Below are 110,026 nucleotides of genomic sequence, written 5' to 3'. Positions count from 1 at the left end.
CAGCCTCTTTTCATCTTTGAATGTCTGGGCTCTAAGTTTTCATATTGTGAGAAAACATTCTTGCCATTCGAGATTATGTAGAAGGGGGCGCGTGGTCAAGGCGACTGCGGGGCACTAACGCGCGGAGCGGTAGCAGCGGCCCTCCGGACGGATTGTGACAGCCCGCCGCAACGCAACTTCCTTGACCGTGAGGTGATCCAGGTCATAGAGTTATTTCACTCCTCAAAACCTTATTTCCACTTTGTGGAAGAACGCTTCGGAAGTGCGAACTTCCGCCCTTACCCGTCCCCTAGAACTGGAGATCCAGATGCAGACGACCCCATCAGTCGGCGTCGAAACGGCTCCCGGCCCGACAGCGTTGTCGAGCCAGCCGGTCCACCCCGCAACGGGCATCGACGCCCTGTGCGAAACAGCGAGCGCCGCATCCGGGCGCACCATCAGCCCCAGGCTCTACAACATCGACCTTGCCCCGACGAAGCGGGAAGGCCGCCGCTGGACGAGCTACAGCATCTTCACCCTGTGGGCCAACGACGTCCACAGCCTCGGAAACTACGCCTTCGCCATCGGGCTCTTCGCCCTGGGCCTCGGCGGCTGGCAGATCCTCCTGGCCCTCGGCGTGGGCGCCATCCTGCTGTTCGCCTTGCTGAGCTTCTCGGGTTTCATGGGCGTCAAGACCGGTGTGCCGTTCCCCGTCATGAGCCGGATCAGCTTCGGCATCAGGGGAGCCCAGATTGCCAGCCTCCTGCGCGGCGCCGTTGCGGTGGCCTGGTTCGGCATCCAGACCTACCTGGCGTCGGTGGTGCTCCGCGTCATGCTCGTGGCCATGGTCCCTTCACTGCGCGAGCTGGACACCAATTCCGTCCTTGGCCTCTCCACGCTGGGCTGGGCTTCCTTTGTGTTCCTCTGGATCGTCCAGCTGGTCATCGTCAGCTTCGGCATGGAAATGATCCGCAAGTATGAAGCGTTTGCGGGCCCCGTCATCCTGGTGACGATGGCGGCCATTGCCATCTGGATCTTCGTGGAAGCCGGCGGCTCCATTGCCTGGGCTTCGGACAACGCCCTTGAAGGCGCGGAGATGTGGCGCACGATTTTCGCCGGCGGTGCGCTCTGGGTGGCCATCTACGGAACCTTCGTCCTGAACTTTTGCGACTTCACCCGGTCCGCCGTCTCCAAGAAGGCAGTGGTGCGCGGCAACTTCTGGGGCATTCCCATCAACATGCTCCTCTTCGGCGCCATCGTCGTGGTCATGGCCGGCGGACAGTTCAAGATCAACGGCACGGTCATCCAGAGCCCCTCCGACATCGTCCAGACTATTCCGAATACGCTGTTCCTCGTCCTGGCCTGCCTCGCGCTGCTCATCCTGACCATCGCCGTGAACCTGATGGCCAACTTTGTGGCCCCCGTCTACGCCCTGACCAACCTGTTCCCGAAGCACCTGAACTTCCGGAAGGCGGCCTGGGTCAGCGGCACCATCGGACTGATCATCCTGCCGTGGAACATGTACAACAATCCGCTGGTGATCGTGTACTTCCTGGGCGGCCTCGGGGCCCTGCTTGGCCCGCTGTTCGGCGTCGTGATGGCCGACTACTGGCTGCTGCGCCGCGGCCGGGTCAACGTGCTTGAGCTGTACACGGAAGATCCTGCCGGAGCGTACTTCTACAAGAAGGGCTTCAACCCCCGGGCGATCATCGCCATGGTCCCGGCAGCCGCCGTCGCGCTCCTGATAGCGTTCGTTCCGGCGCTGGAGGCTGCCGCCCCGTTCGCGTGGTTCTTCGCGGCCGGCATCGCCGCGGTGGTGTACTACTTCATCGCGGACCGCTCGCAGCGGCTGGAAGACGTCGACGGCGAGGCCATCGCCGTGGCGAGCACACACTGACCAGTACAGCTGACCATCCCGCGCCGACCGCCCCCGTCCAGCACTAACCGGAAGACCCCGCCATGCGCATCCTTGTCGCCAACGTGAACACCACCCAGTCCATGACCGATTCCATCGCCGCCCAGGCGCGGTCCGCTGCCGCGCCCGGGACCGAGATCATCGGGATCACGCCGCGCTTCGGCGCGGACTCCTGCGAGGGGAACTTTGAAAGCTATCTCGCGGCGATCGCCGTCATGGACGCCGTGGTGAACTACCCGGAACAGTTCGACGCCGTCATCCAGGCCGGGTACGGCGAGCACGGACGCGAGGGACTGCAGGAGCTCCTGGACGTTCCCGTCGTCGACATCACCGAGGCGGCAGCCTCCACCGCGATGTTCCTTGGCCACAAATATTCGGTGGTCACCACCCTGGACCGTGCGGTTCCGCTGATCGAGGACCGGCTGAAGCTGGCCGGTCTCGATGTGCGGTGCGCGTCGGTGCGGGCCAGTGGCATGGCCGTCCTGGAGCTGGAGGAGGAACCGGAACGGGCCGTCGAAGCGATCATCGAACAGTCGCTGATCGCCGTCCGTGACGACAAAGCCGAGGTCATTGTCCTGGGCTGCGGCGGGATGGCGGGCTTGGACGAGGAAATCCGCCGGCGTGCGGGTGTCCCGGTGGTGGATGGGGTGGCGGCGGCCGTGACCATCGCTGAATCCCTGGTGCGGCTGGGGCTGTCCACATCCAAAGTCCGGACGTATGCCAGCCCGCGGCCCAAGTCCGTCGTAGGCTGGCCCATAACCGCAGCGGACGTGCCTGCGGCGCCGTAGCCGGGGCCCTGACAGCCGGCCACCAACAAGGAGCAACGAATGACTGCAACCCACCGGCCTGTACCACCCCACCGGCCGGGGCCGGTCGCCGTCGTGACCGGCGCGGGTTCCGGGATCGGCCGGGCAGTGGCGCGGCTCATGCTTGCCGAAGGCTACCGCGTGGTGCTGGCCGGCCGCCGTGAGGAGCCGCTGCTGGAGTCCGCGGCGGGCCACCGCCAGGCGCTGACGGTGCCTTGCGATGTCTCGGTGCCCGACGACGTCGAGCGGCTTTTCGGTGCAGCCCTCCAGAGATGGGGGAGAGTGGATGTCCTGTTCAACAACGCCGGTGTGTTCGGCCCGGCGGCGTCGGTGGATGAGATCAGTGTGGCCGACTGGGACGCGGTGGTGGCGGTGAACCTCACCGGTTCCATGCTGTGCGCAGCGGCTGCCGTGCGAGCGATGAAATCCCAGGAGCCGCAGGGCGGACGCATCATCAACAACGGGTCCATCTCCGCGCATTCGCCGCGGCCGCGGACAGTCGCGTACACGGTGACCAAGCACGCCATGACGGGGCTGACCAAGAGCATCGAACTGGACGGCCGGGAGTTCGGCATCACATGCGGCCAAATCGACATCGGCAACACAGCCACGGACATCATGGGCACCATCGGCGTCGACTCCGGCGCCCTGCAGGCTGACGGCAGCCGCCGGGTGGAGCCGACGTTCCCGGTGCAGGACGCCGCCCGCGCGGTGCTTCTGATGGCAGGCATGCCGCCCACGGCCAGCGTCGGCTCCGTGGTGATCACGGCTGCCGGCATGCCGTTCATCGGCCGGGGCTAAGGTTTTTCTTGGAGCGGCTGAGGCCGGCTTAGCTACAGCGGCAGGAGCTCCGACAAGTCCGCCCGGAGCCCTGACGCTGCGACCTTCCCGGATGTGACGGCGTCGGACCAGCTCAGCTGTCCGGTGACCATCGCCAGCCAGGTCGCGGCGTCGCACTCAATCACGTTCGGGGGAGTGCCCCGCGTGTGGCGTGGCCCCTCAACGCACTGCGTGACGCCGAACGGCGGGACGCGCACCTCCACGGAGTTGCCCGGCGCCCTCGCCGTGACCTCCTCCAGCGTGTAGCGCACCGCCGTGGCGGTCACCGCACGCGGAACGCCGTGCGCCGGAACACCCGACGCCTGGCCGGCGGATTCCTGCCACGCCGCGAGTGCCGCGCGGCCTTCCTCAATGCCGATACGACGGCGCGCTATAGCCATGCGGCAGGCCTCTCCTTCTGGACGAAAATCTCAGTAATTACGTGCAGGCCACCCGGGTGCTCCGGGCGGAAACACGGGTAGTCACGAAGTGAATTAGGGTACCGCGATTGCTGGCGCAGCCGGAACCGGGACAGGCATGCTCGTTAAAAGGCTCATCGCAGAGTCGGCAGCAGTGAACAGCCCAAACCCCCGCTGCAGGGGTGTTACGCAAGGGCGTCCGCTACCGATTCCTGGTGGCGGATCGGAGAGGCGCAGACCACGAACAGCGCCGGTTGCTCCTTCACTGACATCCACTACAGCGAAGGACCCTCATGCCACTTCTTCTTTTAGTCCACGACGGCGCGTTTCGCAGCCTGAGCCTGACGGGTAGCAACTTCAGCGAATTCTATGCCGAGATTTCGCCCTATTTTCCCCTCGCCGTCGCCGGCGTTATCGTCTGGGGCCTGTGGCTTTACCGTTTCATCCTCTCCCATCGGGCCGGTCCGATCGTGACAGGCTTTCAGGCCTCGACCTCCGTAGTGGTTCCCTCTTTCCATGAGGACCCCGACATCCTGATGAGCGCTTTGGAATCCTGGCGGCAGCAGAAACCGGACGAGATCATTATTGTCCTGGACATCGAGGACCTGAATGCCTACCAGCGGATCACGGCGCTGGGGGACCCTTCCATCCGTCCTGTCCTCTTCCATCATGTGGGCAAACGATCGGCACTGGGCGTGGGCATGCGGATGGCAAGGTTCGACGTCCTGGTGCTGACTGACTCGGACACGTGGTGGGAGCCTGGCCTGCTGGCCAACGTGCAGATGCCCTTTGAGGACCCTGCCGTGGGTGCAGTTGGGACACACCAGACCGTCTATCAGCGGGACAGCAGCATCTGGCGGCGCATCGCCGACTGGCTAGTCAACGTTCGATACCTGGACTACGTCCCCGCCATGGGCCGGGCCGGTGCCGTGCCCTGCATTTCGGGGCGCACAGCCGTCTACCGGCGAAGCGCAGTGATGGGCGTGATCGAACACTTGGAGAACGAATTCTTCATGGGTAGGCGCTGCATCTCCGGTGATGACGGCCGGCTTACCTGGCTGGTGCTGGCATCGGGGTACAAGACCGTCCATCAGTCATCAGCCCGGGCGTTGTCCATGTTCCCTGCCAGTTTCCGTGCGTTCATGAAGCAGCGGATCCGCTGGAGCCGCAATTCCTACCGGTGCTACCTCACCGCGATCGCCAAGGGGTGGCTGTGGCGGGTTCCATTCGTGACGAAGGTTACCGTCCTCCAGATCGTCCTGACGCCGGTCACCATGGGATTGACTATGTCCTACCTGATCTTCCACCGGCTCGACCCGACGCCCTTCGGCGTGGCCGCCGCTGTGTGTTGGCTCCTTCTGGGCCGTGGCATCCGTGGCATCTCCCATCTGCGCCGGCACCCGAAGGACATCCTGATACTCCCGATCCTGGCGGTCACTGTCATTCTGGTGGCGCTTCCCATCAAGCTTTACGCTTTCGCCACGATGAACAAGCAGGGCTGGCTCACCCGCCATGCTGACCAGATAGGCGGCGACGGGCAGGATGCGCGCAGCCTCAACACCGGGGAAGTGGCTGCATGAGGGCGGGCCGGGCGATTGCCGTGGCCGGGCTGACTGCCGCACTGGCCACGGCAGGGTTCATCTATGCGGGGAACATCGGCAACCGTGAAACCGCGGACGCACTGGGCCGCAACGAGATAGCGGGCAACGGCAACGTCCAGGGCGTGCTGTATCCGGGAAACCCTGCCAGTGAAGCGCGCCTGGTGCAGCAGGAAGACGAACGGCTGGTCTATGTCCGGACCGTGGCTTCCGCGGCCCGCTGGCGTGTTGAAGGACTGGAGGGTCCGTACCGCCTCAGGACAGGTGCCGGCTACACGCTGGTTCTGCCGGCCCGGAGCGCGGAATACACGGTGGCGGACCTGCTGGCTCTTGCTCCCAGCGCTTTCCGCAGCCAGGACGACGGGTCCTACCTCCTGTCCGAAAGCGTTGCCGTTCTGGCCGGGGCTTCGCTGTCACTGGCCTCCCCCGATCCTGCCAAAGAACTGGACCTTCGGCTGGAAAGCGGAGCGCAGGGCTTTGTCTCAGTAGTTACGCTGGGCGGATCCCTCACGTTGGGCGGATCCGAAGCCTCAAAGGTCTCCGTCACCAGCTGGGACAGCGCCACGGGGGGACCGGACACGACCACCGTGGACGGCCGGGCTTATATCCGCGTCATCGGCGGCCACGCTTCGTTTGCCCACTCGGACGTCTCCAATCTGGGTTTCTGGAGTGGAAACACGGGAGGACTCTCCCTAACGGGGACGGATGCCGTGGGGACCTTCAACGATGGAGTTCCGGCCCCGTCACAGACGCCGGCGGCCGACGGCGGTGCCCGGCTCCTGCCGGAACCCGAGCTGGCTACGCTCACCGGGGCGTCGGCCCAGGACTACAGCATTGTGACGGCGGGGATCAACAACCTCCGCGTGACGGACAATGCCTACGGCCTGTTCATCACCAATGCAAGGGATGTGGTCATCAGGGACACCGTCATTGCCGAAAGCCTGGTGGATGGCCTGGTGTTGCACCGGTTTGTCTCGGATACCGCCATCACCGGGACCACGTCCTCCGGAAACGCCGTGGACGGGTTCAGCGTGGGGCGGTCCACCGTACGCATCAGCTTTGAGGGCATCCAAGCCCGGGAGAACGGCCGTAACGGCCTGTCCGTTGACGGCAGACCACTGGCCGACGGGCCCAACGCCGTCGGAACGGCGGTTGACGCTTACGGCGGCAGCCAGGTCAGCGGGGGATCGTTTGAGAAGAACGCCCGCTACGGGATCGAGGTCACAGGGGGATCAGGCCTGACTATCCGCAACAACAGGGTGGCCCGGAACGAAATGGGAATCGTGGCAGCGGACGGCGCCAAGGGAGTCGTCATTGCCAACAACACCCTGCTGGACCAGGCAAGGCAATCCATTGCCGTACGGGGAGCGGGATCCGCGGCCAAGGTCAACGGCAACGCGATCATCGGCGGCGACACCGGCATCTACGTCAGGGACGCTGCGGCCGACGTCCAAGAAAACACCCTGAACAACATCTCCAACCACGGCATTACCCTGTTGGGAGATGTCAGCAAGACGAGCGTCGCCGGCAACCTCCTGGCAGGAAACGGCCCAACGGCAATCTGGAGCGAGTCATCGTCGGGCGCCCGGCTGGGAGAAAACGAGACTCTTGCGTGGGTTCCGGCCTTCACGGTGGAAAGGGTGGTCAAGTCGGTGTTCCAGCCGCTCACGTTCATCTGGTTCCTTCTGGGGGCCCTGTTGCTGGTAACCGCCGTGGCACGCGGAAAGAACGCCGAGCGCGTCCTGCGGAGCCCCTATGCCGATTACGTCCCGCTGACTTCATTGAGCAGGGGAGTGGTGACGTATGACGACGTGAGGCAACCGCAATGACGGGCCGCCAGCTGAAGCCCGCAGTCTGGATCACCTTTGTCACGGTGCTGGTTGCCGCCCTCGTGGGGGTCTATGCGGTGATCAGTTTCCAGGACGCCGCGCCGAAAATCGAGGCTTCACCGTCCGCCTCGCAGCCCGGCGGTGCCTCGCAGCCCGGCGACGGGGCCTCCGCCGGCGACGGGGCCTCGGCCGGCGACGGGGCCTCGGCCGGCAGCGGCGGGTCGGTGGGAACTCCTCCGCGTTGTCCTGACGCCACAGTCACCGTCACGACGGCGGCGGAACTGACCGCGGCCCTGGCAGCTCCGCGCCCGGGCACTGTGATCTCCCTTGCCGACGGCGTGTACGTCGGCAACTTCGCAGTTACCGGCACTGCCACCCAGCAGCAGCCCATCACGTTGTGCGGGGGGAAAGGCGCCGTGCTCGACGGCGGGGGCACGAATGACGGCTATGTACTCCACCTGGACCGGGCCTCGTACTGGGTCGTGCAGGGTTTCACCGTCCGGAACGGGCAGAAAGGGGTGATGTTGGATGAGACCACACGCTCGGTCATCCAGGACCTGACGGTTGAGGACGTGGGCGACGAAGCAATCCATTTGCGCAGGTTCAGCTCGGACAACCGCGTCCTGGCCAACACTATCCGGGGCGCCGGGCTGAGGAAACCCAAGTTCGGCGAGGGGATCTACATCGGATCGGCGCAGAGCAACTGGTGCGATATCAGCGCCTGCGAGCCGGACAAAAGCGACCGCAACGAAATCAGCGGAAACAGCATTTCAGACACCACAGCGGAGAACATCGACATCAAGGAGGGCACGTCGTCGGGTTTCCTGCTCGATAACTCCTTCGACGGCTCCGGCATCAGCGAAGCCGACTCCTGGGTGGACGTAAAAGGCAAGGGCTGGCGGATAGAAAGGAACACCGGAAAGAACTCACCCCTGGATGGGTTCCAGACCCACGAAATCGTGGACGGCTGGGGCACCGGGAACGTGTTCCGGGCCAACACCGCGGAAGTCAACGGGCCGGGCCTCGGGTACTCCCTGAAGCCGGCGCGGGAGAACGTCGTCGAGTGCAGCAACAGTGCCTCAAAGGCAGGGCAGGGACTTTCGAACGTCCCGTGCACTCCAGAGGCGAAATAGGGCCGGCGGAAAGCCGGCTATTCCTGCTCCATTTTCCCTTCGAGACGGAACGAGAAGCCAATGAACACCCCTGATCCTTCCTCTAACGCGCCCAAAATCACGGTGATCGGCACCGGCTACCTCGGCGCAACGCACGCAATATGCATGGCAATCATGGGCTTTGACGTCATGGGCTTCGACGTCGACCACCGCAAGATAGGCCAGCTCCGGGCGGGCCAGGTGCCGTTCTATGAACCTGGCCTGCCGGAGAAGCTCCGGGAGGCACTCGCTTCCGGCCGCCTCACGTTCACCACCAGCCTTGACGAGGTGGCCGAATTCGGCGACGTCCACTTCATCTGCGTAGGCACACCCCAGGCCGCCAACTCCTTCGCCGCCAATGTCAGCTATGTCGAGTCGGCCTTCATGGGTTTGGCAGCGCGCATTAGCCGCAAGGCACTTCTGGTGGGGAAATCCACTGTGCCGATCGGGACCGCTCAGCGGCTCACCTCCATGGTTTCTGAGACGTCGTCTTTGGGCGCGGAACTCGAAGTAGCGTGGAACCCTGAATTCCTCCGGGAGGGTTTTGCGGTCCAGGACACCCTGCACCCGGACCGCCTGGTGTTCGGGGTGACTTCCGCCTGGGCTGAGCACACACTTCGGCGTGCGTTCAGGCCACTGCTCGACGCCGGGACGCCCCTGATCGTCGCAGACCTCGCCACGGCCGAACTGGTGAAGGTGGCAGCCAATTCCTTCCTGGCCACCAAGATCTCTTTCATCAACGCCATGGCGGAGGTATGCGAGGCCACCTCCGCAGATGTCAGCCTCCTGGCATCCGCCCTCAGCCTGGACGACCGGATCGGGGGCAGGTTCCTCAAGCCCGGTCTTGGCTTCGGGGGCGGTTGCCTGCCCAAGGACATCCGCGCATTCAAACATCGCGCTGAAGAGCTCGGGGTGGGGCAGGCGGTCAGCTTCCTGGGCGAAGTGGATTCCATTAACAACAGGCGGCGGATCCGAACCGTGGATCTTGTGCGGGAGCTCGCCGGCGGAAACCTCGCCGGCGTGAGGGTGGCAGCCCTTGGGGCGGCCTTTAAGCCCGATTCCGACGACGTCCGGGACGCCCCCGCCCTGGACGTGGCGCGGATGCTCTACCTCGAAGGCGCCATAGTCACGGTGTACGACCCTGAAGCGAATGCCAATGCCCACCGCCTGTACCCGGACCTGAACTATGTAGACAGCCTGGCGGCGGCAGTGGAGCAGGCAGACGTGGTGGCACTTCTGACCGAATGGAAGGAGTTCCGCATTGCCGACCCCGATTACCTGGGCGGGCTGGTGCGGCACCGACGCGTAGTGGACGGCAGGCATGCCCTTGACGCGCATCTGTACACATCGAAGGGCTGGGAATACCGGGCCCTCGGCCGGCCCTGCCAGCCGGGCAGGCCCGCAGGCGGTGCCCCGAGCCGGACGGAATCGCCCAGCGAGGCACCAGGACTGCCCCGCTAGGAAAGCCCCTGGGGTGGCGACCCTGAGGGAGAGGGAGAGGGAGAGGGAGCCGGCCCGGGCGTCGGTCTCATGGCATGTTGGTCAAGCCCAGGCCGGCTTTGCTCTCGTGGCGGGCAATGACAGTCCGGAGGCCGCCGGACTGGACCCATACCTCAAAGCCCGGTACGCCGGCCAGGACTGTGTTGTTGGAAAAGGCGTTGTCCATGCCCCAACCGTCGAGCACACTGTGGACTTGAAAGGCGTCCCTCCTGGCAACGGACCCGGCGTTGCCTTCCACGGAATACCGGTTTCCTTTGATATCCACCCAGGAATCGGCGGAGTTGCTCCCGGAGTATCCGGCGTCGTAAAAGACGTTGCCCCGGACCAGGCCGTCGGACGTGCCCTCTTTGGCGTCCACGCCCTCGGCGGCCGTCCGGAAGATCGTGTTGTTCAGGATGTGCACGCGGTCCGAGCGGTCCGGCTCCTCGGCTGATCCCATGACGGTTTTCCAGCTGCTTTTAGCGCTTCCGATGTAGACGCCCTCGCCGCAGCCCGGGCGGTCGAGCCCTGTGTCGTGGAGCTGCGAGTTCCGGAGGATGCAGTCGCTGCTGTTCCTTCGGAAGTGCACCGCTTCGCTTCCTATGCCGCCTACGTCCACATTGCTGATGACAGTGTGGGTGCTTCCGTCCAGGACGATTCCTTTTGCCGCTCCGGACACGGACAGCCCGGAGATCTTCCAGTAGCTTCCCGTGACGTGAAGCCCGTAGCCGCTGCGGAGGGATCCCGGGCTGAGGACAGCAGCCCGCGAGCCGGCCAGGGTGATGGGGGCGGAAGCGTTTCCGGATGCGGCCGCCACGAACCTGCCCACGTACAACCCGTCGCGCAAGTGGATGGTCAACCCAGGGGTGGCAGCCCGCAGCGCAGCCGTCAGCTCAGCAGGGCTTGCGATGAACTGTACGGCCACGGGCCCGGGGGGTTCAGTCCAGCAGCGCCGAGACGGCGTGGCCCAGCCGGATCTTACCCACAGGGCGGCCGCCGCCGAGGACCGGTTCCACCACTTTTTCCAGGACGCTGGATACTCCCGGGATGTCCACGGCGCCGGAGGCGGCAAGCAGGGTGAGGCCCACCAGGGTGGTGGCGCGCAGGTTTCCGTCCAGCACCTTGATGGCCACGGAAACCCCGGTGGTGGTGGCCATGGCCAGGACGCCCTCGGCACCGATCTTGGCGATGATCTCCAGTTCGTCCATCACGATGGTGTTGGGTTCGCCCTTGCCCTGGACGGCCCACGGGTAGTCGAGCATGGACGTGGCGATGGTGGCAGCGCGGGCATTGGAGTTCTTGTCCCCGGGGGCCTTCGCCAGCCGCGAGTACGCCCGTGCCAGTCCGGTCAGGGAGATGGCCGCCACCGGGGCGCCGCAGCCGTCGATGCCCAGGTGCGCGATCGGCTCGCCGGAGTACTCCTCGATTGCCGACCGGACGCGTTGCTGCAGCGGGTGGTTGGGTTCAAGGTAGCTGTGGGTGTCCCAGCCGTTCTCCGTGCAGGCCCAGAGGAATGCTGCGTGCTTGCCCGAGCAGTTGAACGCGAGTTTGGACCTGCCCTGTTCGGACCGGATGAGCCAGTGGCGGGCGTTCTCGTCCTGCGGCCAGGCCGTGGGGCACTGCAGCTGCTCTTCCTTGACTCCCGCGGCCTTCAGCATCCCCTCCACCACGTCCATATGATCCAGGGACCCGGTGTGGCTGGCGCAGGCGAGGGCCACCTGTGCGCCGCGCAGGGGGACGCCGGCCTGCATGGCCGCCAATGCCTGGAGAGGCTTCAGCGCCGAGCGGGCGTAGATGGGGGTGGTGATGTCGCCGAGCTGCGTGACCACCGTTCCGTCGGCGGCAAGAACCACGGCCGAGCCGATGTGCCGGGATTCAACGAAACCGCTTCGTTCCACGACTGCCAGTTCGACGGCGGACTCCACTGTGAATGTGGCATGCGGATTTTCTGGCATGGCTAAAGTCTATGGTGCCGTTGCCGGAAACCCGGGAAATCCGGGGACATCGGCCGGGCTATCCCACGGTCACCATGACCGACTGCCAGCCGGAAGCGCCGTCAGGTACGGGATCGGCCCGCTTGTCCGTCTGGACCTCGCCGGTACCGTCCGTGGCACGGGCCTTAATGTAGTGCGGACCCGGCGTGGCGTCCCATTCGAAGGACCACTGGCGCCACGTCACCACGGAGGCCTCTGCGGACAGGACGGCCTCGGTCCAGGGGCCGTCGTCGATCTGCACTTCCACTTTGGTGATGCCGCGTGTCTGCGCCCAGGCCGTGCCGCCGATTGCCACCTTCCCGGCGGGGACCTGCGCGAAGGACTTGGGCACCTCCACCCGCGCCATCGTCTTGATGGGACCGCGCTCGGACCAGCCCCGGTCGGTCCAGTACGCCTTGCTGTCCGCGAAACGGGTGACTTCGAGGTCGACCACCCACTTGGTCGCGGAGACGAAGCCGTACAGGCCCGGGACCACCATGCGCACGGGGTACCCGTGTTCCAGCGGCAGCGGCTCGCCGTTCATGCCGATCGCCAGCATGGCATCCCGGTCGTCCTGCAGCACTTCGAGCGGAGTCGAGGCGCTGAAGCCGTCCTCGGACGTGGACAGCACCATGTCGGCGCCGTCCTTGGGGCGCGCCATCTTGAGGACCTCGCGCAGGGGAAAGCCCAGCCATTTGGCGTTGCCGGCGAGGTTTCCGCCGACGGGGTTCGACACGCAGGTGAGGGTCACGTGGGACTCGATCAGTTCGGCGTCGAGCAGGTCCTGGAACGTGAGGGTGACTTCCTGTTCCACCAGGCCGTGGACGCGGAGTTCCCATTCCTCGGCGTTGATCTCCGGCACGCTCAGGGCGGTGTCGATCCGGTAGAACTCGTTGTTGGGGGTGAGCCACGGCGTGACTCCCGGGGCGGCGGACTGCACGCCCGCCGGGACAGCGGGGGCTGCCTTGGCCGGCGAAGGCAGCTGGAGCGATTCGCGGGCCTGGGCAATGTTGCTCCGGGCAGTGCTGAGCAGGCGTCCGCCGGTGGCCGCAATGGCAGCAGCTACCGCAGTGATCCCGCTGGCGGCGAAGAAGCCGCGTCGCGTGGTGGCGGGGCGCCCGCTGTCCTCGGCCGCCACGTCCGCGGCAACACCGGGCCAGGGGCGCATCCGCCACAGCCGCTTCGTCAGCAGGCGCAGCACCACCAGACCGGCTGCAGTGCCGATGAGCGAGGGGATGGCGTCCAGCGGCTCCACACCGGCGCGCGTGACCACACTGGCAACGATGACGGCGCCCATCAGGAGCACCCCGGCAACGCCCAGCGCCCACTTCCGGTACGCCACCACTCCCAGCACACACGCAAGCAGGAAAATGGTCAGCCCCATGCCTGCAAACAATGCCGCCTTGTCATTGGTGCCGAAGGTGGCGATGGCAAAGTCCTTCAGCCACGGCGGCGTGAAGTCGATGAACGTGGAGCCGAGGGCGATGAGCGGCGTTGCCCGCGCGGTGAAGAACGCGCCGGTCAGTTCCGCAACGGAAAGTACGATGGCGGCCGCGGCCACGCCTGCCAGCGCCGCCAGCGCGGCGGGACCCTTGAGCCAGTTCGTGAGCTTCTTCATGCCGGTGCTTCGTAACTGCCGGCGTTAAGGATTGACGGAGGCAGGACACGGCTTAGGACCGGGCCCGGTGCACAAAGTACCCTTGGAGACTGTGAAGGTACTCGTCATTGGCCCTGGTGGCCGCGAACACGCCATTGTCCGCTCCCTGCTTGCAGACCCCAACGTTTCCGAAGTCCACGCGGCTCCGGGCAACGCGGGCATCGGCAAACTGGTCCCCACCCACAACATTGACGGCAATGATCCGGACGCCGTAGCGGCCCTTGCCACCAAGCTGACGGTGGACCTGGTAGTGGTTGGCCCCGAAGCGCCCCTGGCCGCAGGGGTTTCCGACGCCGTCCGCGCAGCCGGGATCCCCGTCTTCGGACCCAGCAAGGCGGCCGCCCAGCTCGAGGCGTCGAAGGCCTTCGCGAAGCAGGTCATGGCGGAGGCCGGCGTGCCCACCGCCATGGCGCGGGTCGCGAGCACCGCCGAGGAAGCCGCGGACGCGCTGGATACCTTCGGCGCCCCTTACGTGGTCAAGGACGACGGCCTCGCTGCCGGGAAGGGCGTGGTGGTCACCAACAACCGGGACGAAGCCCTGGCCCACGCGCAGACCTGCTTCGACGCCGGCGGCTCCGTGGTGATCGAGGAGTTCCTGGACGGTCCTGAGGTTTCCGTGTTTGTGCTGTGCGACGGCCGCAACACCGTGGCGCTCTCGCCGGCGCAGGACTTCAAGCGCATCTTCGACAACGACGAAGGCCCCAACACCGGCGGAATGGGCGCGTACACCCCGCTGGAGTGGGCCCCGGAAGGCCTGGTTCAGGAGGTCATCGACCGTGTGGCCCAGCCCACTGTCAATGAGATGGCACATCGCGGCACCCCGTTCGTCGGCGTGCTGTTCGTGGGCCTTGCCCTGACCTCGCGCGGCACCCGCGTCATCGAGTTCAATGTCCGCTTCGGCGATCCTGAAACCCAGGCCGTGCTGGCCCGGCTCAAGACCCCGCTCGGCTCGCTGCTGCTGGCGGCCGCCAAGGGCGAACTGGACAAGGCGGAAGAGCTGCGCTGGTCCAAGGACACCGCGGTCGCCGTCGTCGTCGCCTCCGAAAACTACCCCGACACCCCGCGCACCGGCGACCGCATCCGCGGGCTCAAGAAGGTGGACGAGCTGGAGGGCGTGCACGTCATCCACGCAGGCACCAAGCTGGACGAGGAAGGCAAAGTGGTCTCCGCCGGCGGCCGCGTCCTCGCCGTGGTGGCGCTGGGAACCGACCTCGTGGAGGCCCGCGAACGGGCGTACGACGGCGTGGAGCTGGTGCAGCTTGAAGGCGGACAGTTCCGTACGGACATCGGGCGCAAGGCGGCCCGCGGCGAAATCAAGGTGGCCAACACCACGGGGTCAGCCACCGGATCGCTGCCTGTGACGAAGACGAAGGCATAGCATGACTGAGAATTCCCCCCTTGAGGCGGCCCCCAAGGCAGGCCTGGACACCGCGACGCTGAATCTACCCGGCTGGCGTCATGTGTACTCCGGGAAGGTCCGGGACCTCTACGTTCCCGCGGACCAGTCCCTCGTGGCGCAGTTCGGCCAGGAGTGCGTCCTGGTGGTCGCCAGTGACCGCATCAGCGCCTACGACCACGTGCTTTCCAGCGAGATCCCGGACAAGGGCCGCATCCTCACCCAGCTGAGCCTGTGGTGGTTCGATCAGCTGGACGTCGAACACCACGTGCTGGCATCCACCGTGGAGGACGGGGTGCCGGCAGCAGTCGAGGGCCGCGCCATGATCTGCAAGAAGCTGGACATGTTCCCGGTGGAATGCATCGCCCGCGGCTACCTCACCGGCTCCGGGCTCCTGGAATACCAGCAGTCCGGGACCGTGTGCAGCATCCCGCTGCCGGAGGGCCTGGTGGACGGTTCGCGCCTGGACGAAGCCATCTTCACCCCGTCCGCCAAGGCTGAGGTGGGGGAGCACGACGAAAACATCACCTACGACGCCGTCGTGGCTCTGGTAGGCGAGGACGTTGCCGCCCGGTTGCGCGAGCTGACGCTCAAGATCTACACCACCGCCGAGGAAATCGCCCGCGGACGCGGCATCATCCTGGCGGACACCAAAGTGGAGTTCGGCTTTGACGTGGCCACCGGCGTCATCACCCTGGGTGATGAAGTGCTCACCCCGGACTCGTCACGATTCTGGGACGCCGCCACGTATGAGCCGGGCAGGTCCCAGCCGTCCTATGACAAACAGTACGTACGCGACTGGCTGACGTCCGCAGAGTCCGGTTGGGACCGGGCTTCGGACACACCGCCGCCGGCACTGCCGGAGGACGTGGTGCGCCGCACGCGCGGCCGCTACGTTGAAGCCTACGAAAAGCTCACCGGCTTGAAGTTCGCTTAGCTGGCCTCCGCCGCGGCCTTGGCCGCGGCGGCGCGCCGCTGGGCTAGCTTGATCTCCAGCACGGCGTCCATGGCCTGCTGGACGCGGTCGGAAGCACCGGCGGCGCTGAATTCCTGCTGCGCTTCTTCGAGGAGCACCAGGGCTTCGTCGGATTCCCCGGCGGCCTTGAGCGATTTCCCCAGCAGGAGTGAGACTTCGCCTGCCGTGTGGCGGGCGAGGGCCTTCCGCTCCGCGTGGATCTCGCGGAGCTTGTCCACCGCGGCAGGGATGTCGCCGGTGAGGTAGAGCCAGCGCGCGCGGATAAACGCCACTTCCAGCTGGTCCGTCTTGTTTCCGCCCACGATGGACAGGGCCAGCTCGGCGCGTTCGATGGCGGAGAGGGTTTCCGGTTCCACGATGCCGGAGGAGAGCCTGACTGCCGCGGAGGCCTTGTTGAAGCGGGCCCACAGCTCGATGTCGTTGGCCGGGGAGAGCAGTTTGGCGGCCCGCTCGTGGTACTTGATGCCCTCGGGGTAGTCATGCCGCATGAAGGCAACGTTGCCGATCACCCAGGCTACTTCGCCTGCCAGCTGCGAGATGGATTGGTCGTCCATCTGGTCGTTCATGGCCTGGCAGTACGTCCAGGCTTCGTCCAGCCGGCCGCTTTCGGCCAGGGCGCCGATCAGCGCGCGCAGCGCGCCGATGATCAGCGTGGATCCCTTGGGCAGCTGCGAGCACAGTTCCACGGCTTTCTGGGCATGCTCGACGGCGGTGGCCAGCTGGCCCTGCCCGTGGCACACTGCGGCGAGCATCTGCCGGGCGCGCACTCCCAGGCCGGCGGACTCGGTGGCCATGGGGTGTTCCAGGAGGTGCAGCATGATGTTCTGGCATTCCTGCAGCTGGCCTTGCTTCATGAGGCATTCCGCCTGCATGTAGGTCATGTTCCACCAGGCGCTGGTGTTCTTGCCCTCGAGGGCTATCTGGGCGGCAGTGGCGGCGTGGGCCGCTGCGAGCGGGTAGTCCCGGAGGTCCCAGGCCTGGCGGGCGTAGAGCCCGGCCAGGACATACTCGGCATCGCTGACCGAGATGGGCTGGCTCCAGGCTTCCAACGCTTTGGGGGCCAGCTCGAGCCGGCGGGCTAACTCTTCTATAACGTCGGCGGTTGGCTCACGCCGGCCTGTTTCCAAGAGGGAGATGTAGCTGGGAGAATAGAGGTCCTTTCCCAGTTCTGCTTGCGTCAACCCACGTTCGAGTCGTTCGGCGCGGAGCTTCTCCCCGAATCCGTTCCCCACGGGTTTCCTCCTTATTCCGGACAGTCGTTGTACCAAATGCTTGACAGTCTCTGTGGAAAACATTTTACAATGTATGTCAACAAGGGCAGTGCTGACTTTGTAACGAATCCGACTCGTATTGAGGAAACCTAATGTTGAAGAAGATTGCAGCCGCCGCCGCACTGGCTGGCGCACTGGCATTTTCAGCCGCAGCCCCCGCAGTGTTGTCTGCAGGTCCTATCGGCAATTGGGCGGATCAGCTGGGAAGCACCATCGCTATCGGTAACTGGCCCGATCCCATGCAGGTTGCCCAGGCCATCGGTAACTGGCCGGACCCCATGGCTTTTCCGTCACACATCGGTAACTGGCCGGACCCGATGTAAAGCGGTTGATGTACTTCCCGCAAGGGAACACAGGCTCCGGGACATGCGCGAACCATGTCCCGGAGCTATTTTTTTGGCCAAACGACGCAAGGGGAGTGTCATGAACCGCAGCGAACCGAATGACTTGAAGCGTGCCTATGCCGCGTGGACCATTGCAGGGACCTCCCTGATCGTGGCCGCCGTAGCGGGGTCGGCAATAATCGCCGTGTTGGACGGAACGGCCGATGGCGGAACGCTGGCATGGGGGATCGTAGGCATTGCGTCGCTGCTGGAGGCGCTGGTGCTCTTTGCCTACGGACTCCGGCTTCGGCACCGGTACGTGAACCAGGTCCGGACCTATGAGAGCCGCGGAGACTACCGGGAGGACGACGGCTCCGGGCGGCCACGGGTTCCACTATTGGGCGACGGCCAGGCCAGCCAGCGATCCACGTTCGAGGGCCTCTGACTCACGGGGCGGCCCCTGTCAGGGTAGGAACCGCCGCTACAAAAGTAAGAGGGCCTTCCGAATGGAAGACCCTCTTACTTTTTGGTCGGGATGACAGGATTTGAACCTGCGACCTCGTCGTCCCGAACGACGCGCGCTACCAAGCTGCGCCACATCCCGATCCGTTGCTTCAAAAGCAACTTCACAAGAGTATCCGATTCCGGCCCCCATGTGAAATCGGCATCCTGAAGCCACCTGAAAGCTACACGAGTGAGTCCTTCCACGCCCCGTGCAGCTCGGCAAACCTTCCGCCGCCGCCGATTAGTTCCTCCGGTGTGCCGTCCTCCACGACGCGTCCGTCGTGGACCACGAGGACGCGGTCGGCGGTCTCCACCGTGGACAGCCGGTGGGCGATGATCAGGGCCGTGCGGCCGGCGTCGTGCCCGGCCACGCCCTCCAGCAGGCCGGCGAGCCCGCTTTGCACCAGTCGCTCCGAGGGGATGTCCAGCGAGGACGTGGCCTCGTCGAGGATGAGCACTGCCGGGCGGGCCAGGAATGCCCGGGCAAAGCTGATGAGCTGGCGCTGGCCGGCCGAGACGCGTCCGCCGCGCTTGTTCACGTCCGTGTCGAAGCCTTCGGGCAGTTCCATGATGAAGTCGTAGGCGCCAACGGCGCGGGCAGCTTCCTCGATCTCCTCGCGGGAGGCTTCCGGGCGGCCGAGGGCGATGTTGTCCGCCACGGATCCGCTGAAGAGGAAGGCCTCCTGGGTAACCATCACAACGTTCCGCCGCAGGTCCGGCGTGGCGAGGCTGCGCAGGTCCACGCCGTCCAGTGTCACCGAGCCTTCGGTTACGTCATAGAAGCGGGCGATCAGCTTGGCCAGGGTGGACTTGCCGGCACCGGTCTGACCCACCAGGGCCACGATCTGCCCGGCGGGAATGTGCAGGTCCAGCTTCGGGATGATGACCGGCCCGTCGCCGTACCCGAACTCCACGCCGTTGAAGTCGATGGTGCCGCGGGCATCCCGGAGCGCCACGGGGTTCTTCGGGGGCCGCACGGTGGGAACCTCCTCGAGCAGGCCGGAGACCTTCTCGAGGGCAGCTTGGGCGCTCTGGAACGAGTTGTAGAACATGGCCATCTGGTCCACCGGCTGGAAGAAGCGTTTGGTGGACAGGATCAGGGCCAGCAGCACACCCACGGCGAGGTCCCCGCCCAGCACCCGGAAACCGCCGAACAGCAGCACGACGGCAACGCAGACGTTGCCGATCAGCACCAGCCCGGGCTGGAAGACGCCGTTGAGGTTGATCGAACGGACGGTCACCCTGCGGTAGTCCTCGGAGAGTTCGCCGTAGCGTTCAGCGTTTTCGCGTTCCTTGCGGAAGGCCTTCACCGCCCGGATGCCGGTCATGGTCTCCACGAAGTGAACGATCAGGCGTGCGGATACCACCCGGGATTCACGGAAGGCGATCTGGGAGTGCTTCTGGTACCAGCGGGCCAGGAAGTACATGGGAACCCCTGCGGCCAGCACAATCAGCCCGCTGCGCCAATCCAGGGCGAACACCGTGACGGCGGTGAACACCATGAAGAGCACCCCTGAGGCCAGCGAGCTGACGCCGGAGTCCAGGAGTTCGCGGAGTGCTTCAAGGTCCGATGTCTGCCGGGCGATGATGCGGCCGGAGGTGTACTTCTCGTGGAACTCCAGGCTGAGCCGCTGCGTGTGCCGGAAGACGCGGACACGCAGGTCCAGCAGCATGGCCTGGCTCAGCCTGGCCGTGGAGGTCACGTACAGCGCGGTCAGGCCGGCAGTGGCGATTGCCGCGGCAAGGTACGCGACGCCGGTGAGGACCAGGGGCATATTGTCCCCGGCCCGGAGTGCCGGCAGTGCATGGTCGATGCCGAAGGCGATCAGCGCCGGGCCGGCCACCCGGGCGGCCTGCGAGAGGACCACCGTGGTGATGGTGAGCCAGAACCTCAGCCGGACGGGACGGATCAGGGACCCCAGCAAGGCGAGCGACCGCCGTCGTACGGTTTTGCTTTCGCTTTTGCTCAGGTGGGCGTTGTCTTCGTTGGCGGTGCCGAAGGTAGCGGTGCTCATCGGGAAATCTCCTCGGACTCGTCCGTTAATTCTGAGAGGTCCGACAGCTCGGAATCCAGGTCCCGCGGTTCCGTTTCCAGGCTGGCGATCACGTAGCGGTAGTGCTCGTTGTGTGCCAGCAGCTCGGTATGCGTCCCGACGGCGGCGATGCGCCCTCCCTCGAGCAGCGCCACGCGGTCCGCCAGTGCCACGGTGGACGGCCGGTGGGCGACGATCAGTGTGGTGGTGTCGGCAAGGACCTCGCGCAGCCGGGCTTCCACCAGCTCCTCGGTGTTGACATCCAGTGCGGACAGGGGGTCGTCAAGCACCAGCACTCTGGGCTTCGCGGCGATGGCACGGGCCAGGGCGATGCGCTGCCGCTGGCCGCCGGACAGGCTGAGGCCTTCCTCGCCGATCAGCGTTTCCAGGCCTTCAGGGAGCGAGTAGACGAAGTGCGCCTGGGCCACATCAAGGGCTTCCTCCAACGTTTCCTGGCTCCGTTCCCTGGCCCCGAGCAGCACGTTGTCGCGGACGGAATTGGAGAACAGGGTGGTGTCTTCGAAGGCCACGCCCACCACAGTGCGCAGTTCCTCCACGGAGAACTCGCGCAGGTCCACGCCGTCGATGGTGATGGAGCCCGCGGTCACGTCGTAGAGGCGGGGGACCAGCTGGAGCAGCGCGCTTTTGCCGCTGCCGGTGATGCCCACGAGGGCCATGGTCTCGCCGGGGCGGATCTCCAGGCTGACTTCCTTGAGGATCGGCTTGTCCGGGGCGTCCTCGAACGCGAACGTCGCCGCGTTGAAGCTGAGGGCGCCTTTGAGCTGCGCGGGTTTCCGGGGCTGGCCGGGGCTGGTGATGGTGTTGGCCGCATCCATGACCTCGAAATGCCGGTCGATGGCCGATTTGGCGGTCAGCGCCATGGCCAGCAGCATGCCGCAGAACTCCACCGGTGCGGCAATGACGGCCGCCGTTGCGAAGAATGCCACCAGGGCGCCGATGCTGAGCTGTCCGTCCGCGGCCAGCATGATGCCCACCACCAGGCCCGCACCGAGCGCCAGTTCGGGCAGGAGGGTGACCACCATGCTGAACGTGGCAAGGTGTTTGGCCTTGGCGATCTCGGTCTGCCGAAGTTCCTCGGCCTGTTCGTTGAAGTTTTCCAGGGCCTCGCGGCTGCGGCCGAACGCCTTGAGCACGCGGATGCCGTGGACCGATTCCTCCACTGTGGTGGCGAGGTCGCCGGCCTGGTCCTGGCTGCGGCGGGCCACTTTGCTGAAGCGGGTCCGGAACCGGAATCCGTAGACCATGATGGGCACGGCCGCGGCCAGGAAGATCAGCGCCAGCTGCCAGCTCATGGAGAACATCACGACGACGCCGATCACCACCGTCAGCGTGGTCACCACCAGCATGATGGCGCCGAACGCCATCCAGCGCCGCAGGAAGTTCAGGTCCGTCATGGCCCTGGAGAGCAGCTGCCCGGATCCCCAGCGGTCATGGAATGAGACAGTCAGGTCCTGCAGGTGCCCGTAGAGGGACACCCGCATCCGGGTTTCCACGGTGGTTGCAGGGTTGATGACGAACTGGCGGCGGAGGGCAACCAGCCCGGCTTCGGCGATGCCCAGGCCCAGGATGATCAGGGAAGCGGTCCACACCGCGTCGGTGGCGCCGCCCGGCCGCAGCGAGTCATTGACGAGCACCCGCAGGACCTGGGGGATGGCCAACGCCACGATGCTTGCAAGAAGGGCGCACAGGAGTCCCATGATAAGCCGGGGGATGATCGGCTTGACATGGGGATAGAGTCGGCTGATTGACGTGAAGAATGGAGTCTGCTGCTTGGCCATGCCCGCTTCTTAAAGCTCAACTGCGAATGTAGTTTCCTTTAGCAACTACCCTATGCCATGGAGTGACGCCGTTCACAGGATTCCGCACGCCGCCGGAATCTTGCCCAGTCATTGCGGTTCGTAATGGACCGGCGGCTCAGCGCTCCGTCAAAGTCAGCAGCACGGCCTCCGGCCGGCACGCGATGCGCACCGGGGCGAAGCGCGAGGTGCCGATCCCGCCGGACACGTTGACCGGCGTCGTGCGTCCGTTGCTTTGCCAGTCGTTGAGGCCCTTGGCGCGCCACGTGGGGATGTCGCAGTTGGCCACCAGGGCGCCGTAGCCGGGCAGGCAGATCTGCCCGCCGTGGGTGTGGCCGGCGAACAGGATGTCCGCGCCGTCCTCGGTGAAGTGGTCCAGCACGCGCTGGTAAGGAGCATGGATGACCGCCACCCGGAGGTGGGGCGTGCTGTCCTGGCCTTTGGTCCCGCGGGGCCAGCCCGCGTACCGTTCAAGTTTCAGGTGGGGATCGTCAACGCCGGAGAAGTCGAAGCGCAGGCCTTTGAGCACCACGGACTGGTTGCGGTTGGTCAGGTCCACCCAGCCGGACATCCCGAAGTAGGAGCGCAGCCGGGGCCAGTCGAGTTCCACAGGCTTCTCTTGTGCCTTCGAGGGACCCGAGAAGTAAGACGCCGGATTCCTGAGCTTGGGCGCGAAGTAGTCGTTGGAGCCCGGCACGAAAACGCCCGGATATTCCATCAGCGGCGTCAGCGCTTTCAGCAGCGGATCGATCGCCTTGACGTGGCTGAGGTTGTCTCCGGTGTTCACTACCAGGTCCGGTTCCAGATCAGCCAGTGAGGACAGCCACTGTGCCTTCCGGTCCTGTCCCGGGACGAAGTGGATATCGCTCAGGTGGAGGACCCGGAACGGACCGAACCCCGGGGGGAGGATGGGCAGCGTTTCCTCGCGCAGGACGAACTGGTTCTTTTCCCACAGACCGTATCCGGCCGCTGCCAGGCCGGCGGCGGCGCCGGCGGCTGCAGTGACGGCAAAGCCGCGTCCGATGCTCCGGGCGCGGCTTGCCAGCGACGTTGCGTCCACCATCGGGGCCCCTACCCGTTGCCCTTGCCGTTGTCCTTGGAGGGCTCCGGGGCAGGGGTGCTCGGTGCCGGCGCGGGGGCGGGCGCCGTACTACGCGTCGTCGGGGTGGTCTGCCGCGTGGGCGTCCCGCTGATCATATTGGACGGCGGTGCAGTGAACGGGTTGGTGCCGTACGCCGGTGCCACCTGCGTCATGAAGTTGGAGAACATCGGACCGGCGATCATGTAGCCGTCGATGCCCTTGTAGAACTTGCCGTTGACGGTGACGTTCTGGCCCGCGCGCTGCTGCGACCCGAGGGCGTCACCGAACCACGCCGCGGTGGCCAGGCCGGTAGTGTGTCCGACGACCCAGGTGGACCCGTTGTTGTTGGAGGTACCGGTCTTGGCAGCGATGGGGAAGCTGGTCCTGGTGGAGATCCGGGGCTGGATGAGCGAGCCGGATCCGCGATTGAGGACCTCCTGCAGGGCATAGTTCACGCCGCGGGCGACTTCGGGCTTGAGCGCGTCGCGGCAGCTCGTGGACTGGGCCGGCAGCTGGGCGCCGGTCTGGTCGGTCACCGACGTGATGGCGATCGGGGCGCAGTATTTGCCGTCATTCGAGAAGGTGGCGAAGGCGCTTGCCATGGACAGCGGCGACGTCTGCCTGGAGCCGAGGAGGTTACCCAGCGTCGTCATGGTGATGGGCGGCTGGGGGTTGACCATCTTTCCCGCGTCGTCCCTCTGGGGCAGGCCTTCATGGAGGCCCACTGCGTCCACAACCTTCTGGATTCCACACAGATCCACCTTGGCCGCGGTGGCAAACGTCATGGTGTTGATGGAGTTGGCAAGGCCGTCGAGGACCGTCATCGAACGGTAGTAGCCTTCCTCAGCATTCTGCAGATCCTTGGATTCGCCGTTGGTGCTGTCGTACCAGCCGACAGTCGGGGTCTCACACGTGTTCTTCCAAGGGAAGTTCTGCGGATAGCGACGCACGGCGCCGTTCAAGACCGCGTTCATCGAATTGCCCTCGTTGAGCCACTGGGCGAACGTAAAGGGCTTCATGGTTGAACCGGGCTGCGCGCCGCCGAGGCCGTTGAGGTCGTTGCCGTTGGCATCGTACTGGTCGACGTTGAAGTTGAGCTGGCTGTCGAACTTGCCGTCACCGGCGAACCACACGGTGTTCTGGGCCATGTTGATGATCTTGCCGGTGTTCGGCTGGACCGACACCAACGCTGCGCCCCACTTGTCCGGGTTGGCGCCCGCCGATGCGTCCACCTGGGCCTGTGCCGTGTTCTGGGCGTTGGGGTCAAGGGTGGTGGTGATGGTCAGGCCGCCACGGAAAACCTTGCGCTCACGCTCGGTGGCGTCTGCGCCGTAGGCGGGATCGTTCAGCAGGAGGTGCAGGACGTAGTCGCAGAAGTACGGGGCCGTGGAAGCGTAGGCGCAACCCTGGCGCGCAGGGGTGACCTTGGTTTCCACCGGGGTGGCCACGGCGGCCTCGTAGTCCGCCTGCTGGATCTTGCCCTGGGTGTACATGGCATTCAGCACTTGGTCGCGGCGGTTCTTCGCGTTGTCAGGGTTGTTGATGGGGTCGTAGAACGACGGGCTGTTCACCAGTCCGGCCAGCAGGGCGGCCTGGGGGAGCGTCAGGTCCTTGGCGGAGCTGCTGAAGAAGAACTTGGACGCGGCTTCGATGCCGTAGGCGTCCCGGTTGAAGAACACGATATTGAGGTAGCCCTCGAGGATCTGCTCTTTGGTGAACTTCTTCTCCAGGGCGATGGCCAGCTTCATCTCGCGGAGCTTGTCGCCCACGCCCTTGTTGACGCCGTTGAGCTTGATGTCCTCGGTGTTGCCTTCAGCTTCGAGCGAGGCGTTGATGACGTTGTTCACGTACTGCTGCGTGATGGTGGAGGCACCCTGCTTATTGCCGCGGGCTGTGCTGACCAGCGCGCGCATGATGCCGGTGGTGTCCACGCCGCCGTGCTCATAGAAGCGGCTGTCCTCGATGGCGATCACTGCGTCCCTGATGAATGGCGACATCTGGTCCAGTGAAACGCGGGTGCGGTTTTCGGCATAGAGGTTGGCGATCAGGCTGCCGTCAGCTGCGAGGATCTTGGTGGACTGGCTGGGCGGGTCCACCTGCAGCTCCGCCGGGAGGGTGTCGAAGAATTCGATGGATCCGCTGGCCGTGCTGCCGGAAACGGCGGCCGCCGGGACCAGCAGGCCCGCCACCAGGACACCACAAATAGCGCTCACGCCAAGGAAAGCAAGGATCTTTCCGAGGGTGGTGGCCGTGTCGAATAAAGGGTTCTTACCAGTCGCCATGTTTTCCACTTTACCGGCAAGGACTAGTCTTTAGCTCATGACCAAATGGGAGTACGCCACGATTCCGCTCATTATTCACGCCACGAAGCAGATTCTGGACCAGTGGGGAGAGGACGGCTGGGAGCTCGTCCAGGTAGTCCCCGGTCCCGACGGCAACGGCCTCGTTGCCTACCTTAAGAGGGAGAAGCAGTAGTTATGACAACCCCTGCAGGCACGGCGCCGGAAACCCCGGTGCACGCCGAAAACCCGGTCTCCGCCGCGGAAAACGGAGCGCCGGTTTCCGCCGTCGAACAGCGGCTGGCGGAGCTGGGACTGGCCCTTCCGGACGTTGCTGCCCCGGTGGCCGCCTACGTCCCGGCGGTCATCTCCGGCAACCATGTTTACACCTCCGGCCAGCTGCCCTTTATTAACGGCAAACTCGAAGCTACGGGCAAGGTGTCCACGGGCACGGAAGGCTTCGCCGACGAACCGACCGTATCTCCCGAAGACGCCAAGCGTTTCGCCGCGGTCTGCGCAGTTAACGCTCTGGCAGCGGTCAAAAGCGTGATCGGCGACCTCGACCGCATCACCAGGATCGTCAAGGTGGTGGGCTTCGTCTCCTCCGATCCGTCCTTCACCGGCCAGCCGGGAGTCATCAACGGCGCATCGGAACTCCTGGGCAGGGTCCTCGGCGACGCCGGCCAGCACGCCCGGTCCGCCGTCGGCGTGTCGGTCCTGCCGCTGGACTCGCCGGTGGAAGTCGAACTGATCGCCGAATTCAGCTAAAGGCCGGTCACTTCCCTTGCCCCAGTTAGCCCGTCGCCTGTTTGTGCTGCCTCCCGAGCTCGAGGGGGCAGCACAAAGCTGGCTCGAACACGGCGAGCGGACCCCGCGCGCCGCCCAGCCCGCTTCCTCCGTGGTCCTTCTCCGTGACGCTCCCACCGGGCTTGAAACCTGGCTGGGCTACCGTCCGGGTTCCTCCCCGCTCGGGGTCCTCGCCTTTCCGGGTGGTTCCCTGGAGTCGTCCGACGACGACGTCGTCGGCTGGCTCGGCCCCACACCGCAGCATTGGGCGGACCAGATGGGAACGTCCGACGTCGGGCTGGCGCGCCGCCATGTGGTGGGTGCCATCCGCGAACTCTTTGAAGAAACCGGCGTGCTCCTTGCCGGCCCCGATCTGTCCACCACGGTGGAGGCCACCTCCACACCGGAATGGATGCGCGCCAGGGTCGCCGTTGCCGAACAGGAAAAATCCTTCACGGATGTCCTTGCCAAGCGCGGATTGTCCATCCGCACGGACCTGCTGAAACCGCTGGTCAACTGGCTGAGCCCGGACTTTGCCCACCGCCGTTTCAACACCCGGTACTTCGCCGCCACCGTGCCTGTGAACCAGCAGCCCACATTGCTGCAAAGCAAAGGCGTGTGGGGCCGCTGGGTCTGCGCCAGCAAGGTCATCGCCGAACGTGACACCACCGCGCTGGGCGACGAAGTGGGCCAGGAAAACACCGTGGGACTGACGCTCGGCCAGCTGCTGGTGCCCGGTTCCGAAATCATGCTCGAGAAGATGGCTGCCGCCAACGGGTGCATCGCCTACCTGAGCTACAAGCGCAAGGCCCACGTCTACCAGCCGAAGTTGGTCGAAGAAGAAGGCAAGCTGATGCTCGAGGTCGAAGCCGCCAAGACGGTCGCCGGAGAGCCCCAGCGGGAGCGCTAATTCGCTGCCGCTTTTTCTGCGACGCTCTCTCAGTTGTTGTCGCTTCTCCTGCGACGCTCTCTCAGTTGTTGTCGCTTTTCCTGCGACGCTCTCTCATTCCTGACGCTGAATGTGCGTTAAACATGAAGGCCGCCCAGGTCGATACCGGGGCGGCCTTTTGCTAGTTGGACTAGCGGGAGCGCTGGCGGAGGCGCTGCATGTCCAGGATGACAACGGCGCGGGCTTCGAGGCGGAGCCAGCCGCGCTGCACGAACTCGGCCAGGGCCTTGTTCACGGTTTCGCGGGATGCGCCCACCAGCTGGGCCAGCTCTTCCTGCGTGAGCTCGTGGGCCACGAGGACGCCGTCGGTGGCCGGGCGGCCGAAGCGGTCGGCCAGATCCAGCAGTGCCTTGGCCACGCGGCCCGGAACGTCCGAGAACACCAGGTCGGACAGGGAGTCGTTGGTGCGGCGCAGGCGGCGGGCCAGAGCTTGCAGGAGCTGGGCCGAGACCTCCGGGCGGGTGCGCAGCAGCGCGTTGAGGCTTTCGTTCTTCAGGCCGGCGAGGCGGGTCTCTGAAACGGCTGTTGCGGTTGCCGTGCGAGGGCTCGGATCGAAGAGGGCCATTTCGCCGAAGAGTTCACCCGGGCCCAGGATGGCCAGCAGGGACTCGCGGCCATCGGGGGACGTGCGGCCCAGCTTCACCTTGCCGGAGACGATGAAGTACAGCTGATCACCCTGGTCGCCTTCGCGGAAGACCGAGGCTCCGCGTGACAGGTCCACCTCCGTGAGCTCGTCCGTGAGCAGACGGAATGCTTCGTCGTCGAGCGTGGCGAATAGGGGTGCGCGGCGCAATACCTCGATGTCCATGAAATCTCCTGAGTAAATGTGTCGGCTGGGGCGCTTCAGCCATTGTTTCAGAATTTTCAAGGTTCTGTGACGTACTTGGCACGCGAAACGCCTGAAACGGGGCCTTTGAGGCCCCTGCCGGGCCCCTTGGGGAAAGATTGCGACGGAGTTGCCGCGGTTTGAGCAGCGTTTTGCCGGTGATGCGGGGCCCCCTGCGTCACGGCAAACTGTCAGGGTTCGCAATTAGAATTGGGACTTACCTGTTTCTGTGAGGAGCCCCTGTGTTCGGCTTGACCATCCTGGACCTGGCCTTGATCCTGACGCTGCTGTCCTATTTGATCTATGGCCTGCGCAACGGCTTCCTGGTGACACTTGGCGGCATCGCCGGGTTCATTGTCGGCGCCGTGGCCGCTTTCGTTTCAGTGCCCATTGTCAGCGACCTCGTGGAAGACAGCGGCTGGCGGCTGACCGCTATCGTGGGCGCCGCCGTCGTGCTCATTGTCCTGGGGCATGCGCTGGGAACCATGATCGGCCGCAAAATCCGCAGTGCAGTGCGGATCCAGCCGCTGCGGGCCATGGACCGCGTGGTGGGCGGCGCAGCTAACGTGGTGGTGGCAGCACTGGTCATGTCCATGCTGTCGTTCAGCATCAGCGCGCTGGGCGTCCCGTTCGTTTCCCAGCAGCTGGCGGAGTCCAAAGTTATCCGCTTCATCGACGGCCTCACGCCTGTGCCGGTGAAAACTGCTGTGGCGCAGTTGCGCTCCACTGTGATCGGGGACGGCATACCCACGCTCATCGAGGGGCTCGGGCAGGGCCAGGAAGTGGCCATTCCCAACGCAAGCACGGACACGCCGGCCCTGAACCGGGCGGCGGAGTCGGTCCTGAAAATTGCGGGCACTGCGTACCAGTGCGGGCAGAATCAGACCGGAAGCGGTTTTGTGGTGTCGCCCGGACGCGTTGTGACGAACGCCCATGTGGTGGCGGGCGTGTCGCAGCCGGTGGTTGAGATTCCCGGCGGTGGAGCCATGCCCGGCCGGGTGGTCTACTTCGACGGCCAGCATGACCTTGCCGTCCTGGCCGTGGACGGCCTGCCGTCGTCACCGCTCCAGCTGAGTGCAGACCTGCCGGCCGGGAGCGCGGCCGCTTTCGCAGGCTACCCGCACGGCGGTCCGTTCCAGTCCAAACCGGCAACAGTGCAGGACATCGCCTCCGTCCTGGTTCCGGATATTTACGGCGGAAATCCGGCGCCTGAAGACGTTTACCGGCTCGCCGGCGACGTCCAGCCGGGCAACTCGGGCGGGCCGCTGCTGACCACCGAAGGTCAGGTTGCCGGTGTGATCTTCGCCAAAGCCACCTCGGATGCCGATATGGGCTTCGCAATCACCATGGATGACCTCGGTCCGGTCGCCGCTCAGGCGCCGGGGCTCAGCAGCCCCGTTTCCTCCGGGCAGTGCATCCAGAAGTAGCCACGGCGCAGGTGACCGGGACCTAGAGCCATTCCAGGCTCTGGCCGTGCGGTCCGGCGATGGCCATGGGGACGCCGTCCTGGAGGAGGAGGAAACGGCCCTGCAGCCGCGCGTCATCCATTTCCGGCACCACCACGGAGCCGTCCGCCTGGGCGAGCACCGTGTGGCCTTCGTTGGACAGCCAGTGGCAGCCGCGCTTTGCCGCAAGGGTTCCGATCGTGGCCCGGAAGGCTTCCCGCTGCCGGGCGTTCAAGTACGCCATCACCGCGCTGTGGAACACCACGAGGGTTGCGTCAGGCGGCGCCTGGTCCGCCAGCGAAACCAGCTGCTCGTTGAGGTCTCCGGCCACCAGCAGCGGCGGGTCCTGCCGCGCTATGGCGATGGCCCGGCGCAGCCGCTCGCGGCGGAAGTCCTGCTCAGGCCAGATGAGCGCCTCCAGCCATGCAACGTCGTCCGGGTTGTTAATGTCCAGCGGGTTCAGGTCTATCCCCGCCCGCCACACGACCTGGGGGAGCTCGGCGGGAAGGGGGACGGCCCCTTCCACCGTGCACCGGAGAACGGGCGGTCCGTCCGCCGGGAACCGGGCCACGCCCGGTTGGGGAACCAGCCGCGTGACCGATGCGCCGTCCTCGTACTCATAAGCGTACTTGTCCGGAAACAGGGCCAGGCCGGCGGAGGCGCCCACCTCGATCAGGGCCAGGGGACGACCGGTCGAAGCCGCGATGGCGGCCAGGGACGGCAGCAACGTGGCGCACCGGCCTGTCTCGTTTGTCTGTGTGGCGCGGGAGAGCACAATCCGGGAGACATCGTCCCAGCTGGCCAGAAGGAACTCCCGGAACTCGCGGTACGGGGTGACGCCCGCCCCGAGGTAGCGCGCGGCGGCCAGGATCAGCAGGGGCTGGCGTTTGTTGTGCGGCCACTGCTCAATGCGGTGGAGAAGTTCAGGATCGTCGGCGATTCCCAGGGACCATTCCGCGTAGCACGGCGAGGAAGCCGGCGCATCGACCGTGCCAAAGTTCCGGTACCAGTCCGCAGTGCCCGCCGGTCCCATGCCGGCCGTGCCCATGATTAGGCCCTGCCGGCGTTCAGCTCTGCGAGGTATTCGACCGCGAACCGGTAGCCCATCACCCCGGCGCCGGCGATCACGGCCTTGCTGATGTCCGAAAGGTAGGAGTGGTGCCGGAATTCCTCGCGGGCATGGACGTTGGTGATGTGAACCTCCACCGCCGGGAGCTGGACCGCGGAGATGGCATCGCGGATGGCCACGGACGTATGGGTGTACGCGCCGGCATTGAGCACAATCCCGATCGCCTTGCCCCGCGCGGCGTGGATGGCGTCAACCAGCGCACCCTCGTGGTTCGACTGGAAGCATTCGACGTCCAGGCCGTACGCAGCAGCGGCGTCCTTGGCGAGCTGTTCGACGTCGGCCAGCGTGGCCGTGCCGTACTTCTCCGGTTCCCGCGTTCCCAGCAGGTTCAGGTTGGGACCGTTCAGGACAAGGATGGTGCCGCGGCCGGCTTCGGTGGCGGGGGAGGCTTCAGTCATGGGAGCCAATCTATCGCTTAGCGGGCAGCGTGCGCGGTTTTTTACGGCGGGCTGACGGGAGAAACTGTGATCCTGGCGATGCGGCGCAGGGCCGCTGCGCAGACGGGGAGGTAAGCGGGCGCCCACCACGGGACGGTGAACGTGACCCGGCAGCCGTCGCCCTCCGGAACCACAAGGTGCCCGGTGGCGCGGAGGCCGGCCACTGACCAGGACCAGGAACGGCCGTCCCGGAATTTCGTCACCCTGAACGGCAAGCTGAGGCCGGCTACCGTTCGAACCCGTCCGGTGCTGCCCGCGGTGAAGCCGGCGGAGTCCAGTTCGGCGCCCCTCACGGAGGGTCCCCATTCCGGCCAGCGCCCGACGTCGGTGAGCAGCTCCCATACGGCCCCGGCGGGCGCCGCCATACGCCGTGACACGGAAAACCGCATGCGGGCTACCTGAAGTCCGGGCGCAGGACGGCCTGTGCAGCCTGGTGGCCGCTTTCGAGCGCACCCTGTATGGACGCGGTGGAGCGGTGATCGCCGCAGACGAAGACACCCGGTGTGACTTCCGCCGGCCGCGCAGGTCGGAGCGGTGGCGGCTGTGCGGGCAGGGCATCCGGAACTTCGTGCCTGGCCACCAGCTCCCAGCCGGTTGCATCCGTCCCGTAGATGTCGGCCGCGTGCCGGCGGACCTCATCATCGCCGGGGACCGGCCTTCCCGGCCTGAGCAGCGCCGACGTCTGCACGAGGTGACGCCCGGCAGGGGCATAACCCGGGGCTGCATTGGAAACGACGGCGGTATTGACCAGGGGGCCGGCGGGACGCTCCCGGGCGTCGACGCAGAGCAGATTGAGCCGGGACGGCGGCTCAGCGGCCGCGAACCAGTGGGTCAGCACGCCCTTCATGGCCGGGCCGCCGGCGCTGTGGTTTCCACGTGCCAGGGGCTCGGCGCTGGCCGGATCCGTGGCCACCACCACCTGTTCGGCCCGGAGCTCGGCACCGGAGGCGCGGACCAGCATGGAGCCGCCCTCTGACCGGACGGACTCCACCCTGGTCCCGGTGCGGACGGGCGTGGCGAGGGAGGCCGCCAGCTGCCGCGGCAGCGCCTGCATGCCCAGGCGCGGCATCCCCGGCACTCCCAGTGCAAAGGTGCGCAGCAGGAGCCGCGCGAAGTCGTTGGAGGTGCTGCCGTCGTCTTCCAAAAGCACCCCGGCGAAGAACTGCCCAACCACCCGGCGGAGTTCGCCCGTCAAACGCGCGTCGTCCAGTGCCTGCCGCAGCGTGACGTCACGATCCCCGGCGTCAAAGGAGTGCCCCCATGACCGGATGAAGGCGGGGGCCGCCCAGCGGAGGAGGGCCGCGGCATCCCCCGGTTTGGCAATGCCGCTGCCCAGGGTCCTGGCGATCAGCTGCGGTTCGCGCAGGGGATGGGCGAGGACGGCCAGCCCGTCATCGCGCCGTACACCGAGCCCCGCGCCGAACGGCTGCAGCTCCAGTGCTCCAACATCCACCCAGCGGCGGACGGCCGGATAGGCCGGATTCAGCACCTGGAACCCGCGGTCCACCAGGAAGCCGTCCATCTGCTCCGTGCGGATGCGGCCTCCGATGTCGTCGGCTGCTTCCCACACCTGCACGTCACGTCCGGCGGCCTGCAGCTCGCGGGCACACTGAAGCCCCGCCAGCCCGGCACCGACCACAAGGACTTCACACGAATCGGTCATGGTTCATCTTGGCACGGCGGCCAGGAGTGCGGCCGGCAGGCGGTCGAAGGCGGCGGCTGGGCCCGCTGGTCCCGCGCCTCTGGCTACCCTTCGCGGCGGTGCCTAGACTTGAAGAACCATCGTGCGGAGCTCCCCGTACCGGTCAGCTCGCGCGGAAAGCCCGATCTGGAGAGAGCGTCATCATGCGCTGCAAAAATGTGGATTCAGGAAATGCAATTCGCCGTGCCGCCGTGGGACTTGTTGCCCTCGCAGCACTCATCGTGCCGGCGCCTATGGCCTCCGCCGGACCGCCGTCGACCAAGGGCGATGACAAGGTCATCGAGCTGCCGGGGGCGTCGTCCGCCGAGGGAATTGCCGCGGGAAAGGGCACTACTTTCTTCGCCGGAGACCTGTTAAGGGGCGACATTTTCCGCGGAGATGTCCGCCGTGGGACCGCCCGGCTGTTCATCGACCTGCCGGACGGCCGGATGGCGGTCGGCATGAAAGTGGACGTGGAGAACGACCTTCTCTTCGTCGCCGGAGGCGCCACCGGCCAGGCCTACGTTTACGACACTGACACACGAAAGACAGTGGCCACCTACCAACTGACCAAGGAGCCTGCCTTCATCAACGACGTCGCGGTTACGGACGACGGCGCCTGGTTCACCAACTCCCGCAAGGGCGAGCTGTACTTCGTCCCGGTGGACCGCCATGGCAAGCCGGGTGAGGACGTCAGGACGCTCACGCTGACCGGCCCGGCTGCAGAGACTCCCGCCGACTTCAACCTGAACGGCATCGCGGCCGTCCGGGGCGGCCGGACTTTGATCCTGGCGCATTCAGCGAACCAGGCCCTGTACACGGTGGAGCCGGGCTCAGAGCCCACTGCCGACAGCGCTGAGATCACCGGCACCAGCCTCCCGAACGTGGACGGCATTGTGGTGAGGGGGAACACCCTCTGGGCCGTGCAGAACATGCTCAACCAGGTGAGCCGCGTCCGGCTGGACTCCCGGCTGGAGTCCTTCGAAGTCAGGGACGTGATCACCAGCCCTGACTTCCAGGTCCCGACGACGGCGGCCCTGTTCGGCGATACGCTCGCCGTGGTGAACGCGAAGTTCGGCATTGCCGGGGCCAGCACCTACGAGGTGGTCCTCGCCGACGCCCGCTAATCGGTTCCACGGTTAAGGAGGCCTGCCGGCCGGGGTTGGCACCCGGCCGGCAGGCCTCCTTGTGAATCCGCGACCCTTCAGGGCAGTGAAGCTCGCAGCGGCGAAGCTACGAAGCCGTGAGGCGGAGCAGCAGCGCATGCTCCGGGTTGAGGATGGGCATCGGCAGGCCCACCTCGGCCAGGAAACGGCCGCTGGCTTCTGCGCCGGCGGCCAGCCAGGCCGGCGGCTGAGCCTGCGTGAAATTGTGCGCGTAATCAGCGTCCCCGGGCGTCGGGAAGATGGCCTCAACGCGGTAGTTCCGTTCCGGTTCGAGCCCCGGAATGGCAATGCGTCCCGGCTGCTCGGCGAAGGCGGTCCTGGTGCTGACCAAAGCGAACAGAGCCGCCGTGCCGCCGGCCGCGGCAGCACCCTGGGCCACCACGCCGTGAAGCATCAGCGAATCGTCGGCAACATCCGCGCGGACCATCCGCCCCGAGTGGATCAGGCCGCGATGTTCCTTGTAGAGGCCGATGAACCGCTTGAGCTCTTCCCGTTCGGCGCCGTGGACCTGACGGACGTCCCATTCCAGGCCGAAGTGGCCGAACAGTGGCGTGATGGCACGGAACGACAAGTCGTGGGTCCGGGCCGTGGTGTGGGACGTGGTGGGGCCGATGTGCCCGCCGACCAGTTCCGGCGGTACCACCAGCCCGGTCCAGCGCTGGATGGTCTGCCGTTCCAGGGCGTCGTTGCAGTCCGAAGCCCAGATCCGGTCCGTCCGTTCGAGGATGCCCAGGTCCACACGTGCGCCGCCGGACGAGCAGCTCTCAATTTCAAGGCCCGGGTGGGCCTTCTTCAGCTCGTCGAAGAGGCGGTAGGCGGCCAGTGTCTGCTCGTGCACGGAGGAGCGCCCGGCGTGGCCGTGCTCGGCCAGGTCCCGGTTCTGGTCCCACTTCAGGTAGCTGATGTTGTTCTCGCGGAGCAGTGCGTCGATGCGGTTGAAGACGTACTGCCAGGCCTCGGGATTGACCAGGTCGATGACGTGCTGGTGGCGCCAGGTCAGCGGCAGGCGGCCGCCGTCCTTGTGGGAGCGTGCGGCGGGGCCGACGATCCATTCCGGGTGGGCGCGTGCCACGTCGGAATCCAGGTTGATCATTTCCGGCTCAACCCAGAGGCCGAACTCCATGCCGCGGGAGGTGACGGCGTCGATCAGCGGGGTGAGTCCGTCCGGCCACAGGCCTTCGTCGACGTACCAGTCGCCCAGGCCGGCCTGGTCGTGACGGCGGCCGCGGAACCAGCCGTCGTCGAGCACAAAGCGCTCCACGCCCAGGTCGGCCGCTGAATCGGCTAGTTCGATCAGGGTGCCGAGATCGTGGTTGAAGTAAACAGCCTCCCAGACGTTCAGCACCACCGGGCGTGCCTTGCCGGTACCCGACTTGGCTGCTCCTGGCGTCGCTGACGCGGCAGGCAGCACATGGTGCGGGCGGTTCCTGAACCAGCTGTAGAAGGATTCGCTGATGCCGTCCAGGCCGCGGTCCGAGTACGCCGCGAAGAGCGCGGGCGTGGTGTAGCTGCCGTTCGGCTGGAGGACCACTTCGGCAGGGCCCAGCAGTTCGGAGCCGCCGATCACGGTGCGCCCGTCCGCGATGGTGTCCGCGAACTGTTCGTGGTTGCCGCTCCAGGCAAGGTGGGTGGCCCAGACCTTGCCGTGGCGGTTGCCGAAGCCCGCCGTGCCGGCGGCCAGGAGCAGCGAGGAATCGTGGCCGGTGCGGCCGTGACGCCCGGTCCGCACCCAGGTGCCCTGCTGGATGGCCCGGCGCTGCGGGTGGCGTTCGCGGCACCAGCGTCCGGTCAGGTCAAGAAGTTCGACGGCGGCAGGAGCCACCGGCAGGACGGTGGCCAGTTCGTCGAGCTGAAAGGGCGATGTGCCGGTGTTGGTGACGGTGTGGCGCATTTCCAGCAGGCCGCCGTCGTGCAGTTCCAGGCTGGATTCGACGGTGATCCCGGCATCGGGATCGGACTGGAGAATGACGGCGGCGGTTCCGTCAACCTTGACGTCTGCGACGCGGAGACGGACGGAAAAATCGTAGCCGGGGACGCCGTCGGTTATCCGGTGGCCGCGAAGGGCCGGCCGTCCGCGCCAGCTGGACGAGGCCTGGGGCAGCAGCCCGGCGGGGACGTTGGCGTCGATGGCGGAGGGAGGGATCGGTTCGCCGAGGATGGCCAGATCGGGGAGGGAAGCGCCCAGATCGGCACCCCAGTGAATGACCTCGGCCTCACCGCTGTCGAAGCTGATCACCAGGCTGGTGCCGGCGGTACGGAGGTGGAGGGGATCCATAGGGGTTCTCTTTCGTTGCGTCGGTGAGCGTCCCGTGACGCCGACCGTGGGGTACATGTGTATTTGGGGTAGTGCCCCGGGTGCCGCCGCTTCGCGAGGATGAAGCGGCGGCACGCGGGGCTGTGACTGCGACCACTCACGCAGTCACGACAGGTGCGATCTACTTGAAGAGATCGTTCACCTGGTTGTTGGCTTCGGTCAAGGAGCTGGCAGGCTTCTTGCCGGAGAGTACGGCGTCCATGGCGGGCTTCATGATGCCATCAACTTTTGCCGCTTTATCCGCGATGGGGAAGAGGAAAGTGGTGCCTTCCTCGACGTGGGTGGTGAAGGCGGAGACGTCCGTGCCCTTGGCCTTGAAGGCTTCGGCCGCCTTTTCGGATGAGCTGGTGATGGCGGGGAAGACTACGGCCTTGGAGGCCACGACGTCCTGGCATGCGGTGGAACCGAGGTACTCAACCCACTTGACGGATGCCGCCGGGTTCTTGGTGCCTGCCCAGACGGAGTCGGCCAGGCCGTTGAACATGCTGGCACGCTTGCCGTCAGGGCCCTTGGGGGTGGGGGCGAACGCCGTCTCCACGCCCTTGTAGGACTTGTACTGGCCAATCAGCCAGTCGCCGGTGGTGTTGATGGCGGCCTTGCCGGCACCGAAGTTGTCAGCCAGGCTGGCGCCCACGGTGGTCTCAAGCTTGGGCATGTAGCCCTTCTCGATGAGCCCGGCCCACCAGGCGATGGTTTCCTGGAACTTGGGGTCGTCGTAGTTGAACTTGGTGCCCCAGGGGTTCTTGTCCGTGTGGCTCCAGCCCGTGGTGGCGCTCAGGAAGCTCCACTCCGTTTGGCCCTGCCCCGAGCCGCTGCCTGCCAGGCCCAGCCCGTAGACTGCCACGTTGTTCTTGTCGAAGCCTGCCTCGTCGCCGCGCTTGCCGCTCTTGTCCACGGTCAGGTGCGCGATGGCCTTCTCGTAGCTGCCGCCGTCGGACGGGTTCCAATCCAGGTTCGCCATCTGCTCGGCGGTAAGGCCGGCGGAGTCCGTCATGGCCTTGTTGTAGAACAGGCCCACGGTGTCCCAGTCCTTCGGGAGGCCGTAGCGCTTGCCGTCCTGCCCCACCCAGAGCTCGGGCAGGCCCTTGGTGTAGCTTTCCAGCTTGATGCCGTCCTTGGCGACGGCGTCATCGAGGGAGAGCAACTGCTTCTTCGCAGCGTACTCGGGGTACTTGGAGAGGTGGTTGGTGAAGACGTCCGGGGCCGTGCCGGCGACGAAACCGTTGGTCAGGGTGGTCCAGTAGTCATCCCAGCCGCGCTGGGTGATCTTGACCTTGATGTCAGGATTGGCCTTGGTGAAATCGTCAGCGCACTGCTGGTAAGCGGGAAGCTGGTTGGCGTCCCACAGCCAGTAGTTGATTTCACCCTTGGCCTCGGTGGAGGCGGTGCTGCCTCCGCCGCAGGCGGACAGGGAGAGGGCGATTGCCGCGGCGGCAGCTGCGACGCCGATGGTCTTCTTCATGATGGACCTTTCGAGGGTGTTTTTGGGGGAAGGGGGAGTGCGGGGGGTTACTTGATGCCGGAGAAGCCGATGGAGTTGACGACCTTCTTGCCGAAGGCAATGAACAGCAGGAGCACGGGGATGGCGGCAACCAGGGTGGCGGCCATGAGCCCGGTCCAGTCAGGGGCGCCCTGCGGGGACTGGGACTTGAAGACGCCCAGGCCCACCGTCAGCACACGGACGCTTTCGTCCTGTCCCACCAGCAGCGGCCAGAAGTATTCGTTCCACTGGCCGATGAAGGTCAGCAGGGCAAGGGTGGCCAGGGGTGCCGCGGCGTTGGGGAGGACGATCTGGAAGAAGATGCGCAGGTGCTTGGCACCGTCGAGCATGGCGGCTTCTTCCACTTCCCGGGACATGCTGAGGAAGAACTGGCGAAGGAAGAAGATGGCGAACGGTGTCATGAACAGGAAGGGCAGCGTCATGCCGGCGAACGTGTTGAGCAGGCCCAGGTTCTTGATCATGAGGAAGTTGGGCAGCGCGGTGAAGATCGGCGGGACCATCATCGTGGCCAGGAAGAGGCTGAACACCACGTTCCGTCCGGGCCAGCGGAGCCGGGAGAAAGCGTAGGCGGCCATCGCGCTGAAGAAGACCTGCCCCGCGGTGGTGACGGTGGCAAAGATGACTGAGTTCCGCAGGTAGAGCCAGAAGTTGATTGCTGCTCCCGAGCCTCCCTCTGCGATGGCCTCTTCCGGGCTCTGCATTCCGAGGACCCGCTTGAAGGCGCCGAGGCTGAAGTCCGCGGGCAGCAGGTTGCTGGCATTGGATGCCAGCGAGGCATTTGTGGACAGTGCGGTGCGGAGCATCCAGAGGAAGGGCGCCACCGTGACGGCGAGGGCGACGGCCACCAGGATCCAGGCCCCGACGCGGCGCCAGTTGACCGGCTTCCTCTGGACGGGAATGTTGTTGACGGACTTCTTGCGGGTGAGTGTGGAGGTGCTCATGGCTGGGGTTCCTTAGTCCAGATCCGATTCGTTGCCCTTGAGGAACTTCATTTGAACGAAGGCCACCAGGGCAAGAATGAGGAAGAGAATGACGGACAGTGCCGAGGCGTAGCCGAAGTCCGATTCGCCGAAGGCCTTTTGGTAGATGTACATCTGGATGACCCGTGAGGCATTGATGGGGCCGCCCGCGGTGGTCACTGCCACGGTGTCGAACACCTGGAAGGACCCGATCACCGTGACCACCAGCACCAGCACCATGACGGGGCGCAGGAGCGGCATGGTGATGCTCCAGAAGGTGCGGGTGGGGGACGCGCCGTCCAGCGATGCAACCTCGTAGACGTGGTTGGGGATCGACTGCAGGCCGGCGAAGATCAGCAGGGCGGTGTACCCCATGTGCCGCCAGACATTCACCCCGGCGATGGTGGGAATGGCCCATTGCTCGCTGCCGAAGAAGGCGATGCGCGGCAGGCCCATCCAGCTGATGATTTCGTTGACGATGCCGATCTGGTAGTCGAGCATCCAGAACCACAGCAGGGCCACGATGACGTTGGCCACCAGGAAGGGCAGCAGTAACGCGCCGCGGATGAACGTGGACTTGGCCACGCGGTGCATCAGCAGTGCCAGTCCGAGGGCGATCACGGTCTGGAAGCCGATGTTCAGCCCGACGTACTGGAGGGTGACGCCCATGGCGTTCCAGAACAGTTCATCGCCCAGCATGGCGGTGTAGTTCTTGATGCCGATCCAGGTGGGCTCACCCAGGATGCTGTATTCGGTGAAGCTGAGGTAGAAGCCCCGGATGGTGGGGACCAGATAAAAGAGAACGAAGCCGATCATCGCCGGGAAGACGAAGAACAGAGCCACTTTTAAGTCTCCTAGGCGGCGGAGGCGGCTCTTCGGGGCGGGCTGCACTGCCTTGGGGCGGCGGGCACGGTCTGCCGGGCCCTGTTGCTGCTTGGTAAGGGTGGTCATCATCGACCCTTTCCTGACTGTGATGTGGATTACAACTGGAAATGAATCTACACGAGTAGATCAGAGGTGGCAAGTATTTCTTCCTGTAAATACTGAAGATTGCCGCTGTCTCGGCAAATCCGTTGACTCGAGTAGATTGCAATGAAAGACTGTGACCCAGGCCCGCACGGGTCCTTCATACCCGAAAGCTTCGGGCCAGTCAGGGAAAGGTAAACAATGACGTTTTCAATCGGAGTCGTCGGCGTCGGACAATTCGGCGGCCATTTCGCCCACCTCTTCAAGCTCCACCCCGGGGTCAGCGAGGTTTACGTCGTGGACGAACGGCCGGAACGCGCCGCCGCGGCGCAGGAGCGCTGGGGGCTTGACGGCACCAAGGCGGGTTTCGAGGAGCTGCTGGCGTCCGACGTCGACGCCGTCGCCATCTTCACGCAGCGCTGGACGCACGGGCCGCTGGTGGAGCAGGCGCTGCGCGCCGGGAAGCATGTTTACTCCGCAGTTCCCATGGCGGTTTCGGAAGAAGAGATCGAGCGCATCATCGAGGCCGTGAAGGAAACCGGGCTGGTCTACGCCATGGGTGAGACCAGCTACTACAACCCCGCCACCGTCTACGCCCGCAACCAGCACGCGGCCGGCAAATTCGGCCGGATCTTCTACAGCGAGGGCGACTATGTGCACGACATGGATTTGGGCTTCTATGACGCCTACCAGTACAGCGGCGGGGACGCCTGGAAGTCGACGGCGAGCTACCCGCCCATGCTGTACCCCACCCACGCCATCGGCGGTGTCCTGGGCGCGCTGCCTTCGCACGCTGTCAGCGTGAGCTGCATCGGAGTCCGGGACGACCGGAACGACGGCGTCTTTGACAAGGACGTGAGCATGTTCGGCAATGACTTTTCCAACGCCACCGCGCTCTTTGAACTGAATGACGGCGGCGCCATGCGCACCAATGAGATGCGCCGCGTGGGCTACCCGTCGCACATCCGCGAATCCCGCTTCCGCTTTTTCGGCACCGAAGCCAGCTTCGAGCAGCTCGCCAAGGTGACGGTGTGGCAGGACAAGGAGAACGTCCACGACATCTCAGAGCAGGTGGAAACCCGGCCCAGCATCCCGCTGGACGACCCCTCGCTGGCCGACGTTGCCCCCGAACTGCGTGACGCGTTCATCTCCGGGCTCGCCCCCGTGCATGACCGCAGCCGCCTGCCGGAGGAGTTCCTCGGCGCCCCCAACGGTCACGAGGGCAGCCACCAGTTCCTGGTGGACGACTTCGTGACGGCGGTGAACGAGGGCACCCTGCCGCCCGTCAATGCCTGGGTGGCGGCACGGTTCACCCTGCCCGGGGTCGTGGCGCACGCTTCGGCCCAGCAGAACGGCGAACGCCTGCCCATCCGCGATTTTGGCGACGCTCCGCAGAGTGCATAGCTAGCATGTACTCCATGACCACTTCCGCAACGCACACACCCCGAGGCCCGGTAACCCGCAAGGATGTTGCCCGCTATGCAGGCGTGAGCACGGCCGTGGTCAGCTACGTGGTCAACGGCGGGCCCAAGCGGGTCGCGCCGGCCACTGAGGCGAAGGTCCAGGACGCCATCCGCGTCCTGGGCTACCGCCCCAACGCCGCCGCGCGCGCGCTGAAACTGGGATCCAGCGAGACCATCGGCCTGATCATTCCGGACAACAGCAACCCGTTCTTCTCGTTGCTGGCGCATGCGGTGGAAGACGCGGCCGGCGAACTCGGCTACGCGTTGTTCCTGACCAACTCCGACGGCGACCTCGCGAAGGAACGCCGGCACATCCGCAACCTGGCCGCCCGGCAGGTGGACGGTGTGGTGCTGGCGAGCGTCCTTTCCGAACCGGACCTTGCGGACCTGGAAGCCGCGGAGATTTCATCGGTTCTTCTGAGCCACAGCGAGAGGCCCGCCGGCGTTACGAGCGTCGGCGTGGACCTGGCGGCGGGCGCCCGAACCGCGGTGGAACACCTCATCGGGCACGGCCACACCAACATCGGCCTCGCCATGGGCACCACCACGGCCAACGAGGCGGACGACCGTGAACAGGGCTGGCTGCAGGCGCTCAAGGCCGCCGGCCTGCCCGAGGGCCCCATCGCACGCAGCGCCTTTACGCGGGATGGAGGCTACGCGGCCGGAAAGCGCCTATTGGCGTCGGGGCACCGGCCCACCGCTATTTTCGCGAGTTCGGACATGCAGGCCGTGGGCATCCTCCGCGCCCTGCATGAAGCGGGACTCTCCGTTCCGGGGGACATTGCCCTGGCCGCCTTCGACGGTTCGGTGGAGGCGGAATATTCGTGGCCCCCGCTGACCACTGTGGAGCAGCCGGTGCGCGACATGGCGGACGCCGCGGTGCGCGCGCTGGTCGGGGCCGGCAGGGGCGAGCCGCCCCGACACCACGTCTTCCCCACACGGCTGCTGGTCAGGCAGTCCTGCGGCTGCCCGTAACGGTAGTACGTCGGGTGCCCGGCGGGCGGGCGGCCGCCGGCCGGCCTAGCCCGCGTTGACGATCCGCAGCCGGCTGACGCTTTCCTGCAGGATCCGCCGCGCGTCGGTGCTGAGGCCGGCGTCGCTGATGACTTCGTCGGCGTCCTCGAACCCCGCGATGGTGCTCATGCCCTGGGTTCCCCATTTGGTGTGGTCGGCCACCACCACCACCTTGCGCGACGCCGCCACGAACGCCCTGTCCGTCTCGGCCTCCAGGAGGTTCGGTGTGGTGAAGCCGGCGTCGGGATCCATGCCGTGCACACCCAGGAACAGCAGGTCCAGGTGCAGCGTCTTCAGCGCCGCCGTCGCAATGGGGCCCACCAGCGCGTCGGACGGCGTGCGCTCGCCGCCGATCAGGATCACCGTGGAACCATAGCGTCCTGCCCCGGAAGACGAGCCGTGGTGGAAGAGATCGGCAATGCGGATGGAATTGGTCACCACGGTGATGCGCGGTCCGTTGACGAGTTCCTTGGCGAGCGCCCAGGTGGTGGTTCCGGCGCCCAGTCCCACGGCCATCCCTTCATGGACCAGCGAGGCCGCTTCGAGGGCAATGGCCCTCTTCTCCGCCGTGAGCTGGGTGGACTTCTGCTCGAAGCCGGGTTCGTGGGTGCTGGCATCGCCGGGGAGTTTGGCGCCGCCATGGATCCGCTCCACCCGTCCGCCTTCCTCGAGCAGCTCGATGTCCCGCCGGACGGTCATGAGCGACACCCCGAGCTGCTGGGCGAGGTCCGAGACACGGACCACCCTCTCGCGCTGGACGGCGTCCACGATTGCCTGGTGGCGTGCTGCGGGGAGCATGGAGTTCCTTTCGGGCCGGGGCAGGGGGAATGCTGTCCCCGTCAGCTTCCATCATGGTCTACCCCTTGCTGGAACCGAGAGTCAGCCCCGCAACAAACTGCCGCTGCAGGAGTAGGTAGATCACCAGGGTGGGGATGACGGTGATGACGGCGCCGGCGGCCAGGAGGTTGTAGTTGTTCAGGAACTGGCCCTGGAGGTTGTTGATGGCGGTGGTGATCGGGAGGCGGTTCCCACTCTGGATGAACAGGAGCGGCCAGAAGTAGTCGTTGTAGATGAAGATGACCTGCAGGGTGCCGAGCGCTGCGAACGCCGGCCGGCACAGGGGCAGGATGATCTCCCGGTACTGCCGCCAGATGCCGGCACCGTCCACCAGTGCGGCTTCCGTCAGGTCAGCGGAGAGCGCCTTCATGTAGTTGGACAGCACGAACGTGCAGAACCCCATCTGGAAGGCCGTGTTGACGGCGATGACGATGATGTAGGTGTTCAGCATGTTGCCGGAATCGCTGAAGGAGTAAGGCACCTCGAAGTGCTTGGCCATCTCGAACAGCGGCGCAGCGAGGACTTGCGGCGGCAGGAGGTTGCCGGCGGTGAACATGATGAGCAGGGTGATGTTGAACTTCCAGTTCACCCGGCTGACGGCGAATGCCATCAGGGAAGCCAGGAACAGGGTCACGAGCACCGCCGGAACCGTGATGATCACCGAGTTCCAGAAATAGGTGGCGAAGCCGCCCTGGGACCAGGCCTGGATGAAGTTGTCGAAGTTGAATGCGCCGGCCAGGCTGAAGTAGCCGTGCTCGTTGGTGGATGCCACCGGACGGAGGGCGGTGAAAACGGACCAGCCCAGGGGGACCAGCCACATGACGGCCATGACCGTCAGGAAGATGTGTGTCCCGTAGTGGCGCTTGGGCCGGCTGCCGGAGCGGGCGGCGGTATCGGTGGCGGGTCTGCCGGCGCGGGCTGCGGTGGTGCTCATGCTTTGTTCTCCTTGCCGAACGTGCGGCTGAGGTAGAAGACGATGGGGACGAGGGAGATGACCAGCAGCACCACCGCCAGGGCCGAGCCGACGCCGATCACCTGGCCTTCGCCCACCAGGTTCTGGATCACCAGGGCGCTGAGCATTTCCAGGCCGTTGGTGCCGCGGTTGATGACGTACACCACGTCAAAGGCCCGCAGCGACTCGATGATGGTGATGACGACGATGACGATGTTGATGGGACGCATGGCCGGAAAGACCACCCGGAAGAACGTCTGGTAGCCGTTGGCCCCGTCGATCGCGGCAGCCTCCTTGAGGCTGGGGTCCACGCCCTTGAGCCCGGCCAGATAGAGGAGCATGACGTAGCCGGCGTGCCGCCATGTAGCCGCAATCATGGCGGCCCAGATGTTGACGGACGAATCCCCGAACCAGTCCACGGCCTGTGGCGTTCCGGCGGTGCCCAGCAGGAAGTTCAGCAGCCCGTTGTCCCGCTGGTAGAAGAGCTGCCAGATGATGCCAATCAGGGCCAGCGACAACATCACGGGGGCGAAGAAAATGCTCTGGTAGATCTTGCTGCCGCGGATGTTCTGGTCCAGCAGCACGGCCAGCAGCAGGCCCAGCGGAGTGGCGACAAGTGCCAGGAACAGGAGCCACAGCATGTTGTGCTGCACCGCCGGCCAGAACGGCGGGTAGTCCTGGGAGATGTATTGGTAGTTGTCCAGGCCGGCGGGGCGGATGTCGCCCAGGTCCAGGCCGTTCCACCGGGTGAAGCTCAGGCCCACGGACATCAGCATGGGCAGCCACACCAGGGTCAGTTCGATCAGGGTGGGGATGCCCACCATCAGAGACAGAACTACCTTGTCCCGTCCCGACAGGCGGCGGACCCGCACGCCCCTGGCCTTCCTGGTTCTGCCCCGCTTCACGGAAGCGCCTTCAGGCTCCCTTGATTCCGGGGGAATCAGTTCTCTTGCAGTGCTGCTCATGGAAGTCTTCCCTCGCTACTGGGCCGCGTACAGCGTCTTGGCCTGTGCTTCGAGGTTTTTGACGTCCATCTTGCCGTCCTTGATGAAGCTCTGCAGGGCAGGGATCATCACGTTGTTGGCCATGGCGGGAAGGGCGTCCCGGTCGAAGAACTGGCTGATGTACTTTGCGTTCGCGATGGTGTCCGCGCATGTTTTGTTGAGCGGCGTGAACTTGGACGTGTCCGTGCCCTTCGCTGTGGCGATGTTCGAGGAATCCACCGCGGCGTACGCGTCCTGGGCTTCTGCCGTCCCCAGGAACGCCATGAAGTCCCGGGCAGCCTTGTTTTCGCCGCCCTTTTTGGACAGCAGGAGGCCGTCGATGGGGGCTTCGACGGCGTCGCGGCCTTCCATCGCGATCTCCGGGAAGGCGAAAAATTCGATGTCCGCCAAGACGGCGGGATCGGTGAACTGCTGGGTCACGAAGGAACCCAGCAGGTACATGCCGGTCTTCTTGGCCTCCAGTGCCTTTGCTGCGTCCTGCCAAGTCTGGCCGAGGGCTGCCGGATCCTGGAAGGGAAGGAGTTCCGACCACGTGGCAAAGACTGCGCTGACCTTCTGCTGGTCCCAGGATTCCTTGTGCGCGCAGAGGTCCACATGGAACTGGTAGCCGTTGAGCCGCATGTTGATGTAGTCGAAGGTGCCCATGGCCGGCCAGCCGTCCTTGTCGGCAAAGCCGATCGGGATGATGCCGTCGGCCTTCATCTTGGTGGCCAGGGCTTTGAGGGCGTCGAAGGTCTCCGGGACCTCGTAGCCCCTCTCTGTCCACAGGCTCTTCCGGTAGAAGAAACCCCACGGGTAGTTGTAGTTGGGGACGAAGTACAGCTTGCCGTCCGGGCCGGTGGAGGCTTTCTTGAGCGCGTCGGAGTAGTTGGCGCCGATGCTTTCCCAGACGTCGTCGATGGGGGCGAGGAGTCCTTTGCCCGCGTAGTACTGCATGCGGTAGCCGGCGAACCACGTGAAGGTATCGTCCGGCGAGCCCTGCAGGTAGGAGTTGATCTTGTTCTGGAAATCGTTGTGCGGCACCACATTGGTGGTGACTGTCTTGCCGGTCTTGGCAGTGAAGGCGTCTGTGAGGGCCTGGTACGCGCGCTTGGGCACATCGTCCGAGGACCCGGAACCGAACGTCAGGCCGGGCGAGTCGGAACCTGTGGCTGACGGGCCGCTCCCGCCGGTACAGGCTGCGAGGAACGGAATCCCGGCCAGGCCTGCTGCGCCGACGCCGACGGTTTTGAGGATGGTCCGCCGGGTGGGGTAAGCGGCTGCCGACGCATCAAACTGTGCTGCCATGTTCTCTCCCTTGAAAAATAGCTGCCTGTGAGGCACCTCACATGCTCACGACTATAACGTCTCAAAAGAGAACAGGAAAGAACGGGAAACAACATTTTGGCTGCAGTCAGTGTTTGAATCGTCACAAAGCACTGCGGCCCCGTTTTCCCCGCCGAAGCGAGGGAAAACGGGGCCGGCCAGTACCGCGGGGGCGGGGCTTACGGGGCGTTACTTTCTGAGCGACGCTGCGATCTGTGACATGACCGTGTTGTCTGCGAGTGTGGTGGCGTCGCCAACTTCGCGGCCTTCCGCGACGTCCTTGAGGAGGCGGCGCATGATCTTGCCGGAACGGGTCTTGGGCAGTTCCGGCACCACAAGGATGGTCTTGGGTTTGGCGATCGGGCCGATCTCCTTGCCCACGTGGTTGCGGAGTTCCTGGACGATCGCGTCGCCGGAGTCCACTGCGTCCTCGCGGAGGATCACGAACGCGACGACGGCCTGTCCGGTGGTTTCGTCGGCGGCGCCCACCACGGCGGCTTCCGCGACGGCCGGGTGGCTGACCAGGGCGGATTCGATTTCCGCGGTGGAGAGCCGGTGGCCGGAGATGTTCATGACGTCGTCCACGCGCCCCAGGAGCCAGACGTCGCCGTCGTCGTCCTTCTTGGCGCCGTCACCGGCGAAGTACATGGTCTCAAAACGGGACCAGTAGGTCTCCTTGAACCGCTCCGGATCGCCCCAGATGCCGCGGAGCATGGCCGGCCACGGTTCGCGGATCACCAGGAAGCCGCCGTGGCCGTTCGGCACGGACTCGCCGAGCTCATCCACGACGTCCACGGCGATGCCGGGCAGCGGAACCTGGGCGGAGCCGGGCTTGGTGGCGGTGACGCCGGGCAGCGGGGCGATCATCTGGGCGCCGGTTTCGGTCTGCCACCAGGTGTCCACGATCGGTGCCGGGTTCTCCTTCTTCTCACCGTTTTTGCCCGCGTTGGCGCCGATGACGTTGCGGTACCACATCCAGGCCTCGGGGTTGATGGGTTCGCCCACGGAGCCCAGGACGCGGATGGAGGAGAGGTCGAACTTGGCCGGGATCTCCTTGCCCCACTTCATGAACGTGCGGATCGCGGTGGGGGCGGTGTAGAGGATGGACACCTTGTACTTCTCCACGATCTCCCACCAGCGGCCCTGATGCGGGGAATCCGGGGTGCCTTCGTACATGACCTGGGTGGCACCGTTGATCAGCGGGGCGTAGGCGACGTAAGAGTGGCCGGTGATCCAGCCGACGTCGGCCGTGCACCAGTAGACGTCCGTTTCCGGGTGGAGGTCGAACACCGCCTTGTGGGTGTAGGCGCCCTGGGCCAGGTACCCGCCCGTGGTGTGCAGGATGCCCTTGGGCTTGCCCGTGGTGCCGGACGTGTAGAGGATGAACAGCGGGTGCTCGGAGTCATGGCCCACGGCGGTGTGCTCGGCGGAGGCCGCCCCGACAGTGTCGGCCCACCAGTGGTCCCGGCCCTCATGCCAGTCCACGTCCTGGCCGTTGCGCTTGACCACGACGACGTTCTCGACGGTATGGCCGCTGCCGTCTCCTTCGTGGGACAACGCGTCGTCCACTGCGTGCTTCAGGGAGCTGGGCTTGCCCCGGCGGTAGGTGCCGTCGGCGGTGACGACGAGTTTGGCCCCGGCGTCGTCGATCCGGGAGCGCAGGGCCTCGGCGGAGAATCCGCCGAACACTACAGAGTGGACGGCGCCGATCCGGGCGCAGGCCAGCAGGGTGATGACGGCCTCTGGGATCATGGGCAGGTATACGGCCACGCGGTCGCCCTTGGCCACCCCGAGGGACTCAAACGCGTTAGCGGCCTTCTTCACCTCTTCGGTGAGCTCGGCGTAGGTGTAGGCACGGCTGTCACCTGGTTCGCCTTCGAAGTAGATGGCCACACGGTCCCCGAGCCCGTTTTCGACGTGCCGGTCCAGGGCGTTGTAGGCGGCGTTGATCTCGCCGCCGACGAACCACTTCGCGAAGGGTGGATTGGACCAGTCCAGGGTCTCGGTGAAGTCCTTGCTCCAAGTGAGCAGCTCGCGGGCCTGCTTCGCCCAGAAAGCGGGACGGTCGGCGTCGGCCTCTGCGTAATCCGCAGCGGTGACCACCGCGTTGGCGGCGAACTCCGGTGACGGAGCGAACTTCCGGTCCTCCTGGGAGAGGTTCTCGAACGCGTCGCCGTTCCCGGCGTGGGCGCTGTTTGCTGAGGCCCCGTTGGCTGAGGGGCTTACGGCTGCTGCTCCGGAGACTGCGTCGGCTCCGGCGGGGGACAGGTTGGCCGGCACGTCAGCGTGTGCAGCGGTGGCCGTGGAGCTGGGTGTGTCCTGGGACATGGTGAACCTCATCATTCATCGATCTTTGTTGCGCGGGACGGGCCGCCACCGGGCCGCAGCCGTGCCGCTTGCGCGGCATCGGGCAGCGGCTGGTCGCGGCTGTACCGCAAAGAGCTGTTCCGAAATAAACACTAATGCCTGCGCCGCGCCCTACGTGTGCCTCGTCACATAATGCGCCGTGAGCGGCGCCTATTAAGCGCCGAATGGTTCCGGGGCGGCACGAACCGCGGCCTCCGGAGCGGACACCGGAGCGAGGTCCGGCCCGTCTTCGCGTGCCACGTCCACCCAGCCAACAGGAGGGTGTGCTAGGCGGATTCCACGCGAATTCCGCCGCGCCCGCCCCCGGCCCGTCAGCTAGTGATCAGTCAGCCTCTTGGCTAGGCTGAGATGGAGTTGTGACATCCGATGGAGGCGACAGGACCGCTAGCGGTCCCGTTTTTGCCTGCCGTTAGGAGGCGCCGTCCAGGGCGCCGCCGTGCTAAGGAGAACAGAATGAACCAGCAAAGCCATGGGCAGCACCAAGCCGTCCATCACCCCGGCCAGGCATCCGGACCGGCGGAATCCAATAAGCCGGCCGTTGCGGAAGGGCCAAAGCCCGCGGGAAGCAGGCTAACGGCCACGAAGAACGAAACTGTTCTCGGACCGTTCACCGTGCGCGACCTCACCGTCGTCGCCTCAACGCTGATTCTGTTCGTCGCCTCGCTGATCCCGATGTTCGGGTCCCGTTACAACCTCTGGAACCTGGGCAGCCTGTTCTTCCTGGGACTGGGGGTTATCCTGCCGCTGATCGTGACCGCCCTTTTTGCGGCCCGCCGGCTGAGCCCTGAGTCCAAGGTGCGGATCGGGTCGCTCTCCATTGACCAGTTCGCCTCCGTGGTGGCGTCGTTCGCCCTCGGCTTCTTCTTCCTCTCGGCTGCCGAGGACTTCCTGCCGGTCATGCTGGTTGGACTGGTTGGATCCGTGGGACTCTTTGCCGCCACTGTGCTGGCACGCTTCATTCCTTTCTTTGCCGGTGACTTCCTGGACCGCGCCGAGGTTCCCGCGCATGTTGTGGCCCGTGAGTCCGCCGCGCCGTTCCGTAAGCCCAGCGCCCCGAAGGAGCCCAAGGCTGCCAAGGAGCCGGGTTCCAGTTCGCTGGCTGGCTGGTCGAAGCGATTGACGGCGGGTGGCGCCGGAAAAGCCGGCCGGGGTGCCGCTGGCGGGCCAGCCGCCGGAGGTGCTGCGACCGGTGCGCCGAACGCCGACCGCCACTACGCCGGAGCTTCGGCCAGTGAAGACCTGCACGGAGCAACCCCTTACGGGGCAACGCAGCATGCAGAAACCCAGCGAGGGGCAACGCAGGGCGCCGCGCCGCAGGGGGACGCGCTGCTGGGACACGCCGTGCCGGCGGCAGCAGCCGCTGCCACGTCAGGCAACGCAGCCGGCAACAACGCCGCGGCCGCCACGGCGGCAGCCGCAGTAGGTGCCGCGGCGGCCAGCCGCGGTGCCGACGCTTCGCCCGCAACGCAGGCGGCCGACGTCGTTCCTTCCGCCGCCGAGCGGACGCAGGCCGCGACAGTTCCCGCCGCCGCCGAACGGACGCAGGCAGCCGACGTCGTTCCTTCCGCCGCCGAACGGACGCAGGCAGCGACAGTTCCCGCGGCCGCCGGCCGGGAGTCCGGCTCCGGCCCCGCTACGGGAGCGGCGCCCGCTGCTGCCGCGTCCGCAGGCTCGGCGCCCGCTGCGACGATGCTGAACCCGCAGGTCAGGTCGCAGGAGCCGATCGGTGCCACCGTGGACCCGTCCAGCCGTCCCGAGGAACACGAGGAGCAGCCGGTCCACGAGGCGTTCTGGTTCGCCGTGGCCCAGCCGCGCACAGCCGTCGACGAGCGGACGGGCATGCCCGCCTTCGTGATCGAACCCGGCGGGTGGGTACTGGCCCTGGAAGACCGCGGTCACGAATTCGTGGTGCAGCACACTGATGGCCGGGTGGGCGTGCTGCGCGACCTCAGCAACATCGAGCGCGGCTAGCCGGGTCCCTGATGGCCCCTGTTTCCGGCACTCCGAAGCCGGGCAGCATTACCCCGCGGACGTCCGGGGAATCACTGCTGGCGCTGAAGCGGCGCGCCCGCAGGATCAACCGGGCGCTCGCGGAGCTCTATCCGTACGCACATGCCGAGCTGGATTTCCACAGCCCTTTCGAGCTGCTGGTGGCCACGGTGCTCTCGGCCCAGACCACCGACGTGGTGGTCAACCAGATCACGCCGATGCTGTTCGCCCGTTATCCGGATGCCCGGAGCATGGCCGAGGCCGATCCCGCCGAGCTCGAAGTGATCCTCAAGCCCACCGGGTTCTTCCGCGCGAAGGCGAGGAACGTGATGGCGCTGTGCAACCGGCTGGTGGACGAGTACGACGGTGAAGTGCCGCCCCGGCTGCAGGACCTCGTGACGTTGCCCGGCGTGGGGCGCAAGACCGCCAACGTGGTGCTTGGCAACGCTTTCGGCATTCCCGGAATCACTGTAGACACGCACTTTGGCCGGCTCGCGCGCCGCTTCGGATGGACTGAGTCGGATGATCCCGTGCGGGTTGAAGCCGACGTGGCCGAGCTCTTTGAACCGCGGGACTGGACCATGCTGTCCCACCGGGTGGTGTTCCACGGGCGGCGTGTCTGCCACGCGCGCAAACCGGCCTGCGGGGCGTGCGCGGTGGCCACGTGGTGCCCCAGCTACGGCGCAGGGGAGACGGACCCCGAGAAGGCGGGCAAGCTGCTCAAATACGAGCTCGCCCCCGGACAGGAAGCCCTCCTGGCCCAACTCCTGGCGGAAACTCACCGGGCTGCCGAAATCCGCATGGAATCACAAAAGCGAGGGAAATGACCGCCCGCCAGGACCTCGTCGACCTCGTCGCAGCCATCAACGCCGGGACCGGCCCGGCGCGCAATCCGTACTGGCGAGAACTCTCCGTTGATGACGCCGTTGCCCGCAAGGCCGCCGTGCTGATGCTGTTCGGCGCCCTGGATAACGTGCCAGCCGCTTCGGGCAAGCCGTTGGCGCCGGCCGACCTCGACGTCCTGCTGCTCGAACGGGCCCACACCCTGGACGATCACCCGGGCCAGGTGGCGTTTCCCGGCGGCGGGATCGACCCCGGCGAGACGCCCGTTGAAGCGGCCCTGCGTGAAGCGGAAGAGGAAACAGGGTTGGACTCCGGCGGCGTCGAAGTTCTCGGCGCCATGCCTCAGCTGGCGTTGCCCCGCGGGAATTTCCTGGTGACGCCGGTGCTCGCCTGGTGGCACTCGCCCTCCCCGGTCCGTGTAGTGGACTATGGCGAGTCGGCGCAGGTTTTCCGGATCCCGGTCCGGGACCTGCTGGACCCGGACAACCGGGTGATGGCCTCCGTCAGCCGGGGCAGCCAGTCGTTCCTCAGCCCCGCCTTCGTGGTCAACAAGGTGGTGGTGTGGGGGTTTACCGGAATGATCCTCAATGAACTGTTCGATCACCTCGGCTGGTCCGTTCCGTGGGACCGGACCCGCTTGCACGCCATCGACGTATGACGTCGACGGGTGATTTGCCGCGGCTTCAGTCCGCCGGGCTCCCGGGGTGGTGAGGTTATCCGGATGCGATGCTATCCGGAGGCCAGTTCCCGGCGGGAACGGTTCACTACAAGTCCTGTTGCTGCGCTTTCGCGGACGGCATTAATGCCCCCGAGTACTCCCTTGAGTGTCTTGAACCGTGGCGAAACCGCCACTACGGTGCCGTCGTCGGCCTTGAGCCGGAAGTAGAAAGCCTCTTCTTCGGCGTTAACAATTTCAAATGTGCCAGCCACGTTGTGGTGCCTCCCCAATTCTGCATGCGTCATTGCATCGGCCGGTTTCTCTCGGTGCTGCACTGCCACTGCTGCGAACCGGCTAATTGAGCTTAACCGGACAGTGAGGGACTTCACAAAGCTACCGGCGGGTACGTTACGGACGGCGACTTTGTGCGCTATTTTGCCTTGTCGTAGGAGTCCACCACGACCACGCTCACCGGAAACTCCACCGGAATCCGGCCGAACAGCAGTTCCTTTGCAGCCGCGGCTGCCTCCTCGATGGCTCCGATGCAGACGTCCACCGCATCGTCAGGGCAGTGAACCATCACCTCGTCATGCAGGAAGAACACCAGTTCGCCGGCCGGCTGGCCCGCCGATCGCATGGCGCGGAGCCGCCGTCGTAGTTCCGCCAGCCAGCAGGCAGCCCAGTCAGCCGCGGACCCCTGGACAACGAAGTTGCGGGTGAACCGGCCGCGGGAGCGGGCAACCGCGTCCGCCCGCCGCTGTTCCTCAGCGGTGGTGGACTGCTGGCTTTGCAGCCAGCGGTCCGACGGCGGCGGGCTGCTGCGCCCCAGCCGTGAGGTGACCGTTCCGCCCGTTTCGCCGTCACGGGCTGCCTGTTCCACGAAACCGACAGCGCGCGGATACGTGCGGCTCAGCTGCGGCATCAGGCGACCGGACTCGCCCGTCGTGGCACCGTAAATGGCTCCGAGCAGGGCCACCTTCGCTTTAGCGCGGTCGCCGCCGAAACCCTGCGCAGCGATGCCCGCGTAGAGGTCCTTATCCCGGGCTGCTTCGGCCATTTTGGAGTCCTGGGCGAGGGCCACCAGCACCCGAGGTTCCAGCTGCGAGGCGTCAGCAACAATGAGTTTGTGGCCGGGATCGGCGTGCACGGCGCCGCGGATCTGGCGCGGAATCTGCAGGGCACCGCCGCCACGTGATGCCCACCGCCCGGAGACGACGCCTCCCACCACGTACTCGGGCTGGAAGCGGCCATTGTTCACCCAGGCGTCCAGCCAGGCCCAGCCGTTGGCCGCATGCAGGCGTGCCAGCTTCTTGTAGGCCAGGAGCGGTTCGATGGCCGGATGGCCGGATTCCTTCAGCTCCCATTGCCGGGTGGTTTTCACTTCGATGCCGTTCCGGTGCAATGCCCGCATGAGTTCCTGGGGCGAATCCGGGTTCAGTCCCGGTGAGTTCAGGAGCCGGCGAAGCTCCGTGTTCAGCGCCTCAAGCTTGGCGGGCCGGTGGCCCAGCGGCGGGCGTGGGCCCAGGTAGTCCGCCAGGATCTGTTCGTGCAGTTCTTCCCGCCAAGGCACACCGGTGTGCTGCATTTCCGCGGCGATCATGGCTCCGGCGGATTCCGCGGCGAGGAGCAGCTGGAGGCGCTGCCTGCGGTTCGCATCCGTGCCCGCCTGGCTCAGCGCTTCCTGCTGGGCGGCGTATTCGGTGCGCAGCTCTTCCAGCGAGTGCCTGGGCGCACGGTTCAATCCGGTGTCCTCGAACAGGGCCCCCTGGTGAGCCGGCTGGGGCGGCGGCTGCAGGCTGCGGGGCGGCTGCGAATCGTCATCCTGGGTGAGTTTGTCCGCGTTGCGGGCGTAGGCAGTGTGGGCGGTGAACTCGGAATGGGCCAGGATGGCGCCGCAGAGCGTGAGGTCGTAGCAGCGCTCCAGCTCAACCCCCTGGGTCAGCAATGCCGGGTACCAGTCCTGCGTCCGGTGCCAGATCCAGCGCGGGCGGCGCTTTTCGAGTTCACGTACGACGCCGGCCAGCTCACCGGAGCTGATGAGGCGCGGTTCGGGGCTGGCCGGGGCAGGAGTGCCGTCCGCTGCGAGTTCCTGAAGGGCTGCGCCGTCGGCATGGGCGGACAGCAGCAGATACATAGTCTTCATTCTGCCTTGTTGGGCGCGGTGTTTTGTGCCGCCGGCGGGGCCGTTGCCCGGACCGATGCCGGGAGCCTGCTTTCGGGTGTGGGTTGCGCAGGATTTGCGCGGATTTCCCGTTTCACTAATCCTCCACACGCGTTTGGTTCGGGGGGTTGTCCACATGGCGTGCCGGGGATCTGCCAGCGGGTCCGGCCGCCCGGCACAGTGGCAGGATGAGCAGGCAGCATCTTCAGGGACCCCCGCCGGACCGAACGCCGAACCCAACGCCGGAACGCACGCCGGTATCCACCGGCTCCGGCTCCGGCCCCGTCGCGGCTTCAGCGTCGGCTCCGGGAGCGGCCGATCCAGCCTCCGGAGGATCAGCGGGGCCGCCGGAGCAGGGGCGGGCGCAGCGCCGCTCATCGCGGGCAGCACCGGCCCGGGCCGCAACCCGCAGTGCTACGGCCGCTGGCAGCGCGCCGGCGGGAGGGCGGGCTCCCGGGGCGTGGCTTCCGGCCGAGTCCGCGGAAACGCTGCTGGTGACAGGCTTCGATTTCCTGCGCGGCGAGGTTGAGCGGATCGTCGCCGCTGCCGGCGGCCAGCTTCGCGTGGCGGCGGATGCCACCGAAGCGGCTCCTTTCTGGGACACCGCGGCCGTGGTCCTCGTGGGAAGCGATATCCGCGAGCTGCCTCCGCGCCGCCGGGCACCTGCCGTCCTCGTGGGCCTGGGCGGCGAGGGCGACAGTCTGTGGCACCTTGCCGCAGCCTTGGGGGCGGAACGCGTTGCGGTTCTTCCGGATGCTGCCGCGTGGCTGGCTGAATACCTGAGCCGGTCGCGGTCGCCGGAAGCCGGCGGGCTCGTGCTCGGTGTGACCGGCGGGTGCGGGGGAGCCGGCGCAACCACCGCTGCGATCTGGATCGCCCAGGCGGCAGCGGAGTGGGGAGCACGGGTTCTGCTGATCGACGGTGACCCCTGGGGCGGCGGACTGGAGCTCGCCCTGGCTGCCGAAGAATCACCGGGCCTGCGGTGGACCGACCTTTCGGAGGCGAGCGGGAGCATCGATCCCGAACAATTGTCGGACGCGCTGCCGGTCGCGGGAGGGTTCTCCTTCCTGTCCTGGCCGGGCAGCCGGGAACGCCAGCCCGGTGTGGAAGCCGCCACTGTCGGTGGGGTTCTTGATGCCGCACGGCGGGGCTACGAACTGGTGCTGGTGGATATCGGTCGGGGAACGGAACCGCTGCGGACATTCGCCTGGGACTGTGACCGCATCCTGGTGGTGGCGCCCGCGCAGCTGAAAGCGGCCGTTTCCTCGGCCAGGCTGCTGCAGGAACTTCCGCCGGTGGACACGGCCCTGGTCATCAGGGGCAAGGCGGGGGCCATCCTCGACGGGCCATTGATCGCGGAATCCGTCGGGCTGCCGCTGCAAGGACTCGTCCCTGAGGTGAAGGGCACTGCCAACGCCACAGAGCTCGGCCGCCTGCTGGAAATGGGCCGCCGGCGCACTGTGCGCCGGTTTGCGGCCTCGATTCTGGACCTGCTGGGCGGTGATCTTCCGTGAGCACTCCCTCGCAGGTGCCGGGGCCGTTACGGTTCCCTGGTCCGTCCGGAGGCCAGAGGCGGCGGCAAAGCCGTGCCCTGGACGCCGGGCTGCTTGAATCCGTCAGGGAATCAGTGATGGCCGATTCCGGCCCGGTCACGCCGTCCCGGGTGGCCGCGGCGGTGCAGGCCACGGGCAGGCTGCTGGGGACTGCAGGGTCGCTGGCGGCCGTCGAACAAATCAGTGCCGAACTCAACGGGCTCGGACCGCTGCAGGCGCTGACCAGGGACCCGGCCGTGACAGACATCTTCGTCAACGCCCCGGATTCCGTCTGGCTGGACCGCGGAAACGGCCTGGAGCAGGCGCCGGTGTCGTTTTCCTCTGAAGGTGAGGTCCGTGCCCTGGCTTCCCGGCTCGTCGCAGCAGGCGGGCGGCGCCTCGACGACGGTTCCCCGTGCGTCGACGTCCGGCTGGAGGCCGGATACCGCATCCACGCTGTGCTGCCGCCCATTTCGACGGCGGGGACGCTTCTGAGCGTTCGAATCCGCCGCCACGAGGTCTTCACGCTGGACGAACTCCGGGAAGGCGGCATGTTCGGAGCCATGGTGCAGGACGTGCTGGAACGCATGCTTAGCCGGCGCCTGAGTTTCCTCATCAGCGGTGCCACCGGATCAGGAAAGACCACGCTCCTCTCCACTCTCCTGGGGCTGAGCCATCCCGGCGAACGGCTCGTTCTGATCGAGGATGCTTCCGAGCTGAACCCCGTCCATCCACACGTCGTGTCGCTGGAATCGAGGCACGGAAACCTCGAAGGCGGCGGTGCGGTGGACCTTGCCGAACTGGTCCGGCAGGCCCTCCGGATGAGGCCCGACCGCCTGGTGGTTGGTGAATGCCGCGGAGCCGAGGTCCGCGAACTGCTGACGGCCATGAACACCGGGCACACCGGAGGCGGCGGGACCATCCACGCCAACACAGCCGCCGCCGTCCCTGCCCGCCTCACGGCGCTGGGTGCCCTCGCCGGCATGGGCCAGGACGCAATGCGGCTGCAGGTGGCCAGCGCCCTGGACGTCGTGGTGCATGTTGAGCGTTCACATGGCGTACGCCACGTGGCGTGCATTGGTGTCGTTGAGGACAGCGCCTATGGGTTGGAGGTCTCGGTGGCTGTGGCCGTGCGCGCGGGTAACGTCAGCCTGGGACCTTCGTGGCCAAGGCTGGCCCGGAGGCTTGGAATCGATGATTTCGAAACAGCCGACCGCTATGCGATGCCGCCGGGACCAGTGACCGGGGCCGGCGCATGATGGTTCTGCTCGTCACAGCCCTGGCACTCTCCGCATGGCTCCTGGCAAGGCCCCCTGGCGGCCGTTCAGGAAGGATCCGCAGGGCGCTGAACGCCGGGCATCCGGGGTCGAGGGGCGGCGGCGGCCGAGGCGCCGGCAGGCAAGGCTCCGGCGGCGGCACGGGGCGGGGCGGCTGGGGCGGTACGCCCAGGGACCCGCGCACCCGCTGGCCCGGAAAGTCCCGCCAACGCTCGGACTGTGTGTCCATGACAGTCGTTGTCCAGCAGCTGGCCGCACTCCTCAAAGGCGGCCGGACACCGTCGCGGCTGTGGGATGAACTCTGGATGGTCTATGCCGTGGAGGAGCGGACCGGGGCCGGACCCGACGACGGGCCCGGACTCACGCCCGCGTCATTGTCCATGTTGTCGGTGGCCCGGGGAGCCGCGATGCGGGGTGCTCCGGTCGCGGACGCCATCAGGGCGGCGTCCGCGACGGCCTTCCACGGGAGTCATAGCCGCGAACGGCAAACCTGGGGCGAGCTTGCAGCCTGTTTTGACATTGCGGCGGCGAGCGGATGCCCGCTGGCTGACGTCCTGACCCGTCTGGCCGCGCAGCTTGAAGTCGAGGATGACGCTGAAGCCGCCCGCCAGACCGCCTTGGCAGGACCGAAGGCCACTGTTACCCTCCTGACCTGGCTGCCGCTGCTGGGTCTTGGGCTCGGGGCCGCCCTCGGAGTGGATCCGCTGTCAATCCTGCTCGGCACACCGTTGGGGATGGCTGCGCTCGCAGCCGGCGTGGTGCTGACAGCCGCAGGCCGGATCTGGTCTGCCAGGCTCGTCCGCTCCGCCATTGGAACGCCATGACGGCGGAATGGCTGCCGTCCGGGGGCCTGGCACTGGTGTTGGCCATGGCCGCGGCGCTTGCGTTATCCGGGCGCGGCAGCGCGCACAGGCGGCTCCTCCGGCAGCGGGGCCTGCACCTGGAGGGCGGAAGGAACGGCGACGGCGGAACTACGGCCGGCCCGCCAGAGCTGTCCGGTGAAGGCCTCCGCGACACGGCAATGATGCTGGAGCTGATCGGGGCCATGCTGGATGCCGGATCGGGGATCGGGCGTGCCTTGGAGCTGATTGCAGACTCGGCGTCACCGGATTATCGCCGGTCACTGAGGCCCGTCGTGTCGGCGCTCGCTATCGGTGCCGACTGGGAAACAGCCTGGCGCAGTTCCGAGGCCCGGACTCCTGAGCTGTTGGTCCCGCGGCAGGCCCTCGGCTTCGCCGCCCTGACCGGGGCGCCGTCGTCGGCCATTCTTTACGCGCAGGCAGCAAGGCTGCGGCGCGAACGTTTCAGGGCGGCGGAAAAGCGTGCGGCTGCCCTCGGCGTCCGGCTGGTGGTCCCGCTTGGACTCTGTTCGCTCCCCGCTTTCATCTGCCTCGGCGTGGTGCCGGTATTGCTCGCGATGCTTCCGTCCGGAGGCTGACCCGGGGCCCTGAATATAGGCGACACGAATAGGCCGTCACGGTGTCCAAGTGTTCCTCCACAACCGCCACGCTCCGGGCTTTTCCACTTAGCCGAGCTTCTCCCTTTTCTCCCTTCAGGCTAGCCGGGAGAGTCGAAACAGCCGGCAAATCAGCCGGAAAACAAGGAAAGGAACCGCCATGTCAACCACTTCCAACCACCGTTCGTACGCCCACCCGGAGCCCTCCGGTCGTCCAGATGCGGACGTCCTGGAGATCTACCCCGGTGCCAGGGACGCGGCGCCCGTGGCGGCCCCGGCGCGCAGGCGGCTGATGGGATCAGAGGTGGGAATGGCCACCGCGGAATAGACGGATCTAGCGTCAAGTTACCGGCTGCCCTAGACTCAAAACATGAACATCGCAAAGGGCAAGCGGGCCGCCATTTACACGCGGATCAGCCGGGACATTCAAGGTGAGGGCCTTGGCGTGCGTCGGCAGCTCGAGGATTGTCGCCGCCTCGCTGAGCGTCTAGGCGTGTCGGTCCTTGCCGAGTATTCGGACAACGACATTAGCGCCTTCTCCGGGCGGCAACGTCCGGAATACGGCAAGCTGTTGGCTGACCTCGAGGCGGGCCGTATCGACGTCGTGCTTTGCTGGAACATTGACCGTCTGCTGCGCCAAACCAAAGAGCTCGAGCGGTACATGGAGCTGTGCGTGCCGGGAAATGTTGCAACCCATGAAGTGACGGCGGGGCGTGTGGACCTCACGACGCCGTCCGGGCGGGCCACCGCGAAGACGCGGGGCGCGTGGGCTCAATTTGAGTCGGAACACAAGGCGGAAAGAATCCGGCGGCAAAAGGCGCAAGCGGCGCAGGCCGGCAAATACTTAGGCGGACGCGTTCCATGGGGCTGGAAGAAGGCTGACGCCATCCTGGATGAAAAAGGCCGGGAGCATGGGGGCCGAATTGTTCTGGACGCCGCAGCGGCGGCTCACATTCGTGGCGGCATCGAATCAATTATCGCGGGCCGGTCCCTGGTCAGTGTGACGCGAGATTGGGCCGCCGCCGGTGCGGTCAGCCTTTCCGGGCGGCGGATGAACACGACCCAAGTTCGGCGCGTGCTGCTGAGGCCACGCAATGCGGGGCTTATGACCTTCCATGGTGAGGTTGTTTCGGACCAGTGGCCGCCTATTGTGCCGCTGGCGACCTTCCGGAAGTGCGAGGCCATTTTGACGGATGAGAGCAGGCCACGGCAGTCGGAGGCGAAATTCAAGTATCTGCTTTCCGGCGTAGTGCGGTGCTACTGCGGGCGCTACATGACCGGCTTCGGCGCGGAGGGCCACCGCCGGTCCTATCGTTGCCGCGTGCATGAGGAGGGCGGCAAGTACGTACCGGGTCACGCAAACCGGGCCATGGGCCCGCTGGACGCTTACGTGCGGGGTGTTGCCGCCGAGTGGCTTAGCCGGGCTGATGTGAAGGCAGCGCTGTTGGCGCAGTTCCAGCGGATCGAGGAGCAATTCGAACCAGTCGAGCGACAGGACGTCACGGACCTGGTCAACCGCAAATATTCTTTGGTGCGGCTGTACGCGAAGGGTGCTATTTCGGAGAGCCAATTGGTGGAGGGCAGTAAGGAAATAGAGGCGGCGCTAGGGAACTTGGAAAGCGTGGCGGCAGCCAACGGCGGGAGCCGGGCGGTGTCCGGGATACTGCTGGCCGATCATCCTGGCGGGGAATTCCTGCGGTCTGACACGGAGATCCAGCGTGAAGTCCTGCGGGCTGTCTTTGACATTGAACTCAAACCTTCCGGACCATACCGCGGCGTTTTTGACGCCTCAACGCTGCGGATGGAACCGAAGGGGACGGGGGCGTGAGCAGACGAAAGCCCAGGCTTCGGGGCCAAGTCATACTGATGTACTGCAGCGATCGCCAGTCACATGACCGGAGAGTCTTGGCTGAAGTGCATTATTTGCCAGCACTGGAAGGCCAGGACTTGTTCAGCCTGGAAATGGAGTTGCGTCAGGGCAGCACAAAAAACTACTACAAATGGGACAGCCGGGAAGGCGGCCCGAAAGGCGCGTATGCCCTGCGCTGCCCCTCCTGCCGACGGGATGTACGTCTGAATCTGGAGCGGCTTCGGGCAATAACCATAGGCGCGGTGGCTGCCGGTCTCGACGCCCTGGACGTGTCGAACTTCTAATCTCCCGGCGTGTCGAACCTTTAGCCGTTCAAATTTTGTGGGGTATCGTCTATTTCTAGTAGCCGTAGCGGAGTAATCCGTGCAAGGCCGCGCCGGGTGTAGGGGCGCGCAAGGTTTCTCTCCAGGCAATCGGCCTCCGTCGGGCCGCAGATTTTCTATGCCTGCGGAGATGTAAATGGCTACAAATTCCAATTCCTGGACCCACGAACGCGCCAAAATCGCGTCACTGTCCAAGACCCGTCCCGACGACGACCCCGACCTCCTGGCCCACCGGCAGCGGCTCAAGGGGATGCGGCTGGAGGACCACGTACGCGCTGCCGTGGAATCATTCCCGCCCATCACTGATGAACAGGCGGAACGAGTCGCCGCGCTGCTGTGGCCAACCGGCGGTGTCGGGAAATGAGCGCAAAGGGAAGGAGCCGCCTCGCTGCGAACGATAACGGCTCCCGGGACTTCAAGTGTTATGCCCATGTTACCGGCGGTCAGTCGTGAAGGGGCTAAACGACAGGCCCATTTCTGCCGATGACTGGTTGGCTTGGGCGCTTGCTGTGCCCTTGCCGGAGCCGCCCCGGTCTATTGGACGGCATGCAGTTCGGCTCGCCTTGGTGGCCTTGGTATCGCATGCCGGCCACGACTGCCTGTCCTGGCCCGCTACACAAACCTTGGCGGATGAAATCCACGGCCTCACCCGGCGGGACGTCAGGAACGCTCTGGAGGTCCTCGAGGCGGGAGCAGTGATCGCCCGTGCCGGTAGGAAGGGACGCGCAATATGTTGGCGTCTGGGCCCGTTCGCCCCTGTGGACAACTCTCCCGATATGGCGGGGTATCCCGCCAGTTTCACCACCCAACAGTCGGCGGGCATAGCGGCGGGCGAACTGGCGGGGCAGGTGGCGGGATACCCCGCCCCTAACGGAAGGGAACAGAAAAAGACCCCCCCTCCCCCCAACGCCGAACCCAGTACAGAAAGCTGGTCAGAACTGGCAAGGGGCCTTCGCCTGCGTCATTCCGATATGGGCCACGAGGAGGCCCTCGAGGTGGCCAGGAGGGCCGCTTTAGACCCGGAAACCAAGTCAGCGGCTGCCCGGCTCACACAACCAGGGTATGTCGTGAAGCTCCGCGCGGACCTAAAAACGATTCGGGATGCGGAGCGGCGGCGCGCACTGGCAACCGCCCCCAAATGTGAGGATCATCCGGATTTTCCCGCCTCAAGCTGCCGGGAGTGCCACGGCGACGTGAAGGCAGGCTGTAGGGACCCGCGGTTCTTCGGAAAACACCAGCCCGAATGCTCGGTCCCGATGTGTTGGGCCCCGATCATCGGCCAACGGGAGGGGGCGACGGTCTGCGGGGAACATTCCCCGACTGGCGGCAGGAGGCAAGCATGAACAACGCCGACCCCGATCGCCGTCAGGACCTTGGGTTGCCCTGGCTGCCTTCCGACCCGGACCCACCACCACACAACTGCCGGAACGGCTGGCTGCCCGATCAGGACGGCTGCGCTGTCCCCTGTCGGCGGTGTAAGCCCCACCTTCGCCGCGAAAGGCTCCCGGACGGGCGGACAGCCTGGCGGGCAACACGAAATACCGACCAAGCACCACCCAACAAATGAAAGGCAACATCATGAGCAAGCACACCATCGAACAGACCGCCCGCCTTGAAGCCACCGCCGTAACCCGGCTCCTCACACAGAACCGCCGGGCCGAAGCGCAAGTCATGCTCAACGAATCGGAGAACCCCATCGAACTTGCCCACGCCGCGTGCGGCATGGCGGCGGCGTTGGTGGTCACCCTCGCGCCCGGTAAAGCGGAGATGATCCTGGACAACTACACACGGGCCGCGCTAGCGGAGTAAGTCCCGCCGGTATTTAGCACTATTGAGTTAATATGGACCAAGCGTAAGAGCCGGGCGCGGACGGTCAACGGACGAGGAACCTTAGCGGGTCAAGTCCGGAGGAACCCGAAGCGCCCGGCCCCCTCCCGCCAGGGACACGGCCAGCGGTCACACCGGGAATTCTCCGGGTCAACCCGTCCGCCTATCAGGTCCCGCCGTGGAATGAGTGCCCACCAGCGGTATGGGCCCGGCCACCGACCGAGGGCGCGGAGCGCGTCAAGTTCGGTGGAACCGGTCCTGAATCCGTCCGTAGGAGCCCGCCCGGAATTCCTATTCATTTTCGTGCGCCACGATAGGCGCATTCCTGCCCAAGGAGGGCACTCAGATGGAAAGCACATCCCGCGTTGAGACGCACAAGGAAGCGGCATCGGCAGCGGCAAAACGCGCCCGCGAAATCGCGGAAAAGGCCGAATCCGAAAACCGGTCACTGACCGCCGCCGAGGAAGCGGACTACCGGAAAGCCATGGGCGAAGCCCGCCACAACCTGGACCAGCTCAAGACGGCGCGGCGTGACCCGTTCATGACGGACCTCAAGGCGCTGGCGGACGAGCTGGCGGGACGGACCCCGGCGGGCCGCGGAGGCCGTAAGGGCACACACAGCCCGTGGGCGAAGGCGACGGCGGAACGCATGAGCCGGGCCATGACCGCGGAAGTAGACGGGCAGAAAGCCCTGGTGTCCGGAAGCATCGGCGTGCCGGTGCCCTTGGAAACGGACGTGGTGGCCCTGTCCTCCACTCCGCGGTCCCTGCTGGAGCTGGTCCCTGTCAGGATGCTGACCGGCGGCTTTGGCACCGGGAACAGCTTCAGTTTCCTGCGGCAGACGGTGAGGACGAACAACGCCGCCCCGGTCGCGGACGGGGCGCTCAAGCCGTCATCCGTGTTCACCCTGGCCGAGATTGAGGACCGCGTCCGGGTCATTGCCCACCTGTCCGACCCGGTCCCGGAACGGTACTTTGCGGACCACGCCGCGCTGGAGGATTTCCTACAGGCCGAGATGGAGGCGGGCATCCTGGACGCCCTACAGGACCAGGTGGTCAACGGCGACGGGGAGGGCGAAAACCTGACCGGCATCCTTGCCACGACCGGCGTTATCTCCCAGGTGTTCGCCACGGACCGGCTGACGTCCATCCGTAAGGGCCTCACCCAGCTCCAAGCCACCGGGGTCACACCCAATGCCCTGGTTCTGAATCCGGCGGACCTTGAGGCCTTGGACCTACTCCGGGCTGACGGCGCAACCGGTGCGTTCCTGCTGGGCGACCCGGCGGCGGAAAGCGCCACGAACATTTGGTCCGTTCCCCGCATACCGTCCAACGCCGTCGCCGCCGGTACAGCGCTGCTGGCGGACTGGAACCAGGCCGAAATCGTGGTCCGGGAGGATGCCACGCTGGCCCTTGATCGGTCGGGCGTGAACTTCACGAAGAACCTGGTTACCCTCCGGGTGGAGGGTAGGTTCGGGCTGGCTATCAAGCGGCCTGCGTCGTTCGCCGTGATTGATTTGGCGGCCTAGCTCCTCCATCGTGTCGGCGTCAACGTCACCCGCTGCGGCCCTCAAGGCCCTTTCCCTCCACGCAACGGGAACGATGGAAGGCCAGCCCCTAGGCATATGGGGCGCGTACCCTTCCAGCGCCAACGACCGGCCCGGCAACTCCAGTTATCGGAGTGGCCGGGCCGCCGTCGTCCACTACGCCGGCGGGGACAGCGGGAGCTGCCACAAGGCGCTGTGACGACCTCAAACCTGGCGGACGGCCCAAGCGGCAAGACAAGGGCACAAACACAAGCCAGAGGGGCAACCAACAAGGCGGGCGGCATACCAGGGGGCAGGGGCGTCTCAAGGGCTACAGCTTGGGCGTCAGGGCCCCTTTGCCGGTAGTGGTCCAAATTTCCCCAAGGGTGTTTTTGCCCGCGGCGGCGTGGCTCAAACGAAAAGGAGTCTATAAATCATGGACGTGCAACGGGAAGCGTTGGAGCGGACGATTGCGGCGGGAGCCGACGTTTTGACGGACAAGCACGCGGCGTTACTGGCGTTGTGCCGGGAACTGGCCGGGCAGATGGACGACGCCACAACTGACGGCGGGCCGTCAACCCGGTTGATAGCGGCCTATCTTTCGGCCCTAAAGGATTTGGGGCGGGCGCTAGCTGTTCCGGTGGAGAAGGAGAGGGTTGGCGGCAAGTTGTCACAGCTTCGTGGTATCCAAGGCGGCGCGGCTACTACGCCGCGCCGTCCCAGGACGACGCGGAAGGCGGCGGGCGCATGACGGGCGACCAGGATCAGGACACCGGCGCGGCTTGCGGGTGCGGGTGCTGCGCGGCGGTACTCGCGGAACTGGCAGAGGTCCGGCACGACTTGGGGCAGCTTATGGGGCTGGTGATTATCGGCAGTATCGGCGCGGACTGAAGGGGCAAATGTTTGATGAGTGCCTCACACTCGCGGCACGCCGCGCCGAAAAGGTCTGTGGGAATCGTTAGAGTAGGTCGCATGCCTCGTACCCTCTCTGCCCACCGTGCCACTGAGCAGCTTAAAATGATCGACCTCTTTGCAGGAGCCGGCGGCCTTTCGGAAGGGCTTAGGGAAGCCGGGTTCAAGAGCCTTTATGCCAACGAACTCGTGCCCACATACGCGCAGACCTTCCAGGCAAACCACCCGGACGCGCTGGTGGACAGCAGCGATATCAGGAGCGTTGACGCTGCAGAGATTCGCGAGCGGCTGAAGGTAAAGAGGGGTGAGCTTGCTCTCATCGCTGGTGGTCCGCCGTGCCAGGGCTTCAGCATCAACGCGCCGAAGCGTAGCTCGGAGGACCGCCGAAACCACTTGTTTCGGGAATACCTGCGGTTTGTGGAGGAATTCCAGCCGCGAGCGGTGCTGATCGAGAACGTGCCCGGCCTCGTCTCTTTCGAGGGTGGGGCGACTCTTGAGGCAATCCTCGGCAGCCTACGGGCGCTTGGTTACTCCGCGGATGTGCAGATCCTCTACGCGCCGCTTTTTGGGGTTCCGCAAACGCGTTGGCGGACCATTGTTTTGGGCCTTCGGGACGGCGGTAATCCGTTGGAGGCTTTCCCTGAGCCCATTCATTCGGCCCCGATGCGAGTCAACTTCACGTCAAAGTTCGCCGGGCGAAACATCGTCGCCATGCCCCGTTCGCTAGAGCTGCCCTCGCACACGACGGTCCATGACGCCTTAGGCGATTTGCCGGTCCTGCGGAACGGTGAGGAGGGCGCGGAGACGAAGCAGTATCGCACTGTGCCTCAGAACGACTATCAGCGCGTTCTGCGTGCCGGTTCCGAAGGCGTCACGAACCATGAGGCCGCCCGACTCGGAAAGATTAACTTGGAAAGGCTGAGGCATATCCCACCAGGCGGAAACTGGACGGATATTCCTTTTGAACTTCTCCCATCGGGGATGAAGCAAGCCCGCCGATCAGATCACACGAAGCGGTATGGTCGCGTTCACCCTGACGGTCTGGCGTCCACAATTTTGACCAAGTGCGATCCCCACTGGGGCGCGTACTTCCACTATGACCAAGACCGGGCATTCACAGTTCGGGAGGCGGCGCGGATTCAGTCGTTCCCGGACACCTACGTGTTTACCGGCTCCCGGGTAGATCAATACGAGCAGGTAGGAAACGCGGTTCCGCCGCTCCTTGCTGCGGCTGTCGGGCGGTCCGTCTCGCAGGCACTCGGCGTCGCTGTCACTGAACTGACACGAGCGGTCTAGGGGGTATGTCTCACCTATTCGAATTCTTCGGTTACCCGGCTACCGACCATTCTCCCGAAGCCATAAGGTCTGCTGAAACGAAGGATTGCCCGTTCCAGACCGTCGGTTGCACCAAGAAGCTTGAGGGTACGCCAACCGGGGCGTGTAGCCTCAAGCAACCATCGTTTGCGCAGCCCGTAATCATCTGTCCAACTCGCCTTTACGCAGACAACCACCAGGTGCTGCAAGACGTGGCGGACAAGGCCTTTTCGCCCGGGCTACCCCTAATTCATGGCAGACAGGCCGTCGCTGAAGCTCGCACGCGAGGCGAAAAAGTGGTCGCTGTCTTTGGCAAGGGTTCCGGGGGTGAGATGCGGCTCCCTCAGCGGACGGGAGGGACGGGTTCCTATTGGGTGGACTGGATTCTGGCGCTGCTGAATCCTGACGGCTCCCTGGATGAGTTCGTGGCTGTGGAGGTCCAGACGGCGGACACAACAGGCAATTATCTGCCCAGCCGCCAGGCGATGCTGCTGCCCGGTCGTCCGATTGTCCAGAGCACCGCCGGCGTGAACTGGGAAAACGTCTGTAAGCGAATCATCACGCAGCTGGTCTACAAAGGTCAGCTTCTACAGCGTGAGGAGAGCTGCAAAAAGGGCCTGTTTTTCATCTGCCCCGCTCCTGTTTATGACCGTGTGATGAAACGGCTTGGAGGCAGGGAGGGCCTAACTTCCGTACATCTCCAGTCACACGCCATAACGTTCATGGCATATGAATACGTGTCGGCGGAACAGCGGCAGGACGGGACGCCTATCCCGCTGGCCTTGGATGTCCAACACACAACGTCCGTGGCGAAGCTTCAAGAGCGGTTCGGCAACGTCGAACTGCCGGAACCGAATGTGTACCGGGACGCGATCCAGGCAGCCCTTTCCGGCGTTCCGAATCCGAACCGCGCCGGTCGGTAAACAGCCGCCCATTGCCAATGCCCGTCCTCGCTCCGCCTGTAACTTGATGCAACATCCGTCTACGCCATCGCCACCCTTGCCGCCGTGGGTTTTGCCGGGATACTGGTGTTCATCCTGCGCAGTGATGAAGTCAGGGGATTCCTGTTGACCCTGATCCGGACGGCGCTGGCGTTGCCATGACGCCGGGCGTGCGCCGCCGGGCGCCGGGGATGGACGGGGTCCGCGGTTCGGGGAAGGACCGCGGATCCGTCACCGCCGAATTCGCGGTGGCCCTGCCGGCGGTTCTTCTGCTCCTGGCCCTTCTGCTCGCGGGCTCAGCGGCGGGGATTACCCAGCTCCGGCTTGAGGAAGCGGCACGGGCCGGGGCGAGGGCGCTGGCGCGCGGTGAGGATGCCGGAGCTGTGGAGGGGATAGTTCGGCAGCTTGCCGGCGCGTCGGCGTCATCGTCGATCGTGGCCGAGGGCGAATGGCTCAGCGTCACGGTTTCAGGCAGGGTCTCAGGTCCTGGCGGGTCGATAGTGCCGTGGACGTTGTCCGCCCGGGCATTGGCACGGGGAGAAACCGCCCGGGAGGCAAGCCTCCATCCGGCAGAGAGCCGGCCCGTGGCGGCCTTGCCCGTATTTGGATTGCCCGTGCCGGTATCACCCGTTCCGAGGCAGGAACACCGTCCGGAAGCTGCGGCCTCATGAACGGCCGCGGGAGTCCGCACCCGGGAATCCCCAAGAAGGGTCAGCTGGGACATGACGGTCGTCGGCGTGCTTGTGAGCGTGGATCCGGAACAGTCCTGGCCGCCGGACTCGGAATGGTGGTGATGGTGGCCATGGCGCTCATGTTGCTGCTGGCCCAGTCCGCCGTGATGGCGTCCAGGGCTGCGGCGGCCGCCGATCTCGCCGCGCTCGCGGCCGCAGACGCACTGCGGGGGATCAGCCAGGGTGTGCCGTGCTCCGTCGCGGCGGACGTGGCGGGCCGGCAAGGGGCGAGAATAACAAGTTGCACGGAAGGGGGAAGCGACACCGTCGAGGTCAGGACTGAACTCCTGCACCGAAGTATGTTCGGCGCCGCCACCGGCCACGCCAGGGCCGGACCGCCGCCGTGAGAGCGCGCCCGCCTTGAGCCGCGACCGCTATGAGACCGCGCCCGCGATGAGACCGCGCGACCTGCCTGAGCCGCGACGCCTTGCCGATGGGTTCGCGCCGATGAGCCGCCTCAGAACGGGGCTGCGTGCTCTTCCGCCCGGGCAGCATTCGGCTGTTCCGTGGCGTCCTTTAGCAGGACGTCGATCAGGGTGATTGCCGCCGCTTTGTCCAGCGGGTTGTTTTTGTTGCCGCACTTGGGCGACTGCACGCAGGACGGGCAGCCGGCGTCGCATTCGCAGGCCGCGATGGCGTCCCGGGTCGCGGATAGCCACACCTTGGCCTTGTCGAAGCCGCGTTCGGCAAAGCCGGCGCCGCCGGGGTGCCCGTCGTACACAAAGATCGTGGGCACCCCGGTGTCGGCGTGGATGGCGGTGGAAACGCCGCCGATGTCCCAGCGATCGCTGGACGCCACGAGCGGGAGCAGCCCGATCGCAGCGTGTTCGGCTGCGTGCAGGGCGCCCGGGAACTGGGCTTCGATCAGTCCGGCCCCGGTCAGCGAACGGTTGTCCACCACAAACCAGACAGCCTTCGTGAACAGGTCCCTGGCACCGAGCTCCAGCGGTTCCTCACCCAGAATCTCATTCGAAATTAGCGCCTTGCGCTGGAAGGAGACCACCTGTGTTGTCACCTTCACGGCACCGAAGTGTACGGCGACGTCGCCCCACTGAGCTGTCCGCTGTGTCTCCAGGACTTCGATCTGGGTCACGTCGCGGGCGGTGGTGTAGTAATCGGGGTTCGCGCGGCGCACCATCACGCAGTGGTCTGCCTCGTTCAGGTCCTCCACCACGTAGCTGTCGCCCTGATGCACGTACACGGCACCCGTGTGGGCCTGGTAGTGCGTCTGGGGTGAGTCCATGGTGCCAAGCAGGGAACCTGTCTCGGCGTCGACGATGCTCACCGGACCGCCGCCGTCGGCCCGCAGGTTCACCATGGCCGCCGCGCTCTGCGGGTGCGTCCAGAACCAGCCGGCCGGACGTTTGCGGAGGTAGCCCTGCGCCACGAGCTGGTCCAGTAGTTTCTCCGAAGTGGGGCCGAACAGGTCAAGCTCCGCGTAACCGAGGGGCAGTTCAGCTGCGGCGGCGCACAGGTGAGGCCCGAGCACGTAGGGATTGGAGGGATCGAACACCGTGGCTTCCACGGAAACATCAAAGATGGCTTCCGGATGGTTCACCAGGTAGGTGTCCAGCGGATCGTCGCTGGCCACGAAAGCGGCGAGGGCGTCCTGGCCGGCGCGCCCCGCCCGGCCGATCTGCTGGAAGAGGGACGCCCTCGTGCCGGGCCAGCCGGCAACCAGGACGGCGTCGAGCCCGGAGATGTCGATCCCGAGTTCGAGGGCCGACGTGCTGGACACACCCAGGAGTTCCCCCGACCTCAGGGCCTTTTCCAGGGCCCGCCGCTCCTCCGGCAGGTAACCGGAACGGTAGGCGGCCACGCGCTGGGGGAGGCTGGGATCCACTTCGTCCAGTAGCCGCTTGGTAATGGCGGAAATGGTCTCAGCCCCGCGCCGGGACTTGATGAACGCAATGGTCCGGATCCGGGAGGAGACAAGGTTGGCCAGCAGGTCGGCAGTTTCGGCCACGGCGGTCCTGCGTTCTTTGGCGCCGTTTTCACCGCGCAGCTCCGTGAGGGCCGGTTCCCAGAAGGCCACGGTGGTGGAGCCGTGGGGTGAGGAATCCTCGGACACGGCCCGGACGGGTGCCCCGATGAGCCGGCCGAAGGACGTTCCCGGTTCGGACGCCGTTGCCGAGGCCGCGATGAACACCGGACCGGGGTGGGAGGTATTGGCGCTGTAATAGGCGCAGATGCGCCGCAGCCGACGCATCAGGTTGGCCACGTGGGAGCCGAAGACGCCCCGGTAACTGTGGGCCTCGTCCACAATGACGTACTTGAGCCGGCGGAAGAAGCTGGCCCACCAGGCATGGTTGGGCAGGATGCCGAAGTGCAGCATGTCGGGGTTGGCCAGGATCACGTTGGCGTGGTCCCGGATCCAGCGCCGCGACGCCGGGTCAGTATCGCCGTCGTACGTTTCTGCCCTGACAGTCGGGAGCCTGAGCGAGCGGATGGCAGCGAGCTGATCGGCTGCCAGGGCCTTGGTGGGGGAGAGGTACAAGGCCACCGCGCCGTCGTCGTGGATTTTGCCCGGCTCGGAGAGTACCCGCAGTTCAGAGCGGTGGATCGCGTCCAGCGCGGGCAGCTGATAGGCCAGCGATTTACCGGAGGCGGTGCCCGTGGCGATCACCACATGCTCGCCACCGTGGGCAAGGTTCGCCGCCTGGATCTGGTGACGGTACGGCTCATGGATGCCCAGGGAGCCGTAGGCCTCGATGAGATCGGGATGGGCCCACCCCGGCCACGGCTCGTTCACGGCCTGTCGGGCGGGAATGGTGCGGACATGACGCAGCTGCTCCGGGTCCGGGCCACGGCCCAGCAGCGGAATCAGGGAGTCATGCGGGTTCACTTCAATATTGTTTCATCCGGGCTCAAATCGCCCGTACGGTGAGCCCGTATCAGCGACTGGCAGCACCGGCCTGCGCTGCCAACGTGCAGGCTGGAGCAGGGTCAGCCGACGGAAAGGTCAGCGCCCTCGTTGGAGGCGGACATCATGAGGACATGGCACAGCGTTGTCCAGCCCAGGTGCGAGTACAGCTTCTGACCGTCCAGGGACGCCAGCAGCAGGCCGTTTTCCACGTCGTGTTCGAAGGCCTGTGCCGCCAATGCCTTCATGATGAAACTTCCCAGCCCGCGCCGCTGATAGTCCGGTTCGGTGACGATCTTGTCGAACACCGCCGTGTGGCCTACCACGAACACGCGACCGCTCGCCGCCACGGATTCGCCGGCGCGCACCACGGCATGGTGGACCCCGTCGCTCTTGGATGTGGTCAGCTTCAGGTCGTCATCCGAGAGCCAGGGGTCTTCGGAGTCCTGGGTTTCCATGTCCACGATCATCATGGTCTGGGAGGCGGAGGTGACGTTCAGGCCCACTTGCTGGGCCAGGAAGGAGTACCGCGCCACATCATTGGTGAGCACGGTCAGGATCCTGGCCGGCGCCTCTGCAGTCTTCGCCGCAAGCTCGGTAAATTCTGCATCCGAGGGATCGTGGGCGAAGTATTCCCAATCCCGGGTGGTGTCTGCGCGCAGGACCGCCGGGAAGCGGCCTTCCATCCGCGTCTCGTAGCCTCGGCAACCGGCCCATCCGGTCACCCAGATTTCCACGAGGCGGGTGATGTCTTCAACCATGGCGTCTGGGCTCATGTCATGAGAGTATTCCAGCGGTGCCCCAAGCAACAGGGGCAGGGTCAGGGAAACAGTCTTGCTTACCGAATTGTGACCGATGCCACCGGTAGAGTCCAAGGCCCCGGCTCGGGCAGTTTCAGTGAGCAAGTACCCTTAAATACGTGGCTTTGAACCGAATTGTACTCTTTTACGGCTTTACTCCTATCGCAGACCCCGACGCCGTGCGCCTCTGGCAGCGCACCCTCTGCGAGAAACTGGGCCTGACCGGACGCATCCTCATTTCCAAGGACGGCATCAACGCGACCGTGGGCGGCGAGATCGGCGCGGTCAAGCAGTACGTGAAGACCACCCGCGAATACAAGGGCTTCCACGGCATCGACGTTAAGTGGTCCGACGGCGGAGCTGCTGACTTCCCCCGCCTCAGCGTCAAGGTGCGGGACGAAATCGTATCCTTCGGGGCCCCCGGCGAGCTTAAGGTAAATGCCGACGGTGTGGTGGGCGGAGGAACCCACCTCAAGCCTGAGGAACTCCACCAGTTGGTGGACGCCAAGAAGGAAAGTGGCGAGGACGTGGTGTTCTTCGACGGCCGCAACGCGTTCGAAGCCCAGATCGGCAAGTTCAAGGATGCCATCGTCCCGGACGTGGCCACCACGCACGACTTCATCAAGGAACTCGAGTCCGGCAAGTACGACGCCCTCAAGGACAAGCCCGTGGTGACCTACTGCACCGGCGGCATCCGCTGCGAGGTGCTCTCCAGCCTCATGGTGAACCGCGGGTTCAAGGAGGTATACCAGCTCGACGGCGGGATCGTCCGCTACGGCGAAACCTTCAAGGACCAGGGCCTTTGGGAAGGCTCCCTCTACGTCTTCGACAAGCGCATGCACCTCGAATTCAGTGAGGACGCCAAGACCATCGGTGAATGTGTGCGCTGTTCAGCACCCACCAGCAAGTTCGAGAATTGCTCCAACCCGAGCTGCCGCACCCTCACGCTCTACTGCTCGGACTGCGCGTCCAGTCCGGAGACCCTTCGGTGCCCGGAAGGCTGCGCCGCCTAGGCAGTACACCCAGCCGGTATCCGTCCAGTCGTCAGATCCGGCTGAACCGGTAGGCGAAGTTCGCAGCGGTCTGGGCCGCCACCTCCACGCTGAGCACGGCGTCTTCGGACACATAGATCACGTTCACCCTGGACGTTCCGCAGCGCAGGCTCAGGTCCACGAGCGCCAGTTCCCCATTGCGTACCGTGAACGACACCCTGCGCGGGCTCTTGCAGGCCAACGTCAGTGAGTACGTCCCGCTGGGCAGATGCCCGGTACTCTCCTGGCGTGTGGTGCCCGCCTTGAGCAGTCCGAAGCCCGTGTGGAACACCTGGCCCGCCGTGTCCGGGAGGACCCGCTCAACCCAGGCGTCAAGTTCCGTCCCGGTCACCGGGAGGTTGCGCCGGGGATCCTGCGGGAGAGCCGCGTCCGTGAACGGCGGCGCCGTCGCAGTGGGCAACGGCCCGCGGCCGTCGTCGTACACGTACTCACAACCGCTCAGCGCCGCTCCTGCGGCCACCACACCGGAAAGCACGACGGCGGCCGCCGCGGCCGTCCGCCGTGGCACCGGGGGTGCCTGCACGGTGTGCATACTCCGACTCTAGGCCTGCCGCCAGCCTCAAACCAGAGAGGTTCCGGACGGCACCAAAACAGCCCCGTCCTGGGAGCACGCATCGTCAGCACACGGTGTCAGGGCGCGGGGTCCACGATGCGTACGGCGCCCACAGCCGCTTTGTGCACCCGGCTTTCGTCCGGACTGACCAGGTAGGCAGTCACGGACCCGGTGCCAAGCTGAACCTGCCGGCTGACCGGTTCTCCGCACGGCACGTCGATGACCTCGGGGCTGCCCGTGGTTCCGCGCGAGGTGACCACCAACTGCGCCTCCACGGCGCCCGTGCAGACCGCCGTGACCGTATACGTGCCCGCGTTCGTGAGGACGCCGTTGTACGTCAATCCGCCTCCGGCTGCACTGTGCCCGCTGATGCCGCCGGCTGCCCCGGCACCCGCGGGAACGTCAGCCAACATCAGTTCGACGGCGCCCATGTTGCGCTCCAGTTCGGCCTCAAGTTCGGGATCCACGGAGGCGAACGGAAAGGGGCCGGCTGCCGCGGCGGTTCCCGTCCCGGACGGTCGGGACGGGGCCGGCGTTACGTCGTTCGCGTATTCACACCCGGCCACGCCGGCGGCGAGCAGGACGGCGACCAGGAACACCGCGCGTTTTGGCGCGTGGACCGCCACTACTGCCCGCTCCCGGCAGCCGGCAGCAGGCTGTACGCGGCCTGGACGGGAAAGTTGTTCGAGTCCACCATCACCATGACCCCTTCCGGTCCAACGGGAATATCTGTAGGGACCGGCCTGCCACAGGGAAGGCCGCTCACGGAGTACAAGTCCCCGCCTTTGGGCCGGACGACGACGATGTCGACGGTGGCCGGGCCCTCGCAGACGAACGTGAAGGTCAGCAGGCCGGGCACGTCAACGGCACCGGAATGCTGCCACTTGCCGGCCCACGGATAGCCCCGGAACTCACCGGGCTGCACGGGTCCGAGTTCCCCGGCCGCCCATACCGTTGTGTCGGCGGCAGAGGGGCCGCGGGGCGTCTGATCCGGATCCAGCTTGACGCCCGTGAAGGCGTACGGCCAGTCGGCTGGCGGCACAACCTCAGCGCTTATCCTGCCGCCCTTGTGGTCCAAGTACATCACTTTGCCCATTCCGCACCGGAAAGACGTGCGTTCCGGCTCGGCGTTCCCCAGGCGCACCACCAGTTCGGCGCCCGGCGCCGCAACGCAGGCCGCCGTCAGGAAGTATTCGCCGGTGGGGACATCCTCGGTCCACGATGCTGCACCACCTGAGGCGTAGGGCAGCCTGCTCCCGTCCGGGGGGCCCAGAACTTCCGTCAGCGCGTCGATATTGTCCTGCGGGTCCGGATTGTCCTGCGGGTCCGGATTGCCCTGCCGGTCCGGCGGGTCCCGCAGGCTGGGCGGCGTGACGCGGTTGTCCGGGCTGGCGTTCGACGGCGGGCCGGACGCGGCGTCCCTCGGCGCATCACCGTCAGTGTTGTATTCGCAGCCGCTTATACCGCCGGCGAGCAGAGCCAGAATCGGCACAACCGCAGCAACGCCGGCAATCCGCTTCCCCCAAAGAGCTGACATGTCCCTGAGCATACGCACCATCACCGACGGTGCAAGTCACAGCTAGCCCGCCGCCGCCAGATGGTAGGCGTAGATGAGCGGAGCGTCCACGCTGGAGGCGCTGATCTGCAGGGGCCCGGTGGCCGGGAGAGTGACTTTGGCGCGCTCGCGGCTGCCGTTGCAGGCGGCTCCGGCTTCCGCGAGTTTCGTTCCTCCGGAGGTGACCGTGAAGAAGGCCTTGCCCCCGCCGTCGCACGTTATGGTCAGCGTGTAGACGCCGGCCGGAACGTCGGCTGCGTCCTTGACCAGAGGCTGGCGGCTAAGGATCTTGCCGGCATCCTCCAGCACAATTCCGCTGGCGGTTGGCAGGGCCGTGGACTTCCACGCCGGGACGTCCGCATTCTCGATGGACACGGCTGAGGAGCAGGCCGAGGCGGCCACCACGAGGCAGGCGCCGAGAGCCGCCATGCCGACGACGCGCCTCAGCGGGGTCAGCCGCCGGGGCCCGGTTGAACGTGAAAACATACCTCCAACTTACCTGTTGAAGCGGGCTGGTCCGGCCCCTGCCATGGCCATGACCCGCGCCAGGGAAGGCCTAGCCGGCGATCAGCTCCTGCACCCTTCCCTTGTGGAGCGCAACGTACACCCGGTCCCGCAGCTGGTTCGCCTGCTCATCGGTCAAGGTCCGGTCGAGTGGCTGGAGCACCAGCCGGAGCAGAACGTTGACGTCTCCCGGGGCCATGCGGAGGCGGTCGACGGCGGCAGGCGGCAGCTCCGCCGTCGGCGTCACCGCTCTGATCTCCAACGCCGCCAGGACATCGGCCTCCCTGCCGAGGGCGGACCGCGCCAGGTCACCCAGCAGTTCGACGTCGGCCTCAGCAGGATCCGTGAGCACCAGCGAGAGATCCCGGCGGACGGCCGGCATGAGTGAAACCGGCCGGTAGGGCGCCAGGTCCAGCAACTGAGCCTGGATCTCCGGGTTCTCCGAACGGAGCAGCCGGATGTCGTCCATGCCCTTGCGCAGCATGAGTGCCCTGTCCAGCCCCATGCCGAGGGCCAGGCCGGCCCACCTCCGCGGATCCAGCCCGGAGCTGCGCAGGACCGGCGCGGCCACCAGGCCGCACTCGGCAAGTTCCAGCCATTCTGTCCGGCCGTCCGGCAGGGTGACAAGCACGTCCAGTTGCCGGCCCGCGGCGGTGTAGCTGTGGGCGGACGGTGTGGCCCGCCACTGCACACCGGGATGGTCCGCGGCCGGCAGCACGGCTTCCACTACCGCCGCCATCATGGACTCCAGGTCCGCGGGCCCCAGCAGGCCGCGCGCCTTGATGCGCCACAAATCCACCTGGTGGGGCGCCCCCACATGCGTGCGGTCAACGGCGTCCCTGCGGTAGACCAGCCCGGGCAGGACATGCAGCCTGTCGTAGCGGCCCTGCTCGCTGCGGAGGGAGTCGAGGAGTGCGGGGATGCCTGCGGAGGTGTGGCTCCGCAACATCACCGTGGGACTGATATGGCGCGAATACCGCGAGTCCCGGGTGACATCCCCTGGCGAGTAGCCCAGCCGGTCGTAATTGTCCGCGGTGGCCACCAGCGGGTTGAGCCGGTGGGTTTCTGACCGGATGTCCCAGCGCCGTTCCAGCGCGGCGACGACGTCCGCCAGCAGCCGCTGCATGGCGTGGGCTCCTGCGGCGGGGTCCGTCAGGTCGCGCAGGGCGAGTGCGGAATTGAGTTCTGTCAGGGAAAGATAGTTCTTCATGGGGGATCCTTAGGGCAGCTTTGGGAAGGGAGGAATCACCCTCAGCCGCTGCGCCGGACGGACCCCGGCGGCTGCGATTAAGCGCGCAACAAGAAGCCCGTGCGGCCGGGAAGCGGCCGAGGGCTGATAAATCGTTGCTGCCGATGCATAGGACCATCGTGCCCCGGAACGCACCTGAACCGCAACCAGCTGCGGCGCGGCCCACCGCTGCAGGGCGTTGCCATTGCGCCGCTACACGAGCTCATCGAGGCGGCGCCAGAATGCCGCACGGATGGCCTTGCGGATGTCCTGGAGATCGGTCTTCGCCTCACCGATCTTCGCGGCACAGTCCTTGATCAGGACCCGGTCAATCGTCGGCGGGAGCAGCGGGCGTTCGGCGAGGAGCTCGCTGAGTTCCCGTTGGCTGACGCTGCCGTGCCAGTTGTCCGCGAGGCTGACAGCCACCGCTTCGGCACTCTCCACGAGGTCGAACCAGGGGCTTTGAGCAGCAGGTGCGCCGGTTGCGGTGGAATACAGGGGTTCCCGCCGCACGGCACCGGCAGCCGGCGCCGGCCGCACATCCTGCAGCACGCGCCTGGGGCCCGGTGTGGGCACCGGCCTCCCGGACGGACCCGTGGGCCCGGCGGCAACGGAAGCAGCGGCGGGCCCTACGGCCGCGGGGGATCCGGCGGCCTCGGTGCCGGCACCGGCCGCAGCGTCTTCCTCCGCGGCCGCTGCCGCTGCCTCTTCCGCCGCGGCAGCACCCAGGGCGGGAACAACGCCCGGCCCGGGGAGAGGCCGCATGCCGGGTGCGCGGCCTGAGCCGTTGCTGGACACGCTGACCTCAGCCCCGGTTTCAGACGACGCAGCCGGATAGGCAGCAACCACCGGCGCGGACTTCGCAAAGCAACGGTCCAGGAGCGATTGCGGCAGGGTGGCGATATCGTCCACCTGCAGGGCCAGATGCTCCGCCACCGCGGTGACTCCCAGCCGGTGGCCCTGGTTTTCTATCCCCAGCAGCACCACCTTCATGCCGAGGTCCTGGGCGGCCTCCACCGCCTCGGCGAGGTCGTCGTCGCCGGACAGAAGGTAGGCGACGTCGGCCGAACGGTTCCGCGCGACCCCCACGAGGTCCAGGCCGAGCTTGAGGTCCACACCCTTCTGCTCGCCGTTGTAGGACATCCGCCCCAGCCGCACCTTGACGCCTGGCAGCAGGCCGATCCGCTTGTGTTCGTCGCTGAACACGCCATCCTTGGCGGCGTCATACCAGTACATCCTCAGCAGATCCCGGCTGTCGCGCTCGCTGACAAAGGCCTGGATGCCGTCCGCCAGGCTCTTGTACTGGACGGAAAACGCAGAACGCAGCGAATTTCCGGTGACCCGCAGCCCGCCAGTGGCCAGGAGGAAACCTGCGTCAACGAAGATCACACTTTTGCGGCTCATGCTCTGAAGCATAGGTGGTGCTGCTGACAATCCCGCCGTACGCGGGGCGAGCCCGTTGATCGCAGCCTGGCCGGCGCAGCCCGAACCATAGACTTGCACAGTGACTGAAACAGCGATGCACTTCACTGCCGGCAACACTTCCGACGCCCCCCGCAGCGACCTCCCGGAGCTTCTCTCCGCGCTCGCCACGGACCTGCGCGGCATCGGATACACCGTGGACGGAGTGGCTGGGCTGCTCGGGGAGTCCGCCTACGCCGCCCTCAGCCGAGATCAGCTCATCCCGGCGTTGATCGCCACCGAAGCCGCCGCGGATGGGGACCCGGACGCGGCGGCGCTTGCCGCCGTCGTACGCCTGTGGCTGTTGGCGGTGCCTCAGCGCACAGACGTGCTCGACGCCGCCCTGCCGGGGATCCGCACGGAGGGTCTCCTCAGGCTGGGGCTCGTTGAACCGGAGCCGCCGCAGTCAGATCCCGCGGCAGGAATCGTCCGGGCGAAGGCAGACCTGCGGCCCTACGGCTGGGGCGGCAATGCGGCCAGGGCCACGGGCACGGGCAGCGGCAGCGCCGACCTCTGGGTGGCCAGCGACCTTGCGGCGCACCAGCAGCCCGGCGTCCTCCGCCACGACCATGTGCTGGGAATCGGGCAGGCCTCCACCACCCTGGTGCAGACCACCATCCGCCGGGAGGTGGCGAGGGCCCTGGACCTGGGTACCGGCTGCGGCATCCAGTCCTTCCACCTGTTGAACCATGCGGACCACGTGACAGCCACCGACATTTCTGCCCGTGCGCTGGCCTTTACGCGGTTCAACCTGCTGCTCAACGCCGAAGCCCTCCGCATCGATCCGGCCCGGCCGGAGGAGCGGGTGAGCCTGCGGCTGGGTTCGCTGCTGGAACCGGTGGCGGGAGAAACCTTCGACCTGGTGGTGTCCAACCCGCCGTTCGTCATCACGCCCCGGAGCCCGGGGGAGGCCGCCGGGGACCAGTTCACCTACCGGGACGGCGGCCTGCCCGGCGACGACATTGTCGCGTCACTGGTCAGGGAACTGCCGTCCGTTCTTGCCCCGGACGGAACAGCCCAGCTCTTGGGCAACTGGGAAGTCGTGGCAGGGACGGAGTGGCGGGAAAGGCCGCAACGCTGGGCCGGACCGGACGTGGACGCCTGGTTCATCCAGCGGGAGCTGGTGGGGCCGGAACAGTACGCCGAAACCTGGCTGCAGGACGCCTCCGAATCGCGCGACCGCCAGCACTACCAGGACGCCTACGCCGCCTACCTGGACGACTTCGCCTCACGAAACGTGGCGGGGATCGGGTTCGGCATGATCTTCCTGCGCCGCCCTGCCGCCGGCGCCCGGCCGGTCATCAGCCGCTTCGAGGAGATCACCTATCCCATTGAACAGCCCGTTGGCCCGCACCTGGGGGCAGCAGTGGAGCGGGCAGACTGGCTGGCGGCCAACGACCTTGCCGCCACCCATTTGCTCGTGGCGGAGGACGTCACGGAGGAGCGGCACCAGCGCCCGGGCGCGGAGCATCCCGGCGTGATCCTGTTGCGCCAGGGCGCCGGGCTTCGGCGCACCAACCTGTTGAGCACCGAACTCGCCGGTTTCGTGTCAGCGTGCGACGGCGATCTGTCCGTCGGGCAGATCATCGGTGCCCTTGAAGCGCTGCTGGGCGGGGGTGACGGGTTCGACGGCGAAGCGTTCCGGGACGGGCTCCTCGCCGAAGTCGGGAACCTGGTCCGCGACGGGTTCCTCCTGCCCGCCTGAACCGGGAACGGTGGGTGCGGGACCAACAGTGCTGACCGGGCCGGCGTCGTCCGTGTCTTCATGGGCCGGGGCGGCGGGGCCGGCACCGCCCGGCACCGCAGGCGGAACATCATTTGAACCGAAGCGCCGCAGCACGGTGACGGCGATGGCCAGGGACACCACCGCACCAATCCCGCCGATCAGCAGGAAAGCGGAGCGAACAGGCAACAGGGCCCCCAGGAGCCCGCCCAACGCCAGCGCTGCAATGGTGATGGCACGGGTGAGGCCACCGATCATGGACATCGCCTGGCCGCGGCCTTCCTCGGGCATCCGGAGGATCACGATCGCCCCGAAGCAGGCGTTGAGGACACCGCAGAAGACTCCCATCCCGGTATAGGCGACGAACATGATGTCCACGGTCGGCACCAGCCCGATAAATGCGAGCACCGCGGACGTTAGTGCCATGGACCCCAGCAGGACGCGGAGCCGGACCGGGGATGTCTTGATCAGCCCGGCGAGGGCGGCCCCGGCGGCCATTCCCAGCGCAAAAGAGGCAATAAGGAGGCCGTACTGCGCTTCGGAGGCGCCCATCTCACCCCGGACCAGGAACACTTCAAGGACGTTCGTGGCTTCCCCCACGGCAATGAAGAACAGGGCGCCGAGCACCAGCGCCCACACCAGGCTGTCCCGCCTGATAAGCCGAAGCCCGTCCATTAGAGCGGGCTGCCCGCGGCCTGCTCGTTCGGCGGCAGTGCCACGGCGGGTCCGGATCAGGAAGGCGCCGGCTCCCATCAGGACGTAACAGGCGCTCGCGACGGAAAACGCCAATAACGGGCCGCCCCAGCCACTCAGCAGCCCACCCGCAGCCGGTCCGGCCATACCCGCGATCATGATGGTCGCCTGCATAGTGCCTACAGCGCGGGGTGTTCGCTCTTCACCAACGATCCGGGGTAACAGCGCCTGAAAGGTGGGGCCGGCCACAGCCTGGAACGCGTTCAGCACGAGAGTCAGCACGAAGAGCGCGGGGATGTAGTTCTCCAGGTAGTGCATGCTCAGACCCATGCCGGCGACGGCGGCGGCACTGCCTGCGGAAGCCGTCGTCGCGAGTGTTCGGGAATCCCTGGTGTCCGCCAGCCTGCCTGCCCAGGGGGCGAGGACCACCAGCGGCAGGGCGGAGCACAGCAAGTAGAGGGCCACCAGCCAGGAGCCCGCCAAGGCAACCGTGCCTGCTTCGGTAGCCGCTTGGAGATGCAACATCACACTGACGGCAACAGCACCCATGCCGGCGGCAGCCATAAAGCGTGCACTGCTTGCCAGCAGGAAGTCCCGGTTTCGCCAGAGGGCTGAATCTCGTCGTAGTAAGGCAGGCGATCGCCCGGCCATGTCCCCCATGTCCGCGAAACTACTCCCGGGGCCCGCGGATGTCAAGCGTTTCTTTCAGAGTTGCCGGACGGCCGGTAGAATAGAGGGGTGAATGCAGAAACTCCGGAGCCGGAGCCTGAGCCGGCCGCGGAAGAGGGCGCCAAACGCAGGGTACGGCCGGAGAAGAAGGTGGAGATCACCGATCCCAAGGCCATCCGCGCGCTTGCCCATGCGGCACGCCTCGAAGTAATCTCCGAACTGTATTCCACGCAGGTCAGCCGGACTGCCACGGAGCTTGCCGCTCAGACCGGCCTGACGCCCAGCGCCATGAGCTACCACCTGCGTGCATTGGAGAAGTGGGGCATCGTGGAACCTGCCGCCACTTCCGGCGATGCGCGGGAACGCCGCTGGCGGGCCGCCGGAACAGAGTTCACCATCAATTCAGGCGGGGGAGTGGCCAGTCCCGAGTTCGCAGTCCTCGACCTGGAACTCGACGCCTTTCGGCGGCGGGTCAATGCCTACGCCAGGGTCCGGGACGAGCGCCGGCAAAACGACGAATCCACCGAGGCGGCCGGTGTGGTGATGCTCTCCAGCCACCTGCTGTACCTGACTCCCGCGCAGCGCTCGGAGTTGACCGCGAAGGTGCTGGGCTTGCTCAAGGAATACGAGCTTGACGATCCGGACAAGGTCCCCGGGGGCGCCGAGCGCATGGCCACAATGTGGTCCCTCATTCCGGACGATCGTAAGTGATGCCCCGCACCCGTTTTCCACATGAATGCGCATCATTCTGCAAAATATGGTGAACTAGGCGAGTATGGGCTCATCTGCCCGAGCCAACCTTTTTCTGTAGGAGCACCGTGCCAAGCAAGGCCAAAACCGGCAAGAAACTCGTGATTGTGGAGTCTCCGGCCAAGAGCAAGACCATCGCCAAGTACCTGGGCGAGGGCTTCATCGTTGAGGCCTCCATCGGTCACATCCGTGATCTGCCGCAGCCGTCCGAGCTCCCTGCCGAACTCAAGAAAACCTCCATCGGCAAGTTCGCCGTCGACATCGAACACGACTTCAAGCCGTACTACGTGGTGTCCGCGGACAAGAAGAAGAAGGTGACCGAGCTCAAAGCTGCGCTCAAGGACGCCGACGAACTCTATCTCGCAACCGATGGGGACCGCGAAGGCGAGGCCATCGCGTGGCACCTGCTGGAAGTGCTCAAGCCCAAGGTGCCGGTGTACCGGATGACCTTCGGCGAAATCACCAAGGAAGCCATCCAGCGCGCCATGGGCAACCTGCGCGACGTTGACCAGGACCTTGTCGATGCGCAGGAAACCCGCCGTGTACTGGACCGCCTGTACGGCTACGAAATTTCCCCGGTCCTGTGGCGCAAAGTGGCCCGCGGACTGTCCGCCGGGCGTGTCCAGTCAGTGGTCACCCGCATGGTGGTGGACCGTGAACGGGAACGCATGGCGTTCAAGGCCGCGTCCTACTGGGACCTCACCGGCCAGTTCGGCGCCGGGTCCGGCGCTGCTTCTTTCAAAGCCAAATTAGCCTCCGTGGACGGCGCCAAAGTGGCCAGCGGCCGCGACTTCAACGACGACGGCGAACTCACCTCGCGCAACGTCACGCACCTGAACGAGGAACTCGCCACGTCCCTGGCTGCGGGACTGCAGACCGCGGAATTCCGGGTCCGCTCCGTCGACACCAAGCCGTACACCCGCCGCCCGGCCGCTCCGTTCACTACTTCGACGCTGCAGCAGGAAGCCGGCCGCAAGCTGCGCTTCTCGTCCAAGAGCACCATGCAGGTGGCCCAGCGCCTCTACGAAAACGGCTACATCACTTATATGCGTACGGACTCGTCCGCGCTGAGTGACGAGGCCCTCACGGCTGCCCGGCGCCAGGCCTCCGAACTTTACGGCCCGGAGTACGTGCCGCAGTCGCCCCGCGTTTACACCGGCAAGGCCGCGAACGCGCAGGAAGCCCACGAGGCCATCCGGCCCGCCGGTGACTCATTCCGCACCCCGGCGCAGGTGGCCAAGCAGCTCTCCGGCGACGAATTCCGGCTCTACGAGCTCATCTGGAAGCGCACTGTCGCCTCCCAGATGGCGGATGCCAAGGGCTCCACGGCCACTATCCGCCTCGGCGCCCTGGCTGTAGACGGCAGGGATGCCGAGTTCTCGGCCTCCGGCACCGTCATCACCTTCCCCGGCTTCCTTGCCGCCTACGAGGAAGGCAAGGACGAAAGCCGCGGGGACGACGACTCCGAGGAGGCCCGCCGACTGCCCAACGTGGCCAAGGACGATTCCCTCACTGCCTCGGACATCGTCGCCGTCGGCCACGAGACCTCCCCGCCGCCGCGCTACACCGAAGCCTCGCTGACGGCCGAGCTGGAAAAGAGGGGCATCGGACGCCCGTCCACCTATGCCTCCACCATCTCCACCATCCAGGACCGCGGCTACGTGCGTAAGCAGGGCTCCGCGCTCGTTCCCAGCTGGATCGCCTTCTCGGTGATCCGGCTTCTGGAACAGCACTTCCATGACTACGTGGACTACGAGTTCACGGCTGACATGGAAGGCGACCTAGACAAGATCGCGAACGGCCAGGCCGTAGGCGCCGCCTGGCTCAAGCACTTCTATTACGGCGAAGACGCCGATCCCGGTCTGCTGAGCATCGTCAACAACCTTGGCGAAATCGACGCCAAGGAAATCAACTCCGTGCCGATCGCCGAGGGCATCACCCTGCGGGTCGGCAAGTTCGGCCCGTACCTGGAGAGCTCGGTCCCCACGGTTGACCCGAAGACCGGTGAAGTTGTTGAGTCGGCCCGGGCCAACGTTCCCGAGGACTTGGCGCCGGACGAGCTGACACCGGCCAAGGCCATGGAGCTCATGGAAACGGCTGCGCCCGAGGAACGCGTGCTCGGCGAGGACCCGCACACGGGCCACACGGTCGTGGCCAAGAACGGCCGCTACGGCGCTTACGTTACGGAAATCATTCCGGAGATGACCGACGAGCAGCTGGCCAACCAGCCCGTGGAGTACTACAAGAACGGCAAGCCGAAGCCGGCGAAGAAGCCCGTCAAGGCCAAACCGCGCACCGGTTCGCTGTTCGCCTCGATGAGCGTGGATTCGGTGACCCTGGACGAGGCAATGCAGCTGATGAGCCTGCCGCGCGTGCTCGGCGAGGATGCCGAAGGCAACGTCATCACTGTGCAGAACGGCCGCTTCGGCCCGTACCTGAAGAAGGGCACGGACTCGCGCTCCATCGGCTCCGAAGAGGAAATCTTCACGATCACGCTGGAGCAGGCACTGGAGATCTACTCCCAGCCCAAGCAGCGCGGTGCCCGCGCCGCCGTCCCGCCGCTCGCCGAGTTCGGCCCGGACCCGGTGTCGGAGAAGAACATCGTGGTGAAGGAAGGCCGGTTCGGTCCGTACATCACCGACGGCATCACCAACATCACTGTTCCGCGCTCCACCTCGCTGGAGGAACTGACCAGGGAACAGGCCGTGGAACTCCTGGCGGAAAAGCGTGCCAAGGGACCGGCCAAGCGTCCCGCAGCGCGCAAGGCCCCCGCGAAGAAGAAGGCCGTCGCCAAGAAGTAGGGCCCGCTGCACCGGAGCCGCGGGGCGGCCGCGGCACGGATGGCAGGCAGAAATACTTCGGCTTCCAGCCGCCGGGGGTGGCTCCAAATCGCGGCTTTGGCCCGGCAACGTCGTGGCGTCACGCCCGCCCCGGCCGAACCCACGAAGTCGAAGCCTGGCAACGGGGTTTGCGCCCCGCCCGGCAACGTGATCGAGTAGATACATGACTGAACAGCCTGCACCCGCGGAAATAGAGCCCCTGAACGACCTCGAAGAGAAGCTCGCCACTGGTGACCAGCCGGATGCCAACCCGGTGGACGTCATCCTGTCCTTCCTCAACAACGAGGTCTACATCATCAGCTCCGATGCGCTTGAGGGTGAAGACGCACAGGTGGAGCCCTTGGTGCTCTCCAACGCCGAAGGCAAGCCGGTACTGGCCGTGTTCTCGCACCCGAGCCGCGTGGACCAGCAGTTCCTCGACGCAGCCCCTAACGTCCTGGGCACCCAGGGGGCCGCGATTATCGGCAACCTTGGTGATGAGCTGGGCATGGTGATCAACCCCGGCAGCGCCTTCGGCTTCGAAATCGATCCCGAAGGCGTGGCCAACATCCGCCGTGACTTCAAGCGCGCGGACCAGCCCTCGGAAGATTCCGGCGCAGCCTCGGCCGAGTAAGCCACATAATTGCGGGCATGATCCCGACTCGAACCGGCAAGCCGCCGACGCAGTTGCGCCGGCGGCTTGCTGTCGGTGAATAATGGCAGAATGCGTCTAGGCGTCCTCGACATCGGTTCAAACACTGTCCACCTGCTCCTGGTTGATGCGCATCCCGGCGCGCGGCCGGTGCCTTTTGCCTCGCATAAACGCCCGCTCTCGCTGGTGCAGTTCCTCGACGCCGAGGGAAACATCAACGACGCCGGCCAGCACGAGCTCATTGAATTTGTCCTTGAAGCCTGGGAATTCGCCGCCAAACACAAAGCCCAGGACCTGCTGGCTTTTTGCACCTCAGCTATCCGGGAAGCCACCAACGGCCCTGCAGTGCTGGCCCGGGTCAAGCACGAAACCACTGTGACCCTCCAGGAACTCACCGGCAGCGAAGAAGCGTCCATGACGTTCTTTGCCGTTCGCCGCTGGTATGGCTGGGGTGCCGGACCCATCCTGAATCTCGACATCGGCGGCGGTTCCTTCGAAATGGCTTTGGGCCAGGACGAGCTGCCCGAGCTGGCCACGTCCGTGCCGCTGGGAGCGAGCCGCCTCACCCGCGACTGGCTGCATGAGGACCCGCCCACGGCCAAGAGCGTCAAGGAACTCCGGCGCTACATCCGGGCGACCCTCAAACCTGCCGTCCGAAGCTTCAACGAGCTGGGCAGGGCAAACGTGGTGGCCGGGACGTCCAAGACCTTCCGTTCACTGGCCCGGATCGCCGGAGCAGCCCCGAGCGGGGCCGGACCGTACGTCAAGCGCGAACTCGGCGCCACAGACCTTGGCATCTGGGCGCAGCGGATATCCGCCATGAAGACCGAGGACCGGCTGCACCTCCCCGGCGTCTCCGAGGCCCGAGCGAACCAGCTCCTCGCCGGAGCGCTCGTGGCCGAGGCGGCCCTGGAACTCTTTGAATTCAAGAAGGTCAAGATCTGCCCCTGGGCGCTGCGCGAAGGTCTGATCCTCCGCAGGCTGGACCAGCTGATCTTTGAGGGGCCGCTGGAACCGGCGCACCACGTCGTGCTGCCGCCGGTTGAGGCCTCAGCCACCGCGTCCGGCGGGAGGGCCGACTGAGATGAGCGCCGACGTCGAACGTTCCCCTGAAGAAAACCGGGTGATCCCGGTGGCGCTGTCCAGTGCGTCCGTGTACCCGCTGAGCGTCCATGATGCTTTCGCCGTGGCGCAGGACCTTGGTTTTGACGGCGTGGAGGTGATGGTCACCAACAACACCACCAGCCAGAGCCCGCACTCCCTCCTTGAGCTCAGCCACCGTTACCGGCAGCCGATCGTCTCCATCCACGCCCCCACGCTGCTGCTGACGCAGAAGGTGTGGGGATCGGCCTGGAACAAGATCGAAATGTCCTGCCGGATGGCCCGCGAGGTGGGCTGCGGCACCGTGGTGGTCCATCCGCCGTTCCGCTGGCAGAACAACTACGCGGAGAATTTCCCCGCCGGCATTCGCCAGCTCGCCGACATGTACCAGGTACGGATCGCCGTCGAAAACATGTATCCGTGGCGTGTGCGGGGCCGGGAGACTGTGGCCTACCTGCCGCACTGGGACCCTTTGGGCCAGGATTACGACGACGTCACGTGGGACTTCTCGCACGCCGCCACTGCGGGGGCCAACAGCGTTGAGGCGATCAAGGCCCTCGGCAGCAAACTCAGGCACATCCACCTTACGGACGGGTCGGGCTCCGGCAGGGACGAGCACCTGATTCCAGGCCGCGGCAACCAAGGCTGCGCGGAAGCGCTGCAGCACCTGGCAGGCAGCGGATTCGACGGCGTGGTGGTGGCGGAAATTTCCACTCGACGGGCGAGGTTTGCGGGGGAGCGCGAACAGTGGCTCAACGAAACCCTGGGATTCGCGCGCCAGCACCTGAGCCGTCCGCTGGTCGGCGCCAGGGACGCCTGAGCAGCCAACCGTTCGAAGAGCGCCGCAGTTCAGCAGAAAGAGCCGGTTAAGAAATCGCCGGTTAACAGAGAAGAGCGCCGGGCGGTCCTGCCGAAGGAATTGGGGGAACCCTTCCGCAGCCGCCCGGCGCCGCGCCGGTTCCGAGGAACCGGCTGTCATCACTCGCACCTGTGAGGCACTTTCCAAGTTACAGACGCACTTTGGGTGTTCCGCGAGTTTTCCCTGTGCGTTGGCTGGCAATCGGCGTTTGGGTGCTGGGCGTTGGGTGCGGGGCGGACCCTCGCTGGGTGCAGGGGACCTTAAATGAGAAAGCACCGGCAAATGAGAAAGCACCGGCGGCCCTGGCAGGAAAATGGGGGAAACCTGCGTCAGACCACCGGTGCCGGGCAAACATCCCCATGCTTGCCTCATCACTCGCACCCTCAATGAGGTAATAACTACGTTATGGGTCCACTTTGTGAAGAAGCTGCGGCGAACATGTGAACCAGCTGTGAATGAAGCCCGCCGCGCCCGTCGCCGCCTGCAGCCGCGGTTCCGGACCACAGCCCCCGGATGCGACAACGCGCGCCGAACTGCAATGATGGACCAATGAGCAACCGAATCGCATTCCTTGGCTGTGGATCCATGAACGAGGCAGTCATGACCGGCATGCTGGAGGCCGGAACGGACCCGGCGGACGTGGTGGCCACGGTCCGGCGCGCGGAGCGTGCTGCCGAACTTGCCCAGCGCCACCCCGGCATTACGGCCATCGCCGGTGAAGAGGAGCCGGAGAACAACAGGCAGGCTGCCACCGGCTCCGACGTCGTGATTCTCGGCGTCAAGCCGGTAGGCATCGCCGACCTCGCACGGGAGATCAGCGGCTCCCTTTCCCCGGAAACCATCGTGATCAGCGTGGCCGCCGCCGTGTCCATCGCCCAGCTGGAAGCCGCACTGCCGGCCGGCCAGCCGGTGATCCGCTCCATGCCGAACACCCCCGCCAAGCTGGGGCGCGGCGTCGTGTCCGTCTCCCCGGGAACGAACTGCTCGGCAGAACAGCTGCAGCTGGCCAAAGACATCCTCAAAGGCGCCGGAACTGTGGTGGAGGTGCCCGAGGAACAGGTGGATGCGCTCTCCGCCATCAGCGGTTCGGGTCCGGCCTACGCGTTCTACCTGGCCGAGGCGATGGCGGCTGCCGGCGTCGAGCTCGGCCTGGATCCTGACTTGTCGCTGCTGCTTGCACGGGAAACCGTGGCCGGAGCCGGCCTGATGCTGACCGAACCGGGCGCGGACCCCGCTGCCCTTCGCAAGGCCGTGACCAGCCCGAACGGCACCACCGAACGCGCCATTGCCACGTTCGACGACCGCGGACTGCCGGCGATCATTGCCGAGGGTGCCCGCGCCGCGGCAGCCCGCGCCGCCGAAATCACCAAGCAACTCGCCTAGTTTTAACGCCGCAGGGGCTACGGCCGGGCAGCGAACCGTTCCAGCAGGTCAACGTGGCCGGACACGATCAGCATGTCCCGGGAGGACACCTTGGTTTCCGGCCGGGCGTAGGTGAAGTCTTCGCCGGGTGACTTCACGCCGACGATGGTTACGCCGTACTTGGAGCGGACCTTGGACTCGTCCAGGGTGAAGCCCACCGTTTCGCGGGGCGGATACATCTTCACGATCGCGTAGTCGTCGTCGAACTCGATGAAGTCCAGCATCCGTCCGGATACCAAGTGCGCGGCACGGACACCCGCGTCGGCCTCCGGGTAGATCACGTGGTTGGCACCGATCCGGGTCAGGATCTTGCCGTGTGACGGCGTGATCGCCTTGACCCAGAGGTGCTGGATCCCGAGGTCCACAAGGTTCACGGTGATCAGCACAGAGGACTCGATGGATGTGCCCACCCCCACCACGGCGGAGCTGAACTCCTGCGCGCCGAGCTGCCGCAGGGCGTCGATGTTCGTGGCGTCGGCCTCGACGACGTGCGTGAGCACCGGGGCCCATTTCTGCACCAGGTTGCGGTCGCGTTCGATCGCCAGAACCTCGCGCCCCTGCTTGACCAGCTGTTCGGCGGTGGATGAGCCAAAGCGGCCCAGCCCGATCACCAGCACGGGGGCGTTGTGGGCGGGGCGATTTACGGCGCCTGAGGAATCAGCCAATGATGGGCCTCTCTTCCGGGTAGTGGTACAACTGGCTCCGCTGGCGCAACGCCAGCGCAGCGGCGAGGGTCACGGTGCCCACGCGGCCGGCGAACATGAGCGCGGACAGGACATAAACGCCGGACGGCGGCAGCTCGGCACTGAGATTGGTGCTGAGGCCCACGGTGGCGAAGGCTGAAATGGTCTCGAACAGCACACGGTCCAGGGAGGCGCCGCTGATGTGCAGGAGCATGAAGGCCGAAACGGAGACCAGGGTTGCGCCGGCGACGATCACCGAGATGGCCACCCGCATGGTTCCCTGCGGAATGGTGCGTCCGTAGACCTTCACATCGGCGTCGCCGCGGGCCTCCGCCGCGATGGCCAGGAACATGACGGCGATGGTGGTCACTTTGATGCCGCCGGCCGTGGAGGCCGAGCCGCCGCCGGCGAACATCAGGGCGTCAGTAAGCAGCATGGTGGTGGATTCCATGTGGTTCTGGTCCACGAGGTTGAAGCCGCCGGACCGGGTCATCACGGAGGCGAAGAGGGAGTGCGTGATTTTGTCGCCGATGTCCATGGAACCGATGGTCCGCATGTTTTCCCACTCCATCAGGCCCCACAGCACGGTTCCGGCCGCCAGGAGGATGAAGGACACCTGGATGGTCAGCTTGGTGTGCAGGTTCCACTTCTTCCAGTTCAGCCCGTTCTGCTGCAGCACCATCACTACGGGAAACCCCAGGCTGCCCAGGAAGACGCCGAGCATCAGCGGGACCAGGATCCACAGATCCGTCTCGTAGGGGACGATGCCGTCCGAGTGCGGTGTGAAACCGGCGTTGTTGAAGGACGAGATTGAATAGAAGACGCCGTGCCACACCGACTGGCCGAAGCTCTCGCCCAGCGTCAGGAAGCGGGGGATGAGGGCCAGTGCCAGGATGCCTTCGATGACCACGGAGGTGGTGATGACGATCCGCAGCAGGGTGCCCACTTCGCCGAGGCGACCGGCGTTGTTCATGGCTTCCTGGGCAATGAGCTTGCCGCGCACGCCGAGCTTCTTGCTGACCATCAGCGCCAGCAGCGAGGCGAGGGTCAGCGTGCCCAGGCCGCCGACGAAAATGCCGACCAGGATGACCAGCTGGCCAAAGAAGGACCAATGCACGGCGGTGGACACCACGGTCAGTCCGGTCACGCAGACGGCGGACACCGCAGTGAACAGGGCCTGGTGCAGGGGCGTGAAATCGCCGGTGGCAGAGGAGGCCGGCAGGGAAAGGAGCAGCGTGAACACAATGATGACGACGCCGAACGCGGTCAGTGCCAGCCGGGCCGGCGACGTGTTGGCAATGTTGTCGATGAAGTCGCGGATGCCCGTGAAAATCCACAGGCCCTCACGCTCCGGCATGCCGGGGTGCCAGTTAGCCGGGCTCTTGGACCTCGGCTGGCTTTGCGTCATGTGCGGCTTATCCTCGGTTGAAACTGCTTCCTTCAGTAGTAAACCACTATATTCCGCGCGGTGACGTGGAAATGGGGCTGCCCGGCTCAGGTAGCCTGTCCTTGATGACATTCCTGCCCGGACTCGCTCAGCCCGCACTGCCAACGATGGTGGTGTGGGACATGGCCATGACCGCATACAACTTCGGCCACGGGCATCCGATGGCACCGGAACGCATGGAGCTCACCGCCCGCCTGGCCCGCAGCCTTGGCCTGCTGGACCTGGGGCACGTCACTGTGGTCGCCCCGGATGTGGCCAGCGATAAGGAACTGTCCACTGTCCACAGCCCCGAATTCGTTGCGGCGGTCCGGCGCGTCAGCCTAAACCCGGACGTCCCCGACCTTGAGCGCGGCCTGGGCACGGAGGACGACCCCGCTTTCGCCGGCATGCATGAGGCCAGCGCGCGGCTTGCCGGAGGTTCACTCATGGCAGCCAGCGCGATCCTGGACGGCAGCGCCGTCCGGGCCGTCAATTTCGGGGGCGGCATGCACCACGCTGCCAAGGAGCGCGCCAGCGGCTTTTGCATCTACAACGATGCCGCCCTGGCCATCCAGAAACTGCTCGACGGCGGCGTGCAGCGGGTGGCATATATCGACGTTGACGCCCACCATGGCGACGGGACGCAAAGTATTTTCTGGGACGATCCCCGGGTCCTCACCATTTCCCTGCACGAGACCGGGCTGACACTGTTCCCCGGGACCGGCTTCGCCAACGAGATCGGCGGTCCCAACGCCCAAGGCAGCGCCGTCAATGTAGCCCTTCCGGCCGGGACGGGCGACGCCGGCTGGCTCCGGGCATTCCACGCCGTGGTGCCGCAACTGATCGGTGCCTTCGAGCCCGAGGTGATTGTGAGCCAGCACGGCTGCGACTCCCACCGCCTGGATCCCCTGACGCACCTCAACATCAGCGTGGACGGCCAGCGCGAAGCGGCCACCGCCGTCGGAAATCTTGCCGCGCGCTACTGCGGCAACCGGTGGATTTCCACCGGCGGCGGGGGGTACAACGTGATCACCGTGGTGCCGCGGTCCTGGAGCCACCTGATTGCCGTCGCCGCCGGCCGGCCCGTGCCGCTCCGCACCCCTGTCCCGGCGGACTGGCGGCAGTACGTCGAGGAGAAATACGGTGCCAAGTACGGTGTGTCCGCACCCGAACTCATGGGCGACGACGTGGATCTCTGGTGGCGCTCGTGGGAGGTCGGCTTCGACCCCAACGACGAGGTGGACCGCACCGTCATGGCCACGCGCAAGGAAGTCTTTCCGCTGTACGGCCTGGATCCCTGGTTCGACTAGCGGCTGGTTCGACCGGCGCCGGGTTCTGCTAGGTGAGCGGCTTTTCCGTCTGGAACACCACCCCGGCGGCGCCGATCAGCCAGCCCAGCAGGGACAGCGCGAAAGCGCCGATCAGGTCCGTGGACGCTGTTCCTTTCACCAGCCAGAGCAGCAGGACCAGCAGCCCCACCGCCAGGTACACCACTACTGCGGCCACGATCCGGCCGGACAGGCGGGCAGTGACCTCGGCCGGGTTGAAGCCGGCGGTGGCGTCGCCGGGAGCGAGGTCGCGGCGGGCTTCCTCGTCGCGGCGGACCTCGGCAATGGTGAATCCGAGGGCCGATGCCGTCAGCGAGCTCAATGACGTGGCCAGCACTCCTGCCGCGGTGACCAGCGCTCCGTTCAGCGGAGGTGCGACCGTCCGGCCGTCCGGCACCCAGAACCCGACGCGCAGCAGCACGGAGCCCCAGACCGCAACGAACAAGCCTAAAAACACAAAAGCGATGATGTTGAACAGCTGCTGGCGCAGGAAATCCATGGCCACCCACCCCTCATGTCTGAGCGGCCGCAGCCGGACATCCCGGGGCAACCGTGAGTCCGTTGTAGCACCGGGGCCTTCACGGAGCAATGGCCTGCGGGAGCGGGGCGAAATAGTGGATGCCATCCGGCGTATATGTCGCTAGGGTGGATCACATGGTGACAGACGACGTATTTGCCGTCATTGCTGAGGCAACCCGGCGTGACATTCTGGTATCCCTCCGCTCGGGGGACAAAGCAGTGGGGGAGCTGGTTGAGGAACTGGACGCCAGCCAGCCCACCATTTCCAAACATTTGAAGGTGCTGCGCGAGGCCGACCTCGTCAGCATGCGCGCCCAGGGCCAGAAACGCTATTACGCGCTGAACCCCAAACCGCTTGCCGGCGTCGCCAGCTGGCTGGAGACGTTCGACGTGGGGCCGCGGGCCGCCGTCGTCAGCTCACCTTCCGCCCAGATCCTGGAGGAAAAAACCGAGCCGGCCGCGGAAGCCGCGGGCACCGCACCGTCGCCGGTGCCCGCCGCTGCGGGCACGTCCCGTCCGGCTGCCGCCGGGGTGCCGGGGCTGTCCGAGGGCGGCCAGCTGAGCCCCGCCGTTGCGATTCCAGTGGCCACGGCCGGGGATGACTCCGTCCCGCAGCAGATCGGCCGCACAGTTGGCCGCGCCGCCACGAAAGCCGCCGACCTCATCGCGAACCTGCCGAAGTTCGGCCGCAAGAAGTAGCCCCCGCACCCAACTGACTGGCAGGTAACGTCGTCAAAACCCGTTTTGGGAGCGTTAACTGCGAGTCAGTTGGGCGGGCGTTCCTCAGCCGGACCTGCCCTACTTGCCGAGGATCCGCACGTGGTCAGGGGCCAGCTCGGAGAGCTTGCTGACGCCCAGCAGCGCCATGGTGCGGGTCATGTCCTTTTCCAGGATCTGGATGGCACGGTCCACCCCGGCGCGGCCGCCGGCCATAAGGCCGTACAGGTACGCGCGGCCGATCAAGGTGAAGTCGGCGCCCAGTGCCAGCGCGGCAATGATGTCCGCGCCGCTCATGATGCCGGTGTCCAGCATGATGGCCGCGTCGGAGTTGTCCTTGGTGAAGGCTTCCTTGACGCCGGGCAGCAGGTGGAACGGGATGGGGGCACGGTCCAGCTGGCGTCCGCCGTGGTTGGAGAGCACCACGCCGTCGGCGCCGTGGTCTACCACCTTGCGGGCGTCGTCGACGGTCTGGATTCCCTTGACCACCAGCTTGCCCTTCCAGGTTTCGCGCAGCCAGTCCAGGTCCTCAAAGGTCAGCGTGGGGTCGAACATGGAGTTGATCAGGTCCGCCACGGTTCCGGTGTAGCGCGAGAGCGACGCGAACGTCAGCGGCTCGTGGGTGAGGAAGTTGAACCACCAGGCCGGGCGGTAGGACGCGTCCAGCACCGTCTTCAGCGTGAGTGCCGGCGGGATGGTCATGCCGTTGCGGACGTCGCGGAGGCGGGCGCCGGCGACGGCGGTGTCCACCGTGACCATCAGGGTGTCGTTTCCTGCCTTGGCGGCGCGCTCGATGAGTTCCAGGGAGCGGTCGCGGTCCGTCCACAGGTACAGCTGGAACCAGTTCCGGCCGTTGGGTGCGGCCTCGGCAACGTCCTCGATGGACGCGGTGCCCATGGTGGAGAGCGTGTAGGGAATGCCGGCGGCCTCGGCGGCCTGGGACCCGGCGTACTCGCCTTCGGACTGCATCATCCGGGTGAAGCCGGTGGGTGCGATGCCGACGGGCAGGCGGGACGGCTTGCCCAGGATGTCGGTGCTCAGGTCGATGCTGGAGACGTTGCGGAGGATGCCCGGCCGGAATTCGATGTCGAGGAAGGCCTCGCGGGCCCGGCGCAGGGTGATTTCGGCTTCGGCGGCTCCGTCGGTGTAGTCGAACGGCGCCTGCGGGGTGCGCCGCTTGGCCATGTCCCGCAGTTCCCAGATAGTGCTGGCGCGCTGCAGCTTCGCGGCGCGGCTGAACTCCGGCTTCTTGAACTGCATCAGCGGAGCGAGGTCCGAGTATTTCGGCACACGGCGCTTGAGTGCGGCCGGGACCGCGGATGCGGCACGGTTCACGGCGCCGGTCAAAGAAGTGCCGGCAGTGTTGCCGGCAGTCGCCGGGACGTCCGTTGTTCCGGGGGCCGGGGTGGCCTCGGGGTTGCTTGGCTGGATGGTGTGCGTCATTGCGGCCTCCGCGGCGTAGGTCTGGAGTGGCTCCGGACAGTCTGGCTGACTGCCCCGGGGTGTGGTCTAACCACACTCTAGAGGATGTGGTCCGACCACATCAAGTACCATTGGCCCATGCGTACCCATCAATTGGTCCTGCGGTGGATCGAGGACCAGCTCTCCAGCGGCGAGCTGGCCCTAGGCGGCCGGCTGCCGGCGGAGCGGACGCTGGCCGAACAGTTGCAGGTCTCCCGCACCTCGGTCCGTGAAGCGATCCGGGTCCTGGAGGCCATGGGCGTTGTCCGTGCGGGGGTGGGTTCCGGTCCCGAGGCAGGCACCGTGGTTATCGCGGACCCGACGGCGGCGCTCGGCTCCGCGCTGAGGCTCCATGTGGCCACCTCGCACCTGCCCGTCGCTGACATCGTGCAGACCCGCGTCCTGCTGGAATCGTGGGCGGTGGCCCGTGCCCGCACCGGCTCACCTGCCCTGGCCGAGGCGGCCGCGCTTTTGGAAAAGATGGAGGCGTGCCCGGATGCCGATGAATTCCTGGCACTCGACGTCCGCTTCCATCTGGCCCTCGCCGAAGCCGCCGGAAACGCAGTGGTCAGCGCCATGATGGGCTCCCTGCGCGAAGCGATCCAAAGCTACGCCGGCAAGCTCACGGCGAACCTTCCGGACTGGGCTGCCACCGCCGCCCGGCTCCGCGCCGAACACCGCGACATCCTCGCGGCCATCAACAAGCACGACGGCGGCAGGGCGGCCGAGCTCGTGGCAGCCCATATCGAGGGGTACTACAAAGAAGCCGGGCTTGACCCGAACAATTCGGATCCAGCCCGGCCTTAGCCCTGGAGTTTTTGTCCAGATAACGGGCCCAAAGGCCCATTTATCTCACGTTATCTGGACAAAAACTCGGCAGGGAGGGGTCAATCAGCGCAGTTCGATCTCCAGCGCCTGGAATGCGTCGGCCGCGTGCCGGCCCACCAGCAGGCGGAACGTGCCCTGCTCAAACTGCCAGCCGCCGTCGTAATGCCCGAACGCCTTCGCCGGAATGCGCACCTCGACGCTGTCCGTTCCGCCCGGCGCCAGATGCGTTCCCGCGTAGCCGGCAAGCCAGCGGACCGGACGCTCGACGGCGCTGTCGGCACGGTCGAGGTACACCTGGACCACTTCGCGGCCCGTGCGCGTGCCGGTGTTCCGGACCGGGACGTGCACCACAACGTCCTGCCCGGCCGGAACCGACTGGGGTGCGTGGGCCGTGCCCAGTTCGAACGTGGTGTAGCCCAGCCCGAAGCCGAAGGGCAGCGCCGGGGCGGCTCCGCCCGCAGCCTGCTGCCTGAGCCATGCCCGGTAGCCCACGTGGATTCCCTCGGAGTAGACCACCTTGCCGTCCACCGGGGTGGTGTTGAGGACGGGGACATCCTCCAGCCCCGCCGGCCAGGTCGTGGGCAGGCGTCCGCCCGGCTCCTCCGCGCCCAGCAGGATATCAGCGATGGCGGTGCCGAACTCCTGGCCGCCGAACCACCCGAGCAGGACGGCGCCCACCTTGTCCAGCCATGGCATGAGCACCGGGGAACCGGAGTTCACCACCACCACCGTACGCGGGTTCACCGCGGCCACGGCCTCCACCAGCTGGTTCTGCCGGCCGGGAAGGTCCAGGTTCTTGCGGTCGAAGCCTTCGGACTCGATGGCTGCGTTGGTGCCCACCACCACGACTGCCACGTCGGCTGCCCGGGCTGCTTCCACGGCGGCGTCGATCTCCGCCTGCGGATCGGCCACCACGGTTTCCTCACCGAGCAGGATGGCGGTGAACGGGATGACCTGCTCCTTCGGCAGCTGGTACTCGGCCTCGATCCGCACGCTCTGGCCGGCCGCGGTCTCGATGGCGTGCACGGTCTTGGGCGGATCGAACAGGGCAGCACCAAGGACGTCAGTATCGTCCTCGATCTCGCTGTTGAACACCTCGTCGCCGTCGAGGGTGAGCCTGATCTGTCCCACCGTCCCGACACCGAGGTGGTGGACACCTGCCGTTTCGGCGGTCCAGTCCGCTTCCATGCGGATGGAGGCAGCGCCGTCGGGAATTCCGATGCCGAACCAGATCAGGTGCGAGGCAAGGCGGTCTTCGCCGGAGATTTCCGAGCCGTCCGCGGCAAGGAACGTGACGCGGATTCCGGGGACGCCGGACACGGGGTTGCGCAGGGACGCGCGGGGGAACGCCTGCAGGCCCTCGGCCACCTTGGCGCCCCGGACATAGGTGACCTTGACGTCGTCGGGCAGTGCCCTCCGGAGTCCCTGCAGCGGCGAGACGGTGTACTTGGGCATCACCGTGGCGCTGCCGCCGCCCTGGGTGCGTGCCTCCTCGGCGTTGTGGCCGATCACCGCCACGTTGCCGAGCTTCGCGGCGTCCAGCGGCAGGATGCCGCCTTCGTTGCGGACCAGCACTGCGCCGCGCACAGCCACTTCACGGGCGACGGCGGCACCGTTCAGCTGGGCGGGAAGCTCCGTTACGGCGGGCGTGAACCCCTCGAGCGAGCCGACGCGGGCGGCCAGCCGCAGGATGCGGGTCACCTTTTCCAGGATGGCGGCCCGGCTGACCCGCCCGTCCTCGACGGCGGCCAGCAGCTTGGGTCCCCAGTGGCCCACCGGTCCGGGCATTTCCAGGTCCTGGTGCGCGTTGGCCGCATCCACGGACCGGACGCCGGTCCAGTCAGAGACCACGACGCCGTCGAAGCCCCATTCCGTGGACAGCGGGGTTTCGAGGAGCTTGTTTTCGCTCGCTGTGGTGCCGTTGATGGAGTTGTAGGAGCTCATCACCAGCCAGGCGCGGGCCTCCGTGATGGCGTCCTCGAAGGCGGCCAGGTAGAGCTCGCGCAGCGGACGTTCGTCCACCACCGAGTCCGCCGTGAACCGGTCCGTTTCGGCCTCGTTGGCCAGGTAGTGCTTGGGGGTGGCGCCGACGCCCATGGACTGCACGCCGGCAACGTACCCGGCGGCCATGGTTGCAGTGAGCCGCGGATCCTCGCTCATGCATTCGAAGTGGCGGCCGCCCAGCGGGGAACGGTGCAGGTTGATCGTGGGGCCGAGGACGGCGTGCACGCCCTTGCGCCGCGCCTCCTGGCCCAGCACCTGGCCGTAGCGGCGCGCCGTTTCCACGCTCCAGGTGGCGGACAGGGCGGACGACGACGGCAGGGAGACGGAGTCGTGGCGCTCATCGAAGTCTTCGCCGCGGACGCCGGACGGGCCGTCCGACATCACCACGCGGCTCAGCCCGATTTCCGGGATGGCGTGAGTTGCCCAGACGTCCGCGCCGGTCAGGAGCTGGACCTGCTGCTCAAGGGTGAGGCTTTCTGCGAGTTCGCGGATCCGTGCCTCGGCATCCGGAGAAGCCGACGCCGGGGCCAGGACTGCGGGTGATAGTGCGGCCGAAGTTGCTGCGGGGTTCATTTACTTGACTCCTTTGATGCGGGTGACGAGGATGGCGCCGATGATGCCGACGGCGGCACCGCCGAGGAAGAGTGCGGGGTAACCGCCGAAGGCGATGACCGGGAAGGCGACGGCGGGAACCAAGGACTGGGGGAGTGCCTGGGCGATGTTGAAGACGCCGAAGGTCTTGGCGTTCTCGCTCTGGTTGCCGGGCAGGAGGTCGGCGATGAGTGCGACGTCCACGGCGCCGAAGCAGCCAAGCCCCAGGCCGGCGATTGCCTGGCCCACCAGGACCTGGTCCGTGGTGCTGCTCGTGGCAATGACGATGAGGCCCACCATCATGATCAGGGCGGAGGCGATGACCATGCTCTTGCGCTTGCCGATCCGGTCACTGATCCAGCCGCCCAGGAGGCTGGTGGCAACTGTGCCGGCCGAGCTGACCAGGGTGGCCTGGAAGACCAGGCTGGTGACCTCGGATTCAGCCACGTGCAGGTGGTCCGTGAAGAAGTACGGCAGGTAGAGGAGGCCGGCGCAGTAGCCGATGTAGACCATGAACTTGGTGAGCCAGGCCCAGCCCAGTCCGGGGCAGGTGCGGGGGTTGAAGTAGAACGAACCCAGGATCTCCTTGAGGTTCAGGGGGGCCGGCTTTTCGGTCAGGACCCGGTCCTTGAAGGTGAAGGCAAAGGCAACCGCCAGTGCGGTTCCCACGATGCCGGGCACCACGGCCATCTGCAGCGCGTTGTCGAAGAGCTGTACGACGAACGCGGCGGCGACAAGGCCCACGGACAGGGTCATGCCGATCAGGCCGGAGAGGCGCCCGCGCTCAGCCGGGGCGGCCTGGTCCGGAAGCGTTGCTACGAGCGCCGCGAGGGCGGCGTTGAAACCGAGCTGGGCGATGACCCAGGCAACGAGCACACCGGCAACTCCCGTTGCTGAACCCAGCAGGAACAGGGACGCCAGCCCCACGAGGGAACCGCCCACGATCCAGGGCTTGCGCATCCCGAACCGTGACGTGGTGCGGTCGCTCAGCCTGCCGAAGAACGGGTTGGCGAGCAGGGCAACCAGGGCGCCGACACCTGCCACGAGGCTCAGTGCCCCGGCCCGGGTGTCCGGCGTGGTGATTTCGGAAACCTTGATGGCCAGGACCACCAGGGCCGGTGCCAAAACAGCCATCCAGAGGCCCGCACTGGCAATAGGCATGCCGATGACGTAGGCGCGCGGGGCCTTGACGGGCGCCGCGCTGGGACTGGTGGCGCTGGTTGAAGTGCTGCTGTTAAGTGTCCCGTCGGCCGGAGAAGCCTCGGAATCCTGGGAAATGGTCTTGACGGCCACATTGCCTCCTGACGAAAAGTGACCCTCCGTTGGGTCCTGACAACGATGGTAGCGGTAAAAACCGAGTCTGACTAGATTTTTGTGGAAAGAAGTGAAATACACTGACTCAATGCCAACATCGAAGCCACGGGGCCAGTATGCAAAGGGAGCGGAACGCCGCGAACAGATCATCCAGACGGCCACGGATGTTTTTGCCACGGAAGGATTCGAAGGGACGGCGCTCAAGCGCGTGGCCGAGCTGGTGGGTGTCAAGGAAGCCACCCTGTTCCACTACTTCCGGGGCAAGCAGGAACTGCTGACGGCGGTCCTTGCCGAGCGGGACCGGCGCAGCCTGGCTGCAAGCGACCCGGCCGAAGTGGGCCTGCGGCTGCTGAAGCCCGTTGCTGAACGCAACCGGAAAGAACCCGGGCTCACCACGCTCTACGCGGTGGCTTCAGCCACGGCTAATGATCCGGGGCACGATTCCCATCCGTACTTCCAAGAGCGCTACGCCATGCTCGTGGAGGATCTGGCCGAGGACATTGCCCGCCGCCAGGACGCCGGGGAAGTGCGCACGGACATGTCCGCCACGATGCTGGCGCGGCTGGTGGTGGCTGCCTTCGACGGCCTGCAGCTGCAGTGGCTCTACGACAAGAGCGTGGACATGGCCGACGGCCTGACGCAGCTCGTCGATGTCCTGCTCGCTCCGCCCGCAGCGGGCGGCCCTGGCTAGGGGTTGGCGACTCCGGTGCTGCCGCGGACCTCGAGCCGCGGCTGGAACACCGTGGGTCCTTCGGCGATTGCGTCGGTGGGGACGTTGCGGATCAGGTCCCGCATCCGGTGCCACGCCTGCTGGCCCAGTTCGGTGATGGGAACCGCGGCAGTGGTGAGCGTGGGGGTGGTGTAGCGGGCAAAGGGAATGTCGTCGAAGCCAGTGACGGACATGTCCTCCGGGACCCTGACCCCGCGCTCGTGGAGCCCGCTCAGCAGTCCCATGGCCACGAGGTCGTTGAAGGCCAGAATGCCGGTGGCACCGCTGGCAAGGACCGCATCCACTGACTGGTGCCCTGCCTCGAAGGTGGAGCCGCCGTCGAGCATTTGGAGCTCAATCCCCGGGTGGGCCGCCGTGAACTTTTCCAGCCCGGCGACGCGCAGGCCGTTCGACGCACTCCGGGCGGGCCCGGCCAGGAACGCGATCCGGGTGTGGCCCAGGCCCACGAGGTGCTCCGCCAGTTCCTGGATGCCCCGGCCGTAGTCCACCATGAGGCTGGGCGTATGGGTGTCCACGGTGGTGCGGTTGATCAGCACCATGGGCTGGAGCGACGGCGCCAGCTCTTCCAGCTCGGCGTCGGCCATGCGCGGCGCGCACAGCACCAGGCCGTCGCAGCGGCGACGCGCCTCGCCGGCAAGGATGGCTTCCTCGCTGGACACTTCGGAGGAATCGGCGATCAGGACGCGGTAGCCGTCCTGGGCGGCCGCCATGCTGAGGCCGCGGAGGATGGCCTGGAATGTCGGGTTGGAGAGGTCCGGCACCACAATCCCGATGGTGTCCGTCTTGCCCAGCGCCAGGCTGCGGCCCACCGGGTTCGGCTGGTAGTTCAGCTCGGTGGCCGCCGCCCGGACCCGGGCGGCGATGGTGGGGTCAACCGTGAAGTTGCCGTTCATGACGCGCGAGACGGTCGCATGCGAAACACCGGCCTTGAGGGCGACGTCGGCAATGCCGATTCGCCGGGTGGTGGCTCTCCTGCCCATGTGGCCCCTTTCCGGGCTTCTCCGACTCCTCCCCGTTTTTGTCGTCCCGTTCGGGGTTCCCCCTTACGGGCCTCCCCGGAACGGGGAGGGGGATGGTTGACGTGACCGCCAGAGTCTTGATACAAAGCTTATAACGTTCCGAGAAAACGCTTTCTCACAATTCTCACCGCACCATTACCGGCCGTCAAGCGGCCAGCGTTCCTGCCTTCCGAAAGGGTCCTACCGCAATGGGCAACATAGCCAACACCGTCAATCCGGGCAGCGCCGTCACAGCCGCCGGCACAACCGACGGCACAACTGCCGACGCAGCCGCCAGCTCTGTCCGCTCCGCCAACCCTGTCCGCAAGGCCCGGTTCGTCCTGATCGGCACGGGCGGCCGGTCGGAAATGTACATCCGTGCCATCTTCGGCAAGCACTCGGACACCGCCGAGCTGGTGGCGTTCTCCGACGTCAACCCCGGCCGTGTCGAGTTCTATCAGAAGCTCATCCAGGAACTTGGTGCACCCGGCCCCGTGGCTGTCTTTGATCCCGCCGATCTGACCGCCTTCATCCGGGACAACGACATTGACCGCGTAGTGGTGACCACGCCGGACTACACCCACGCCGACTACATCGTGGAAGGGCTGGAGGCCGGCGCCGACGTCGTCGTCGAAAAGCCGCTGACCATCGATGCCGAGGGATGCCGCCGGATCACCAAGGCCGTCGAAGAAACGGGCCGCAACGTGGTGGTCACCTTCAATTACCGCTACTCGCCCCGCAACAGCGCCCTGAAGGAAATCATCCAGAGCGGCGTGATCGGCAAGGTGACGTCCATCGATTTCAGCTGGGTCCTGGACACGGTGCACGGCGCGGACTACTTCCGCCGCTGGCACCGCGAAAAGAAGAACTCCGGCGGCCTGCTGGTCCACAAGGCATCCCACCACTTCGACCTGGTCAACTGGTGGATCGACGACGTTCCGGAGCGGGTCTTCGCTTCCGGCGGCCTGAAGTTCTACGGGGACAGGAACGCCGCCGAGCGCGGCCTGGGCCCCCGTCCGGAACGGGGCACGCCCGACGCCGGAACTGCCGCCGGAACGCCCGACGCCGGAACAGGTACGGCCGAGAAGGATCCCTTCGCCCTGGACCTCCGCGAAGACGAGCGGCTCAAGGCGCTCTTCCTGGACAACGAGCACTTCGACGGCTACCGCCGCGACCAGGATGTCTTCACGGCCGGAATCACCATCGAGGACAACCTGGCCCTCGTGGTGGAGTACCAGGGCGGTCCGCGCCTGAGCTACTCGCTCAACGCCCACAGTCCGTGGGAAGGCTACCGCGTGGCGGTCAACGGCACCGAGGGCCGGGCGGAACTCGAAGTGGTGGAGCGTGCGGCTGTCCTGCACAGCACCGACAAGAAGACCGTGGTGGATCCCTCGGCGACGCCGGTCGATGAGGAGGATGCCGTCCGCCGCAACGGCGAACGCCTGGTGGTCCAGCGCCACTGGGAGGCCGCCTATGAGGTGCCGATCGTCAACGGCGAGGGCGGCCACGGCGGCGGCGACGCGCTGCTCCTGTCCGATCTCTTCAACGGCCCCGGCGAGGACCCCCTGGGACGGCCCTCCGGCTACCTGGACGGACTCCGCTCCGTGTCCGTGGGCATCGCCGGCAACGCCTCCTTGGAATCCGGGCTCCCGGTCCGCACCGCGGACCTGGACCTCGGCGCCGACCTCCGCCGCGGCGCCTAGCCAGCGTCCAACAACCTAAAGGAATCACCATGAGCAGGATTTTTGTCACCGGCGGCTCCGGCCGGCTGGGGCGCAGCGTTGTTGCCGGCCTCGCCATTGCCGGCCACCAGGTCATCTCCGTGGACCGCGACGCCGTTCCCGCCGGGCAGCTGCCCGACGGCGTCGAGCAGCGCACTGCCGACCTCCTGGCGCCGGGGGAGGCGGAACGCCTCCTGCGCGAAACAGCGCCCGACGCCGTGGTCCACCTTGCCGCGATCGCCGTGCCGTTCAGCGCCCCGGAAGACGTCATTTTCAGCACCAACACGAGGCTGGCGTACGCCGTCATCAGCGCGGCCACCGAACTGCGCATCGGCAAGATCGTCACGGCAAGCAGCCCCACGGTACTAGGTTACGGTTCGCCCGCGGGCTGGCTGCCGGAAGGCTTCCCGGTGGACGAGCGCACCACGCCAAAACCCTGGAACGCCTATGCGCTGTCCAAACTCATTGCCGAACAGACCGTACAGATGTTCGCCGCCGCGCAGGGGGATGCCATCCGCTACGCGGCGTTCCGGCCCTGCTACGTGATCTCCCCGGAGGAGTGGGCGGGCGCGCCCACCCAGCAGGGCCATACCGTCCGCGAACGGCTGGCCGATCCCGCCCTGTCCGCGCCGGCCCTCTTCAACTATGTGGATGCACGTGACGTGGCGGACTTCCTGGACCTGCTGCTGGCCAAAATGGACACCATCCCCAACGGCCAGACCTTCTTCGTGGGAGCCGCCGACGCGCTGGCCACCGCACCGCTTGCCGAACTGATGCCGCAGTTCCTGCCCGGCAGCTCGGAGCTTTCCGCCGGACTCACGGGCACCAGCCCGGCCTTTTCGATCACGAAGGCCCGCGAGCTGCTCGGCTGGGAACCGAAACGCAGCTGGCGGACCGAACTGAAGACTGAAACCACCCTCAACGACGAGACCCCCGCCGTGCTGGTCGCGGCCGGCACAGGATCAAAGGAGACCCCATGAAATTCGACGGCGTACTGTTCTTCCCGGTCACACCCTTCACACCGGAAGGGACCGTGGATGTGGACATCCTTAAGGAGCACATCACGTCCCGCCTGCCCCACGGCCCGGGCGGCGTGTTCCCGGCCTGCGGCACCGGCGAGTTCCACGCGCTGGGCATTGACGAGGTGCGCACCGTGGTGGCGGCCGCCGTCGAAGCCGTCGCTGGCCACGTGCCGGTTGTTGCGGGCGCCGGCGGGCCGCTGGGCCATGCGCTGGCATGCGCCCGCGTGGCCGAGGAAGCCGGTGCCGACGCGCTGCTGGTCCTTCCGCCGTACCTCGTGACCGGACCCGCCGACGGCCTGGTGGCGTACATCGAGGCGGTGGCCGCGGCCAGCAGCCTGCCGGTGATCGTTTACCACCGCGGCAACGCGAAGTACACGGCAGCCTCCGTGGCCCGGCTCGCGGCCAACCCCAAGGTGATCGGCTTCAAGGACGGGCTGGGCGATGTTGGCCTGGCCCAGGAGATCGTCAGCGCCGTCAACGCCAGCGGACGCCAGGACTTCCTGCTCTTCAACGGCCTGCTCACCGCTGAACTGACCCAGGGCGCCTACCGCGGCCTGGGCATCCCGCTCTATTCCTCGGCCGCGTTCGCCATGGCTCCGGAAATCGCCAAGGCCTACTACGACGCCTACACCTCCGGCGACGAGGACCGCAGGCACGCCCTGCTGGACGGCTTCTACGCGCCGCTGGTCCGGCTCCGCGACCAGACACCGGGGTTCGGCGTCTCCCTGATCAAGGCCGGGCTGCGCCTGGGCGGCCTGCCGGTCGGTTCGGTCCGGGCTCCGCTGGTTGACCCCACCGAGGATCAGCTGGTCCAGCTCAAATCCATCCTGGCCAAGGGCTACGAGCTGGCCGGCCGCTAATGGTTGCCGCCGTGGACGCAGCAGTGCGGACGCTGCCCCGGATCACCGGACTCTCGAGCCGCCTCCTCACGGTGCCGCTCCTGCGGAGCTGGGGAGCGGAGGCACCGGAAAACCACGTGATCGTCACCAAAATCCGGACGGACGACGGCGGCACAGGGCACGGTTTCTCCTGGACCCCCACCATCGGCCCGCAGGCGGTCAAAGCGCTCCTGGACTTCGACGTCGCGCCCTTCATCACGGGACTCGAAGCGAACCCCGAGGGAGTGTGGGACCAGCTGTGGAAGAGGCTGCACGAAGCCGGCGGCGGCGGGCTGACCACCATCGCCATGGCCGGAGCGGACCTTGCCTTGTGGGACCTCCAGGCCCGCCGCGCCAACACCTCGGTGACCGGGCTGCTCGGCCAGCGCCAGGACTCCGTGGAAGTGTACGGTTCCGGCGTGAACCTGCATTACTCCCTCGGGGAGCTCGTGGCGCAGACGGAACGCTGGGTTGCAGCCGGGCACAACGCCGTCAAGATCAAGGTGGGTAAACCGGACATCCGGGAAGACGCGGAACGCGTGGCCGCTGTCCGCAAAGTCCTCGGGCCGGACCGGAAGCTCATGATTGACGCCAACCAGCGCTGGGACCTCCCCACCACGTTCCGTGCCCTGGACGTGCTGGCGGAGTTCGGCCTCGAATGGCTCGAAGAACCCCTCCGCGCGGACGATCTCTGGGCGTACCGGAGGCTGCGCAAACACTCACCCGTGCCCATCGCGCTCGGCGAAAACCTGCACACCATCTACCGCTTCCGCGATTTCATCGAGGCGGAGGCGGTGGACATCATCCAGCCCAACATCATCCGGGTGGGCGGCATCACCCCGTTCCGCCGGATCGTGGAATTGGCCCGCACCCACAGCATCAGGGTCATGCCGCACCTGCTGCCGGAACTTTCCGGTCAGCTCGCCCTGACCATGGCCGAACCCACGCTGGTGGAGGACGTCGAAGACGCCTCCTTCGAACAACTCGGCGTGCTGGACTCGCCGTCGCCCGTGCAGGTCCGTGACAGCCGGCTCACCCTCGCGGGCAGGCCGGGGCTGGGGTTCGCCTTCTCCGGACCATCCGCTGATCACCAGAACAGGAACTCACTGTGACAACTGCAACGCTCGAACTCACCGCCCTGACGGCCGCCGCCACCCGGGCGGCCAAAGCCGCGGCAGCAGCGTCCGACGTCGAACGGGCCGCCTGGCTGAACGCCGTCGCCGATGCGCTGGACGCCAATGTGACGGAACTGGTGGCCCTCGCCGACGAGGAGACCCGGTTGGGCACCGCGCGGCTCACCGGCGAGGTGGCCCGCACCTCCGGGCAGCTGCGGCTTTTCGCTACGGTGATCACCGAAGGCTCCTACCTTGAGGCCGTCATCGACCACGCCGACCCGTCGTCCACTCCGCCCAAGCCTGACCTGCGGCGGTTGCTGAAGCCGCTCGGCCCGGTGGCTGTCTTTTCGGCGTCGAACTTCCCGTTCGCGTTCTCGGTGGCGGGCGGCGACACGGCGTCGGCGCTCGCCGTCGGCTGTTCAGTCGTTGTGAAGGCGCACTCCGGCCACCTCAGGCTCTCCGAACGGACAGCGGAAATCGTCACGGATGCGCTGGCTGCTGCCGGCGCTCCCGACGGTCTGTTTGCGCTGGTCAGCGGGCGGGAGGCCGGTACTGCACTGGTGCAGGATCCGGCCATCAAAGCCGTGGGCTTCACCGGATCCATTCCCGGCGGCCGGGCGTTGTTCGACCTCGCGGTCTCCCGGACCGAACCCATTCCGTTCTACGGCGAACTCGGCAGCCTCAACCCCGTGGTGATCACGGCCGAGGCACTGAAGGCCCGTGGCGGTGAGCTGGCGGCAGGCTTGGCGGGTTCCTTCACCCTCGGCGCCGGGCAGTTCTGCACCAAGCCGGGGCTCGTGTTCATCCCGGCCGGAACCGACTTCCCGGCGCTGCTGGCGGAAGCCGCCAGGGACAAGGGCGCTGCCCCCATGCTGACCGGGCGCATCGCCGACGCCTACCCGGACGGACTCCGGGCGGTGGCCGCACTGACGGATGCGTCGGGCCGGCCCGCCGTGCAGGTGGTCAGCGGTTCGGTTGACCAGGACGCAACAGCGAACGGCGCGGCCCCGGTCATTTTCAGGACCACCGCCGCCAGCGTGCTGGAGCGCCCGGCGGAACTGCTGGAGGAGTGCTTCGGCCCCACCACGCTGCTGATCGAGTATTCGGGCCAGGACGAGTTGACCGAAGCCCTCGCCCTGGTGCCCGGCAGCCTGACCGCCACCGTCCACGCACAGCCGGGCGAGGATGTCACCGGGCTGGTGGAGCAGCTGTCCGGCCTCGCCGGCCGGGTGCTGTTCGACGGCTGGCCCACCGGCGTCGCGGTGAACTGGGCCCAGCAGCACGGCGGCCCCTACCCCGCCACCACCTCGCTGTTCACCTCGGTGGGGGCGACGGCGGTACGGCGCTTCCAGCGCCCCGTGGCCTACCAGGACGCTCCGGAGGCAGCGCTGCATCCCGCCCTGCGGGAAGACAACCCCTTGGGCATCCCGCGCAGGGTGGACGGTGCGCTGGTGCTGCCTTAACCTCATGCGCCGGCTGGGGCGCAAGTGACACAGGAAAATCATCCTCCGGAAACGTTGCTGCAATCTTGCCGGGGGATGCTGTTCCCAGGAGCAGCACCAGGGGAGGGGCTCATCGTGGATACAGGCGGCAATACGATCGTCAGGACAAGTTCGGAGTTGTCGGTCGGGGAGGAAATCGAGGCCTGGCACAAGGGCCGGTTGTTCCACCGGGGACGGGTGGCTGAAACGATTCCCACGACGGACCTGTTCTGGATCGTGGACTCGCGGACGGGCGCGCGCAAGCTGCTGGACGTGGAAGCGCTCGAGATCGTCAGGGCCGAAAAGGCCGTCGCAGCCGAAACCGTCAGGCCCGAAACCCTCAGGCCTGAAGCGCTCAGGCCTGAAGCGCTCAGGCCTGAACCCGCCAGGCCTGAACCCGCCAGGGTCGACAAGGCCCGGGTCGCCGCTCCACGCCCGTCCCGGCGTGAACCGCACGTTGTGTGGTTCTCCAACGCCTGAGGCCCCCGCCCGATCAGCGGCTGCTTGCGGCGGGGTCGAGGTGGCTGATGCCGTCAGGCGTGACCTGCAGGACCCGTGCCGTGGAGATGTCATAGAACAGCCCCGCGACGTGGACGCGTCCTGACTCGAGCGGTTCCCGCAGACCGGGGTGCCGCTGCAGCCTGTCCAGCTGGACCGCAACGTTCACCATGGCCAGCTGGTCGACGGCGCCGTACCCGGCCTGCGCCGCGGCCGCCTGGACAGGATGCCCTTCGCGGAAGGCCACAAGGCTTGGCCGTGCGTGGTCAAGCCAGATGTCGATGGCGCCGCGCCCGCCGGAGTCGTCCGTGTCCGCCCACAGGGCAGTCATGGCGCCACAGGCGGAATGCCCGCAGACCACGATGGACTCCACGGAGAGCTCGTTGAGGGCAAAGTCGAGGGCTGCCTCGATGGAGGCGTCCCGGCCGTCGTCGCCCACCACGTTGCCCACGTTCCGGACCGTGAAGAGGTCGCCGGGGCCGCTGCTGGTGATGAGGTTCGGAACGACGCGGGAGTCCGCGCAGGCAACAAAGAGCGTGCCTGGATCCTGGAACGTGGACAGTTCCTCCACGTGCGGACGCACCAGGTGGGCGTTGCGGCGGTGGTAGTTGTCGACGCCGGTCAGCACCGACCGCAGGGGCCCCGGAATTTCCGGCCGCCCTGCGCCTTCGGTCCCGTGGGCTGCCTGCCCGGAGAGGAGCCGCCGCTGCCAGCTGCGCCAGGGAGCAAACCCGCTTCGCAGGGCGGAGCGCGAACTGCCGCGGCTCGGCGGGCCGGCCTGTGCATCGTGGAGCGAGGCAGTGCCGCTTTCCTCAATGACCACTGTGCCGCCGTTGCCCACATGCCGGTTGCGCCAGGCATCAAGGGTGTCGTGGACGGGATGGTCCAGGAAGTCCACTTCCAGCTCCACCGTCACGTGGCCGCCGGCCGGAACCGAGGCCAAAACTGCGCTCAGCCGGGGGAGCGAGAGGAAACTGCAGGACCCGTCAATCACAACGCGCCAGCGGTTCCCGTCGCCGCTGCCGATCGGTTCCGCGTGGATGCTGGCACGGGCCACTCGCCAGAGAACCAGGGCGACGGCCAGGACCAGGCCGGTCAGCACGCCCGCGAGCAGGTTGACGAACACCACAAAGAACAGGGTCACGCCGTAGACCGTGAGGTCACCGGTCCGCCGTGCTGTCCGGATGTCGGCCGCCCGGACCAGGCGGGAGCCGATCACAATCAACAGGCCGGCGAGGACAGCCTGGGGAATCAGCTGGATGAGTCCCGCCAGCAGCAGTGAGAAGACCAGGACCCAGACGCCGTGCAGTATTGCCGACTTGCGCGTCCGGGCGCCGGCCTCGAGGTTGGTGGCGCTGCGGACGATGACTCCGGTGACGGGCAGGCCGCCCAGCATTCCGGAGGTCACATTGGCGGCTCCCTGCCCCAGGAGTTCGCGGTTGAAGTCCGTCCGCGGTCCGTGGTGCATCTTGTCCACGGCCACGGCGGAGAGCAGGGATTCAACGCTGCCAATCAGCGCCACGGTCATCACGCCAATAACCACGGCGGTCCAGTTCCCGCCCGGCATCTCGGGAAGGGACAGTGCGGCCAGGAGGGAACCGTCAAAGGTGATCCGGTCCACGTTGAAGGGCAGGGACAGGGCGGTTGCTGCGATCACTGCGACCAGCGGGCCGGGAACGCGGCGCACTGCCGCGGGAAGGTGCTTCCAGGCGAGCAGCAGGACGATCACCACCGCACCAAGGACCGCTGCGGCGATGTCGGCCGCGAAAAAGCTGCCCGGCATGGCCATGATGTTCTCCCAGGCCTCGCTGGCGGACTCGGCGCCGAGCATCACGTGCAACTGCTGCAGCACGATGGTGATACCGATGCCGGCGAGCATGGCATGGACCACCACCGGTGCAATAGCCAGCGCAACGCGGCCCACCCGTGCCAGGCCCAGCAGCGCCTGGAGAACGCCGGCGGCCGCCGTGATGGCACACGTTGCCGGCCAGCCGAACTGTTCAATCAGGCCGGCGACAATGACCGTCAGCCCGGCTGCGGGTCCGCTGACCTGCAACGGTGAACCGCCCAGGCTGCCGGCGACGATTCCGCCCACGGCAGCTGCAATCAGGCCGGCCATAACCGGGGCGCCGGAGGCGGCCGCAATGCCCAGCGACAGCGGGACGGCCACGAGGAAGACCACCAGTGATGCAGGCAGGTCCCAGCGGAGCCCGGTTGTCAGGAATGCCCGGAGGCCTTTGGGA

95 protein-coding genes, 1 tRNA gene and 2 pseudogenes are annotated in these 110,026 nt (G+C 66.3%); 55 read left to right on the top strand and 43 right to left on the bottom strand.

What is annotated here, in order from left to right; all coding sequences use genetic code 11:
* Positions 1–307 precede the first annotated feature (307 nt).
* From WMN78_RS16905 to WMN78_RS16895, 3 genes are all read left to right on the top strand, one after another.
* Positions 308–1,876, top strand: a complete 1,569-nt coding sequence (locus WMN78_RS16905) for an NCS1 family nucleobase:cation symporter-1 (protein ID WP_340534884.1) — start codon at positions 308–310, stop codon at positions 1,874–1,876.
* A 62-nt stretch (positions 1,877–1,938) separates the two neighbouring features.
* Entirely contained in the window at positions 1,939–2,682 is a 744-nt protein-coding gene (locus WMN78_RS16900; RefSeq protein WP_340534883.1) for an aspartate/glutamate racemase family protein, read from the top strand.
* A 39-nt stretch (positions 2,683–2,721) separates the two neighbouring features.
* Complete coding sequence (locus WMN78_RS16895) at positions 2,722–3,501, top strand: SDR family oxidoreductase (RefSeq protein ID WP_340534882.1); 780 nt, start codon at positions 2,722–2,724, stop codon at positions 3,499–3,501.
* A 32-nt stretch (positions 3,502–3,533) separates the two neighbouring features.
* On the opposite strand, the gene WMN78_RS16890 is transcribed toward WMN78_RS16895, so the two are convergent.
* On the bottom strand, positions 3,534–3,920 hold the full coding sequence (locus tag WMN78_RS16890; RefSeq protein WP_340534881.1) for a sterol carrier family protein: 387 nt from the start codon (positions 3,918–3,920) through the stop codon (positions 3,534–3,536).
* A gap of 311 nt (positions 3,921–4,231) precedes the next feature.
* On the opposite strand from WMN78_RS16890, the gene WMN78_RS16885 reads away from it, so the two are divergent.
* From WMN78_RS16885 to WMN78_RS16870, 4 genes are read left to right on the top strand one after another with little or no spacing between them, the layout of a single operon-like run.
* Entirely contained in the window at positions 4,232–5,518 is a 1,287-nt protein-coding gene (locus WMN78_RS16885) for a glycosyltransferase (protein ID WP_340534880.1), read from the top strand.
* Entirely contained in the window at positions 5,515–7,365 is a 1,851-nt protein-coding gene (locus WMN78_RS16880) for a right-handed parallel beta-helix repeat-containing protein (RefSeq protein ID WP_340534879.1), read from the top strand. Before WMN78_RS16885 ends, WMN78_RS16880 begins: the two co-directional genes overlap by 4 nt.
* A complete protein-coding gene (locus WMN78_RS16875) occupies positions 7,362–8,498 on the top strand; it encodes a hypothetical protein (RefSeq protein ID WP_340534878.1) in 1,137 nt (378 codons plus the stop codon). Before WMN78_RS16880 ends, WMN78_RS16875 begins: the two co-directional genes overlap by 4 nt.
* A 60-nt stretch (positions 8,499–8,558) precedes the next feature.
* The gene (locus WMN78_RS16870; RefSeq protein ID WP_340534877.1) at positions 8,559–9,977 is read left to right on the top strand and encodes a UDP-glucose/GDP-mannose dehydrogenase family protein; all 1,419 of its coding nucleotides are present in this window, start codon (positions 8,559–8,561) and stop codon (positions 9,975–9,977) included.
* 67 nt (positions 9,978–10,044) lie between these two features.
* Here WMN78_RS16870 and WMN78_RS16865 read toward each other — a convergent pair whose 3' ends face one another.
* From WMN78_RS16865 to WMN78_RS16855, 3 genes are read right to left on the bottom strand one after another with little or no spacing between them, the layout of a single operon-like run.
* Positions 10,045–10,920, bottom strand: a complete 876-nt coding sequence (locus WMN78_RS16865) for a right-handed parallel beta-helix repeat-containing protein (protein WP_340534876.1) — start codon at positions 10,918–10,920, stop codon at positions 10,045–10,047.
* 13 nt (positions 10,921–10,933) lie between these two features.
* Positions 10,934–11,950: an asparaginase gene (locus WMN78_RS16860; protein ID WP_340534875.1), complete on the bottom strand. Its 1,017-nt coding sequence runs from the start codon at positions 11,948–11,950 to the stop codon at positions 10,934–10,936.
* Between the two features lie 58 nt (positions 11,951–12,008).
* Positions 12,009–13,586 (bottom strand): molybdopterin-dependent oxidoreductase, encoded by a 1,578-nt coding sequence (locus tag WMN78_RS16855; RefSeq protein ID WP_340534874.1) that lies wholly within the window; start codon positions 13,584–13,586, stop codon positions 12,009–12,011.
* A gap of 91 nt (positions 13,587–13,677) precedes the next feature.
* Between WMN78_RS16855 and purD the strand changes: the two genes are divergently transcribed.
* Entirely contained in the window at positions 13,678–15,003 is a 1,326-nt protein-coding gene (gene purD, locus WMN78_RS16850) for a phosphoribosylamine--glycine ligase (RefSeq protein WP_340534889.1), read from the top strand.
* A 1-nt stretch (position 15,004) separates the two neighbouring features.
* The gene (locus tag WMN78_RS16845) at positions 15,005–15,958 is read left to right on the top strand and encodes a phosphoribosylaminoimidazolesuccinocarboxamide synthase (protein WP_340534873.1); all 954 of its coding nucleotides are present in this window, start codon (positions 15,005–15,007) and stop codon (positions 15,956–15,958) included.
* On the opposite strand, the gene WMN78_RS16840 is transcribed toward WMN78_RS16845, so the two are convergent.
* The gene (locus tag WMN78_RS16840) at positions 15,955–17,229 is read right to left on the bottom strand and encodes a helix-turn-helix domain-containing protein (protein WP_305942201.1); all 1,275 of its coding nucleotides are present in this window, start codon (positions 17,227–17,229) and stop codon (positions 15,955–15,957) included. The two genes, WMN78_RS16845 and WMN78_RS16840, sit on opposite strands and share 4 nt — an antisense overlap.
* Positions 17,230–17,360: 131 nt before the next feature.
* Here WMN78_RS16840 and WMN78_RS16835 point away from each other — a divergent pair, with 131 nt between their 5' ends.
* The gene (locus tag WMN78_RS16835; RefSeq protein ID WP_340534872.1) at positions 17,361–17,591 is read left to right on the top strand and encodes a hypothetical protein; all 231 of its coding nucleotides are present in this window, start codon (positions 17,361–17,363) and stop codon (positions 17,589–17,591) included.
* A gap of 100 nt (positions 17,592–17,691) precedes the next feature.
* Positions 17,692–18,036, top strand: a complete 345-nt coding sequence (locus WMN78_RS16830; RefSeq protein ID WP_340534871.1) for a hypothetical protein — start codon at positions 17,692–17,694, stop codon at positions 18,034–18,036.
* Between the two features lie 82 nt (positions 18,037–18,118).
* Here WMN78_RS16830 and WMN78_RS16825 read toward each other — a convergent pair.
* The 5 genes from WMN78_RS16825 to WMN78_RS16805 form a co-directional block, all read right to left on the bottom strand.
* A tRNA-Pro gene (locus WMN78_RS16825) sits at positions 18,119–18,195 on the bottom strand.
* An 82-nt stretch (positions 18,196–18,277) separates the two neighbouring features.
* Entirely contained in the window at positions 18,278–20,110 is a 1,833-nt protein-coding gene (locus WMN78_RS16820; protein ID WP_340534870.1) for an ABC transporter ATP-binding protein, read from the bottom strand.
* Entirely contained in the window at positions 20,107–21,927 is a 1,821-nt protein-coding gene (locus WMN78_RS16815) for an ABC transporter ATP-binding protein (RefSeq protein WP_340534869.1), read from the bottom strand. Before WMN78_RS16815 ends, WMN78_RS16820 begins: the two co-directional genes overlap by 4 nt.
* 136 nt (positions 21,928–22,063) lie before the next feature.
* Positions 22,064–23,008 carry a metallophosphoesterase gene (locus tag WMN78_RS16810; protein ID WP_340534868.1) on the bottom strand — a complete coding sequence of 315 codons (945 nt, stop codon included), beginning with the start codon at positions 23,006–23,008 and terminating at the stop codon, positions 22,064–22,066.
* 8 nt (positions 23,009–23,016) lie between these two features.
* On the bottom strand, positions 23,017–25,308 hold the full coding sequence (locus WMN78_RS16805; protein WP_340534867.1) for a transglycosylase domain-containing protein: 2,292 nt from the start codon (positions 25,306–25,308) through the stop codon (positions 23,017–23,019).
* Positions 25,309–25,345: 37 nt separating this feature from the next.
* Here WMN78_RS16805 and WMN78_RS16800 point away from each other — a divergent pair, with 37 nt between their 5' ends.
* From WMN78_RS16800 to WMN78_RS16790, 3 genes are read left to right on the top strand one after another with little or no spacing between them, the layout of a single operon-like run.
* Positions 25,346–25,501, top strand: coding sequence for a DUF4177 domain-containing protein (locus WMN78_RS16800; protein WP_009359196.1), 156 nt, complete (start codon positions 25,346–25,348; stop codon positions 25,499–25,501).
* Positions 25,502–25,503: 2 nt separating this feature from the next.
* Complete coding sequence (locus tag WMN78_RS16795) at positions 25,504–26,073, top strand: RidA family protein (RefSeq protein ID WP_340534866.1); 570 nt, start codon at positions 25,504–25,506, stop codon at positions 26,071–26,073.
* Positions 26,074–26,089: 16 nt separating this feature from the next.
* A complete protein-coding gene (locus WMN78_RS16790; RefSeq protein WP_340534865.1) occupies positions 26,090–27,001 on the top strand; it encodes an NUDIX hydrolase in 912 nt (303 codons plus the stop codon).
* A gap of 169 nt (positions 27,002–27,170) precedes the next feature.
* On the opposite strand, the gene WMN78_RS16785 is transcribed toward WMN78_RS16790, so the two are convergent.
* On the bottom strand, positions 27,171–27,848 hold the full coding sequence (locus WMN78_RS16785; RefSeq protein ID WP_011693220.1) for a Crp/Fnr family transcriptional regulator: 678 nt from the start codon (positions 27,846–27,848) through the stop codon (positions 27,171–27,173).
* Positions 27,849–28,108: 260 nt separating this feature from the next.
* Between WMN78_RS16785 and WMN78_RS16780 the strand changes: the two genes are divergently transcribed.
* On the top strand, positions 28,109–29,293 hold the full coding sequence (locus WMN78_RS16780; RefSeq protein ID WP_340534863.1) for a MarP family serine protease: 1,185 nt from the start codon (positions 28,109–28,111) through the stop codon (positions 29,291–29,293).
* A gap of 22 nt (positions 29,294–29,315) precedes the next feature.
* Here WMN78_RS16780 and WMN78_RS16775 read toward each other — a convergent pair whose 3' ends face one another.
* From WMN78_RS16775 to WMN78_RS16760, 4 genes are read right to left on the bottom strand one after another with little or no spacing between them, the layout of a single operon-like run.
* Positions 29,316–30,359: a DUF2332 domain-containing protein gene (locus tag WMN78_RS16775; protein ID WP_340534862.1), complete on the bottom strand. Its 1,044-nt coding sequence runs from the start codon at positions 30,357–30,359 to the stop codon at positions 29,316–29,318.
* A 2-nt stretch (positions 30,360–30,361) separates the two neighbouring features.
* The gene (gene aroQ / locus WMN78_RS16770) at positions 30,362–30,838 is read right to left on the bottom strand and encodes a type II 3-dehydroquinate dehydratase (protein WP_340534861.1); all 477 of its coding nucleotides are present in this window, start codon (positions 30,836–30,838) and stop codon (positions 30,362–30,364) included.
* A gap of 41 nt (positions 30,839–30,879) precedes the next feature.
* A complete protein-coding gene (locus WMN78_RS16765; RefSeq protein ID WP_340534860.1) occupies positions 30,880–31,266 on the bottom strand; it encodes an SRPBCC family protein in 387 nt (128 codons plus the stop codon).
* Positions 31,267–31,271: 5 nt separating this feature from the next.
* Complete coding sequence (locus WMN78_RS16760) at positions 31,272–32,540, bottom strand: NAD(P)/FAD-dependent oxidoreductase (protein ID WP_340534859.1); 1,269 nt, start codon at positions 32,538–32,540, stop codon at positions 31,272–31,274.
* Between the two features lie 230 nt (positions 32,541–32,770).
* Between WMN78_RS16760 and WMN78_RS16755 the strand changes: the two genes are divergently transcribed.
* Positions 32,771–33,685 (top strand): hypothetical protein, encoded by a 915-nt coding sequence (locus WMN78_RS16755; RefSeq protein ID WP_340534858.1) that lies wholly within the window; start codon positions 32,771–32,773, stop codon positions 33,683–33,685.
* Between the two features lie 106 nt (positions 33,686–33,791).
* Here WMN78_RS16755 and WMN78_RS16750 read toward each other — a convergent pair whose 3' ends face one another.
* The 4 genes from WMN78_RS16750 to WMN78_RS16735 form a co-directional block, all read right to left on the bottom strand.
* Positions 33,792–35,999: an alpha-galactosidase gene (locus WMN78_RS16750; protein ID WP_340534857.1), complete on the bottom strand. Its 2,208-nt coding sequence runs from the start codon at positions 35,997–35,999 to the stop codon at positions 33,792–33,794.
* Positions 36,000–36,159: 160 nt separating this feature from the next.
* The gene (locus WMN78_RS16745) at positions 36,160–37,500 is read right to left on the bottom strand and encodes a sugar ABC transporter substrate-binding protein (protein ID WP_340534856.1); all 1,341 of its coding nucleotides are present in this window, start codon (positions 37,498–37,500) and stop codon (positions 36,160–36,162) included.
* A gap of 47 nt (positions 37,501–37,547) precedes the next feature.
* The gene (locus tag WMN78_RS16740; RefSeq protein ID WP_340534855.1) at positions 37,548–38,480 is read right to left on the bottom strand and encodes a carbohydrate ABC transporter permease; all 933 of its coding nucleotides are present in this window, start codon (positions 38,478–38,480) and stop codon (positions 37,548–37,550) included.
* Between the two features lie 12 nt (positions 38,481–38,492).
* On the bottom strand, positions 38,493–39,449 hold the full coding sequence (locus tag WMN78_RS16735) for a sugar ABC transporter permease (RefSeq protein WP_340534888.1): 957 nt from the start codon (positions 39,447–39,449) through the stop codon (positions 38,493–38,495).
* A 216-nt stretch (positions 39,450–39,665) separates the two neighbouring features.
* Between WMN78_RS16735 and WMN78_RS16730 the strand changes: the two genes are divergently transcribed.
* Both WMN78_RS16730 and WMN78_RS16725 read left to right on the top strand, forming a co-directional pair.
* Entirely contained in the window at positions 39,666–40,868 is a 1,203-nt protein-coding gene (locus tag WMN78_RS16730) for a Gfo/Idh/MocA family protein (RefSeq protein ID WP_340534854.1), read from the top strand.
* 5 nt (positions 40,869–40,873) lie between these two features.
* A complete protein-coding gene (locus tag WMN78_RS16725) occupies positions 40,874–41,902 on the top strand; it encodes a LacI family DNA-binding transcriptional regulator (RefSeq protein WP_340534853.1) in 1,029 nt (342 codons plus the stop codon).
* Positions 41,903–41,947: 45 nt separating this feature from the next.
* Here the strand turns inward: WMN78_RS16725 and WMN78_RS16720 are convergent, their stop codons facing one another.
* From WMN78_RS16720 to acs, 5 genes are all read right to left on the bottom strand, one after another.
* Positions 41,948–42,739 (bottom strand): DeoR/GlpR family DNA-binding transcription regulator, encoded by a 792-nt coding sequence (locus WMN78_RS16720; RefSeq protein ID WP_340534852.1) that lies wholly within the window; start codon positions 42,737–42,739, stop codon positions 41,948–41,950.
* Positions 42,740–42,797: 58 nt separating this feature from the next.
* Complete coding sequence (locus WMN78_RS16715) at positions 42,798–43,712, bottom strand: carbohydrate ABC transporter permease (protein WP_340534851.1); 915 nt, start codon at positions 43,710–43,712, stop codon at positions 42,798–42,800.
* On the bottom strand, positions 43,709–44,695 hold the full coding sequence (locus WMN78_RS16710) for a sugar ABC transporter permease (RefSeq protein ID WP_340534850.1): 987 nt from the start codon (positions 44,693–44,695) through the stop codon (positions 43,709–43,711). The genes WMN78_RS16715 and WMN78_RS16710 overlap by 4 nt, the downstream gene beginning before the upstream one ends.
* Before the next feature lie 15 nt (positions 44,696–44,710).
* On the bottom strand, positions 44,711–46,021 hold the full coding sequence (locus WMN78_RS16705; protein ID WP_340534849.1) for an ABC transporter substrate-binding protein: 1,311 nt from the start codon (positions 46,019–46,021) through the stop codon (positions 44,711–44,713).
* Between the two features lie 207 nt (positions 46,022–46,228).
* Complete coding sequence (gene acs / locus WMN78_RS16700; protein ID WP_425341165.1) at positions 46,229–48,382, bottom strand: acetate--CoA ligase; 2,154 nt, start codon at positions 48,380–48,382, stop codon at positions 46,229–46,231.
* A gap of 477 nt (positions 48,383–48,859) precedes the next feature.
* Here acs and WMN78_RS16695 point away from each other — a divergent pair, with 477 nt between their 5' ends.
* The 3 genes from WMN78_RS16695 to WMN78_RS16685 are packed head-to-tail and all read left to right on the top strand — an operon-like array spanning position 48,860 to position 51,896.
* Positions 48,860–50,377: a hypothetical protein gene (locus tag WMN78_RS16695; protein ID WP_340534848.1), complete on the top strand. Its 1,518-nt coding sequence runs from the start codon at positions 48,860–48,862 to the stop codon at positions 50,375–50,377.
* An 11-nt stretch (positions 50,378–50,388) separates the two neighbouring features.
* A complete protein-coding gene (gene nth, locus WMN78_RS16690; protein ID WP_340534847.1) occupies positions 50,389–51,222 on the top strand; it encodes an endonuclease III in 834 nt (277 codons plus the stop codon).
* The gene (locus tag WMN78_RS16685) at positions 51,219–51,896 is read left to right on the top strand and encodes a CoA pyrophosphatase (protein WP_340534846.1); all 678 of its coding nucleotides are present in this window, start codon (positions 51,219–51,221) and stop codon (positions 51,894–51,896) included. The genes nth and WMN78_RS16685 overlap by 4 nt, the downstream gene beginning before the upstream one ends.
* A 71-nt stretch (positions 51,897–51,967) precedes the next feature.
* On the opposite strand, the gene WMN78_RS16680 is transcribed toward WMN78_RS16685, so the two are convergent.
* Entirely contained in the window at positions 51,968–52,168 is a 201-nt protein-coding gene (locus WMN78_RS16680; protein ID WP_340534845.1) for a YegP family protein, read from the bottom strand.
* Positions 52,169–52,326: 158 nt separating this feature from the next.
* Positions 52,327–54,030, bottom strand: a complete 1,704-nt coding sequence (locus WMN78_RS16675; RefSeq protein ID WP_340534886.1) for a bifunctional 3'-5' exonuclease/DNA polymerase — start codon at positions 54,028–54,030, stop codon at positions 52,327–52,329.
* Between the two features lie 215 nt (positions 54,031–54,245).
* On the opposite strand from WMN78_RS16675, the gene ssd reads away from it, so the two are divergent.
* The 16 genes and pseudogenes from ssd to WMN78_RS16595 all read left to right on the top strand — a co-directional run bounded on the left by ssd (position 54,246) and on the right by WMN78_RS16595 (position 68,112).
* A complete protein-coding gene (gene ssd, locus WMN78_RS16670; protein WP_340534844.1) occupies positions 54,246–55,571 on the top strand; it encodes a septum site-determining protein Ssd in 1,326 nt (441 codons plus the stop codon).
* 14 nt (positions 55,572–55,585) lie between these two features.
* The gene (locus WMN78_RS16665) at positions 55,586–56,848 is read left to right on the top strand and encodes a TadA family conjugal transfer-associated ATPase (RefSeq protein WP_425341166.1); all 1,263 of its coding nucleotides are present in this window, start codon (positions 55,586–55,588) and stop codon (positions 56,846–56,848) included.
* Between the two features lie 245 nt (positions 56,849–57,093).
* A complete protein-coding gene (locus WMN78_RS16660; protein WP_340534842.1) occupies positions 57,094–57,690 on the top strand; it encodes a hypothetical protein in 597 nt (198 codons plus the stop codon).
* On the top strand, positions 57,687–58,304 hold the full coding sequence (locus WMN78_RS16655; RefSeq protein ID WP_340534841.1) for a type II secretion system F family protein: 618 nt from the start codon (positions 57,687–57,689) through the stop codon (positions 58,302–58,304). The genes WMN78_RS16660 and WMN78_RS16655 overlap by 4 nt, the downstream gene beginning before the upstream one ends.
* Positions 58,305–58,482: 178 nt before the next feature.
* Positions 58,483–58,650 carry a hypothetical protein gene (locus WMN78_RS16650; RefSeq protein WP_340534840.1) on the top strand — a complete coding sequence of 56 codons (168 nt, stop codon included), beginning with the start codon at positions 58,483–58,485 and terminating at the stop codon, positions 58,648–58,650.
* A 42-nt stretch (positions 58,651–58,692) separates the two neighbouring features.
* A complete protein-coding gene (locus WMN78_RS16645) occupies positions 58,693–60,150 on the top strand; it encodes a recombinase family protein (RefSeq protein ID WP_340534839.1) in 1,458 nt (485 codons plus the stop codon).
* Between the two features lie 77 nt (positions 60,151–60,227).
* Positions 60,228–60,476: a hypothetical protein gene (locus WMN78_RS16640; RefSeq protein ID WP_340534838.1), complete on the top strand. Its 249-nt coding sequence runs from the start codon at positions 60,228–60,230 to the stop codon at positions 60,474–60,476.
* Positions 60,477–60,651: 175 nt separating this feature from the next.
* Positions 60,652–60,879: a hypothetical protein gene (locus tag WMN78_RS16635; RefSeq protein ID WP_340534837.1), complete on the top strand. Its 228-nt coding sequence runs from the start codon at positions 60,652–60,654 to the stop codon at positions 60,877–60,879.
* Between the two features lie 1,214 nt (positions 60,880–62,093).
* Positions 62,094–62,324, top strand: a complete 231-nt coding sequence (locus tag WMN78_RS16630; protein ID WP_340534836.1) for a hypothetical protein — start codon at positions 62,094–62,096, stop codon at positions 62,322–62,324.
* Positions 62,325–62,688: 364 nt separating this feature from the next.
* Positions 62,689–63,870, top strand: a complete 1,182-nt coding sequence (locus WMN78_RS16625) for a phage major capsid protein (RefSeq protein WP_340534835.1) — start codon at positions 62,689–62,691, stop codon at positions 63,868–63,870.
* Between the two features lie 433 nt (positions 63,871–64,303).
* Positions 64,304–64,618: a hypothetical protein gene (locus WMN78_RS16620; protein WP_340534834.1), complete on the top strand. Its 315-nt coding sequence runs from the start codon at positions 64,304–64,306 to the stop codon at positions 64,616–64,618.
* A 266-nt stretch (positions 64,619–64,884) separates the two neighbouring features.
* On the top strand, positions 64,885–66,075 hold the full coding sequence (locus WMN78_RS16615; protein WP_340534833.1) for a DNA cytosine methyltransferase: 1,191 nt from the start codon (positions 64,885–64,887) through the stop codon (positions 66,073–66,075).
* 5 nt (positions 66,076–66,080) lie between these two features.
* On the top strand, positions 66,081–67,016 hold the full coding sequence (locus WMN78_RS16610; protein ID WP_340534832.1) for a hypothetical protein: 936 nt from the start codon (positions 66,081–66,083) through the stop codon (positions 67,014–67,016).
* Between the two features lie 48 nt (positions 67,017–67,064).
* Positions 67,065–67,196: pseudogene (locus tag WMN78_RS16605) on the top strand (DUF4244 domain-containing protein); the annotation flags it as partial.
* Positions 67,193–67,705, top strand: coding sequence for a TadE family type IV pilus minor pilin (locus tag WMN78_RS16600; RefSeq protein ID WP_340534831.1), 513 nt, complete (start codon positions 67,193–67,195; stop codon positions 67,703–67,705). The pseudogene WMN78_RS16605 and the gene WMN78_RS16600, both read left to right, overlap by 4 nt.
* Positions 67,702–68,112, top strand: coding sequence for an Rv3654c family TadE-like protein (locus WMN78_RS16595; RefSeq protein WP_340534830.1), 411 nt, complete (start codon positions 67,702–67,704; stop codon positions 68,110–68,112). The genes WMN78_RS16600 and WMN78_RS16595 overlap by 4 nt, the downstream gene beginning before the upstream one ends.
* A 110-nt stretch (positions 68,113–68,222) precedes the next feature.
* Here the strand turns inward: WMN78_RS16595 and WMN78_RS16590 are convergent, their stop codons facing one another.
* A complete protein-coding gene (locus tag WMN78_RS16590; RefSeq protein WP_340534829.1) occupies positions 68,223–70,610 on the bottom strand; it encodes a DEAD/DEAH box helicase in 2,388 nt (795 codons plus the stop codon).
* 101 nt (positions 70,611–70,711) lie between these two features.
* On the bottom strand, positions 70,712–71,404 hold the full coding sequence (locus WMN78_RS16585; protein WP_340534828.1) for a GNAT family N-acetyltransferase: 693 nt from the start codon (positions 71,402–71,404) through the stop codon (positions 70,712–70,714).
* A 143-nt stretch (positions 71,405–71,547) separates the two neighbouring features.
* On the opposite strand from WMN78_RS16585, the gene WMN78_RS16580 reads away from it, so the two are divergent.
* The gene (locus WMN78_RS16580) at positions 71,548–72,441 is read left to right on the top strand and encodes a rhodanese-related sulfurtransferase (protein ID WP_340534827.1); all 894 of its coding nucleotides are present in this window, start codon (positions 71,548–71,550) and stop codon (positions 72,439–72,441) included.
* 31 nt (positions 72,442–72,472) lie between these two features.
* Here the strand turns inward: WMN78_RS16580 and WMN78_RS16575 are convergent, their stop codons facing one another.
* The 6 genes from WMN78_RS16575 to WMN78_RS16550 form a co-directional block, all read right to left on the bottom strand.
* A complete protein-coding gene (locus tag WMN78_RS16575; protein WP_340534826.1) occupies positions 72,473–73,012 on the bottom strand; it encodes a hypothetical protein in 540 nt (179 codons plus the stop codon).
* 98 nt (positions 73,013–73,110) lie between these two features.
* On the bottom strand, positions 73,111–73,659 hold the full coding sequence (locus tag WMN78_RS16570) for a hypothetical protein (RefSeq protein ID WP_340534825.1): 549 nt from the start codon (positions 73,657–73,659) through the stop codon (positions 73,111–73,113).
* Entirely contained in the window at positions 73,659–74,570 is a 912-nt protein-coding gene (locus tag WMN78_RS16565) for a hypothetical protein (RefSeq protein WP_340534824.1), read from the bottom strand. Before WMN78_RS16565 ends, WMN78_RS16570 begins: the two co-directional genes overlap by 1 nt.
* A gap of 42 nt (positions 74,571–74,612) precedes the next feature.
* Positions 74,613–75,074 carry a hypothetical protein gene (locus WMN78_RS16560; protein ID WP_340534823.1) on the bottom strand — a complete coding sequence of 154 codons (462 nt, stop codon included), beginning with the start codon at positions 75,072–75,074 and terminating at the stop codon, positions 74,613–74,615.
* A 70-nt stretch (positions 75,075–75,144) separates the two neighbouring features.
* A complete protein-coding gene (locus WMN78_RS16555; RefSeq protein WP_340534822.1) occupies positions 75,145–76,302 on the bottom strand; it encodes a hypothetical protein in 1,158 nt (385 codons plus the stop codon).
* Between the two features lie 231 nt (positions 76,303–76,533).
* Positions 76,534–77,724, bottom strand: a complete 1,191-nt coding sequence (locus tag WMN78_RS16550) for an NYN domain-containing protein (protein ID WP_340534821.1) — start codon at positions 77,722–77,724, stop codon at positions 76,534–76,536.
* Positions 77,725–77,839: 115 nt separating this feature from the next.
* Between WMN78_RS16550 and WMN78_RS16545 the strand changes: the two genes are divergently transcribed.
* Complete coding sequence (locus tag WMN78_RS16545; RefSeq protein ID WP_340534885.1) at positions 77,840–79,486, top strand: DUF7059 domain-containing protein; 1,647 nt, start codon at positions 77,840–77,842, stop codon at positions 79,484–79,486.
* Between the two features lie 108 nt (positions 79,487–79,594).
* Here WMN78_RS16545 and WMN78_RS16540 read toward each other — a convergent pair.
* Positions 79,595–80,746, bottom strand: a pseudogene (locus tag WMN78_RS16540) (MFS transporter); the annotation flags it as partial.
* 189 nt (positions 80,747–80,935) lie between these two features.
* Here WMN78_RS16540 and WMN78_RS16535 point away from each other — a divergent pair.
* The 6 genes from WMN78_RS16535 (at position 80,936) to proC (ending at position 88,430) form a co-directional block, all read left to right on the top strand.
* Complete coding sequence (locus WMN78_RS16535; RefSeq protein WP_340534820.1) at positions 80,936–81,577, top strand: winged helix-turn-helix domain-containing protein; 642 nt, start codon at positions 80,936–80,938, stop codon at positions 81,575–81,577.
* 107 nt (positions 81,578–81,684) lie between these two features.
* On the top strand, positions 81,685–84,417 hold the full coding sequence (gene topA, locus WMN78_RS16530) for a type I DNA topoisomerase (RefSeq protein WP_340534819.1): 2,733 nt from the start codon (positions 81,685–81,687) through the stop codon (positions 84,415–84,417).
* 202 nt (positions 84,418–84,619) lie between these two features.
* The gene (locus WMN78_RS16525; protein ID WP_340534818.1) at positions 84,620–85,069 is read left to right on the top strand and encodes an SseB family protein; all 450 of its coding nucleotides are present in this window, start codon (positions 84,620–84,622) and stop codon (positions 85,067–85,069) included.
* Between the two features lie 90 nt (positions 85,070–85,159).
* Positions 85,160–86,170, top strand: a complete 1,011-nt coding sequence (locus WMN78_RS16520) for a Ppx/GppA phosphatase family protein (protein ID WP_340534817.1) — start codon at positions 85,160–85,162, stop codon at positions 86,168–86,170.
* A gap of 1 nt (position 86,171) precedes the next feature.
* Positions 86,172–87,008, top strand: a complete 837-nt coding sequence (locus WMN78_RS16515) for a sugar phosphate isomerase/epimerase family protein (protein ID WP_340534816.1) — start codon at positions 86,172–86,174, stop codon at positions 87,006–87,008.
* 588 nt (positions 87,009–87,596) lie between these two features.
* A complete protein-coding gene (gene proC, locus WMN78_RS16510; protein ID WP_340534815.1) occupies positions 87,597–88,430 on the top strand; it encodes a pyrroline-5-carboxylate reductase in 834 nt (277 codons plus the stop codon).
* 17 nt (positions 88,431–88,447) lie between these two features.
* Here the strand turns inward: proC and WMN78_RS16505 are convergent, their stop codons facing one another.
* On the bottom strand, positions 88,448–89,134 hold the full coding sequence (locus WMN78_RS16505; protein ID WP_305942151.1) for a potassium channel family protein: 687 nt from the start codon (positions 89,132–89,134) through the stop codon (positions 88,448–88,450).
* Positions 89,127–90,560, bottom strand: coding sequence for a TrkH family potassium uptake protein (locus WMN78_RS16500; RefSeq protein ID WP_340534814.1), 1,434 nt, complete (start codon positions 90,558–90,560; stop codon positions 89,127–89,129). The genes WMN78_RS16505 and WMN78_RS16500 overlap by 8 nt, the downstream gene beginning before the upstream one ends.
* A gap of 104 nt (positions 90,561–90,664) precedes the next feature.
* Here WMN78_RS16500 and WMN78_RS16495 point away from each other — a divergent pair, with 104 nt between their 5' ends.
* Positions 90,665–91,888 carry an acetoin utilization protein AcuC gene (locus WMN78_RS16495; RefSeq protein WP_340534813.1) on the top strand — a complete coding sequence of 408 codons (1,224 nt, stop codon included), beginning with the start codon at positions 90,665–90,667 and terminating at the stop codon, positions 91,886–91,888.
* A gap of 28 nt (positions 91,889–91,916) precedes the next feature.
* Here the strand turns inward: WMN78_RS16495 and WMN78_RS16490 are convergent, their stop codons facing one another.
* Positions 91,917–92,531 carry a hypothetical protein gene (locus tag WMN78_RS16490; protein WP_340534812.1) on the bottom strand — a complete coding sequence of 205 codons (615 nt, stop codon included), beginning with the start codon at positions 92,529–92,531 and terminating at the stop codon, positions 91,917–91,919.
* Positions 92,532–92,560: 29 nt separating this feature from the next.
* Here WMN78_RS16490 and WMN78_RS16485 point away from each other — a divergent pair, with 29 nt between their 5' ends.
* Positions 92,561–93,124: a metalloregulator ArsR/SmtB family transcription factor gene (locus WMN78_RS16485; RefSeq protein WP_340534811.1), complete on the top strand. Its 564-nt coding sequence runs from the start codon at positions 92,561–92,563 to the stop codon at positions 93,122–93,124.
* Positions 93,125–93,223: 99 nt separating this feature from the next.
* Here the strand turns inward: WMN78_RS16485 and WMN78_RS16480 are convergent, their stop codons facing one another.
* A complete protein-coding gene (locus WMN78_RS16480) occupies positions 93,224–94,585 on the bottom strand; it encodes an alpha-hydroxy acid oxidase (protein WP_340534810.1) in 1,362 nt (453 codons plus the stop codon).
* A gap of 117 nt (positions 94,586–94,702) precedes the next feature.
* On the opposite strand from WMN78_RS16480, the gene WMN78_RS16475 reads away from it, so the two are divergent.
* Positions 94,703–95,410: a FadR/GntR family transcriptional regulator gene (locus WMN78_RS16475; RefSeq protein WP_340534809.1), complete on the top strand. Its 708-nt coding sequence runs from the start codon at positions 94,703–94,705 to the stop codon at positions 95,408–95,410.
* An 84-nt stretch (positions 95,411–95,494) separates the two neighbouring features.
* On the opposite strand, the gene WMN78_RS16470 is transcribed toward WMN78_RS16475, so the two are convergent.
* Positions 95,495–98,008, bottom strand: coding sequence for a beta-glucosidase family protein (locus WMN78_RS16470; protein WP_340534808.1), 2,514 nt, complete (start codon positions 98,006–98,008; stop codon positions 95,495–95,497).
* Positions 98,009–99,319, bottom strand: coding sequence for an MFS transporter (locus tag WMN78_RS16465; protein ID WP_340534807.1), 1,311 nt, complete (start codon positions 99,317–99,319; stop codon positions 98,009–98,011). It abuts the gene before it with no gap.
* A 109-nt stretch (positions 99,320–99,428) separates the two neighbouring features.
* On the opposite strand from WMN78_RS16465, the gene WMN78_RS16460 reads away from it, so the two are divergent.
* Entirely contained in the window at positions 99,429–100,031 is a 603-nt protein-coding gene (locus tag WMN78_RS16460) for a TetR/AcrR family transcriptional regulator (RefSeq protein ID WP_340534806.1), read from the top strand.
* Here the strand turns inward: WMN78_RS16460 and WMN78_RS16455 are convergent.
* Complete coding sequence (locus WMN78_RS16455) at positions 100,028–101,050, bottom strand: LacI family DNA-binding transcriptional regulator (protein ID WP_340534805.1); 1,023 nt, start codon at positions 101,048–101,050, stop codon at positions 100,028–100,030. The two genes, WMN78_RS16460 and WMN78_RS16455, sit on opposite strands and share 4 nt — an antisense overlap.
* 227 nt (positions 101,051–101,277) lie before the next feature.
* Here WMN78_RS16455 and WMN78_RS16450 point away from each other — a divergent pair, with 227 nt between their 5' ends.
* The 6 genes from WMN78_RS16450 to WMN78_RS16425 all read left to right on the top strand — a co-directional run bounded on the left by WMN78_RS16450 (position 101,278) and on the right by WMN78_RS16425 (position 107,765).
* Positions 101,278–102,771 (top strand): Gfo/Idh/MocA family oxidoreductase, encoded by a 1,494-nt coding sequence (locus tag WMN78_RS16450; RefSeq protein WP_340534804.1) that lies wholly within the window; start codon positions 101,278–101,280, stop codon positions 102,769–102,771.
* Between the two features lie 29 nt (positions 102,772–102,800).
* Positions 102,801–103,769, top strand: a complete 969-nt coding sequence (locus tag WMN78_RS16445) for an NAD(P)-dependent oxidoreductase (RefSeq protein ID WP_340534803.1) — start codon at positions 102,801–102,803, stop codon at positions 103,767–103,769.
* Positions 103,766–104,671 carry a 5-dehydro-4-deoxyglucarate dehydratase gene (locus tag WMN78_RS16440; protein ID WP_340534802.1) on the top strand — a complete coding sequence of 302 codons (906 nt, stop codon included), beginning with the start codon at positions 103,766–103,768 and terminating at the stop codon, positions 104,669–104,671. The genes WMN78_RS16445 and WMN78_RS16440 overlap by 4 nt, the downstream gene beginning before the upstream one ends.
* Positions 104,671–105,801: a mandelate racemase/muconate lactonizing enzyme family protein gene (locus WMN78_RS16435; RefSeq protein WP_425341164.1), complete on the top strand. Its 1,131-nt coding sequence runs from the start codon at positions 104,671–104,673 to the stop codon at positions 105,799–105,801. The genes WMN78_RS16440 and WMN78_RS16435 overlap by 1 nt, the downstream gene beginning before the upstream one ends.
* Positions 105,798–107,267 carry an aldehyde dehydrogenase (NADP(+)) gene (locus WMN78_RS16430; RefSeq protein ID WP_340534800.1) on the top strand — a complete coding sequence of 490 codons (1,470 nt, stop codon included), beginning with the start codon at positions 105,798–105,800 and terminating at the stop codon, positions 107,265–107,267. The genes WMN78_RS16435 and WMN78_RS16430 overlap by 4 nt, the downstream gene beginning before the upstream one ends.
* A 114-nt stretch (positions 107,268–107,381) precedes the next feature.
* Positions 107,382–107,765: a hypothetical protein gene (locus WMN78_RS16425; RefSeq protein ID WP_340534799.1), complete on the top strand. Its 384-nt coding sequence runs from the start codon at positions 107,382–107,384 to the stop codon at positions 107,763–107,765.
* A gap of 13 nt (positions 107,766–107,778) precedes the next feature.
* Here WMN78_RS16425 and WMN78_RS16420 read toward each other — a convergent pair.
* Positions 107,779–110,026 (bottom strand): bifunctional SulP family inorganic anion transporter/carbonic anhydrase (locus tag WMN78_RS16420; protein ID WP_340534798.1); only part of this gene is annotated, 2,248 nt, incomplete at its 5' end.

Origin of the sequence: Arthrobacter oryzae, assembly GCF_037911235.1 — a bacterium.
Lineage (GTDB): Bacteria > Actinomycetota > Actinomycetes > Actinomycetales > Micrococcaceae > Arthrobacter > Arthrobacter oryzae_E.
This window is presented reverse-complemented; position numbering and strand designations above follow the sequence as displayed.

Coding starts and splice junctions, on each gene's coding strand:
- WMN78_RS16905 (WP_340534884.1), top strand. CDS start 308: ATGCAGACGACCCCATCAGTCGGCGTCGAAACGGCTCCCGGCCCGACA.
- WMN78_RS16900 (WP_340534883.1), top strand. CDS start 1,939: ATGCGCATCCTTGTCGCCAACGTGAACACCACCCAGTCCATGACCGAT.
- WMN78_RS16895 (WP_340534882.1), top strand. CDS start 2,722: ATGACTGCAACCCACCGGCCTGTACCACCCCACCGGCCGGGGCCGGTC.
- WMN78_RS16890 (WP_340534881.1), bottom strand. CDS start 3,920: ATGGCTATAGCGCGCCGTCGTATCGGCATTGAGGAAGGCCGCGCGGCA.
- WMN78_RS16885 (WP_340534880.1), top strand. CDS start 4,232: ATGCCACTTCTTCTTTTAGTCCACGACGGCGCGTTTCGCAGCCTGAGC.
- WMN78_RS16880 (WP_340534879.1), top strand. CDS start 5,515: ATGAGGGCGGGCCGGGCGATTGCCGTGGCCGGGCTGACTGCCGCACTG.
- WMN78_RS16875 (WP_340534878.1), top strand. CDS start 7,362: ATGACGGGCCGCCAGCTGAAGCCCGCAGTCTGGATCACCTTTGTCACG.
- WMN78_RS16870 (WP_340534877.1), top strand. CDS start 8,559: ATGAACACCCCTGATCCTTCCTCTAACGCGCCCAAAATCACGGTGATC.
- WMN78_RS16860 (WP_340534875.1), bottom strand. CDS start 11,950: ATGCCAGAAAATCCGCATGCCACATTCACAGTGGAGTCCGCCGTCGAA.
- WMN78_RS16855 (WP_340534874.1), bottom strand. CDS start 13,586: ATGAAGAAGCTCACGAACTGGCTCAAGGGTCCCGCCGCGCTGGCGGCG.
- WMN78_RS16845 (WP_340534873.1), top strand. CDS start 15,005: ATGACTGAGAATTCCCCCCTTGAGGCGGCCCCCAAGGCAGGCCTGGAC.
- WMN78_RS16835 (WP_340534872.1), top strand. CDS start 17,361: ATGTTGAAGAAGATTGCAGCCGCCGCCGCACTGGCTGGCGCACTGGCA.
- WMN78_RS16830 (WP_340534871.1), top strand. CDS start 17,692: ATGAACCGCAGCGAACCGAATGACTTGAAGCGTGCCTATGCCGCGTGG.
- WMN78_RS16820 (WP_340534870.1), bottom strand. CDS start 20,110: ATGAGCACCGCTACCTTCGGCACCGCCAACGAAGACAACGCCCACCTG.
- WMN78_RS16815 (WP_340534869.1), bottom strand. CDS start 21,927: ATGGCCAAGCAGCAGACTCCATTCTTCACGTCAATCAGCCGACTCTAT.
- WMN78_RS16810 (WP_340534868.1), bottom strand. CDS start 23,008: ATGGTGGACGCAACGTCGCTGGCAAGCCGCGCCCGGAGCATCGGACGC.
- WMN78_RS16805 (WP_340534867.1), bottom strand. CDS start 25,308: ATGGCGACTGGTAAGAACCCTTTATTCGACACGGCCACCACCCTCGGA.
- WMN78_RS16800 (WP_009359196.1), top strand. CDS start 25,346: ATGACCAAATGGGAGTACGCCACGATTCCGCTCATTATTCACGCCACG.
- WMN78_RS16795 (WP_340534866.1), top strand. CDS start 25,504: ATGACAACCCCTGCAGGCACGGCGCCGGAAACCCCGGTGCACGCCGAA.
- WMN78_RS16785 (WP_011693220.1), bottom strand. CDS start 27,848: ATGGACATCGAGGTATTGCGCCGCGCACCCCTATTCGCCACGCTCGAC.
- WMN78_RS16775 (WP_340534862.1), bottom strand. CDS start 30,359: ATGGGCACGGCCGGCATGGGACCGGCGGGCACTGCGGACTGGTACCGG.
- aroQ (WP_340534861.1), bottom strand. CDS start 30,838: ATGACTGAAGCCTCCCCCGCCACCGAAGCCGGCCGCGGCACCATCCTT.
- WMN78_RS16765 (WP_340534860.1), bottom strand. CDS start 31,266: ATGCGGTTTTCCGTGTCACGGCGTATGGCGGCGCCCGCCGGGGCCGTA.
- WMN78_RS16760 (WP_340534859.1), bottom strand. CDS start 32,540: ATGACCGATTCGTGTGAAGTCCTTGTGGTCGGTGCCGGGCTGGCGGGG.
- WMN78_RS16750 (WP_340534857.1), bottom strand. CDS start 35,999: ATGGATCCCCTCCACCTCCGTACCGCCGGCACCAGCCTGGTGATCAGC.
- WMN78_RS16745 (WP_340534856.1), bottom strand. CDS start 37,500: ATGAAGAAGACCATCGGCGTCGCAGCTGCCGCCGCGGCAATCGCCCTC.
- WMN78_RS16740 (WP_340534855.1), bottom strand. CDS start 38,480: ATGAGCACCTCCACACTCACCCGCAAGAAGTCCGTCAACAACATTCCC.
- WMN78_RS16735 (WP_340534888.1), bottom strand. CDS start 39,449: ATGACCACCCTTACCAAGCAGCAACAGGGCCCGGCAGACCGTGCCCGC.
- WMN78_RS16730 (WP_340534854.1), top strand. CDS start 39,666: ATGACGTTTTCAATCGGAGTCGTCGGCGTCGGACAATTCGGCGGCCAT.
- WMN78_RS16725 (WP_340534853.1), top strand. CDS start 40,874: ATGTACTCCATGACCACTTCCGCAACGCACACACCCCGAGGCCCGGTA.
- WMN78_RS16720 (WP_340534852.1), bottom strand. CDS start 42,739: ATGCTCCCCGCAGCACGCCACCAGGCAATCGTGGACGCCGTCCAGCGC.
- WMN78_RS16715 (WP_340534851.1), bottom strand. CDS start 43,712: ATGAGCACCACCGCAGCCCGCGCCGGCAGACCCGCCACCGATACCGCC.
- WMN78_RS16710 (WP_340534850.1), bottom strand. CDS start 44,695: ATGAGCAGCACTGCAAGAGAACTGATTCCCCCGGAATCAAGGGAGCCT.
- WMN78_RS16705 (WP_340534849.1), bottom strand. CDS start 46,021: ATGGCAGCACAGTTTGATGCGTCGGCAGCCGCTTACCCCACCCGGCGG.
- acs (WP_425341165.1), bottom strand. CDS start 48,382: ATGATGAGGTTCACCATGTCCCAGGACACACCCAGCTCCACGGCCACC.
- WMN78_RS16695 (WP_340534848.1), top strand. CDS start 48,860: ATGAACCAGCAAAGCCATGGGCAGCACCAAGCCGTCCATCACCCCGGC.
- nth (WP_340534847.1), top strand. CDS start 50,389: ATGGCCCCTGTTTCCGGCACTCCGAAGCCGGGCAGCATTACCCCGCGG.
- WMN78_RS16685 (WP_340534846.1), top strand. CDS start 51,219: ATGACCGCCCGCCAGGACCTCGTCGACCTCGTCGCAGCCATCAACGCC.
- WMN78_RS16675 (WP_340534886.1), bottom strand. CDS start 54,030: ATGTATCTGCTGCTGTCCGCCCATGCCGACGGCGCAGCCCTTCAGGAA.
- ssd (WP_340534844.1), top strand. CDS start 54,246: ATGAGCAGGCAGCATCTTCAGGGACCCCCGCCGGACCGAACGCCGAAC.
- WMN78_RS16660 (WP_340534842.1), top strand. CDS start 57,094: ATGACAGTCGTTGTCCAGCAGCTGGCCGCACTCCTCAAAGGCGGCCGG.
- WMN78_RS16655 (WP_340534841.1), top strand. CDS start 57,687: ATGACGGCGGAATGGCTGCCGTCCGGGGGCCTGGCACTGGTGTTGGCC.
- WMN78_RS16650 (WP_340534840.1), top strand. CDS start 58,483: ATGTCAACCACTTCCAACCACCGTTCGTACGCCCACCCGGAGCCCTCC.
- WMN78_RS16645 (WP_340534839.1), top strand. CDS start 58,693: ATGAACATCGCAAAGGGCAAGCGGGCCGCCATTTACACGCGGATCAGC.
- WMN78_RS16635 (WP_340534837.1), top strand. CDS start 60,652: ATGGCTACAAATTCCAATTCCTGGACCCACGAACGCGCCAAAATCGCG.
- WMN78_RS16630 (WP_340534836.1), top strand. CDS start 62,094: ATGAGCAAGCACACCATCGAACAGACCGCCCGCCTTGAAGCCACCGCC.
- WMN78_RS16625 (WP_340534835.1), top strand. CDS start 62,689: ATGGAAAGCACATCCCGCGTTGAGACGCACAAGGAAGCGGCATCGGCA.
- WMN78_RS16620 (WP_340534834.1), top strand. CDS start 64,304: ATGGACGTGCAACGGGAAGCGTTGGAGCGGACGATTGCGGCGGGAGCC.
- WMN78_RS16615 (WP_340534833.1), top strand. CDS start 64,885: ATGATCGACCTCTTTGCAGGAGCCGGCGGCCTTTCGGAAGGGCTTAGG.
- WMN78_RS16610 (WP_340534832.1), top strand. CDS start 66,081: ATGTCTCACCTATTCGAATTCTTCGGTTACCCGGCTACCGACCATTCT.
- WMN78_RS16600 (WP_340534831.1), top strand. CDS start 67,193: ATGACGCCGGGCGTGCGCCGCCGGGCGCCGGGGATGGACGGGGTCCGC.
- WMN78_RS16595 (WP_340534830.1), top strand. CDS start 67,702: ATGAACGGCCGCGGGAGTCCGCACCCGGGAATCCCCAAGAAGGGTCAG.
- WMN78_RS16585 (WP_340534828.1), bottom strand. CDS start 71,404: ATGAGCCCAGACGCCATGGTTGAAGACATCACCCGCCTCGTGGAAATC.
- WMN78_RS16575 (WP_340534826.1), bottom strand. CDS start 73,012: ATGCACACCGTGCAGGCACCCCCGGTGCCACGGCGGACGGCCGCGGCG.
- WMN78_RS16565 (WP_340534824.1), bottom strand. CDS start 74,570: ATGTCAGCTCTTTGGGGGAAGCGGATTGCCGGCGTTGCTGCGGTTGTG.
- WMN78_RS16560 (WP_340534823.1), bottom strand. CDS start 75,074: ATGTTTTCACGTTCAACCGGGCCCCGGCGGCTGACCCCGCTGAGGCGC.
- WMN78_RS16555 (WP_340534822.1), bottom strand. CDS start 76,302: ATGAAGAACTATCTTTCCCTGACAGAACTCAATTCCGCACTCGCCCTG.
- WMN78_RS16550 (WP_340534821.1), bottom strand. CDS start 77,724: ATGAGCCGCAAAAGTGTGATCTTCGTTGACGCAGGTTTCCTCCTGGCC.
- WMN78_RS16545 (WP_340534885.1), top strand. CDS start 77,840: ATGCACTTCACTGCCGGCAACACTTCCGACGCCCCCCGCAGCGACCTC.
- WMN78_RS16525 (WP_340534818.1), top strand. CDS start 84,620: ATGACTGAACAGCCTGCACCCGCGGAAATAGAGCCCCTGAACGACCTC.
- WMN78_RS16520 (WP_340534817.1), top strand. CDS start 85,160: ATGCGTCTAGGCGTCCTCGACATCGGTTCAAACACTGTCCACCTGCTC.
- WMN78_RS16515 (WP_340534816.1), top strand. CDS start 86,172: ATGAGCGCCGACGTCGAACGTTCCCCTGAAGAAAACCGGGTGATCCCG.
- proC (WP_340534815.1), top strand. CDS start 87,597: ATGAGCAACCGAATCGCATTCCTTGGCTGTGGATCCATGAACGAGGCA.
- WMN78_RS16500 (WP_340534814.1), bottom strand. CDS start 90,560: ATGACGCAAAGCCAGCCGAGGTCCAAGAGCCCGGCTAACTGGCACCCC.
- WMN78_RS16495 (WP_340534813.1), top strand. CDS start 90,665: ATGACATTCCTGCCCGGACTCGCTCAGCCCGCACTGCCAACGATGGTG.
- WMN78_RS16490 (WP_340534812.1), bottom strand. CDS start 92,531: ATGGCATCCACTATTTCGCCCCGCTCCCGCAGGCCATTGCTCCGTGAA.
- WMN78_RS16485 (WP_340534811.1), top strand. CDS start 92,561: ATGGTGACAGACGACGTATTTGCCGTCATTGCTGAGGCAACCCGGCGT.
- WMN78_RS16480 (WP_340534810.1), bottom strand. CDS start 94,585: ATGACGCACACCATCCAGCCAAGCAACCCCGAGGCCACCCCGGCCCCC.
- WMN78_RS16475 (WP_340534809.1), top strand. CDS start 94,703: ATGCGTACCCATCAATTGGTCCTGCGGTGGATCGAGGACCAGCTCTCC.
- WMN78_RS16470 (WP_340534808.1), bottom strand. CDS start 98,008: ATGAACCCCGCAGCAACTTCGGCCGCACTATCACCCGCAGTCCTGGCC.
- WMN78_RS16460 (WP_340534806.1), top strand. CDS start 99,429: ATGCCAACATCGAAGCCACGGGGCCAGTATGCAAAGGGAGCGGAACGC.
- WMN78_RS16455 (WP_340534805.1), bottom strand. CDS start 101,050: ATGGGCAGGAGAGCCACCACCCGGCGAATCGGCATTGCCGACGTCGCC.
- WMN78_RS16450 (WP_340534804.1), top strand. CDS start 101,278: ATGGGCAACATAGCCAACACCGTCAATCCGGGCAGCGCCGTCACAGCC.
- WMN78_RS16445 (WP_340534803.1), top strand. CDS start 102,801: ATGAGCAGGATTTTTGTCACCGGCGGCTCCGGCCGGCTGGGGCGCAGC.
- WMN78_RS16440 (WP_340534802.1), top strand. CDS start 103,766: ATGAAATTCGACGGCGTACTGTTCTTCCCGGTCACACCCTTCACACCG.
- WMN78_RS16435 (WP_425341164.1), top strand. CDS start 104,671: ATGGTTGCCGCCGTGGACGCAGCAGTGCGGACGCTGCCCCGGATCACC.